This is a genomic window from Rothia kristinae (assembly GCF_016028855.1).
Taxonomy (GTDB): domain Bacteria; phylum Actinomycetota; class Actinomycetes; order Actinomycetales; family Micrococcaceae; genus Rothia; species Rothia kristinae.
Window position 1 is genome coordinate 2,063,649 of record NZ_CP065738.1, and the last position, 114,718, is coordinate 2,178,366.

Here is a 114,718-nt window from a genome sequence, read left to right on the forward strand (position 1 = left end):
GTGCGCGGCCGGGGATCCTGGAGCGGGCCCGGGAGCGCACCGAGGCCCGGGCCCGGGACCTGCTCGCCCCGGACACCGCCGCCCTGGTGCTGGGCATGGCCTACGGGGATGACGAGTCCCTCTCGGAGCCGACCGCCGAGGACATGAAGACTGCCGGGCTCACCCACCTGACGGCCGTGTCCGGGTCCAACGTCGCGATCGTGCTGCTGCTCGGGGTCCACGCGGTGCGCTGGACCCGCTGCCCACGGGCGGTGACCCTGCTCGCCGGGATCGCGGCGGCCGGGGCGTATCTGCTGCTGGTCGGTCCGGACCCCAGCATCCTTCGCGCCACCGTCATGGGGGTGCTCGGCGGGATCAGCGTGGCCGCCGGGCGCGGCGGATCCAGCGGGGCGGCCCTGTGGGTCAGCACCGTCGTGCTGCTCACGGTGGACCCGAGCCTGGGCGCCGACGCCGGGTTCGTCCTGTCCGTGGCGGCCACCGCCGGGATCATCCTGCAGGGCCCGGCCGTGTGCCGGCTGCTGTGCGGGGTGGCCTGGCGGTGGCTGGCCGAGGCGCTGGCCATCAGCATCGTCGCGAGCCTCTGGTGCGCGCCCTATCTGGTCCACCTGTCCGGGTTCTGGGGGCCGTGGACGGTCCCGGCCAACGTGCTGGCGGCCCCCGCGGTCCCTCTGGGCACGGTCTGCGGTCTGCTGGCCGTGTGCTCGTCCGGGGTGGGCCCGCTGGCGGATCCGCTGCTGCTGGGCGCCGGTGTCTGTGCCCGATGGATCGAGGCGGTGGCCCACGGGATCGGGCAGGCACCGGCCGCCCGGGTGCCCACCGGGGACGGGCCCGGCGCCGTCGTCCTGGCCGGGCTGTTCGCGGGATTGGCCGCGGTGGCCCTGCAGCTGGCGGACCCGGCGCGCCGGGCTACCATGAAGGAGCTGCCCGACAGTCTGCGGGCCAGCCTGGCCGCCGAGGAGGAAGGACCCCCATGCCCCCGCGCCGCCGCAGCGCCGAGACCGAGCAGACCTCCTGGCGCAGCGTGGAACCGGCCCCCGTGATCTTGCTCAGCGGTTCGGAGGAGCACTTCGCGACCCAGGCCCGACGTCGCGTGCTCGCCCGGATGCGCGAACAGCGCGGGGAGGTCGAGGTCCACGAGCTCTCCGCCCAGGACTACGCCCCCGGAGCCCTGGCCCAGGCCACCGGCCCCTCCCTGTTCGGGGACGCCCGCCTGGTGCGGGTCCAGGAGCTGGAGCGGATGTCCGAGGAGTTCCTCACCGAGGCGCTCGCCTACGTCAAGGCCCCGGACCAGGAGTCCGTGGTCCTGCTGCACCACGGCGGCGGCAATCGCGGGAAGAAGCTGCTGGACGCGATCGGCAAGGCCGGGCACCCGGTGGTGTCCTTCCGGCCGCTGAAGACGGACCGGGACGCCTCGGAGTTCCTGCACGCCGTCGTGCGCGAGGCCGGGCGGCGCATCGAACCGGATGCCGTGCGGCTGCTGATCGCCGCGACCGGGCGCGACGCCGCCGAGCTGCACGCCGCGGCCCGGCAGCTGCTGGCCGACGGGCCCGCCACGATCACCGATGCCGTGGTGGAGCGGTACTACGGGGGACGCACCGAGGTCACGGCCTTCAAGGTCGCCGACGCCGCCGTCGCCGGGAACCCCGGATCGGCGCTGCGCGCGCTGCGCCAGGCCCTGGACTCCGGGGTGGACCCGGTGCCGCTGGTCGGCGCCCTGGCCATGCGGGTGCGCACGATCGCCCAGGTGCACGGACGCCGGGACAGTCCCGCCCAGCTGGCCCGGGACCTCGGCATGGCGCCCTGGCAGGCCGAGCAGGCCCAGCGGGACGCCCGCCGCTACGCCCCCGAGGCGCTGGGGGAGGTCATCCGGGCCCTGGCCGAGGCCGACGCGCAGGTCAAGGGCGAAGCCCAGGACCCGATCTACGCCCTGGAGCGGGCCGTGCTCACCCTGGCCACCGCGGGACGCCGCCGCTGACCAGCCGCCCGAGGCCTCCTCCCGCAGGATGGGTCTCCGGGTCTCCCGCCCTACGCGCGCAGCGGCGCGCCCGGGGCGGGGCCGAGCGGATGGGGGCGGGCCGTGCGGATGCGACGAGGCCCCGTCGCCTCCACCCCCGGAGGGGAGTGAGGGAACGGGGCCTCGAGCGGCTGGCCGTGAGGGGGCGTTACGCCAGGGAGTTCACCCGAGCGGCCAGACCGGACTTCTTGTTGGCCGCGTTGTTCTTGTGCAGTACGCCCTTGGAGACGGCCTGGTCGAACTTGCGGGAGGCGACGCGCAGGGCCTCGGCGGCCTCTTCCTTGCTGCCGGACTCCACGGCCGCGTTGACCTTGCGCACCGCGGTGCGCAGCTCGGACTTGTAGGCGTTGTTGCGCAGGCGGGCCTTCTCGTTGGTCAGGATGCGCTTCTTCTGGGACTTGATGTTCGCCACGTGAAAAGTTCTTTCTGTTCCGTCGAATGGGTCAGTGAGGGCAAACGCAGCGGATCGCGACTGAGCGGCGTGGGGATGCCGAGGGTTCCGTCATCGCTGCGCAGTGCCCGATGACCATCGGACACACAGCCGTCCACTCTAGCAGACCGCGGAGGTTCAGGCCACCGGTGGGGGAGCGCCGTCGGCCGCGACGACGAGGCCCCCGCCCGTCGCCTCAGCGGCGGCGGGGCACGGCGCGGACCACCCGCTCGAAGACCTCGCGCGGCAGCACCGCACCCTCCCGGCGCACAGTTCCGGGATCCACGCGGATCACCCGGTCCACCAGGATCTCGGAGGCCCGACCCTGCCGGTCCCACGGGCCGGAGCCGATGTCCAGGTAGCGGTCGTCGCGGTGCGCGGCGTTGGTGTGATCCTTGCTGGTCAGCATCAGCCCCAGCAGCCAGCGCCCGTCCCGACCCACCAGCAGCACCGGCCGGTCCTTGCCGCGCCGGTGATCCTCCTCGTAGGGCACCCAGGTCCACACGATCTCCCCGGGATCCGGCCGCCCGTCCGGGCGCGGCCCGTAGACTGCATCCAGGGCCCCGGTGTAGTCCCCGGGATAGGCTCCGGTGTTCCCGGCGCGGTGCTCGGACGGGGCGGCGACCGCCCCGGAGCCCCGCCGCGAGGAGGAGCTGCGGGTGGTCTCCGGCTGCTGGGAGGCGTACCGGCGCCAGAGGCGCTGGGCGGTGCGCAGCACGCGGGTCACGGTGCGGCGATCGATCTGCATGCTCCTCACCCTAGGCCACCGTCGGTCCCGCACGGGGCCGCCGCCCCCGCCCCGCGTCCACCCCGGGGCCCTCGCGCGGCGAGGAGCGGATGCGGGGAAACGGGCCCGCTCGTGGGAAACTGGGGCGAGGCGCGGATCAGCGTCGGGTCCCGTGCTCGGACCCGCTCGGCATCCCCGCGCCTGCCGAAAGCACCCGTTGACGAGCGGCGCCGTCTCCCCGCGCCAGGAAAGGATGCCCGTGGCCCCCCAGGCAGCCCACGCCCCGCAGCCCGCGGCGACGGACCCCGCGGTCCTGCGCAACTTCTGCATCATCGCGCACATCGACCACGGCAAGTCCACGCTGGCCGACCGCATGCTGCAGGCCACCGGCGTCGTGACCCCGCGGGAGATGAAGGCGCAGTACCTGGACCGGATGGACATCGAGCGCGAACGCGGCATCACCATCAAATCCCAGGCGGTGCGCATGCCCTGGGAGGTGGACGGCACCGCCTACGCCCTGAACATGATCGACACCCCCGGGCACGTGGACTTCACCTACGAGGTCTCCCGCTCCCTGGCCGCCTGCGAGGGCGCCCTGCTGCTGGTGGACGCCGCCCAGGGGATCGAAGCCCAGACCCTGGCGAACCTGTACCTGGCCATGGAGAACGACCTCACCATCATCCCGGTGCTGAACAAGATCGACCTGCCGGCCGCCCAGCCGGAGAAGTACGCCGAGGAGCTGGCCAACCTCATCGGGGTGGAGCCGGAGGACGTGCTGAAGGTCTCCGGCAAGACCGGCGAGGGCGTGCCGGAGCTGCTGGACCGGATCGTGCGCGACCTGCCCGCCCCCCAGGGTCGGCCCGACGCCGCGCCGCGGGCCATGATCTTCGACTCCGTCTACGACTCCTACCGGGGCGTGGTCACCTACGTGCGCGTCGTGGACGGGCGGCTCACCCCGCGCCAGAAGATCCAGATGATGTCCACCGGCGCCGAGCACGAGCTGCTGGAGATCGGGGTGATCTCCCCGGAGCCCAAGCCCACCGAGGGCCTCGGCGTCGGGGAGGTCGGGTACCTGATCACCGGCGTGAAGGACGTGCGCCAGTCCCGCGTCGGGGACACCGTCACGGACGCGAAGAAGCCGGCCGAGCAGAACCTCGGCGGCTACGAGGACCCCAAGCCCATGGTCTTCTCCGGGCTGTTCCCCATCGACGGCTCGGACTACCCCGTCCTGCGCGACGCCCTGGACAAGCTCAAGCTCAACGACGCCGCCCTGGTCTACGAACCGGAGACCTCCGCGGCCCTGGGCTTCGGCTTCCGCTGCGGCTTCCTGGGGCTGCTGCACCTGGAGATCGTGCGCGAGCGCCTGGAGCGGGAGTTCGACCTGGACCTGATCTCCACCGCGCCGAACGTCATCTACGACGTCGTCGCCGAGGACGGCACCTCCATGCGGGTGACCAACCCCTCCGAGTTCCCCGAGGGCAAGATCGCGGTGATCGAGGAGCCGATGGTGGCCTGCACGATCATCGTGCCCAGCGAGTTCATCGGCGCGGTCATGGAGCTGTGCCAGTCCCGGCGCGGGCAGATGGGCGGGATGGACTACCTCTCCCAGGACCGCGTGGAGCTGCGCTACCGGATGCCGCTGGCGGAGATCGTCTTCGACTTCTTCGACCAGCTGAAGTCCCGCACCCGCGGCTACGCCTCCCTGGACTGGAAGCTGGACGGGACCCAGGAGGCCGACCTGGTCAAGGTGGACATCCTGCTGCAGGGGGAGCGGGTGGACGCCTTCTCCGCGGTGACCCACCGGGACAACGCCTACTCCTACGGCACGGCGATGGCCGCGAAGCTGCGGGAGCTGATCCCGCGCCAGCAGTTCGAGGTGCCCATCCAGGCGGCCATCGGCTCGCGGATCATCGCCCGGGAGAACATCCGGGCCATCCGCAAGGACGTGCTGTCCAAGTGCTACGGCGGGGACATCTCCCGCAAGCGCAAGCTGCTGGAGAAGCAGAAGGAGGGCAAGAAGCGGATGAAGATGGTCGGGCGCGTGGAGGTCCCCCAGGAGGCGTTCATCGCCGCCCTGTCCTCCGGGGAGCAGACCAAGGACAAGCCGAAGAAGTGAGCCCGGCCCAGCCCACGGGGGATCCGGCCCCGTCCGACGGCCTGCTGCCGGCCTCGGTGCTCGACGGCGCCGAACGGCGCAGCCTGAGCCTCTACGTGCACGTGCCGTACTGCTCGGTGCGCTGCGGGTACTGCGACTTCAACACCTACGCCGCCGAGGACTTCGGCGACGGCGTGAACCGGCTCAGCTACGCCGAGGACGCGATCCGCGAGCTGGACCTGGCCGCCGGCGTCCTCACCCGCTCCGGCCTGCCGGCCCGCCCGTTCAGCACGGTGTTCTTCGGCGGGGGCACCCCGACCCGCCTGCCGGCCGAGGACCTGGCGCGGATCCTGCGCGCCGGGATCGAGCGCTTCGGCATCGCCGACGGCGCGGAGGTCACCACCGAGGCCAACCCGGATTCGGTGACCCGCGAGGACCTCGCCCTGCTGAAGGAGGCGGGGTTCACGCGCGTCTCCTTCGGGATGCAGTCCGCGGTGCCGCGGGTGCTGGCCGTGCTGGATCGCACCCACACCCCGGCCAACGTCCCCAAGGTGGTCTCCTGGGCCAGGGAGGTGGGCCTGCAGACCTCGGTGGACCTGATCAGCGGGGCGCCGGGGGAGACCCTGGCGGAATGGGAGACCTCGGTGCGCGCGGCCATCGACTGCGCCCCGGACCACATCTCGGCCTACTCGCTGATCGTGGAGCCGGGCACCAAGCTCGCCGCGCAGATCCGCCGCGGGGAGCTGTCCCCGGTGAACGACGACGCCCAGGCGGACATGTACCTGCTGGCCGACCGCCTGTTCGAAGACGCCGGGTACTCCTGGTACGAGGTGTCCAACTGGTCCCGCTCCGAGGCCACCCGCTCCCGGCACAATCTCGCCTACTGGCGCAACCGGGACTGGTGGGGGATCGGTCCCGGGGCGCACTCGCACGTCAACGGCGTGCGCTGGTGGAACCTGAAGCACCCCGTGCCCTACGCCCACCGGGTGCGTCAGGGCCTGTCCCCGGCGGCAGCCCGGGAGCACCTGGACGCGGACACCCGCTACGTCGAGGACGTGATGCTCGCCGCGCGCATCCGGGAGGGCCTGGCGATCGAGGATCTGCGCCAGCCCGGCCGGGAGGCGGTGGCCTGGCTCGAGGGCCAGGGGCTAATCGAGGCGCAGGCCCGGGCCGAGGGCAGGGTCGTGCTCACGCTGCGTGGGCGGCTGCTGGGGGACGCCGTCGTGCGCACCCTGCTGGGGGACTGAGCCGCAGGGACGTCCTCCAGGCGGGCTCGGGGCGAGCCGACCCCGGGGTTCGACGTCGGGGTCCCGGATCCGAGCCCGGTCGGGATCAGCCGCGGCGGGCGGAGATCCGATCCAGCAGCCGGGTGTTGAAGCGGTACTGGTAGGGGTTGCCCCGGTTCACGTGCACCCCGGCCACCAGGGAGGACAGCGCGAGGAAGACCCAGACCACGGCCGCGATGAGGCCGAACAGCCACCCGATGGCGGGCACGGGGGACAGGGCCACGCAGACCACGATCAGCACGCTCGGCAGGAGGGTGAAGTTCAGGGCCTCCCGGGACTCCTGGGCCGTGAAGCGACCCCGGGCGCGCAAGGTCAGGTAGATCAGGCCGGAGGGGATGCACCCCACCACCCCGCCGAAGTGGGCGAGGGTGGCCATCGTGCGGTCATCCTTGACGCTCAGCGGCTGCGGCATCGCGTTGGTCCCCTCGAAGGGAGGAGTCTGCTCGGTGGTGGAAGTGGTCCCCAAAACTTCTCGCTTCATCCTGTCTCGTCAGCGGCCGCGCGGGTCGTGCGGGCATCGCCTCCAGCTTACCGGGCCCGAACCGGCGACGGCGGAGGCCGGGATCACCCATGGCGAAGATCACATGAGGCGGTGGGGGTCAGGGGTGATCGGTGAGGAAGTCGATGATGTGCTCCACGGGACCGAGGATCCCGGGATCCAGGTCCGTGTAGCTGTTCACCCCGGCCAGGATCCGGCGCCAGGCCCGGCCGCGCTCGGCCGCGCTGGCATGGGGCCACCCGATCCGCCGCAGCACGCCGGTCTTCCAGTCCTCCCCCCGCGGGACCTGCGGCCAGGCGGACAGCCCCACGGCGCGCGGGCGCACCGACTCCCAGACGTCCACGTAGGGGTGGCCCACGAACAGCACGTGCTCGCGGGCCCCGGGCAGGCCCAGAGCCTGCTCGGCCAGACGGGACTCCTTGGAGCCGGGCACCAGGTGATCGGCCAGCACCCCCAGGCGTCGGCCCGGACCCGGCTGGAAGTCGCGGATGGTCTGCTCGACGTGATCCAGTCCGTGCATCGGCTCCACCACGATCCCCTCGACCCGCAGGTCATCCCCCCAGACCTTCTCCACCAGCTCGGCGTCGTGCACCCCCTCGACCAGCATCCGCGAGGCCCGCGCCGTGCGGGCCGGGGCCTGGGGGAGGGCGACCGAACCCGACCGGGTCCGGGCGGGCCCGCTCGGGGCGGCCCGGGGCGGCGGGGGGACCAGGCGCACGGGGCGGCCCTCGTACAGGAAGCCGTAGCCCAGCGGGAAGGCCCGCACCGCGCCGTGGCGGTCCTCCAGGCTGACCACCCGCTGCCCGCCGATGGTCTCCAGGCGCACCGCGGCCCCGACCCACCCGGTCTCCAGCTCCTCCAGGACCATCCCGGCGCGCACCGGCAGGTCCTCGGTGCGCGGGCCGCGGCGGGCGGCGGAGAGCTCCTCGAGGGACTGCGGCCCCCAGTCCTGTGCGTGCATCCTCGTCGCTCCTCCCTCGGCGGCCCGGTCGGCGATCTGCGACCGGCGGATCATCCCGACGTCGGCGGCCGGCGCGCTCCGGACCCGGCCCGCGCTTTCCTCGATATCGGCACGGGCGTAGGATTAGCACTCGGGTCATCCGAGTGCCAGATCGGACCGCGCCGCGCGCCCCCGACTCTAGCGCCGCAGCCGGCCCCCGGCCCAGCCCGGGCCCCGCCGATCCGACCCGTGTCCTCGGCCATCGCCGTCCCCGGCAGAACACCAGGAGCCAGACCGTGAACCATCCGCGCCGCCTCGAGGTGCTCAGCGCCATCGTGGAGGACTACGTGCATTCGCGGGAGCCGGTGGGATCCAAGGCCCTCGTCGAGCGGCACCGGCTCGGCGTCTCCAGCGCGACGGTGCGCAACGACATGGCCGCCCTGGAGGATGAGGGCCTGATCGCCGCCCCGCACGCCAGCGCCGGGCGCATCCCCACGGACAAGGGCTACCGCGCCTTCGTGGACCGCATCGACGCCGTGCGGCCGCTGACCCCGGCCCAGCGCCGGGTCATCGTCGAGTTCCTCGGCTCCTCCCACGATCTCGACGAGGTCATGGCCCGCACGGTGCGCCTGCTCTCCCAGCTGACCCACCAGGTCGCCGTCGTGCGCTATCCCCGGCGCACCGGGGAGCGGGTCCGGCACCTGGACCTGGTGCCCCTGGAGCCGGACACGGCCCTGCTGATCCTCATCACCAGCCGCGGGCGCGTGCTGCAGCAGCCGGTGCCCCTGCCCGTCGACGCCGGGCACGCGGGGGAGGACCTCGCCCTGCTGCGCACCCGCCTGCTGGAGGAGCTGGTCGAGGCCCCGCTGGATGCGGCTGCGGCCCGCGCCGACACCGTGCTCGCCACCCTGCCGCCCGGGGCGCGCGAGGCCGGGGCGCGGGTGATGGCGGGCCTGGCGGGCCTGGCCGACGGCGGCGCGCAGGACCGGCTGCTGATGGCCGGGACCAGCTACCTCGCCCAGTCCACCCGGGACTTCCGCAGCAGCATCGCCCCGATCCTGGATGCGCTGGAGGAGCAGGTCGTCATGCTGCGCCTGCTCTCGGAGCTCGGGGAGGAGCACCCCGGAGCCACCGGCGTCTCGGTGCGCATCGGCGCCGAGAACGCCGCGACCCCCCTGACCGACGCCTCGGTCGTGGCCAGCGGGTACGGTCCGGCCGGCAGCGCCCAGCTGGGCGTGGTCGGACCGACCCGCATGGACTACCCCGAGACCATGGCCGCCGTGCGGGCCGTGGCCCGCTACCTCTCGCGCCTGCTGCGCGAGGACCAGCCCTGACCCGCACCCGACCCTGACCATCGACCCCGCCACGCGGTGAGCACACCGCGAGAAGAAGGAACGAGCACACCGTGAGCAGCCACTACGAAACCCTCGGCGTCTCCCGCGACGCCAGCCCCGAGGAGATCAAGAAGGCCTACCGGAAGAAGGCCCGCACCCTGCATCCCGACGTCAACCCCTCCCCGGAGGCCGCCGAGGAGTTCAAGCGCGTCTCCCACGCCCACGACGTCCTCTCCGACCCGGAGAAGCGCCGGATCTACGACGCGACCGGCAACGAGAACGGCACCGCCGGCGGCTTCGGCGGTGGCGGCGGATTCCCCGGCGGGGGCTTCGGCTTCTCCGACATCTTCGAGACCTTCTTCAACGGCGCCCAGTCCTCCCGCGGCCCGGCCAGCCGGGCCCGGCAGGGCCAGGACGCCCTGATCACCGTGCGCATCGACCTGCGCGAGGCCGTGTTCGGCGCCGAGAAGGAGGTCATGGTCGACACCGCCGTGACCTGCCCGGAGTGCTCCGGGAAGGGCACCCAGGACGGCACCGAGCCGGAGACCTGCGAGGTCTGCCACGGGCGCGGGCAGGTCCAGCGCCAGGTCCAGTCCATCCTCGGCAACGTGGTGACCACCGCCGAGTGCCCGCACTGCCACGGCTTCGGCACCGTCATCAAGCACCCCTGCCAGGAGTGCTACGGCGAGGGCCGGGTGCGCCAGCGCCGGCCGCTGACCGTGAAGATCCCGGCCGGGGTGTCCACCGGCACCCGCATCCGGCTGTCCGGGCAGGGCGAGGCCGGCACGGGCGGGGGACCCAACGGCGATCTCTACGTGGAGATCCGGGTCAGCCCGGACGAGGTCTTCACCCGGGAGGGAGACGACCTGCACGCCAGCATCACCGTCCCGATGACCGCGGCCGCCCTGGGCACCTCGGTCACCCTGGAGACCTTCGACGGACCGCGCGAGGTCACCGTGGAGCCGGGCACCCAGAACGGGCAGACCATGACCCTGCGCGGCCTGGGCGCGACCCGCCTGCGCGGCAGCGGCCGCGGCGACGTGATCGCGCACCTGCAGGTCACGACCCCGACCCGCCTGAACGACGAGCAGCGCGAGCTGCTGCGGAAGCTGGCCCAGCTGCGCGGGGAGGACGACGGCGCCGGGCAGACCGTGCAGCGCGGCTCCGGGCAGGGCTTCTTCTCCCGGCTGCGCGACCGCTTCCAGGACTGACCCCGCCACCGCACAGGAGCCGCCATGACCCGCCCCGTCTTCCGCGTCCCCACCGATCTCCTGCGCGACGCGCGTTCGGAGGACTCCGTCGAACTGACCGGCCCGGAGGGCCACCACGCCCGCACCGTGCGTCGCCTGGGCCCCGGCGAGGAGCTGGATCTGGTCGACGGGCGCGGGCTGCGCGCCCCCGGCGTCGTCCGGGAGCTGCTGCCCGAGGGCCTGTTGGTGCGCCTGATGGCCGATCCCGCCCCGGAGCCGGTCGGCCGACTCGTGCTGGTCCAGGCCCTGGCCAAGGGGGACCGGGACCTGATGGCCGTGGAGATGGCCACCGAGCTCGGGGTCGCGGCGATCGTGCCGTGGCAGGCCGAGCGCAGCATCGTGCGCTGGAAGGGGGAGCGGGCCGCGCGCTCCCACGCCAAGTGGGAGCGCACCGCGGCGGCGGCCGCCAAGCAGGCCCGGCGCGCCGTCGTGCCCGACGTGCTGCCGCTGGCCGATCTGGAGGCCCTGCTCGGGCAGGTGGGCCCCGAGGACCTGGTGCTCGTGCTGCACGAGCAGGCCCGGAACCCGCTGAGCCGGGAGGTGCCCGCCCGCCTGCCGGATCCGCAGGGCCGGGGCCGGGTCCTGCTCGTCGTGGGTCCGGAGGGCGGGATCTCGCCGGAGGAGACGCGCCGGCTCGTCGCGGCCGGCGCGCACCCGGTGCGCCTGGGCCCGGAGGTGCTGCGCACCTCCACGGCCGGGGCCGCCGCCCTGGCCGTGCTGCAGGTCCTGTCCGGGCACTGGTCCCAGCTCGGTCCGGGGTCCGAGGGCGCCGATCCCGACGGGACGGATCCCCTGACCCCCGATCCCGACGAACCCGCCGCATCCTCCTGAGGATCCCTCCCGCCGGACCCCGGGCGCAGACGAGCCCGGGGGCGGGCGGGTAGGCTGGGATGGAGCATCCCGCCCCCGCGCACGCCCACCGTCGAAAGGCTCTCCGCCGCCGTGCTCTCCGATTCGCCGACCGGCGACTCCCGCCCGCTGTCCGTCTCCCGCACGTATGCCTTCGCCTCGCGCGAGGCGATGATCGGGGCCTTGGGCCCCCAGGACTCCTCGCTGCTGGTCATCGAACAGGCCTTCCCCGACGTCTCCCTGCACCTGCGCGGCCTGGAGGTCGGGGTCAGCGGTCCCTCCGCCCAGGTGCAGCTGGTGCTGCGTCTGCTCGAGGAGCTGGAGGCCCTGGCCCGGCAGGACACCCGCATCACCGTGCAGACCGTCCAGCGGCTCACGGACCTGCTCGTGCGCAACATGGCCCAGGCCGCGCCGAGCCTGACGCAGAACATCCTCTCCAGCCGGGGCCGGAAGATCCGCCCCAAGACCGTCAACCAGTCCGCGTACGTCGAGGCGATCGACGCGAACACGGTCGTGTTCGGCATCGGCCCGGCCGGCACCGGCAAGACCTACCTGGCGATGGCCAAGGCCGTGCAGGCCCTGCAGGCCAAGGAGGTCAACCGGATCATCCTGACCCGCCCGGCGGTGGAGGCGGGGGAGTCCCTGGGCTTCCTGCCCGGCAGCCTCAACGAGAAGATCGACCCGTACCTGCGTCCCCTCTACGACGCCCTGCACGACATGATGGACCCGGATTCCATCCCCCGGCTCATGGAGGCCGGGACCATCGAGGTCGCGCCGCTGGCCTACATGCGCGGGCGCACCCTCAACGACGCCTTCGTGATCCTCGACGAGGCGCAGAACACCACCGCGGAGCAGATGAAGATGTTCCTGACCCGCCTGGGCTTCGGCTCCAAGATGGTCATCACCGGGGACGTCACCCAGGTGGATCTGCCCCGGGGGGCCGCCTCGGGGCTGCGGCAGGTGCAGACGATCCTGCGCGATGTGCAGGACGTGCACTTCGCGCGCCTGGAGGCCGTGGACGTCGTGCGCCACCAGCTGGTCAGCGACATCGTCACCGCCTACGGGCGGTGGGAGCAGGATTCCGCCCACGCCCGGGACAAGCGGGCGCGCGACGCCGCCCGGGCGGGTTCCGCGGACTCCCGGAGAGACTCGCGGGACGCCGGGAGCGCCGGGGCGGATGCGGGGGAGCGGGCATGATCCTGGACATCGAGGTCTCCGAGCCGAGCACCGACGCCGAGCGCACGGCCTTCGCGGAGGTGGACCTGGCCCAGCTGCGCGCCCTGGTGGACTTCGCCGGCGCCCGTCTGCACCTGGGGAAGGAGGTCGAGCTGTCCCTGGCCGTGGTCACCGACGAGCAGATGGCCCAGCTGCACCGGCAGTGGATGGATCTGCCCGGGCCCACGGACGTGATGTCCTTCCCGATGGACGAGCTGAGGCCCGGCACCGCCGAGGACCCGGCGGCCGGGGTGCTCGGCGACGTCGTGCTGTGCCCGACGGTGGCCCGGGAGCAGGGTGAGCGCGCGGGGCACGGAACGGCCGATGAGCTGTGCCTGCTCACCGTGCACGGGATCCTGCACTGCCTGGGCTATGACCACGCCGAACCCGAGCAGGAGCGGGAGATGTTCGCTCTGCAGCGGCGGATCCTGGAGGACTTCCTCGGACACCCCGCCCCGGTCGAGACCCGCCACTAGAAGGAGGCCGTCATGAGCACCGTCCTGCTGATCCTCGCCGTCCTCGTCCTGCTGGGCCTGGCCTTCCTGATGACCGCCGCGGAGTCCGCGTTCACCTACCTGCCCCGCCACGAGGCGGAGACCGTCAGCCGGGAGGAGGGGCGGGCCAGCCTGCGTGCGGTGCTGGCCGATCCCCGGCCGCACATGTACGCACTGCGCTTCACCCGCATCGTGGGGGAGTCCGCGGTCAGCGTGATCCTCCTGCTGCTGCTGATGCGGGTGCTGCCCTGGGTCTGGCTGGCGGCGGTGCTGACCGTGCTGCTGGCCTCCCTGGCGGGCTTCGTGCTGGTCGGGGTCGCCCCGCGCCACCTAGGCCGGGCCCATCCGCTGCGGGTGGCCGGTGCCACGGCGAAGCTGCTGCGGGCCCTGACCCGAGGCATGGGGCCCGTGCCCCGCTGGCTGATGCGACTGGGGGCGCGGATCTCCCCGGCCACCGAGGAGAACGCCGGATTCTTCACCGAGGAGGAGCTGCGCGAGTTCGTGGACCGGGCCTCCACCACGGATCTGATCGAGGACAGCGAGGCGGCCATGCTGCACTCGATCTTCGAGCTGGACGACACCCGCATCCGCGCCGTGATGGTGCCGCGCCCGGACATCGTCAGCTTCGAGGCCGAGGACACCCTGGACAACGCCCTGAACCTCTTCCTGAGGTCCGGCTACTCCCGCATCCCCGTGCTGGGCGAGGACGTCGACGACGTGCGCGGCTTCCTGTACCTGAAGGACGTCGCCGAGGCGATGCTCGCGGATCGGGGCCGGGCCCGCGAGCGCGGCGTCGGGCAGCTGCTGCGTCCGGCCAGGTTCGTCCCCGAGTCCCAGAAGGTCTCGGAGCTGCTGCCCCAGATGCAGCGGGAGGGGACCCACATCGCCGTCGTGGTGGACGAGTACGGCGGCACGGCCGGGCTGGTCACGCTGGAGGATCTCATCGAGGAGCTGGTGGGAGAGATCGTGGACGAGTATGATGCCGCGGCCCCGGAGGTCACCGCCGAGGGGGATGCCTACCTGGTCTCGGCCCGGCTGTCGGTGGGGGACCTGGGAAACCTGTTCGACCTGGACCTGGAGGACGACGACGTGGATACGGTCGGGGGGCTGCTGGCCAAGGCCCTGGGGCGGGTGCCGATCGTCGGGTCGGAGGCGCAGATCTACGGGCTGAAGCTGAAGGCCGTTAGGCTCGAAGGACGCCGCAACCGGGTGGGCACGGTCCTGGCCAGCCCCGTCGCCCCGGAGCCGGCCGAGTCCGCCGCCGAGCACGAGGAGTGACCATGGAATTCGCCGCCGTTCCCGAGGGCTTCCGGGCGGGCTTCGCCGTGCTCGTCGGGCGCCCCAATGCCGGGAAGTCCACCCTGACCAACGCCCTGGTGGGTCAGAAGGTGGCCATCACGTCCAACCGTCCGCAGACCACCCGGCACACGATCCGGGGGATCGTGCACCGTCCCGAGCACCAGCTGATCCTCATCGACACCCCGGGGCTGCACCGGCCGCGCACCCTGCTGGGTCAGCGGCTGAACGACCTGGTGGCCGAGACCCTGGCGGAGGTGGACGTCATCGGGTTCTGCCTGCCGGCCGATGAGCGGATCGGTCCCGGGGATCGCTACATCGCCGCGCAGCTGGCCGCGGCCGGGAACCGGCCCGTCGTCGCGATCGTCACGAAGGCGGATGCGGTGCCTCCGCAGCGTCTGGCCGAGCAGCTGCTGGCCGTGCAGGCCCTCGGCGAGGAGACCATGGTCGCCGAGCAGGAGGCCCGCCGGCAGCGTCGGGCCCGACGCCGCGGCTCCGGCGCGGGTGCGCCGAAGGCCGAGTCCGATGCCGGTCGCTCCGGCTGGGCCGACGTCATCCCCGTCTCCGCGGTCAGCGGCTACCAGGTGGAGGCGGTCGCGCAGGTGCTGGGCTCCCACCTGCCGGTCTCCCCGCCGCTGTACCCGGAGGGGGATCTCACGGATGAGCCGGAGGCGGTGATGATCGCCGAGCTGGTGCGCGAGGCGGCCCTGGAGGGGGTCCGGGACGAGCTGCCGCACTCGGTGGCCGTCACGGTCGAGGAGATGGTCGACCGGGAGGGTCGCCCCGCCGAGGACCCGATGGTGGATGTGCACGTGAACCTGTACGTGGAGCGGGAGTCCCAGAAGGCCATCATCATCGGGCGCCGGGGCTCGCGGCTGAAGGAGATCGGCACCAAGGCCCGGGCCGGGATCGAGCCCCTGCTGGGGGCGAAGGTGTACCTGAGCATCCACGTGAAGGTCGCCAAGGACTGGCAGCGCGATCCGCGCGCCCTGGGCCGGCTGGGGTTCTGACCCCGACTCACGGGCGGCATTCAGCCGGGCGTCGTAGAATCGAGCGCGACCCCGGCCTCTTCCCCCAGGAGACTCCGTGCCAGAAACCTCCAGCGCCCCCGAGCAGGACGTCCGCGCCGTGCCCCGCGGTCGGCACTTCCGCAACGACGGACTGGTCTCGCGCAGCGGCCTGTGGGCCGCGCTGTGCTGCATCGCCCTGCTGCTGGTCGTGATGGGCGCCGGCGGCGTCGCGGCCCTGCGGCTGCGGCACAACGTCAGCACCGACGCCCTGAACCTCGGGGGCAGCGAGAACCTCGAGGACGGTCCCCTGGACATCCTGGTGATCGGATCGGACACCCGCGCCGGGGCCAACAGCGCCTACGGCGACGCCGCCGATGCCTCCTCGGGGGCCCGCTCGGATGTGATGATGCTGGTGCAGATCAGTCAGGACCGGCAGAACGTCAGCGTCGTCTCCTTCCCCCGGGACCTGATGGTGGACATCCCGCAGTGCACCAACCAGAAGACGGGGCAGACCTACCCTGAGTCCCCGGACACCCAGATCAACGAATCCCTGGATCACGGCGGGCCGGGGTGCTCGGTGGCCACGATCAACAAGATCACCGGGATCAACATCGACCACTTCATGCTCGTGGACTTCAACGCCGTCAAGCAGCTCAGCTCCGTGGTGGGAGGGGTGCAGGTCTGTGTGGACCAGGCGGTCGATGATCCCTACTCGGGGCTGAAGCTGCCCAAGGGGGAGTCGGAGGTGGAAGGGGAGCAGGCCCTGTCCTTCCTGCGCTCCCGCCACGGCTTCGGCGACGGCTCGGACACCACCCGGATCAAGGCCCAGCAGGCGTTCCTGGCCTCGCTGCTGCGCAAGGTCAAGGCGCAGGGGACCCTGACCAACCCGGGGACGATGTACCGGATCGCGGAGGCGATCACGCAGAACGTGACCGTGGATTCCGGGCTGACCGATCCCAGCACCCTCGTGTCGATCGGCAGCATCTTCGCCGGCGTCGACCTGGACAAGGTGGTCTTCGCGACGGTGCCGAACGAGGCCTATCCGGCCAACCCGAACAAGCTGCAGCTGTCCGACTCCGCGCAGCAGGTCTTCGCGACCCTGCGCAAGGACGGATCCCTGGCGGCGAAGGAGCAGCCCTCCGCCTCCGCCTCCGCGCAGCCCTCCCCGTCGGCGTCGGTGGACCGCTCCGTGCCGGTCTCGGTGATCGATGCGACCGGCACGAGCTCCCAGGGGGAGCACGTGGCCGACCTCGTGGAGAAGCTGGGCTACACGCAGGTCACGCACCAGCAGGCCCAGAACCAGCTGGCCGGCACGACCGTCTACTACAGCACCGGCTATGAGGAGCAGGCGGAGCAGATCGGTCAGGCCCTGGGGGTTGCGGCGGAGCAGATCCAGCCCAGCGAGGCCTACGCCGGGGTCGCGGTGCTGCCCGGGCTGGACTTCACCTCGGGCGACAAGGTCAAGGCCGATGACCAGGAGATCGTCGGCGGCGCCTCCGGGCAGACCGCGCAGGAGTCCCCCTGCCAGCAGGCCTTCGGGTACTAGGCCCGGGCGGCCCGCGCGGTGCAGGAACGCCCGAGCCGGTCCCGGTTCGTCCATTATCTGGACTCCGGGGCGGGCAGGGGGCGTGCGGCGGGGCGCGGTGATACGTTGCTGATGTGATGCACACGGCAGTACTCCGACGCCTTAGCCGCCGCAGCGAGGTCAGCTTCCCCTAGGCCGACCCCCTCGCTGCGGAGCCGCCGCCCGCGTCGACCGCCCATCCTGACCCAGGAAGAAGGCGAGTGCCTTGCCCAACCGCCAGCAGCCCTCCCCGATGCCCACCCATCGGTATCGTCCCTATCTCGAGCAGCTGCCCGTGTCCCTGCCGGACCGCACCTGGCCGGACCGGGTCATCACTCAGGCCCCGCGCTGGTGCGCGGTGGACCTGCGCGACGGGAACCAGGCCCTGGCCGATCCGATGGACACCGACCGCAAGCTGGCCATGTTCAAGCTCCTGGTGGCCATGGGCTACAAGGAGATCGAGGTCGGCTTCCCCTCGGCCTCCCAGACGGACTTCGACTTCGTGCGCACCCTCATCGAGGGTCGGCACATCCCCGAGGACGTCACGATCCAGGTGCTGGTCCAGTGCCGGGAGCACCTGATCGAGCGCACCTACGAGGCCATCGAGGGCGCCCCCTCCGCGATCGTGCACTTCTACAACTCCACCTCGGTGCTGCAGCGCCGGGTGGTCTTCCAGGCGGATCAGGACGAGATCCTGGACATCGCCCTGCGCGGGGCCCGGCTGTGCGCCAAGTACGAGGAGCAGCTGGGCAGCGCCGTGCCCATCACCTACGAGTACTCTCCGGAGTCCTACACGGGCACCGAGGTCCAGTACGCGGCCCGGGTCGCCAACGCCGTCGCCGCCGAGCTGGGGGTCGGCGACGGCCGCGAGGTCATCATCAACCTGCCGGCCACCGTAGAGATGGCCACCCCCAACATCTACGCCGACTCCATCGAGTGGATGCACCGGCACCTGGAGCACCGGGAGAACGTGGTGCTGTCCCTGCACCCGCACAACGACCGCGGCACCGGTGTGGCCGCGGCCGAGCTGGGGTACCTGGCCGGGGCCGACCGGATCGAAGGGTGCCTGTTCGGCAACGGCGAGCGCACCGGCAACGTGGACCTGGTGACGCTGGGACTGAACATGCTGACCCAGGGCGTGGATCCGCAGATCGACTTCTCCGACATCGAGCACATCCGCCACACCGTGGAGTACGCGAACCAGCTGCGCGTGCCCGAGCGCACCCCCTACGGCGGGGAGCTGGTCTTCACGGCCTTCTCCGGGTCCCACCAGGACGCCATCAAGAAGGGCTTCGATGCGATGGCCCAGCGGGCGGAGCAGACCGGGCAGGACCCCGCGGACATGGAATGGGCGGTGCCGTACCTGCCGATCGACCCGAAGGACGTCGGGCGCGACTACGAGGCCGTGATCCGGGTAAACTCCCAGTCCGGCAAGGGCGGGATCGCCTACCTGCTGCAGCGGCAGAAGGGCCTGGAGATGCCCAAGCGGGCGCAGGCCGAGTTCTCCGCGCTGGTCCAGGCGCGCACCGACGAGCAGGGCGGGGAGATCACCAGCGTCGCCCTGTGGGAGATCTTCCGGGACGAGTACCTGCCGGCCGAGGAGCCGGGGGCTGCGCGCTGGGGCCGGTTCCGCATCGCCTCGATGACCACCGAGGCCGCAGACACGGGGGACACGACGCTGCGGGTGCGGCTGGAGGCCGGGGGCCGTGTCCTGGAGCGCTCCGGCACCGGCAGCGGCCCGATCGACGCGATGACGCAGATCCTCTCCCGCGAGGGAGTGGATGTGCGCGTGCTGGACTACTCCGAGCACGCGCTGAGCTCGGGGGAGTACGCCCAGGCCGCCAGCTACGTCGAGGCGGCCGTGGGGGATCGGGTGCTGTGGGGCGTGGGCATCGACGCCAACACCACCCGCGCCGGGCTGAAGGCCGTGGTCTCCGCGGTGAACCGCGCGCTGCGCTGAGTCGGGGCGTTCGGATCGGCCCGTGCCGTGGCCGCCGTCGGCCGGGACCCTGCGCTCCCGGCCTCGAGCGGGCTGCCGTGGGAGAATGGAGGCGTGCCTCTGACCGCGATCCCCGCCCGCAGCTCCCGGGACCTGCTGCTGATCCTCGCGACCCACCCCCTGGGGGAGGCCGACCGGATCATCGTGGGTCTCACCGCCCACCACGGGATGCTGCGCGCGGTGGCCAAGGGGGTGCGGCGGGCCTCGTCGAAGATGGGGGCGCGCCTGGAGCCGTTCATGGTCGCGGACGTCTCCTTCGTCTCCGGACGCTCCCTGGCCACGATCACCCAGGCCGTGACCGTCAAGGCCTACTCCGCCCCGCTGGTGGCCGATTGGGACGCGTATCTGGCGGCCAGCGCGATCTGCGAGGTCGCCGACCGCATCGGGCAGGGGGAGCAGGACACGGCCGCGGCGCTGTTCCCCCTCACGGCCGGGGCGCTGTCGGCCCTGGCGCGGCACCTGCACGATCCGCGCGACGTCCTGGACTCCTACCTGCTGCGCGCCCTGGCAGCGGCCGGCTGGTCGGTCAGCACGAACCGCTGCGTGCGCTGCGGGGGTGAGGCGGACCTTCTCGGGTGGTCCGTGCGCGACGGCGGCGCCGTCGGCTCCGGATGCCTGGAACCGGGGGACCGGCCCCTGCGCGCCGGGCATCTGGACCGCCTCGACGCCCTGGCCCGGGGCGACTGGGCCGCGCTGGACTCGGCGGACGACGATGCCTCGCGTCGTCGGACCGGGCGGCTGGTGCGGGCTTCGGTACAGTGGCACCTGGACCACGCGTTCCGGTCCTTCGATCTGCTGGAAGAAAGGCCTCGATGAATCAGCCGGTGCAGCCCTTCCCCCATCCCAGCGGTCGCACCGCGCCGGACATCCCCCGGCGCTTCGTGCCGCAGCACGTCGCGGTGGTCATGGACGGCAACGGCCGGTGGGCCAACGCCCGCGGTCTGCCGCGCAACGAGGGCCACAAGGCCGGGGAGCAGGCGCTGCTGGACGTCGTGGCCGGGGCCATCGAGATGGGGATCCCGTATGTCAGCGCCTACGCCTTCTCCACGGAGAACTGGAAGCGCTCCCTGGACGAGGTCAGCTTCCTCATGCGCTTCTGCACGGACGTGCTGGAGCGCCAGCTGGAGACCCTGAAGTCCTGGGGGGTGCGCATCCGGTGGGCCGGGCGCAGACCCCGACTGTGGACCTCGGTGATCCGGCAGCTGGAGCAGTGCGAGCGGGAGACCAGAGAGAACACGGTGTGCACGCTGGTGATGTGCGTGAACTACGGGGGCCGCGCCGAGATCGCCGATGCCGCCGCCGCCATCGCCGCCGACGCCGCGGCAGGGCGCCTGAAGCCGGGCTCGGTCACGGAGAAGACCTTCGCCCGGTACCTGGACGAGCCCGAGGTGCCCGACGTCGACCTGTTCCTGCGCACCTCGGGGGAGCAGCGCTTCTCCAACTTCCTCCTGTGGCAGTCGGCCTACGCGGAGATGGTCTTCATGGACGTGCTCTGGCCGGACATGGACCGGCTCGTGCTGTGGCGCGCGGTCGAGGAGTACGCCCGGCGGGACCGACGCTACGGGGCGGCCGTCGACAAGGCTTCAAGCAACACCTGAGATTGAACAACAGACCTTCAACTGCAACCTGAGATATAACGAGCGAGGATGAACATGGTGCGCTTCTACCCGACCTTCTTCCGCGTGGTCTTCTCCGGGATGGATCCCGAACGAGCCCACCGCATCGGCTTCGACGGCATCAAGGCGGCCCGGGCCACCGGCGCCTCCCGGCTCCTGCGGGTCCTGTGCGCCCCCCACCCGCAGCTGCGCACCCGCGCTCTGGGGCTGGACTTCCCGTCGCCCTTCGGTCTGGCCGCCGGCTTCGACAAAGGCGCAACCGGCGTCGCGGCGCTGGCGGATCTGGGGTTCGGGCATGTTGAGGTCGGCACCATCACGGCCCAGGCCCAGCCCGGCAATCCCCGCCCGCGGCTGTTCCGCCTCGTGCGCGACCGCGCCGTGATCAACCGCATGGGCTTCAACAACGACGGCGCCGGGGCCATCGGCCCGCGCCTGGCCGCGGCGCACGCGGACCTGGAGGGGGCTCGGAGCGGACGCCGCGTCCGCCCCGTGATCGGGGTGAACATCGGCAAGACCAAGATCGTGCCCCTGGAGGAGGCCACCGCGGATTACCTGGAGAGCACCCGCGCCCTGGCCCCGCAGGCCGATTACCTGGCCGTGAACGTCAGCTCCCCGAACACTCCCGGCCTGCGGGATCTGCAGACCGCGCAGAGCCTCGAGCCGCTGCTGCGCGCGGTCGGGGAGGAGGCGGACCGGGTGGCCGGGCGTCACGTGCCCCTGCTGGTGAAGATCGCCCCGGATCTGGAGGACGAGCAGATCCGGGAGATCGCCGAGCTGGCCGAGCGAGTCGGTCTGGACGGGATCATCGCGGTGAACACCACGATCGCCCGCGAGGGCCTGGGCCTGCGCAGCGACCCCGCGGAGGTGGCCGAGCGCGGCGCGGGCGGGCTCTCCGGCGAGCCCCTGCGTCGACGGGCCCTGGAGGTCCTGGATCTGCTGCGCGGCATCGTCCCGGAGTCCATGGCCGTCGTCTCGGTCGGCGGCATCACCACGGCCCAGGATGTCTACGAGCGCCTGGAGCACGGGGCAGACCTCGTGCAGGGCTACACCGCGTTCCTCTACGAGGGCCCGTTCTGGGTCCGCCGGATCAACCGCGGCCTACGCCGGCTGATGGCTCGGCGGGATCCCCGCCGCTCCCGCTGAGGCGGGGATCAGGCGGGGCGCTCCCCGTGGCGGACCTGGGGCTTGGGCAGACGCAGGCGGCGGATCATCATGGCCCGGTTCCACGCGTACCAGGCCGAGCCCTGCTGGACCGTGGTGAACTTCTCGACCAGGCGGGATTTCAGCTTCCGCCACATCAGCCAGGTGTCGATGATCCATACGAGGATCAGGATCCACATGATGTTCACCAGGATGGGCTGCTGGGCCGGCAGGAACATGCTTCCGATGAACAGGATCAGCAACACGACGATGAAGAAGTCGCCGATGTTGCGCCGGGAATCCACGAAGTCGCGCGCGAAGCGGCGCTGCGGGCCCCGATCGCGCGCGGGCAGGTAGCGTTCGTCGCCGGTCTGCATCGCCTGGTTCTGCAGGATCCGCGCCTCGCGGGCGGCCTCGCGGTTGGCTTCCTTGGCCGCCTTGCGATCCTGGGGGACCAGCGGACGACGCCGGGCGGCCTCCTGCTCCTTGCGGCTGGGGGTGGGGCGGCCCTTGCCGGGGGTCGTTCCGCGCCCGCCGTCGTGTGGGCGGGTCGGCGATTCCCGGACGCTCTCCTGGGCGGGATCGGGCCGATCTTCCTGGGATTTCTTCTTCTTTCCGAACACCCGACCATGGTACCGGTCCGCCGTCCCGGTGCGGCCCGGGCGCACGACCTGCCGGGCGGGCCGGTGGGAAGCCCGCGCGGCGGCCCGGGCCGGTGCATGCGGGGCGGGCGCGGATAGGCTGGAGGGCATGAGCACCGATGCAACACCCCACACGCCCGCCGACCGCCCGCAGGAGCACGCCGCGCTGATGCGCGCGGTGGAGGAGGACTTCCCACGGATCCTCGAGCAGCTCACCGAGCTGGTCGCCATCCCCTCGATCGCCTGGGAGAGCCACGACCTCAGCCAGGTGTCCCGCAGCGCGGAGGCCGTCGCCGAGCTGGCTCGCCAGGCCGGGCTGGAGCAGGTGGAGATCCTCACCGCCGCCCGCCCGGACGGATCCCAGGGGATGCCCGCCGTCGTCGCCTCCCGACCGGCCGCCCCGGGGTATCCGACCGTCATGCTCTACGCCCACCACGACGTGCAGCCGGTCTCCGATCCGCAGCAGTGGAACACCGAGCCCTTCGTCGCCACCCCGGTGGGCGATCGGCTCTACGGCCGCGGGGCCGCCGATGACAAGGCCGGGGTCATGGTCCATCTGGCCTCGGTGCGCCACCTGATCGACACCCTCGGGGATGACCTGCGCCTGGGCATCACCCTGTTCATCGAGGGGGAGGAGGAGGCGGGCTCGCCCAGCTTCGAGAACTTCCTGGCTCAGTATCGGGACAAGCTGGCCGCGCAGACCATCGTCGTCGCTGATTCGGCGAACTGGCGGGCCGGGGTCCCGGCCCTGACCTCGAGTCTGCGCGGGGTCGTCTCCGGCACGGTCACCGTGCGCACGATGGACCACGCGCTGCACTCGGGGATGTTCGGCGGGCCCCTGCTGGATGCGACCACCGTGATGGTCCGGCTGCTGGCCACCCTGCACGATGCCGACGGCGCGGTCGCCGTCGAGGGCCTCGTGCGCGCGCCGGAGCCGGAGCTGGACTACGACGAGGCCGACTTCCGGGCCGACGCCGGGGTGGCCGAGGAGGCGGCGCTGGCCGGGCGCGGATCCCTCACGTCGCGGCTGTGGGCCCAGCCGGCGCTGTCGGTGATCGGAATGGACGTGACCCCGGTGGAGCACTCCTCCAACACGATGGTCGAGACCTGCCGCGCCCGGGTCAGCCTGCGGCTGGCACCGGGCCAGGACCCGGCCGAGGCCCACCGACTGCTGGAGCGGCACCTGCGCGAGCACGCTCCCGCGGGCGTGCAGGTGACCTACGACGCGGGGGAGGCAGGCAGCCCGTTCGAGGCCGACACCTCCTCGGCCTCGGCCCAGGCCGTGCTCGCCGCGATGGGCGAGGCCTGGGGCGTGCAGCCGGTGCTGACCGGCATGGGCGGCTCCATCCCGTTCGTCGCCTCGCTGACCGAGACCTTCCCGCAGGCCGCGATCCTGATCACCGGCATCGAGGATCCGGACACCCGCGCCCACAGCGCCAACGAGTCCCTGTACGTCCCGGACTTCCGCCGGGCCATCGAGGCGCAGGCGCTGTTCCTGGCGCGGATGAACGAGAACGGCTCCGGGTCCGAGGCCGCCGGGGAATAAACGGAAGGCCCACCGCCGTTGGCCACAGGTGCACGGCGGACTAGGCTTTCGGAACACGAGGACGGATCCGCCAGATCCCCGATCGGGAAAGGAACACGACCATGAGCGTCGCCACCGAAGAGACTGCCACCGAGATGCCCACCCACGGGGTGACCCTGACCGAGGTCGCCGCCGAGAAGGTCCGCTCCCTGCTCGAGCAGGAGGGCCGCGAGGACCTGCGGCTGCGGGTCGCCGTGCAGCCGGGCGGCTGCTCCGGGCTGATCTACCAGCTGTACTTCGACGAGCGCGTGCTCGACGGCGACGCCGTGCGCGACTTCGACGGCGTCGAGGTCATCGTGGATCGGATGTCCGTGCCGTATCTGGACGGCTCGACCATCGACTTCGAGGACACCATCCAGAAGCAGGGCTTCTCCATCGACAACCCCAACGCCCAGGGCTCCTGCGCCTGCGGGGACTCCTTCCACTGATCCGCCCACGCGGATTCCCGAGCGTAACGTGGCCCGCATCCCCCCTCCCAGGAGGGCGGATGCGGGCCGCGTTCGCGTGCGGCTGCTGCCCCGGGATCACGCGGCGGCGCGGTCCTCGAGACCGGGATGTCGCAGCCGGGCGAGGCGCGCGACACGGGATATCCTGATGACACAGTGTCAGTGCGAACTCGCAGGTGCGGGTAAGCTTCTGAAGAGAAAACCAGGCTAGGGTCGGTCCCGGCTTCCCCTCCGGGAGGCACACCGGACCGCCCCTGCGCCGCATCACACGCATGGATTTAGAGGAAGGGCAGTCTGTGAGTTCGCAGCATCGAACCGGCTCCCGGTGGACCAAGACGCTCGTCGTCGGGGCATCGGCCGCGGCCACCCTGCTGATGACGGGGTGTTCGGACGTCGCGCAGCGAGGCTTCCTGCCGACGCAGCGGGGCACCACCAACCACGTGGACACGATCATGGATCTGTGGATCGGGTCGTGGATCGCGGCGCTGGCCGTGGGCCTGATCACCTGGGGTCTGATGCTGTGGTGCATCATCGCCTACCGGCGTCGCAAGAACGAGACCGGGTACCCCAAGCAGGTGGGCTACCACCTGCCGCTGGAGATCTTCTACACGCTGGTCCCGATCATCCTGATCGTCAGCCTCTTCTCCTTCTCCGATCGCGTCGAGCGCGAGGTGGACGCCCGCTACGACCACCCCGACGTCACCGTCGAGGTCTACGGCAAGCAGTGGGCCTGGGACTTCAACTACGTGGACTCCAACGTGCACACCTCCGGGGCGCAGGCGGACCTGACCGGCAAGGAGGGCGTCGAAGAGAAGCTGGACACCCTCTACCTGCCGGAGCACTCCAAGGTCGAGCTGCAGCTGAAGAGCCGCGACGTCAACCACTCCTTCTGGGTTCCGGCGTTCCTGCAGAAGCTGGACACGATCCCCGGCCAGACCAACTACATGAGCTTCACCACCGGCGGTACGGGGGAGTACCAGGGCAAGTGCGCCGAGCTGTGCGGTGAATACCACTCCGAGATGCTCTTCAAGGTCAAGGTGGTCTCCCAGGAGGACTACCGGAAGCAGATGGAGCTGTTCGCCGACGAGGATCACCCGCAGAACCACGGGATCCTCGGCGACGAGTACAACCGGAACCCGAACAAGACCAAGACCGACCAGTAGGGAAGCACCGATGTCTACCTTCGAGTATTCAGCGGACCAGACCCAAGTTGCTCCGCGCGCCGTGCCCCGCTCCCGCGGGCGCATCGTCGTCAACTGGCTGACGTCCACCGACCACAAGACCATCGGGTACATGTACCTGATCGCGTCCTTCACCTTCTTCTGCCTCGCCGGCGTGATGGCGCTGATCATGCGCCTGGAGCTGTTCGAGCCGGGGATGCAGATCCTGGAGACCAAGGACCAGTTCAACCAGCTGTTCACGATGCACGGCACCCTGATGCTGCTGATGTTCGGCACGCCCGTGTTCGTCGGGTTCGCCAACGTCATCGTGCCCCTGCAGATCGGCGCGCCCGACGTCGCCTTCCCGCGGCTGAACGCGCTGGCCTTCTGGTTCTTCCTGTTCGGCTCGCTGGTCGCCATCGCCGGGTTCCTCACCCCGCAGGGTGCGGCCTCCTTCGGCTGGTTCGCCTACGCCCCGCTGAACTCCACGACGTACAGCCCCAGCGTGGGCGGCGACCTGTGGGTCTTCGGCCTGGCGCTGCAGGGCTTCGGCACCATCATGGGCGGCGTCAACTTCATCACCACGATCCTGTGCATGCGCGCCCCGGGCATGACCATGTGGCGCACCCCGGTGTTCACCTGGACCACCCTGATCACCGCGATCCTGATCATCATGATCTTCCCGCCGCTGGCCGCGGCGCTGTTCGCCCTGGGGATGGACCGTCGCCTGGGCGGTCACATCTACGACGCCGAGAACGGCGGGCCGATCCTGTGGCAGCACCTGTTCTGGTTCTTCGGGCACCCCGAGGTGTACGTCCTGGCGCTGCCGTTCTTCGGCGTCGTCTCCGAGATCATCCCGGTGTTCTCCCGCAAGCCGATCTTCGGCTACAAGGGCCTGGTGTACGCGACCATCGCGATCGCCGCCCTGTCGGTGACCGTGTGGGCGCACCACATGTACGTGACCGGCGCCGTGATGCTGCCGTTCTTCTCCTTCATGACGATGATGATCGGCGTGCCCACGGGCGTGAAGTTCTTCAACTGGATCGGCACGATGTGGCAGGGTTCGATGACCTTCGAGACGCCGATGCTGTGGGTGTTCGGCTTCCTGCTGACCTTCCTGTTCGGCGGCGTCACCGGCATCATCCTGGCCACCCCGCCGCTGGACTTCCACCTGTCCGACACCTACTTCGTGGTGGCGCACTTCCACTACACGATCTTCGGCACCGTGGTGTTCTGCGCCTTCGCGGCGACCTACTTCTGGTGGCCCAAGTTCACCGGCAAGATGCTGAACGAGCGCCTGGGCAAGATCCACTTCTGGCTGCTGTTCATCGGCTTCCACACGACCTTCCTGATCCAGCACTGGCTGGGTGTGGACGGCATGCCGCGTCGCTACGCGGACTACATGGTCGAGGACGGCTTCACCTGGATGAACCAGATCTCCACGATCGGCTCGATGATCCTGGCGGTGTCGATGATCCCGTTCTTCTGGAACGTGTACATCACCACCCGCTACGGCAAGAAGGTCGAGGTGGACGATCCCTGGGGCTTCGGCGGTTCGCTGGAGTGGGCGACCTCCTGCCCGCCCCCGCGGCACAACTTCACCGCCCTGCCCCGGATCCGCTCCGAGCGCCCCGCGCTGGATCTGCACCATCCGGAACTGTCCACCAACCACGACGTCGCCGCGGCGGCCCGCAAGGCCGCCTCGGTCAGCGCCTAGGGGAGGAGACACGCTATGCGCATCACCGGTCTGATCTTCGGAGGCCTCGCGGTCTTCCTGGTCCCCGTGGCCATCGTCTACGGCTTCATGACGGGCTTCGAGGAGTGGGTCGGATTCCCCGCCCTGCTGCTGACCGCCATCATGTGCGGGTTCCTGGCCTTCTTCATCTTCTTCACGGAGAAGCACCACCCCGATCAGCCGTCGGACAACCTGGACGGTGAGATCGTGGACGCCGCCGGGGACTACGGGTTCTACTCCCCGTGGAGCTGGTGGCCCCTGATGCTGGGCATCGTCTGCGCCATCGCCGTCGTCGGCATGGCCGTGGGCTGGTGGATCCTGGCGATCGCGGCCCCGCTGGCCGTGGTCGGCCTCGTCGGCTGGGTCTACGAGTACAACCGCGGGGCCCACGCCCACTGACACCCCTCCGCCGCGGATCCCCGGTGTGGGGAACCGCGGCCGCCGGGTAGGTACCGGCACGATACGGGAGCGTCCCCCTCGGCGCAGAGCATGCTCTGCACCGAGGGGGACGCTCCTTTTTCGTATGCTTGCGCCCCTGTGCCCCTGTCTGATGCCCTCGCGGGGCCGCTGCGCTCGGAAGCCGGCTTTCTTCTCCCGGCCCGCGGCCTTGCGGGGATGCGCACGCCTCGGGCCCGCGGACAGTCTGCCCGAGGGGCGTCCGTTCTCGTGGCGAGCAGCTGTCGCCGTGGCGCCCGTCGATGCCGGGCCCCGCCGGGCGCCATCGGCCCGGTGGGGGACCGGGGACCATCTGCCGAGGGCTGCCTCATGCTGGAGCCCCCCGCAGGGTCCGATACCGGTCCCACGGGCCCCGGTTCTCCGCCGGAGGCAACCCTCTGTCTGTCCCCTACGGGCGAGCCAAGTCGGGGGATCCGGGTGGTCTCGTTCCCGGACTGACCCTGGGCCGATCCCAGACCGACGGGGGCGACGCTGGGCCGACCGGGGAGTGCTCCTCTGGTTTTCGCCAAACCGTCGGCGCCATGCCGGAAGCCGGGGCGGGTCCCCGGCAGAAGGACCTACCCCGGATCATCGGATGCAGGACGCCCGCCCCGCGTCCGGCTCCGGCGATGCCTTCCCGGTGATGCCGCGTGCCCGCAGCGTCGTGAGTGCAGCACTCCCGAGTGCGTTGAGATGAGGGTTTAGTGCTGGGGTACACTGTTCGTTCTCAGGTGCGTCCCGTCGTGCGGTATCCCAACACGATCCCCGCATCTCAGCACGCATCCGGTATCTCCGCGGGGGCGGGGAGAGAGACGAGTCAGGAAGCGACGCCCAGGACGCTGGATCGGCCCTGCGGCTCCTGCGGCTCTCCCCGGCGGGGACCAAATCCACCGTGTGACCGCACGTACTCAACGTGATGACCGAGACCCGACCGAGAGCCTGCCCCTCGTCCCCTCTCGCGCTCCCACCTGGAGCCGGGCACCGCGCCGCAGCACCCGCCCAGCCCGGATATGGCACCCCCGGCCTGCGCCCGCCGCGCCGGCCCCGTGCTCCAGCGCCTCTCTGCGTCTGTGTGCGCCTCCGAACGCAAGTCAGCGGGCAGCCCCGCAAGAGTGGTGACGGTGGGCCGACGCCGCCAGAGGGGGCGCCGGATCCGCTCCGGGACAGGGCACCGGCTCCGGAACAGGGACCTCAGGGCCTCGCCAGTGCGGCGCAGGGCGACGTGGAGGCGAGGGCGGGTCCCCGTTCGGACCCGGTGGGTGTGTGCCGGCCGGGTCTCACGTCATGAGCACCAGGGGACCGGAACCGGCATCGGCCGCGTTTGGGGACGGGTTCGTCGCTTCGGGACGGGGTATTCCGGTCCCGAAACGACGAACCCCTCCCGAACGGCCCGCGAGGTGAGCCCGGTCCGAACCCGGCCCAGAGTATGCGAAGAGACCCCGCGCATCAGCCGATGCGCGGGGCCTGTCCAGACCGGGGGAGCGGATCAGTGCTTCTCGTCGGACTCCAGCTCGTGGTGGTGCTGTGCCGCCTCCAGCTCACGCGGGGTGACCGGGGCGACCCGGTCGTGGAAGAACAGGCGGGACAGGGCCCCGCGGATCTTCTCCTTGCCGCCGATCTTCCCGTCCTCATCCGGGGTGGCCGGCTGGTAGACGGGGGACTCGAAGGAGACCAGGCGGTACCGGTCGTACTCGTTCAGCGGCTCGTGGATCTCGATGAACTCGCCGTGCGGCAGCTGGACGACCCGACCGGACTCGACGCCGTGCAGGACCAGCTCCCGGTCCTTGCGCTGCAGGGACAGGCAGATCCGCCGAGTGATCTCGAAGGCGATGAACGGGCCGAAGAAGAACAGGAACCGCAGCACGTAGAGCACGTCGTTGAAGGCCACGTGGAAGTGGGTGGCGATCAGGTCGGAGCTCGCGGCGGTCATCATCACGGCGTACCAGGTGATCCCGGCGACCCCGGCACCCGTGCGGAACGGGGCGTTGCGGGGACGATCCAGGATGTGGTGCTCCCGGTTGTCCTTGGTCACCCACCGCTCCAGCCACGGCCAGGTGAAGAACACGCCCAGCAGGATAGCGGCGGGGATCATCGGCAGCAGGACCGCCAGGACCCAGGTGCCGCCGGCCTGCAGCTGCCAGTGCCACGGCCAGGAGCCGGGCATCAGGCGCAGGGCGCCGTCGACCCAGCCGATGTACCAGTCCGGCTGCGTACCGGCCTGCACGGGGGAGGGATCATAGGGGCCGTAGTTCCAGATCGCGTTGATCGTGGTGGTCGCCCCGAGCAGGGCGATCACGCCGAAGACGATGAAGAAGAACCCGCCGGCCTTCGCGGCGTAGACGGGGCCCACGGGGAAGCCCACGACGTTCTTCTCGGTCCGGCCCGGACCCGGGTACTGGGTGTGCTTGTGCACGACGACCATGAACAGGTGGATGGCCACCGTCAGCAGGATCAGGGCCGGCACGATCATGATGTGCAGCGTGTACAGGCGCCCGATCACGTGGTGGCCCGGGAACTCCCCGCCGAAGAAGAACAGGGAGAGGTAGGTGCCGACCAGCGGGATCGCCTTCATGACGCCGTCGATGATGCGCAGGCCGTTGCCGGAGAGCACGTCATCGGGCAGGGAGTAGCCGGTGAACCCGGCGGCCATGGCCAGCACGAACAGCGTGCCGCCGACGACCCAGTTCAGCTCGCGCGGGCGGCGGAAGGCGCCGGTGAAGAACACGCGCATCATGTGCACCGCGATCGCGACGACGAACATCAGCGCGGCCCAGTGGTGGACCTGGCGCATGAACAGCCCGCCGCGGGTCTCGAAGGAGATGTCCAGCGCCGAGGCGTAGGCCCCGGACATCTCCACGCCCTTCATGGGCACGTAGGCGCCGTCGTAGATGACGGTGTCCATGGTGGGGTTGAAGAAGAAGGTCAGGTAGGTCCCGGACAGGATGAGGATGACCAGGCAGTACAGGGCCACCTCGCCGAACATGAAGGACCAGTGATCCGGGAAGATCTTCCGGCCGAACTCCTTGATGATCCCGGACATCCCGACGCGGGAGTCGACGAAGTTGGCAATGCGGCCGGTGCGGGTCTCCGGCTGGTATTCGGTCACAGCGTTGGACATGATCAGGCCTCACTCGCCATTTCTTTTTTCTGCTTGCCGCGCTCCCAGTAGGCCGGGCCGACGGGCTCGTGGAAGTCGCTGCGCGCCTCCAGGTAGCCCTCGGCGTTGACCCGGATGGGCAGCTGGGGCAGGGCGTGCGCGGCGGGGCCGAAGATGACCTCGCACTCGTGGGAGGCGTCGAAGGTGGACTGGTGGCAGGGGCACAGCAGGTGGTGGGTGCGCTGCTCGTACAGGGCGATGGGGCACCCGACGTGCGTGCAGACCTTGGAGTAGGCGACGATGCCGTCCACGTTCCAGTCCTCGCGGCCCTTGGAGACGTGCATCTCCTCGGGCTTCATGCGCATCAGCAGGACGACGGCCTTGGCCTTCTCCTCCAGGTAGCCGTCCTGGTGGGAGATCCCGAGGATGTTCTCCGGCAGCACGTGGTAGGCGGAGCCGATGGTCACGTCCGCGGCGCGGATGGGGGTCCCGGAGGGGTCCCGGACCAGGCGCACGCCCTCGCCCCACAGGGTCTGCTTGAGCACGCCGGGGTTGATGGGGCCGAGCTCGCGGAACAGGGTCACGAAGGTCAGCGGCGCGAGGATCACGGCGCCGATCAGGGTGTTGCGCAGCAGCGGGCGGCGCTTGACCCCGGACTCCTCGATGATGGTCTCCACGATCTCCTGGGCCTCGGCCCGGTCGGGCTCGGCGGAGATCTCGTGGCGCATCTCGACCATCTCGTGATCGGGCATCAGGCTGCGGGCCCACTGCACGATCCCGACGCCGATGCCGAACATCGCGAAGGAGATGCCCAGCCCCAGCAGCAGGTTCTGCAGGCGCAGCCGCGCGGTGGGATCGGGATCCATGACGTCGTAGATGTCGCCGTCCACGCGGACCCCGAAGAAGCCCACGAAGAACAGCAGCGAGCCCAGCATCGAGAGCACGAACAGCCAGGAGACGCGGTGCTCGGCCTTCTTGGCGGCCTTCGGATCCACATCCGTCAGGCGCGGACGGTGGTGGGGAAGCCCCGGATCGGGGAACGAGCCCTCGCGGTGCTGATCGGAGGTAGCGACGGCGCCGGAGCTCTCCGGTGCTGCGTCACGATGGTTGCCCATGTGTTCCTCTATCTTCCTAGGTACGAATTCTTGTGTGTGAGCGCGGCCTGTCCGCTCAGGCGGAGCGGGAGGTCAGCCAGACGGTGAAGGCGATGACGATGCCCAGCCCGATGGTCCAGATGAACAGGCCCTCGGAGACGGGGCCCAGGGAGCCCAGCGCGAAGCCGCCGGGGGTCGTGTTGGTCTCCAGGGACTTCAGGTAGGTGATGACGTCGCGCTTCTCCTCGGGGGTGATGTTCGCGTCGTTGAACACCGGCATGTTCTGCGGGCCGGTCTCCATGGCCTCCCAGATGTGCTTCTCGGAGACGCCCATCAGGGTCGGGGCCCACTTGCCGCGGGTCAGCGCACCACCGGCGCCGGCCGCGTTGTGGCACATGGCGCAGTTGGCCAGGAAGACCTTGGCGCCGTTGGCGGCGTCGCCCTTGGACACGTCCACGTCCTCGTCGTCGGGCACCCCCGGGCCCGCGCCGAGGGAGGCCACGTAGGCGGCGAGCTGCTTGATCTGCTCGTCGTTGAACTGGCCGGGCTTGACCTGGGCCTGCACCCCCTGCATCTCCAGCGGCATGCGCCCGGTGCCGATCTGGAAGTCGACGGCGGCAGCGCCCACGCCGATCAGCGACGGGCCCGCATCGGTGCCGGCGGCCTCGGTGCCGTGGCAGGTGGCGCAGTTGGCGCTGAACAGCTTCTCACCCTGCTCGATGTCCTGGCTGGTGTACGCGGCGGTGTCAGCCTGGGCCTGGTTGGAGGCGGTGGCAACTGCGTATAGACCGCCGGTGAGCACCAGGGCGATGGCCAGGAGGACGACGGCCGCCAGCGGGTGACGCCGCTTCTGGGAAAGTGCCTTCACGTCAATGATCCTTCGGTGTGTGAGTGAGTACGTGGGGGAGCCCGCGGGACGGTGCTACTTCAGGAAGTAGACGACGGCGAACAGGACGATCCACACGACGTCGACGAAGTGCCAGTAGTAGGACACGACGATCGCGGAGGTGGCCTCGTAGTGCCCGAATCGCTTGGCCACCAGCGCCCGTCCGATGATGAACAGGAACGCGATGAGCCCAGCGGTCACGTGCAGCGCGTGGAATCCGGTGGTGATGTAGAAGGCCGAGCCGTAGGCGTTGGCGGCGATGGTCACGCCCTCCTGCACCAGGGTCGCGTACTCCATGGCCTGCAGGCTCACGAACACGGCGCCCATGATGAAGGTCAGGAAGAACCACTCGACCATGCCCCACTGGCCGATCTGGAAGATCGAGCCGGTGCGGCGGGCCTTGAGCTGCTCCGCCTTGAACACGCCGAACTGGCAGGTCACGGAGCTGAGCACCAGGACCACGGTGTTGCCGAAGGCCAGGGGCACGTCCAGCAGCTTCGTGTCCTCCGCCCAGATCTCCGGCGAGGTGGCACGCAGCGTGAAGTACATGGCGAACAGGCCGGCGAAGAACATCAGCTCGCTGGCCAGCCACACCACCGTGCCTACGGACACGATGTTGGGCCGGTTCAGGGTCGGTGCCGCCGACTGACTGGGGGTATGGGATGCAGTTGTCACACAGACATTATGTCGGTAAAACTCACAGGCCACCAACAGGCGCGCCCATGTCGACCCCTCGGCGTGTCCCTCACAGGGCCTGCGGCCCGCCGAATCCCGCGTGTTTCCGGCCGCCGACCATCGTAAAGATCACGTAACCCGTACCGGCGCGGATGGCAAGGGCAGGGGAGCGGTTCCCAGCAGACTCCCAGAACACGTGCGGATGCTCCCCAGGGTGGCGGCGCACCCTGCGCGCGTGTTCTCCTAGTCTTTAAGGCATGACGACGCAGCAGAGCACCGGAACCAGCTGGACGCAGCTCCTCCTCGCCATCGAACGGCGGGAGGACCTCACCGAGGAGCAGGCCGCCTGGGCCATGCGCGAGATGATGAGCGGGAGTGCGGACCCCGTGGTCGTGGCCGGATTCCTGGTCGGGCTGCGCACCAAGGGGGAGACGGCCGCCGAGCTGCGGGGCCTGGCCGAAACCATGCTCGCCATGGCCCGGCCCTATGCCGGCTCACGGGAGGCCGTGGACATCGTGGGCACGGGCGGGGACCGGCACAACACGGTGAACATCTCGACGATGGCGGCCCTGACGATCGCCGGCGCGGGGGAGAAGGTGGTCAAGCACGGCAACCGCGCCTCGACCTCCGCGACCGGCTCCGCGGATGCCCTGGAGCGCCTCGGGGCGCCCCTGGATGCCCCCCAGGAGCGGATCGAGGCGGCCGCCGACGCCGTCGGATTCAGCTTCCTGTTCGCCAACACCTACCACCCGGCGATGCGCCACATCGCCCCGGTGCGCCGCGCCCTCGGCGTCCCGACCGTGTTCAACGTGCTGGGGCCGCTGGCCAACCCCGCCCGGGTGCGCTCCTCGGTGATCGGCGTCGCGGACCCGAGGATGGCTCCGCTCATGGCGGAGGTCTTCGCCCGCCGCGGGGACCGCGCCCTCGTCTTCACCGGCGCCCGGAACCTCGATGAGCTCAGCCTGATCGGGCCCAACGAGATCTGGGAGACTGCGGACGGGCAGATCCAGCGGGTGCGCCTGGAGCCGGCGGACGTGGACCTGCCCGGAAACACCCTGGAGGACATCACCGGCCGGGACGCCGCGCACAATGCGGAGGTGATCCGCCGGGTGCTGGCGGGGGAGCCGGGTCCCATCCGGGACACCGTCGTGCTCAACGCCGCCGCCGGGCTCGTGGCGCGCCGGGCGGACGTCGGCCGCCCGCTGGCCGAGCGGATCGTCGAGGCGATTCCGCGCGCGCAGCGGGCCCTGGATTCGGGGGCCGCGCAGCGGTTGCTGGAGCGCTGGATCCGGTTCCTGACCGATGGAGAGCTCGACGAAGACACAACCTCAGCTTGAGGTTGACCTCTGCCGGATGTCCTCAGGGGCAACGGCGGGCGAGCAGCCGCCCCAGCGCACGGTGCCCGAGCAGGAAGATCCCGGTGACGATCAGGGTCACGACGACGAAGCTCCAGTGTGTGCCCTCACCGACGAGGCGGCGCAGCACCATGCCGAGCAGCACCGTGCCCAGCCACACGACGATCCCGGTGGGCCAGAGCCCGCCCGGGGCGCGCCAGGCGCGGCAGACCAGCCAGGTGACGGCCAGGCCGACGAGGAACGGCCAAGCCGTCACCGGGGTGCCCAGCAGATCTTCGCCGTGCGAGAGCCTGCCGAGGCCGGCGAACACCACGACAGCGAGAACGTCGGCCGTCAGAACGGGCCACACCGCCCGCGTCGGCGCGGCGTCGGAGGATGATGCGGTGGTGCGGGGATGCCGAGAGCTCATGATCTCCGAATCTACCGGGGACCTCGTTTCGAGCCGCATCCGCCGCCGCCGGAGGAGGGGCGCTCCGCGCTCTACTTTACATAATGTAGATTATCGGCGTTTTCTGGTGCGCTGGGATCCCGCGGATGAGGTGGCCCTGCGCGCCCGGACTCGGCAGGATGGTGTGCACGAGCCGACATCGCCACCGGAGAGGAACCCACCCGCCATGTTCGACTGGTTAGCACAGAATCCCTGGGCCCTGTGGCTGCTAGTCGTGCTGGTGCTCGGCGTGATCGAGATGTTCTCGCTGGAGTTCGTCTGCCTGATGATGGCCGGCGGCGCGGCGGCCGCCGCGGTGACCGCCGTGGCCACCGGGTCCTGGCCGATCCAGGTGCTCGTCTTCGCCGCCGTGTCCCTGGCCCTGCTCGGCCTGGTGCGCCCGTCGATGGTCCGGCGGCTGAACCGCAACACCCCGGAGACCCGAAACAATGCCGAGGCCCTGGTGGGCAGGCCCGTGCAGGCCCTGGAGCGGGTCACCGGCCTCCAGGGGCTGGTGCGCCTGGAGGGCGACGTCTGGACTGCGCGCAGCGCCGGCGGACTGAGCCTGGACACCGGCGCCTTCGGGCGGGTCGTGCGCATCGACGGGGCGACCGCGGTGGTCGAGCCCGACGTCGAGGCCGGCGACCCCTCCGTCTCCGCCCACTGATCCCCACTGCACCCATCATCACCGGCGGGGCCGCGTCCCCTCCCTGACCCCCGAGGAGAAACCATGAACGGCGGAACCGCAGGCCTGATCCTGCTCGCCCTGCTCATCCTGTTCGTCGCGGTCGTGCTGTTCAAGGCCGTGCGCATCATCCCCCAGGCGCGCGCCGGGATCGTCGAGCGCCTGGGCAAGTACCACACCACGCTGAATCCCGGCCTGCACTTCACGGTGCCGTTCATCGACCGGGTGCTGCCCCTGATCGACCTGCGCGAGCAGGTGGTCTCCTTCCCGTCGCAGTCCGTGATCACCGAGGACAACCTCGTGGTCGGCATCGACACCGTCGTTTACTTCCAGGTCACCGATCCGCAGGCGGCCACCTACGAGATCACCAACTACATCCACGCCGTGGACGAGCTGACCAGCGCGACCCTGCGCAACGTCGTCGGCGGGCTGAACCTGGAGCAGACCCTGACCTCCCGCGATCAGATCAACGCGGAGCTGCGCGGGGTCCTGGACTCGACCACCGGGCGCTGGGGGCTGCGCGTGTCCCGCGTGGACATCAAGGAGATCACCCCGCCGGCCTCCATCCAGGATTCGATGGAGAAGCAGATGCGCGCCGAGCGGGATCGGCGCGCCGCGATCCTGACGGCCGAGGGCGAGAAGCAGTCGCAGATCCTCACCGCGGAGGGTGAGCGCCAGGCCGCGATCCTCTCCGCCGAAGGCGACGCGAAGGCCGCGATCCTGCGCGCCGACGGCGAGGCCCAGGCCGTGCACAAGGTGTTCACCGCGATCCACCGGGCCAAGCCGACCCAGAAGCTGCTCAGCTATCAGTACCTGCAGACCCTGCCGAAGCTGGCCAAGGGCAGCGCGAACAAGCTGTGGTTCGTGCCGACCGAGCTCGGCGACGCCCTGCGCGGGATCGGCAAGGCCTTCGGCGACGGCGCCCCCGACGATCCCCTCTCCCCCTTCGGCGGGACGGACGAGCAGGAGCCCGCCCCGGAGCCTGAACCGGAGGACGAGCCGATCGTGGACAGTCCAGAGCTTCGCATCACCGATGAGGACCTCACCGCGGATCCCACGCGCACCAGCGTGGATCCCGACGAATTCGAGATGCCGCCCTCCAGCATCGACCCGGAGGCCCCGGCGTCCGCGGCGGATCCCTTCCCCCGCACCCCCGCCTCCGGCACCGCAGCCGAACCCGAGGCCGGCGCCGAGCCCGACGAGGGACCCGCCCGCTCCTGAACCGCCGGTGCGGGTCGGCCCAGGATGAACCGGGCATCCCGGGGAATAACGGGCCGGTCCGTCCGGTTGTAGGCTGACAGAAAAGCGCGTCCCCGGCTCGCGAGCCGGAGACCGGGACGAGACATGCGAAGGGATCACCGATGAGCGATCGCAGCCTCCGGGGCATGCGCCTGGGCTCTCAGTCCATGGAGACCGAAGCCGGTGTGGAGCCGGCCCCGCGCCAGCGGGTGGAGTACCGCACCGAGGACGGCGAGCGGGTCTTCGTGATCTTCGCCGCCGAGGCGGAGATCCCCCCGACCTGGACCGCCAAGTCGGGCAAGGAGGCCGTGCTGGTGGACGGGTCCAAGCCGGACGCCTCCCACGAGAAGCCCGTGCGCACGCACTGGGACATGCTGCTGGAGCGGCGCAGCATGGAGGAGCTGGAGCAGACCCTCCAGCAGCGCCTCGAGTACTACCGGGAGCGCCACGCCGTCTGAGGCGCCGGAAGACCCACGCCGCGCTCCTTGCGCCGCAGACGGTGCGACCGCGGAGCGCTGAGGGCGGCGAAAGGCCCCCGCCCACCCTTCACGGGTGCGCGGGGGCCTTTCTCATGCTGTGGGAACGGGCCCGACGGCGCCGGCTTACTCCCCTGCCGCCTGGGCTGCTCAGGCTCGGGAGAACAGCTGGCGCACGCGGCGGCCCAAGGTTGCGGCCCGCGCACTCAGGCCCCACCGGGCCACCTTCGTCATGGACTCCAGGATGACCCCGGAATCCATCTTGGAGTTGCCCACCTCGCGCTCGACGAAGGTGATGGGCACCTCCACCACGCGCATCCCGGCCAGCTCCGCTCGCCACCCCAGATCCACCTGGAAGCAGTAGCCCACGGATTCGACGCCGTCCAGGTCGATCCGCTCCAGGGTGGTCCGTCGGAAAGCCCGGTAGCCGGCGGTGATGTCCTTGACCCCGGTGCCCAGCATCACCTGGGTGTACACATTCGCGCCGCGGGAGAGCGCCTGCCGGTACCACGGCCAGTTCTCGGTCTCGCCGCCCGGGACGTACCGGGAGCCGATGGCCAGATCCGCGCCCCGCTCCACGGCCTCCAGCAGGCGGCCCAGCTGCTCGGGCTGGTGCGAGCAGTCCGCGTCCATCTCCACCAGCACGTCGTAGTCCCGCTCCAGGCCCCAGCGGAAGCCGGCCAGATAGGCCGCGCCGAGGCCGGCCTTACCCTGCCGGTGCAGGACGTGCACGTGCTCATCGGCGGCCGCGATCTCATCGGCCAGCTGTCCCGTGCCGTCGGGGCTGTTGTCATCGACCACCAGGATGTGCACCTGCGGCTGCGCGGCGCGCAGGCGACGCACCACCACCGGCAGCGCCTCCCGTTCGTCATACGTGGGGATCACGGTCAGGGTCTTCAGTCGCACAGGGCACTCCTCATCGCCGCGTCCCAGGGCGCGCGGCGAGCATAGTCTCGGGTCGCTGGCCAGTATATCGGCCAGCCCTTCCCCGCACCGACCCAGCGACCGGGCACCCCGTCCGACGGGCCTCTCACCAGGTCAGCTCCGAGGTGCCGATCAGGGAGAGGCGGGCCTGCGGGAGCGGGACATCCGGCCCCAGCGCGGGCAGCAGCGGGGTGCGGGCTCGGGGATCCGTGCTCCATGCGGCGATCCTCTCATCGGCGGTCTGCACCATGAGCGCCTCCGTGCGCCACCCGATGAGATCCGCGGGGGCCTCCGGCACGAGCTGGCCGCCGAAGGGTCCGTCGACGCCGCAGACCCGACGCACCCCGCGGGTCTGCAGCCCGAAGCAGCCGCGGGTGGAGATCCCGGGGCCCTGCTGCTCAAGGCGCAGGGCCGCCAGCGTGAGCCGCCACGGCCGCGGGGCCGTTCCGGGTTCGAGGACCTCGGCCACGCCCAGGGGTCGCCCGGCGCTCAGGCCCGCCCGGGCCACGTCGATCCATCCGCCCGGCTCCGGTGCGTCCTCCGGGGCCAGCACGAGCAGCGGATCGCCCTCCGCCTGCTCGGCCTGCGCCGGATCCAGGGATCCCTGCGGGCCCAGGCGCCGCACGCGCGCGGGAAGCGGGCTGCGCTGACCGGCGGCGTCCACCCACCCGCGCTGCGGATCCAGGACCGCGTGCACGCCGGCCCGCCGCAGGTCCAGCCAGCCCCGCTCTTCCGAGGGCTCCGGTCCGGCGGCCGCGAAGCTGGGGGTCAGCAGCAGGCCGTCCAGGTCCACGGTGTGCACGTGCGCGTCCGTGAGGGAGTCGGCCCCGGCTTCCTGCCCGACCCAGCGGATCCGGCCGTCCTGGACCAGCAGCGCGGTGGCGAAGGGATCGACCGGCGAGTACACGGAGCCGTTCCGGTAGATCACCGTCGCCGCGCTCCGATCGGCCGTTCGTATCTGCTGCTGCGCGCTCATCGCCGCTCCTCCTCGATCGGTTCCTCCCCGCGCGGTGCCTGCGCGCGGGGCTCCTGCGCCGCGGCCTCATCGGGGGTGCGCGCCTGCGGGTCCAGCTCGTGCAGCACGACGCCGCGGCGCACGCGGGCCGCGGCGGCCTCGCACAGGGTGCGCCAGTCGGGATCCTCTGCGCGGGCGTGTCCGAGCTGATCCAGCGCGTCGATGACCTGCTTCGCGGCGCGTACGAAGTCCCCGGCCGCCAGCCCGGAGTTCTCCAGGGACTGCGCGAGGCTGTCCCCCCGGGCCCAGCGGTGCATGGACCACATCAGCCCGACGTCCGGCGCGGGGGTCTCGGGCAGGCGGTGGTGCCGCTCGGCCTCGGTCAGCCGCTGCCAGAGCCGGCGCAGCTGGGCCATCCGCTCCCCCAGGCCCGCGGGATACCGGCCGAGGAACTCCGTGGCCTCGCGCTTGCCCTCATGCACGACGGCGGTCACGGCCGCGGCCAGGGCCGCCGGGTCCAGATCGTCGAAGACCCCGTCGCTCAGGGCAAGGCTGGTCAGTAGGTCCCGCTCCCCGTAGATCCGGCGCAGCGGCGCCGCCAGCGGGGTCAGTCTCAGCTCCTCGCGCTCGCCGCCGCGCTCGACGTAGCCGTAGTCGGTGAGCAGGTCGGTGATGCGCTGGAACCGGTGGGCGATGGTGCTCGTGCGGGAGTCGATCTCCCGGCGCAGGGCGTCGGTCTCCCGGCGCAGGCGCACCCACCGGTTGAACCAGCGGGCGTGCTCCTCGCGGTGGGAGCAGCCGTGGCACGGGTGGGACTCCACCGCGGTGCGCAGTCGATCGATCTCCTCCCGGCGGGTGTCCCGGGCCGGATCGAAGTCGGCCTCCCGCGCCCCGGAGATCGAGCGGGGCGGTTTGTGCTCGCGCAGGGCGGCGAACATGCGCGAGGCCATATCCCGGCGCTCCTGAGCGCTGCGGGGGGCGAAACCCTTGGGCATCTTGGCCCGGGAGACCGGGCGCACAGCACCCGCGAAGTCCTCCGGACGCAGCTGACGCAGCTGAGCGGCCTCGGTGACCACCCCCACCTGCACGTCCCGGGCCTCCTGAGGCCGGGCGATCACGACGGCGTGCCCGGCGTGCTTCCCATGGGGGACCTCGAGGATGTCCCCGGGCTGCAGCAGCCGCAGGTCGTCCGCGGCGACGGCCCGGCGGGCGAAGCGGCGGTCCCGGGTGGACTTCTTCTCCAGCTGATTCAACCTGTACTTCAGGTCCGCATATTCCGCGTAGTCCCCGAGGTGGCAGGTCATGGACTCCTCGTACCCGGCGAGGGCCTGCTCCTGGCGGCGGACCTTCGCGGCCTGGCTGACCACGGAGCGATCCGCCTGGAACTGGGCGAAGGAGGACTCCAGAATGGTCATCGTCCGCTCGACCCCGAAGCGATCCAGCAGGTTCACGGACATGTTGTACGTGGGCTTGAAGCTCGAGTAGAGGGGATAGGTTCGGCGGGAGGCCAGCCCGGCGATGGACTTGGCGTCCATCCCGTCGTTCCACAGCACCACGGCGTGGCCCTCGACGTCGATGCCGCGCCGCCCGGCCCGCCCGGTCAGCTGGGTGTACTCCCCCGGTGAGATGTCCACGTGGCGTTCGCCGTTGAACTTGGTGAGCTTCTCCAGCACGACGGAGCGGGCCGGCATGTTGATGCCCAGGGCCAGGGTCTCGGTCGCGAACACGGCCTTGACCAGCCCCTGGGAGAACAGCTGCTCCACGATCTCCTTGAACAGCGGGAGCATCCCCGCGTGGTGGGCGGCGATGCCGCGGGTCAGGCCCTCCCGCCAGGTGTCGTATCCCAGCACGCGCAGATCCTTCAGCGGCACCCCGACCGTGGCCTCCGCGAGGTAGGCCCGGATGAGCCGGGCCTGGCGGTCGTCGGTCAGGCGCAGATCGGCGTCGATGCACTGGCGCACGGCGTCGTCGCAGGCGGCTCGGGAGAAGATGAACACGATCGAGGGCAGCAGACCCTCCCGATCCATCTCCTGCAGCACCACCGGGCGCGGGGCCCGGCGGGTCCGCGGGGTGCGGGGTCGCTGCCCGCCGCGGCGCCCGCGCCGGGGACCTGTGCGGTGGGAGGTGGCCTGCAGCAGGTCCGGGTTGACCCTCACCTGGTCGGCCCCGCGATCGCGCACGATGTCCGCGGCCTGGGCGATCGTGGTGTCCCCGGAGAACAGGTCGAACAACCGCGAGCCGACCATGACGTGCTGCCACAGCGGCACGGGCCGGTGCTCGGAGACCACCACGCGTGTGGAGCCGCGCACGGCGTCCAGCCACTGCCCGAACTCCTCGGCGTTGGAGATGGTCGCGGACAGGGAGATGACGCTGACCGAGGCCGGCAGGTGGATGATGACCTCCTCCCACACGGCCCCGCGGAAGCGGTCGGCGAGGTAGTGCACCTCGTCCATGACCACGTAGCGCAGGCCCCGCAGCGTCGGGGCGCCGGCGTAGAGCATGTTGCGCAGCACCTCGGTGGTCATCACGAGGATCGGCGCCTCGGTGTTGACCGACACGTCCCCGGTGAGCAGGCCGACGCGGTCCGCGCCGTGCACCCGCACCAGGTCCTGGTACTTCTGGTTGCTCAGCGCCTTGATGGGGGTCGTGTAGAACGCCTTGGCGCCCTCGGCGCGGGCCAGATGCACCGCGAACTCGCCGACGACGGTCTTCCCGGCCCCGGTCGGCGCCGCCACGAGCACCCCTTCACCGTCCTCGACGGCGCGGCAGGCCTGCAGCTGGAAGTCATCCAGCTCGAAGTCCAGTCCGGCGGCGAAGCGCCCCAGCGGGGTCTTGGCGAAGGAGGAGCGGTCCCGGGCGGCGAGGTACTGGTCGGCGTAGCTGGGCATATACCCATCCTATCGGCGGAGCTGTGCGGCTCATCCGGGATTCGGCGGGCGGCGGACAGCCCCGAGACAGGTTCAGCGGCCCAGGGTGCGCAGCTGATCCTCCGGGGTGGCCGCATCCGATCCGACGCCGGCATCGTCCAGCGCGGCGGCGGCCCTGCGGTCCCGTCGTCGGTCCCCCCACAGGCACAGGCCGATGGCCAGGAAGAACAGGATCAGCAGCGGGGCCATGAGGTAGAACATGGTCAGCACGTCCGAGCCGGGAGCCGCGATCGCGGCGAGCAGGGCCACCAGCACCACGACCCAGCGCCAGGACTTCAGGATGGTGCGGCCCCGGATCAGCCCCATCATGTTCAGCCCCACCAGCACGACCGGCAGCACGAAGGCCACGCCGAAGGCCAGCAGCAGGCGCAGCACGAAGGCGATGTAGGTCTTGGCGTCGATGAAGTTGTCCCCGCCCTCCGGCGTGAAGATGGTCAGGGCGATGACCGCCGCCGGCATGCACAGCCACGCGATGACCACTCCGCCCAGGAACAGCAGGACGGAGCTGCAGAAGAACACCAGGGCGTAGGCCTTCTCCTTCCGGTGCAGAGCCGGCAGGATGTACGCCCACAGCTGGTAGAGCCACACCGGGGAGGCCAGGATGACGCCGATGGTCAGGGAGACCTGCACCATGAGGTCGAAGGGGGACCCGACCGCGGAGTAGTTGATGGAGATGTTGCGGGAGGGATCCTGCGCGATCTGGTGCAGGGGCGCCTGGATGGCCTGCATCGCCGGGTCGTAGAGGAAGAACCCTCCGACCATGCCGGCCAGGGTCGCGACGGCGGATTTGATCAGACGGTTGCGGAACTCCCTCAGGTGCTCGCGCAGCTCCATCTGGGCGCCGGGCGTGCGCTTGCGACGGCGCGGGCGGTCCGCCCTCTGGGTACGTGCCATGGCTCCCGGTCAGCTGCGGGTGGAATCCGAGCCGGTGCTGGTCTGCTCGGCGCGGGACTGGTCGGCCGCGGTGGAGCCTTCGCCGGAGGAGGCGGACCCGTCCTTGACGACCTCGCCGTTGACCACGGTGGTGGACTGGCCGGAAGCGGGTTTCTTGTCGTTGCGCATCTCGGAGACCTCCGACTTGAAGATGCGCATGGACTGGCCCAGGCTGCGGGCCATGCCGGGCAGCTTGGGCGCCCCGAACAGCAGCAGCAGGACCACGAGGAGGATGAGCAGGTGCGTGGGGCTGTGGAAGAGGTTACCCATGGTTGTTTCCTTTCTGTGCGCCGCGGCGCAGGTCATCCACGCGCTGCGGCTGGCCTCGGCGGTCACGACGGGCGATGCGGCGGGCGGCCAAGCGGTCCCGACGTGCCTCCCGCCCGGTCAGGTACTCCCGCCGCGCCTGATCCAACGGAACCAGGATACCGGGCACCGGGGTCCGGCGGATGTGACGTGCGACCGCCGCGGAGCCCTGCTCCCAGCGGCGGGTCATGTCCTCGCCGAGCTCGGAGACGGCTTCCAGCGCGGCCAGGGCTCGGCGTCCGGTGCGCAGCGTCAGGATCGCGAGCACGGCGAGGCCCGTCAGCGCGAGCACGGCCCAGAGCAGGACCCAGAACCACCACGGCATGGGCCCCAGTATACGCAGACGAGGGGCGCCGGGACCGCAGCGGCGAGCACCGGATACCCGCTTCCGGGGCGGCTCAGGTGGCGGGTGTGACGTCGGGGATCTGCTCCCAGGCCGCCATCTGCCCGCCGTGGCGGCGCAGGACCCGGCGCAGCTGGTCGGGATCGCGCACGGGGATGCGCCAGAGCCCGGCCCGGGCCAGGTCCGCCGGGGCGAGGACCTCGGCCTCACGGATCGCGCCCAGCTCCCGGGCCGCGTCGGCCTCGACGTCGGGGTGCACCCACAGCAGCATGCTCGCCTGCGCCGCTGCGCCCGTCCGCACCCGGGCCCGCGCTTCCTCCGGCTCCGTGGCCGGGAGATCCGGCTCCCCGGGCCGGCCGGGGCCGGCGTCGTGCACGCCGTGCACCGCGTCCAGCCGGTAGGTGCGCTCCTGATCCCGGGCGAGGTCTCGGGCCCGCAGGTACCAGATGCCTCGCCGGGATTCGACCGCCAGGGGCTGGAGCAGCCGCTCCCGCGGTCGGTCATCGCCCCGGGAGCGGTAATCCAGCCGGACCCGTCCCCCCGTGCGGGCGGCCTCCCGCAGGCGTCCGGCGAGCCGACTGAGGTCCTCCTCCAGACGCACGGACAGGGCCGGTACGGGGGCGGCCGCCTCGTCCGGGCGCGGCAGCGTGCGGGCGAGCATCAGGGCGAGCTCGCCGAGCTCGGCGTCGTGGTCGGGCAGCAGCTCGGCCAGCAGGCGGGTGCCCAGCAGCAGTCGCAGGGTCTGCTGGGGCCCCAGGCGCACCGGGCCGGCCAGGCGGGTGCTCAGGCTCAGGCGCACGTCGTCCTCGTGCGCTTCGACCCGCAGGTCGGCACCGTCCCCCACGGCGTCGCCCGCGTCGGCCAGGATCTCCAGGTCCTTCACGATCCTGCGGCGATCCACCCCGAACTCCTCGGCCAGCTGCGAGACCTCCGCCCCCGGGACCTCGGACAGGCGCACGATCAGATCAGCCAGGCGGGCGAACCGGGCGTAGCGGCTCTCCCGCTCCGGGCTGCGGCGGACCGGGCGGGTGCGTACCCGGCCCTCCGCCCGGGCCCGGCGGATCAGCTCGCGTCGGTCCTGCGCCGCGTCCACCAGATGTCGGGCCCGGGTTCGCACCGCCTCCAGGCCTCGTGTTCCCAGCTCCGGGGACTCCACGGTGACGGCGCCGTCGGCTTCGGCCAGGCAGCGAGCCAGCTCCAGCACGTCGAGGATCCGCACAGGAACCCCGTCCTCCGGTGTGATCGGGGTCTCCGGATCCGCCCGCAGCGCCAGGCCCTCCTCGATCCAGTCCCGCACCAGCGGAGCGAGGGCGGCCGGTGCGCGCAGCACGGCACGAGGCCCGGAGACCTCGGTGATGCCGTCCAGCACGGCCGACAGGTCCAGGTCCGTCGGGACGGACCGCCCCTGGGCGGGGGCCCTCCGCAGCTGGGCCATGCGCGAGAGCCGGAACAGCCGGGGCGCCCGCCGCTGCGGATCCCAGCCGTGGACGTACCAGTGCCCGAAGCGCTGGCCCAGGCCCCACGGGCGCATCCGTCGCTCCCGCCCGGTCAGTTCCAGGGCGCCGCGGTAGGTGAAGCGCAGGTCCTCGCCCAGCGCCAGGGCATCCAGCACCTGGTCCAGCCCCGGGGCGGAGCTCAGCCGCACCTCGAGGCGATCCAGGCGCGCCGTGGTCACCGGGTCTTCATCGGGGATGTCGGTCACCGGCCCGGACTCCGCGGGCCCGGGGAGCTCGGCCTCGGCCTCTCGGTCCGAAGCGGCCTCGGGGGTCAGCACCCGGAGGCGGCGCAGGGCCTGGTCGCCCTCGCGCACCAGCTCCGGTTCCTCCCACAGTCGGGAGGCGAGGCCCAGGAAGAGCCGCTGGCGTGCGCTGAGACTCAGCCGGGGCAGCCACAGCCCGTCCTGATCCAGGACGTAGGCCGGGCCATCGGCTCGGTGCACAGTGCGCAGGGGGAGACCGACGGCGCGCAGGGCCGCCTTGTCCCGCTCGAAGCTGCGCTCGAAGGCCTCCTCGCTCGGGGCCTGCCGGTAGTCCTGGATGGCCTCGCGGATCCTGGCTCGGTCCGCGGGAAGCTCCCGGGTGATCAGGAAGGCGTACAGGGCCAGCAGACGCTCGGAGACCCCGGCCGGCACGGTGCTGCTCATCGGCGCCGCCTCTGGCGCGCGGCGGATCTGTGCCCCACGACGGCGGTGCCGCTCAGCGGGCGTCGACCAGATCGACGACGAAGATCAGCGCCTCGTTCGGTCCGATCACCCCGCCGGCCCCGCGCTCACCGTAGGCCTGCTGCGCCGGGATCTCCAGGCGGCGGCGTCCGCCCACCCGCATCCCGAGCAGGCCCTGGTCCCACCCTTCGATGACCTGCCCGACGCCCACGGTGAATCGCAGCGGCTCCCCGCGGTTCCAGGAGGCGTCGAACTCCTCCCCGCCGGAGAAGGTGACGCCGACGTAGTGGCAGCTGACGGTGTCGCCGCGCTGCGCGGCCTGCCCGGCGCCTTCGATGAGGTCGGTGACCACCAGCTCGGTGGGCGCCGGGCCCTCGGGGAAGTCGATCTCGGGCTTGGTTCGATCCAGGGTGCGCTGGCCGAAGGACATGGGATGCTCCTTATCGTCGTCGGGGTGGGATGCTCACTTGCTCTCGGCCGAGGCCGAAGGAGCCGCCGAGGCGGGGGCCGAGGAGGCCTGTCCGGAGGGGCTCGGGGAGGGTGTGGTCTGCTTCGGGGTGGGCTGGGTGCCGAGGATGTCCACCACGAAGACCAGGGCCCCGCCCGGGTTCTTCGTGCCCTTGACCTCCTCGTCGGTGCCGTAGGCCTGGTCCGCCGGGACCACCAGCTCCACCCGATCCCCGACGTGCTTGCCCTTCAGCCCGTCCTTCCATCCGGCGATGACCTGGTCCAGGGCGAAGCTGGTCGGGTCCTTCGTCCAGTTGGAGTCGAACTGCTTGCCGTCGGACCACTTCACCCCGGCGTACTTCACGAACACGGTGTCCGTGGCCTTGACCTCCGTGCCGGAGCCGTTGATGAGGTTCTGGGCGGTCAGCTCGGTGGGCTGCTCGGTGTCCTTCGGGATCGTGATCTTCGGGCCGTCGTCCTCGATCTTCACGCTGGGCAGCCCGGAGGGCAGGTCCTTGACCTCATCGCCCTCGGCGTGGTCCAGGATCTTCTCGGACACGGTGTAGACCTCCAGCACGGAGGCGTCCTTCGAGCCGGTCTTCGCCTCATCCGGGGCCTGGGCGAAGGCGAAGGTCGTGCCGACCTTGGCGTTGACCAGCGCGTCGTAGAGCTCGGGCAGCTTGTCCTTCACGTCGTCGTTGAGCACGACGGTCATCGGCTGCTGGCTCTGGTAGGTGTCCTGCACCTCCTTGCCGTCCTCGCCGTTGTACAGCGCGGCGTTGACGATGACGGTGTCCCCCGGATCGACGTCGGCGCCGTCGCCTTCCTTGAGGACCTTGGTGGTCGCGTCGTCGACCTTGAACGGGGTCTGGAAGCTGACCTCGGGGGCCTTGTCCGCTCCCTTGTCCGTGTAGTCGATGGAGTCCATCGCGTGCTGGCCGCAGCCGGTCAGGGCCAGGGCCAGGATGGCCGCGGCGGCGGAGAGCTTGAGGGGTTTGCGCACTGGGATTCTTTCCTCGCTGACGGGATCGGTGGTCTTCGCGGTGCCTCACCGGTGGATGCGTGCCCGACTCTAGTACATGCGCCGGGGCGCACCCTGCGCCGGACTAGACCAGCGGGACGCCGGCCTGATCCTCGGGCGGGTCTGCCGGAGCCCGGCGACCCACCAGGGTGCGCACGGTCTCCTCGACGGCCGGGTCGCTGGCCGCGAAGGGATCCTGGCACACGTGGGAGAGGTCGGGACGCTGGTTGATCTTCAGGTGCACCCAGTCGACCGTGAAGTCCTGGCCGGCCTCGCGGGCGGCGCGGATGAATCCGCCGCGCACCCGGGCCCGGGTCCGCGGACCCTCGGCGATGGACTGGGCGATCTGCTCCTCCGTGACCCACCGCCGGGTCAGGCCCCGCCGCTGCAGGAGGTGGAACAGCCCCCGGGAGCGGTTGATGTCGTGGTAGGCCAGGTCCACCTGCGCCAGGCGCGGGTCGGCGGGATCCAGGCCGTGGCCCCGTGAGACCCGCTCCATCAGCCGGCGCTTGATGGCCCAGTCGATCTCCGTGTCGATCCCGGAGATGTCCTGGGTCTCGATCGCCTCCAGCGTGCGCTCCCACAGGTCCATCACGACGTCGGTCTCCGGGCGGTCCGAGCCCTGGGCATCGAGGAAGTCCGCGGCGGCCTCCAGGCAGATCCGCTGCAGCTGCAGCCCGCTGAGCCGGCGCCCGTCGGCCAGCTCCACCTCGGCGGCACCCGTGGGGTCGTGGGAGACCGCGCGCAGGGCCTGCCCGGGGTGGCGCAGCTGCAGATCCGGCAGGCCCACCCGGTGCTCGATCATCCGCAGCATCAGATCCGTCATGCCCGCCCGCGCCAGCAGGGTGGTCTCGGACATGTTGGAGTCCCCCACGATCACGTGCAGGCGCCGGTAGGCCGAGGGATCCGCGTGCGGCTCGTCCCGGGTGTTGATCAGGGGCCGGGAGCGGGTGGTCGCCGAGGAGGCCGCCTCCCAGACGTGGTCCGCGCGCTGGGAGAAGGAGTAGGACCCGCCCTCCCGGCCGGCCTGCACGGCGGCCGCGGAGCCCGGGGGATGCAGTCGGCCCGCGCCGACCACCAGCTGCCGGGTCACCAGGAACGGCACCAGGTGGCGCACCAGCCGTGGGAACTCCACGCGCCGGGAGATCAGGTAGTTCTCGTGCGAGCCGTAGGAGTTCCCGGCCGAGTCCACGTTGTTCTTGAACAGGTGCAGCCGGCCCGGACGGTCCCTCAGCGCCAGCGCGTCCTCGGCCTGCTCGGCGAGATCCTCGAAGATCCGCTCGCCGGCCTTGTCCTGACGGACCAGATCGGTCAGGCTCGCGCACTCGGCCGTCGCGTACTCCGGGTGGGAACCGACGTCGAGGTACAGCCGCGCGCCGTTGCCGAGGAACACGTTGGAGGACCGCCCCCACTCCACCACGGGCCGGAACAGCACGCGGGCGGCCTCCTCGGGAGCCAGCTGCCCCAGCCCGTCCGGGGCGAAGCGGAGGCCGAACTCGGTCTCGACGCCGAAGATCCTGCTGCGCATGGGGCCTACTGGCCGCCCTTCTGCACGAAGCCGCGCACGTAGTCCTCGGCGTTCTCCTCCAGGACGCTGTCGATCTCGTCGAGGATGTCATCGGATTCGCTCACCAGCTGCTGATCCACCGGGCGCGCGGCGCCCAGCAGCTCCTGGTCCGTCTCGGTACCGGTCTCGGTCTGCCGCTGCTGCGCGGCGTCGCGGAACTGCGCCATCTCGATCTGTCCTCTCCTCCGGGGTCGCGGGCCTGCTCAGCCCAGGGTCTGCATCCCGAGTCTACGCAGGGCCGCCACGGCGCTCGGTGAGGTCTCCAGCACGTGCTCGGTCTCGGCCCGGGTCCCGCGCAGCGGGTCATCAACGACCCAGCGGTGCACCCGATCGGTGTCCGGGTCGCGCAGCGCCAGCACCTCCCAGCCGGCCGAGTGCACCTGATCCGGCCAGAGGACGATCAGCCGACCCCGCAGCCACGCGCGGGTGTCCTCCGGGGGCGTGCGCACCGCCTCCTCGATCCGCTCCTGCGGCACCAGGGTGCGCATCCGACCCAGGGCGACCAGCTTGGCGTACAGGCTGCGCTCCGCGCGCAGATCCGCGTACTGCAGGTCCAGGGCCTGCACCTTCGGGTGCCCGACGTCGATGCCGCGCTGGGCGTAACCGCGGATCAGGGCGTACTTGGCGACCCAGTCCAGGCGATCCGCCTGGCTCAGCGGATCCCGCGCGAGCCCATCCAGCACCTCGAACCAGATCCGGAAGATCTCCTCGTCCCGCGGCTGCAGAGCGCCCAGGGCCTCCGCGCGCTCGCGGGAGGCCTCTGCGTAGATCCGCTGGATCTCCAGACCCGTCAGGCGCCGCCCGTCGGTCAGCTCCACGCGGGTGGTCAGCGAGGGGTCCCGGGAGATGAGCTGCATGGCATGCACGGGGGCGGCCAGCTCCAGGGCCGGGGCTGCGTCGTGCTCGATGAGGGTGAGCACGGCCGCGGTGGAGGCGAACTTCAGCAGCGTGGAGGTGTGGGAGAGGGTGGCGTCCCCGGGGATCACGTGCAGGCGCCGCCACCGGGCGGCATCGGCGTGGGGCTCGTCCCGGGTGTTGACCAGGGGACGCCGGATGGTGGTCTCCAGGCCGATGGTGCGCTCGAAGAAGTCCGCGCGCTGGCTGATCTGGAAGCCGGGGCGCACGCCCTGCGCCCCGAGTCCGGCCCGCCCGGCCCCGGCCAGGACGGGGCGGGTGGCCAGGAAGGGGATCATGACCGCGGCGATGCGGGAGAAGTCGATGCGGCGGGGCACGAGGTAGTTCTCGTGGTAGCCGTAGGACACAGCTTTGTTGTCCGTGTTGTTCTTGTGCAGCACCACCGGATCCGGCCAGGAGGCGCCGTAGCGGGCGGGCACCGCCTGGGCCGCCCGGCCGGCGATGAGGTCTCCGGCGGCGTCGCGCACCAGCGCCTCCCACGGGTGGGTGGTCTCCGGGGCGGAGTACTCCGGGTGGGCGTGATCCACGTAGAAGCGCGCGCCGTCCGGCAGCACGCGGTTCATCGCGGCCCGCTCCCAGAACCGCGGATCCGCGGCCTGCGGGGAATCGGCGATCAGCTCCCGGGCCACGTCCTGGCTGGTGAGCACCCGGCTGCGGTGGGTCAGCTGGCTCGGGTGGGCCTGCTCCTCCTCCATCCGCCCGCCGCGGGCATCGCGCAGCGGCGTCTCCCCGGCGTAGTCCCAGCCCGCGTCCCGGGCCGCATCCGGGTAGGAGTCGACGACCAGCGCGGACAGGATGGTCTCGTGGGCGCCGGGGCGCGTCGGGCAGCTGACCCCGAACTCGGTCTCGGAGCCCATGGGCCGGGTGAAGATCACGAGCGCCCCTCCCCCGACGCCGCCGCGGGCCGCTCCAGCCCCTGCAGGGCCACGGAGTGCCCGAGGCTCTTGAGCCAGTCCTCCACATCCGCCCGGGAGGCGGCGTCGCGCTGCTGGGCGAACTCCTCGGCCGCGCTGCGCACCAGGTGCCGGGTGGCCAGGCCCTTCTCCCCGGTCTCCAGGTACTCCTTGATCGCGTGCTTCTTGGCCCGATCCACGACGTTGCGCAGCAGCGCCCCGGAGACGAAATCCCCCCAGTGCGCCGGGATCCGGTGGCCGTCGGCGAGGATCGCGTCCAGGTACCGGTGCCGCTCGTCCCGGGCGAAGATCTCCTCGGCGGTGGTCTCGATCATCGCCGCGACGGCGGCCGCCCGGTCCCCGCCGTGGGCGCGCACCTCCTGCGCGTCCAGTGGCAGCTCGGTGGTCACGTAGAGTCCGAGGATCTGGGCCGAGCCCTCCCGGTCCGGGCGGTCCACCCGCACCTTCACGTCCAGGCGGCCGGGGCGCAGCACGGCCGGATCGATCATGTCCTCCCGGTTGGTGGCCCCGATGACGATGACGTTATCCAGCGCCTCGACGCCGTCGATCTCGGCGAGCAGCTGCGGGACGATGGTGGTCTCCACGTCCGAGGAGCGCCCGGCCCCTCGGGTGCGGAACAGGGACTCCATCTCGTCGAAGAAGATCACCACGGGGCTGCCGGCGTCGGCCTTGTCCCGGGCGCGGGAGAAGATCGCCCGGATCTGGCGCTCGGTCTCTCCCACGAACTTGTCCAGCAGCTCCGGGCCCTTGACGTTGAGGAAATACCCCCGCACATCGGCCCCGCCGGCGGCGGCCTCCATCCGCTGGGCCAGGGAGCGGGCCACGGCCTTGGCGATCAGGGTCTTGCCGTTGCCGGGCGGGCCGTAGAGCAGGATCCCCTTGGGGGCCTTCAGATGGTGCTCGCGGTACAGCTCGGGATGCAGGAACGGCAACTCGACGGCGTCGCGGATCTGCTCGATCTGCGCGGAGAGCCCCCCGATGTCCGCGAAGGTCGTCTCCGGGGTCTCCTCCAGGACCAGCTCCTCGGCCTCGGTCTTGGGCACGGTGCACAGGGCCAGGCCCGCCGCCGGATCCCAGGCCACCGCGTCGCCGATGCCCAGCGGGACCTCGGCCAGCAGCCCGGATCGACGGGCCACGGCCTGGGTGGACTGTCCGGTGCCCACCACGAGGCGGTCCTCGTCCAGGATCTCCCGGACTGTGGCGATCTCCCCGGAGAGCCGGTAGCCGAGGTTCGCGCAGGCCCCCGCGGACTCGGTGAGCAGCACGACCATCCCGGGGCGCAGCTGCTCCGGGTCCAGCAGGAGGCTGACCGGCACCCGCATCCGGCGCCCGCCCAGCAGCACGTCCAGGCTGGCCTGGGTCAGGATCGCCGGGGTCTCGGCCTCCTGGGTCAGCGCCCCCGCGCGCACCGGCGGGTTCACCCGCAGCACCAGCGCCTCGTTCATCGGGGCCTCGAGCTCCTGGGCCAGGGCCTGGCGCAGCCGGCGGATGTCGTCCTGGGCGGTGCGCAGGGTTCCGGTGAGCCGCTCGTTGCGGGCCATGGCCTCGCGCAGGGCGCGGTCCAGGCTCAGCCGCTGCTGGCGCAGTCCTGCGGCCTCGCGACGCAGCCGCTCGCGCTCTCGGTCGGCGGGGGGATTCTCGGCGGTGGACATGCCTCTCAGCATCTCACCACCGGGCGCACCGGGCCGAATCCGTTGCGCCGGGATGCGGCTAGTCCTCGTCCGCCTCTCCGGCGGCGTGGCGGGCCAGGGAGCGGGCATCGCGGGCGGCCCGACGCAGCTTCCGGTCCGAGACCGCCCGCTCCCCCAGGGCCTGCGGGGTCCAGGCCTCCAGGTCCTCCGCGGTGTAGTCGGTCTTGGAGGCCCGCCGCTTCGGAGCCAGGCGCTGCTCGCCGTCGGCCAGGCGCCGGGCGCTGATGAGGAAGCCGGTGTGCGCGACCATCCGGTGGTCCGGGCGCACCGCCAGCCCCTCCACATGCCAGCCCCGGACCATGGTCTCGAAGGACTCCGGCTCGGTGAAGCGGCCATCGGCGCGCATCGCCTCCGCGGTGCGCGAGAGCTGGGTGACGGTCGCGACGTAGCAGATCAGCACCCCGCCCGGGGCCAGGGCCGTGGCGACGGCGTCCAGGCACTCCCAGGGGGCCAGCATGTCCAACACGGCCCGATCCACGGTCCCGGGCTGCTCGTGCTCCCCGAGGGCCTCGGCGAGGTCCCCGAGAGTCAGCTCCCAGGCCGGGTGGGGCCCGCCGAACATCGTCTCAACGTTGCCTCGGGCGATCTCGGCGAACTCCTCGCGCCGCTCGAAGGAGCGCAGGTGCCCGGCCTCCCCGACCGCGCGCAGCAGCGAGATGCTCAGGGCCCCGGAGCCGACCCCGGCCTCGATGACCCGGGCCCCGGGGAAGATGTCCGCCATGGTGATGATCTGCCCGGCGTCCTTGGGGTAGACCACCGCGGCCCCGCGCGGCATGGACAGCACGAAGTCCTTCAGCAGCGGACGCAGCGCCTGGTACCGGAAGCCCGCGGAGTTCTCCACGACGATGCCCTCGGGCCGCCCGATCAGCTGCTCGTGGTGCAGCACGCCGCGGTGGGTGTGGAACTGCCCATCCTCGACCAGGGTGATGGTGCTCATCCTGCCCCGCTCGTCGGTGAGCTGCACCCGCTCCCCCGGGCGCAGCGGGCCTCGGCGGCGCGCCGCCCCCACCGGCTCGGCGGGGGCAGCCGGGCCCTTCCGCGCCTCGTCCGCAGCGTCGGCCGGGTGCGTGGGATTCTCGGGGCTGGGGGTCATGGGCGGGGCACCTGCTCCTGGTCGGGGTCAGCTCTCCCCGGAGCACGAGCTCCGGGCAGCTGCCAGTATCTCATGCGCCGCGGGAGCGGGAGCCGGCGGCCAGGGCCCCGGTCACGGCCCGGCGCACGTCCTCCTCGGCCAGGATCGCGGGAGCGGGCAGCCCCGTGACCGGCCACCACCCGCCGGGCAGCGCCTGGGCGGTGCGCACCAGCTCCTCCCCCGCCAGGTCGGCGGCGACGGCAGGGCCGAACGGCGCGCGGCGCAGCACCGCCTCGACCGGCGTCGAGACCGCACCCGCCTCGGCCACGCGACCCAGGGCCTGGGCGTCGACCACGCCCAGGGCCTCGGGACCCGCGGCGACCACCAGGACCGGGGCGGGCGCGCCGTCCGGCGGCACGCCCTCCTGCAGCCGCAGGGCCCGGGAGACGGGGTCCCGGGGATCCAGCACGCGCAGCGGACGGGCCAGGTCCCCGCGCGCAGCGGGGCGAGCCGGTCGCGGGTGCGCTGGGCCAGCACGGCCCGGCGGGCCCCGTCGAGGAGGAAGACCGCGAGCAGGAACGTGATGACCAGCTCCGTCACCCCCGCCGCCCGTCCGGGCAGGAGCAGGCGCAGCACCAGGGCCGCGGCCACGAGCCCGCCGAGGACCGCCGCGGTGCGCACCCCGGCCCGGCGGGATCCGCTGATCCGCCAGATCAGGGCGGCGACGGCGTGCCCGCCGTCCAGCGGCAGACCGGGCAGGAGATTGAAGGCCCCGACCAGCAGGTTGGCGGTCGTGACCAGCTCCACGACCAGCCGCGGCAGGCCGCCGGGGTCCAGACTCCCCAGCAGGATCGCCCCCAGCAGGGCCAGCACGAGGTTCGCGGCGGGCCCGGCGAGGCTGACCAGGGCGGAGCGCCCGGGGGCCTCCCGCGCGGCGTCGAAGGCCGTGTGCCCGCCCATCAGGGTCAGCCGGATCTCCCGCACCTGCCAGCCGAAGGCCCGGGCAGCCCCGGCGTGGGCGAGCTCGTGGACCAGCACGGACAGGCCCAGCAGCACGGCGAAGGCCAGGGCCGCCAGATAGGCCCGGGCGCCGAGCCACGGCAGGCGCTGGTGCAGGTAGCCGCCGTAGCCGACGACGATCAGCCCGGTCAGCAGGAACCACGAGCCGGAGACCCGCACCACGGGAGTCCGCACCCCGCGTTCGGCTCCCCGCTGCGGTGCCACGGCGCTCAGAGGGCGACGCCGAGGCGGGCGGCGATCAGGTCCCGGACCAGACCGGCCTGGCCCGCGCCCTCGCCGCGCAGGGCCTGATCCGCCCAGGCGTCCACCGCGCGCAGCGCCCCGGGAGCGTCGAGGTCATCGCCGAGCCGCTCCCGCACCTGGCGCAGCAGCCGACGCGCCGGCGACTCGTCGGCTTCGGCCTCGCCCTCCCGAGGGCCGGTCAGTTCGGCCTCGCGGGCCGCCTGCAGAGCCTGGCGCCAGGTGCGCAGGCGCTCGCGGGAGCGCTCCAGCAGCTCGTCGGTCCAGAACCAGTCCTCCCGGTAGTGGTGGGCGAGGATGGCCAGGCGGATGGCCCGCGGGTCCTCCCCGCGCTGGCGCAGGGTGGAGACCAGCACCAGGTTGCCCCGGGACTTGGACATCTTCTCCCCGTCCAGCCCCACCATCCCGGTGTGGGCGTAGCGCAGGGCCATCTCCTGCCCGGTCACGGCGAAGGCGTGCCCGGCGCCCATCTCGTGGTGGGGGAAGCGCAGGTCGGAGCCGCCGCCCTGCACGGTGTAGGGCATGCCCAGGAAGCGGTCGGCGATCACGGTGCACTCGATGTGCCAGCCGGGGCGGCCCCGCCCCAGGGCGGCGCCGTCCCAGGACGGCTCGCCGTCGCGGTGGACCCGCCACAGCAGGGGGTCGAAGGGGTCGCGCTTGCCCGGGCGCTGCGGATCCCCGCCGCGCTCGGCGAACAGCGGGCGCATCTGCTCCTCGGTGTATCCGCTGACCCGCCCGAGGAACCACCGGGCGGGATCGTGCTCGGTGTCCGCGGCGGCGCGCACGTCGAAGTACACGTCCCCGTCCGGCTGGGGGACCCCGTGCTCGTCGGGGCCGCCGGGCACGCGGTAGGCGGTGCCCCGCTGCAGCATCGTCTCGACCCACGGCACGATCCACTCCACGGCTTCGGTCGCGCCGATGTAGTGGGCCGGCGGCAGCACGTTCAGGGCGCGCATGTCCGTGCGGAACAGCTCGGTCTGCTCGGCGGCCAGCTCCCGCCAGTCCACCCCGGTGGCTTCGGCCCGCTCCAGCAGCGGGTCGTCCACGTCGGTGACGTTCTGCACGTAGGTGACTTCCTGCCCGGCGTCGCGCAGGGCGCGGTGCAGGAGGTCGAAGGCCACGTAGGTCGCGGCGTGTCCCATGTGGGTCGCATCGTAGGGGGTGATGCCGCACACGTACAGGCCCGCGGCCGGGGCCTCCGGGAGGGCCTCGGTCCGGGCGAGGCGGGTGTCGTACAGGGTGGGGGCCGGCGCGTGACCGGGCAGCGGGGTCCAGGGGGTCGCGGTCCAGGACTTCATGGCGGGCGCCTTTCGTCGGGTGGGATCCGACGCCGCGGCGTCGGATCCCGGTGCGGATGCGGGGGATGCGGCGGGGATCAGGGCACGAGCACGCCGGTGCCCAGCAGCACGAAGACCAGCGCGCCGAGGCCGATCCGGTACCACACGAACAGCGTGTAGCTGTGGGAGCTGACGTACTTCAGGAACCAGCCGATCATGACGTAGCCGACGCCGAAGGCGACCACGGTGGCCAGCAGGGTCGGGCCCGCCGTGTAGTAGGCGTCGAAGCCGTCGCCGATGGACTTGGCGAATTTGTACAGGCCGGACAGGAACACCGCGGGGATCGCGAGGAGGAAGGAGTAGCGGGCCGCGGCCTGGCGGGTGTACCCCATGAGCAGGCCGGCGGTGATGGTCCCGCCGGAGCGGGAGACCCCCGGGATCAGGGCCAGGGCCTGCGCGAAGCCGTAGAGCACGCCATCGCGCAGGTTCAGGTCGCTCAGGCGCAGCTGCTCCCGGCCGACCCGGTCCGCCAGCCCCAGGAACACGCCGAAGACGACGAGCATGGTCGCCGTGATCCACAGGCTGCGGAACTCGGTGTCGATGTAGTCCTGCAGCAGCAGCCCGAGGATGCCGATGGGCAGGGAGCCCAGGATCACGTACCAGCCCATCCGAGCGTCGGGGTCGGAGCGGGGGACGGTGCCGCGCAGGGATCCGAACCACCGGGTGATGATCCGGACGATGTCGCGCCAGAAGAAGATCAGCACGGCCGTCTCGGTGCCCAGCTGGGTGATCGCGGTGAACGCGGCCCCGGGGTCCGAGTCATGGGGCAGCAGCTGCCCGACGATGCTGATGTGCCCCGAGGAGGAGATCGGGAGGAATTCCGTCAGGCCCTGCACCAGGCCGAGGATGAGTGCTTGTAACCATGCCACGGATGCTGACTCTACCGAAACGGCCCCGCCGCGCAGACACCGTCTGCGCGGCGGGGCCGCAGCATGGCCGCCATCCGCCGGGGCGGGTGGGGCGCAGATCACCCGAGGGGCTCAGTCGAGCTCGCCCTCCGGGTCCTCGTCATCGTCGTCCTCGAGGTCCTCCTCGTCGAAGTCCTCGTCGTCGTCTTCTTCGTCCTCATCATCGTCCTCGACGAAGACCTCCAGGGGCGTCACCTCGTCGTAGGTGACGTAGAGGGCGTCCTCGTAGACCTCGAAGGCGTCGGCGATGCCGAGATAGGCGGCATCCACGGCCGGGTCCTGGTCCCCGCGGCGGGAGGCGACCGCGTTCAGGTGCTCTTCCAGGGCTTCGGTCAGCTGGGTCAGCGCGGTGCGGGGATCTGTCGTCATGGTCTCCAAACTAGCCCCTTTCGGCGGTCAGGGGAACACGAGCACGCTGTGGGCGGACGCGGCGTCGCCGCCGTCCCCGGTGACCCGGAAGCGGACGGCGGCGACGCGGCGTCGGCGAGCAGCCGGATCGGCCTCTCGCTGGGGGTTTCGGCTGTCAGTACCCGAGGCTGGACAGGGACTCGCGCAGGGTCTGCGCCGAAGCCTGCAGCTTCTTCGTCTCGGCCCCGTCCATCGGCACCTCCAGCACGCGCCGGACGCCGCCGAAGCCGACGACGCAGGGCACGGACAGGGCCACCCCGTCGATGCCCTGGTAGCCCTCCAGCACGGTGGACACCGGCAGCACGGCGTCCTGACCCTGCAGCACCGCCTTGGCGATGCGGGCCCCGGACAGGCCGATCGCGTAGTTGGTCGCGCCCTTGCCCTCGATGACCTTGTAGGCCGCGCGCATGACGTCGTGGCCCAGGGTGTCCTTGACCTCGTCGGTGAACAGGGCGGAGCCGTCATCCCCGGTCCACTGGTCCACGGGGACCTGCCCGATCGTGGCGGAGGACCACAGCGGGAACTCCGAGTCCCCGTGCTCGCCGACGATCATGGCGTGCACCGAGTCGCTGGAGACCCCGGCGGCGTTGCCGATCAGCCAGCGCAGCCGGGAGGAGTCCAGCACGGTGCCGGAGGAGAAGACCTGGTGGGCGCCCAGCCCGGAGATCCGCTGGGCGACGACGGTGAGGACGTCGCAGGGGTTGGTCACGAGCATGTAGACGGCGTCCGGGGCCTGCTCCAGCAGCGTCGGCATCATGGACTCGAGGATCTTGACGTTGGTCCCGGCCAGCTCCAGGCGGGTCTGCCCGGGCTTCTGGGGGGCGCCGGCGGTGATGATGATCATGTCGCAGCCCTTGAGCAGCTCCGGGTCTCCCCCGCCGGTGATCCGGACGTTGGAGGCGAACAGCGAGCCGTGGGCGATGTCCAGGGCCTCGGCCTCGGCCTTCTGGGCGGCGATGTCGTAGAGGACGACCTCGCGGGCGACGTTCTGGATCACGGAGGCGTAGGCCATGGCGGAGCCGACGCCGCCCGCTCCGACGATGCCGAGCTTGGTGGACGGACGATCCTGGGTGACGGTCATGGTGTTCCCTTTCCTGCGACGTTCGGCCGCTTTCTTCGTCGACGGGCCGATACCACGCACCATGATGCCACCTGAGTGAGGGTTTCTGTGGGTTTCTGTGGGTTTATGACGTGGATGTTGCCGCGGCACCCCACACGAACCCGCACAGACGCGACCGCACCCCGCCGGGTACGGCGAAGGCCCCGGAACCTGGATCGGTTCCGGGGCCTTGTGATGACTCGCGTGCGCGAGGGGGGACTTGAACCCCCACCCTCTAATACGAGGACTAGCACCTCAAGCTAGCGCGTCTGCCTATTCCGCCACCCGCGCGCATGCCGTCTGACGTCCCCTGGGGGCGCCGGACAACGAGTAGAAACTTACCTGCTGGCTCGACGCTGTGCAACTTCCGCACCGCCAGCCCCGCCCCCGCCCCCGCCCCGCGGAGCCGCGGGACGGGGGCGGGGGCCGCCTCAGGACGGACGGCCGAAGGAGACCTCGAAGTGCTGCCGGGCCCCGCGCCCGATGCCGCGCACGGCCGTCTGCCCGTCGGGCTCGGGATCGCATACCTTCCACAGGTCCACGGCGGCCGGCAGGAAGACCGGGGATCCGAAGGCCACCCGCCAGGTCCCGGCCGCGCCGGGGTCTGAAACCAGCAGCCCCAGGGCCCGCGAGGCGCAGTACATCCCGTGGGCCAGGGAGGACTTCATCCCGAAGGCCTTGGCGCTCACGGCGCTGAGATGGATCGGGTTGGCATCACCGCTCACCGCGGCGTAGCGGCGCCCGATGTCGCCGGGCAGACGCCAGCGCCCGATCAGCCGAGCCCCCTCCCGCGCATCCGGACGGTCGGTCGTCGCCGACGCGGAACCCTCGCCCGCGCCGCGGTCGGCCGTCTTGGACAGGTACAGGGATTCGTCCGAGAAGACCAGCCGTCCGGACTCGTCCCAGATCTCGGCGAGCACGGTGACGGTGACGCCGCGCCGGTGGCGCCCGAACTCCCGGATCCGGGAGCGGACCGTGAGCTGCTCGTCGGCGCCCACCGGGTGGTGCACCGTCGCGGTGTTCTCCAGGTGGATCAGGCCGAGCACCGGCAGCGGGAAGGCCTTCGCGGTGAGCACCCGCATGGAGACGGGGAAGGTCAGCGTGTGCAGGAATCCCGCGTGCAGGTGCTCGGCCGGTGCGGCTCCCACGCAGCGGGCGAAGGCCGCCGCCCGCTCGGCGTCGGCCTGCACCCGCTGGCGCACGGGGGTGATCGCCTGGGGGTCGGGCAGGGCGTCCGGGCGGGTGCGGCCCCGCCCGGGCAGGCGCGAGCGCAGGGCGCCGGAGGCCTCGTGGCGCACGACCGAGCCCAGGGTTCCCAGGGGTCCGGCGGGCCCGGCCGAGCCGGTGGATCGGGAGGAGGAGAAGGGCGTGGGCAGGGAGATCCTGGGCATCGCGCGGATCACGCCCCCACCATGGACTGCCCGCACACGCGCAGTGTCTGTCCGTTGACCCCCGCCGCGGCGTCGGAGGCGAGGAAGGCCGCGGCCTGGGCCACGTCCTCCGGGCGCCCGCCCTGGGACAGGGAGTTCAGGCGGCGGGCGACCTCGCGGGTCACGGTCGGCATGGCCCGGGTCATCTCCGTCTCGATGAATCCGGGGGCCACCGCGTTGATGGTCCCTCCGGTCTCGGCGAGGTCCTCGGCTTCGGCCGCGACCATGCCGATGATCCCGGCTTTGGAGGCGGCGTAGTTGGTCTGGCCCTTGTTCCCCGCGATGCCGCTGGTGGAGGCCAGGCACACGATGCGCGGGTGCTGCCCGAGCGCCCCGGATTCCAGCAGCTGGCGGTTCATCCGCAGCTGGGAGGAGAGGTTCACGGCCAGCACGGAGCCCCACCGGGCGGCGTCCATGTTGGCCAGCATCTTGTCGCGGGTGATGCCGGCGTTGTGGATCACGACGTCGAGGGTGCCGAAGGCGCGCCGAGCGGTCTCGGCGATGCGCCGGCCGGCGTCCTCGGCGGTGATGTCCAGCTGCAGGGCCTGGCCGGAGACCTCGTTGGCCACCGTCGCCAGGGCCTCCCCGGCCGCGGGCACGTCTACGAGCAGCAGGCGGGCGCCGTCGGCGTGCAGGCGGCGCACGATAGCCGCGCCGATGCCCCGGGCGGCGCCGGTGACGACGGCGACCTTGCCTTCCAGCGGACGCTCGGGGTCCGGGGCGCCCGGGCCATCGGCGGCGGCGACCACCAGCGGCTGACCGGAGACGTAGGCGGAGCGGGCCGAGAGCAGGAAGCGCAGCGGGCCCTCCAGCGCCGGGGCGTCGAGGCCGAAGTCCCCGTCCAGCAGCAGCGCATTGCAGGTGGCGCCGCGGCGGGACTCGTGGGCGAGGGAGCGCATGAAGCCGACGACGCCGGCCTGGGCGGCGACCAGCTCAGGGTCGTCCTCGGTGCTGCCGGTGCGTCCCAGCACCACGATGCGCCCGGAGGAGCCCAGGCTGCGCAGCGCCGCACCGACGCCCAGGGCGATCTCCTGCAGCTGGCCGGGGTCGGTCACGGCAGTGAAGTCGGCGATGATCGCGCCGTAGGTGGTGCCGGGGCTGGGGTGCCGGTGCACCTCGAGGTCCCAGGCCAGCAGACGCCGGGCCAGCGGATCCGACGCGGGGCCGCCGACGACCAGAACGCGGGGGTCGGCCAGCAGCGGCGCGCCGGGCTCGTCGCGGCGCAGGGCGGTGGGTCGGCGCAGGCCGAGGGCTTCGGCCAGCTTCTTGCCGATCGGGGAGTTGACCAGCTGGGTGTAGGAGTCCTTCATGGTCTCTCGTCGCCTCCTGGGGCGTGGGTGGTGCGGCCCTGACGGGGGCCGCGGACGATGGGCGGGGCCGGGGATGATGGGAACCGAGCCCGGCGCCGGGAGGGGCGCCGGGCCGGCCCCCGGGGTGCGGATCAGGCGGATTCGAGGATCATGGCCACGCCGAGGCCGCCGGCGGCGCACACGGAGACCAGGCCGCGCTGGGGCTTGCCGGTCTGCTCGGCGCTCTCGTGCAGCTGCTTGGCCAGGGAGGCGATGATGCGTCCGCCGGTGGCCGCGAAGGGGTGCCCGGCGGCCAGGGAGGAGCCGTTGACGTTGAGCTTGGCGCGGTCGATCGCGCCGAGGGCTCCGTCCCGGCCCAGGCGGGTGCGGCAGAACTCGTCGTCCTCCCAGGCGGCCAGGGCGGAGAGCACGGTCCCGGCGAAGGCCTCGTGGATCTCGTAGAAGTCGAAGTCCTGCAGGCTCAGGCCCTGCCGCTCCAGCAGCTGGGGCACGCCGTAGACGGGGGCCATCAGCAGGCCCTCCGCGCCGGAGACGAAGTCCACGGCGGCGGCCTGCGTGTCCACGACCTTCGCCAGCGGGGCCAGCCCGTGGGCCTCGGCCCACTCCCGGCTGCCCAGCAGCACCGCGGAGGCGCCGTCGGTCAGCGGGGTGGAGTTGCCGGCGGTCATCGTGGCCTCCTCCGGCAGGGAGCGGCCGAAGACGGGCTTGAGCTTGGCCAGGGCCTCCATCGAGGAGTCCGGGCGCAGGTTGTTGTCCCGGGCCAGACCGTGGAAGCCGGTGAGCAGATCGTCGAAGAAGCCGCGGTCGTAGGCGGCGGCGAGGTTGCGGTGGCTGTTCATGGCCAGCTCGTCCTGGGCCTCGCGGGTGATGCCCCAGCCGGCGGTGGTGATGGCCTGGTGCTCCCCCATGGACAGGCCGGTGCGCGGCTCGCCGGTCCCGGGAGCCTCGGGCTTGATGTCGGCGGGGCGCAGGGCGGCGACGGCGGCCAGGCGCTGCTTGACGGTCTTGGCCCGTCCCAGGGCCAGCAGGGCGCGGCGCAGCTTCTCGGATACGGCGATCGGGGCGTCCGAGGCGGTGTCCACGCCGCCGGCGATGCCGGAGTCCAGCTGGCCCAGCCGGATCTTGTTGGTCAGGTTCCACACGGTCTCCACCCCGGTGGCGCAGGCCATCTGGACGTCGAAGGCGGGGGTCGCGGGATCCAGCGCGGAGCCGAGCACGGCCTCGCGGGTGAGGTTGAAGTCGCGGGCGTGCTTCAGGACGGCGCCGGCGGCCACCTCCCCGACCCGCTCCCCGGCCAGCCCGCAGCGGGCGACCAGCCCGTCGATGGCGGCGGTGAGCATCTCCTGGTTGGGCACGTCGGCGTAGGCGCCGTGGGAGCGGGCGAAGGGGATGCGGTTGCCGCCGAGGACGAAAGCTTCTGCTGCTGACAAGGGATCCTCCGGATCGTCGGGGCGTGCGGGTGGGTCCCGCGCGCCGGCAGATGTGACTGGACTGACACAGGACAGAGTACCTGATACTCTGCGTATCGTGAACACCGCAGCCCACCGCCCCGCAGGTCACGGCCCCTACCGCACCCGCGACGGCCGCAGCACCCGATGGGAGGCGCACCGGGTCGCCCGCCGCGAGGAGCTGCTGAGCAAGGCCCGACGAGCCATCCACGAGATCGGCGCCGAGGCCTCCATGGAGGAGATCGCGCAGTACGCCGGGACCTCCAAGTCCGTCTTCTACCGGTACTTCCGGGACAAGAACGGGCTGGGCCAGGCCCTCGGCGAATCCCTGCTGGCGCACCTGGAGGCCCGCATCGCCGAAGCGGTCCGGCGCGATCCGCAGGACAGCGCCCCGCCGCGCGCCGTCGTCGCCCGGATGATCGAGGTCTACCTGGTCCTCGTGCAGCGCTCCCCCGCACTGCACGCCTTCGTCACCTCCCAGGCGGGCCTGGGCTGGTCCCGACCCTCCGAGGCCCAGCGACCGACCGCGAGCCTGGGGCTGTTCGCCGACCACGTCTCGCGGCTGCTGCTGGAGGCGCTGGGCCCGGTCCCCGATCAGGCCCTCGCCGCCCGGCTGCCCGACCCCGACCAGGCCGCTCACCTGCTGCACTACTGGGCCCGCTCCGTCGTCGGCCTGGTGCACGCCGCGGCCGAGCAGTGGGCCGGAGAGGTGGCCGCAGGCACCGCCCCCGACCGCGACCTGCTGGTCCGGCAGCTGAGCGCCTGGGTGCTGTCCCCGATGCCCGCACCCACCGGCTGATCCCCCCCCAACTCCCCTCCGCATCCAGCGGAATCCGACCCCGTCTGACACGAAGGAGTACCGCAGACATGACCCTCACCGAGCACCCCCGCACCGCACCCGAGCCGACCCCCGCCGACGATGCCGCCACCAACCGCGAGGTCCCCGAGCGCCGTCGTTCTCCCCGCCCGGACCACGCCCGCACCCTGGACACCGACGCCCTCTACGCGCAGCTGATGGGCCGCTGGCGGGCGGAGCGGGAGGACACCCGGAAGCTGATCAAGGACCCGGCGCTGTGGAAGCAGCCCGAGCTGACCTACCACGATCAGCGCCAGCGCGTCTTCGAGCAGCTGGGCATCCTCGTGCAGAACCAGTCCGTGCACCGGGCCTACCCCGCCTACGTCGGCGGCGGAGAGAACCCCGGCGGCAACATCGCCGGCTTCGAGGAGCTGGTCGCGGCCGACCCGTCCCTGCAGATCAAGGCCGGCGTGCAGTGGGGCCTGTTCGGCGCCGCCGTGCACCAGCTGGGCACCGAGGAGCACCACCGCAAGTGGCTGCCGGGGATCATGTCCCTGGAGATTCCCGGGGCCTTCGCGATGACCGAGATCGGGCACGGCTCGGATGTGGCCGCGATCGGCACGACCGCCACCTACGATCCGGACACGCAGGAGTTCGTGATCAACACCCCGTTCAAGGCCGCCTGGAAGGAGTACCTGGGCAACGCCGCGGTGCACGGTCAGGCCGCCACGGTCTTCGCGCAGTTGATCACCCGGGGCGTGAACCACGGGGTGCACTGCTTCTTCGTGCCGATCCGCGATGCGCAGCTGAACCTGCTGCCCGGGGTGCAGTCCGCCGACGACGGCATGAAGGGCGGCCTGAACGGCATCGACAACGGCCAGCTGGCCTTCGACCACGTGCGCATCCCGCGGGAGAACCTGCTCAACCGCTACGGCGACGTCGCCGAGGACGGCACCTACACCTCCCCCATCGAATCCCCCGGCCGCCGGTTCTTCACGATGCTGGGCACCCTCGTGCAGGGCCGGGTCTCCCTGGACGGGGCCTCGACCAAGGCGGCCCAGGTGGGACTGTCCATCGCGCTGACCTACGCCTACCAGCGCCGCCAGTTCGACGACGGCGCCGGGGAGGAGGCGACCCTGATGAGCTACCAGCTGCATCGGCGTCGGCTGCTGCCGCTGCTGGCCCAGACCTACGCCGCCTCCTTCGCCCATCACGACCTGCTGGAGGCCTTCCACGACGTGTTCAGCGGGGACAACGACACCCCGGAGTCCCGGGCCGAGCTGGAGACCCTCGCGGCGGGGCTGAAGCCGATCTCCACCTGGCACGCGCTGAACACCCTGCAGACCTGCCGCGAGGCCTGCGGCGGATCCGGATTCATCACCAAGAACCGCTTCACCGGGCTGTACCAGGATCTGGACGTGTACGCGACCTTCGAGGGGGACAACCACATCCTGCTGCAGCTGGTCGGCAAGCGGCTGCTCGGGGACTACTCCAAGGAGTTCGCCGGCGCCGACTTCGGCTCGATCACCAAGTACGTCTCCTCCCGCGCCGAGGACCTCGCCCTGAACCGCTCCGGTCTGCGCCGGGTGGCCCAGGCGGTCCAGGACACCGCCGACGCCCGGAAGTCCGCGAACGCGCTGAAGGATCCGGTGGCCCAGGCGCAGCTGATGCGGGCCCGGGTGGACAACCTGATCGGCCGGATCGCCGATGAGCTGCGCCCGGCCCGGAAGATGTCCAAGGCCGACGCCGCCGAGGTGTTCAACTCCCAGCAGGTGCGTCTGATCGAGGCCGCCCGCTCGCACGCCGAGCTGCTGCAGTGGGAGGCGCTGCACCGGGCGGTGCAGGAGGCCGAGGGCGTCAACGCCGAGGTGCTGACCTGGCTGCGGGACCTGTTCGGGATGACCCTGATCGAGAAGAACCTCGGCTGGTACCTCTCCCACGGCCTGCTCTCCACCCAGCGGGCCCGCACCGTGGAGTCCTACATCCTGCGTCTGATCGACCGGATCGAGCCCTACACCCTGGATCTGGTGGCCGCCTTCGGCTACGAGCAGGAGCACCTGCGCGCGGAGATCTCCTCCGGGATCGAGGCCGAGCGGCAGGAGGAGGCCCGGGCCTACTACCGCGACCTGCGGGCCAGCTCCGAGGCCCCGGTGGAGGAGAAGACCCTGCGCGCCCGCCAGACCGGGGCCGGGAAGACCGCCCGACGCCGCTGAGCCGGGCTCGCCGCTGAGCCCCCGCCGCGTCGCGCTCGCCGATGCGCCGCACCCGGGTCCCTCCACAGGGGCCCGGGTGCGGCCATGCCGACATGGTGCATCTCACGTGTGTTTTGATGAAGGGGTGCGAAACGACAACCTGACGGCTGAGGAAGCCCGCGACCGCTCGGCGCTGCTGCGCGTCGACAGCTACGACGTCCATGTGGATCTGACCCACGCCGCGGACCCCGAGCGCCTGGCCTACCCGGTGCGCGCGGCGGTCCGCTTCGAGGTGCTCGCCGAGGATCCGGCGGCTCAGACCACGTTCATCGAGTATCTGCACCATTCGGTCGAGGCGATCACCCTCAACGGCCGCCGCCTGGACCCCCGGACCGCGGTGGTCGGCTCGCGGATCACCCTGACGGGTCTGGAGCGCAGCAACGAGCTCGTCGTGCACGGCTTCTCCCTGTACTCCCGCTCCGGGGAGGGCCTGCACCGCTTCCTGGACCCGGAGGACGGGCGCACCTACCTGTACACCCAGTACGAGCCGGCCGACTGCCGCCGGGTCTTCCCGACCTTCGAGCAGCCGGACCTGAAGGCCTCCTTCCGCTTCGCCGTGACCGCCCCCAGGGACTGGGTCGTCGCCTCCAACACCCCGGTGGAGCGGGAGGAGCAGGATCTGGTGGATGAGAGCGTGAGCAAGCGGATCTTCGCCCCGACGCAGCGGATCTCCACCTACATCACGACGCTGCTGGCCGGGCAGTACCACGCGGTCAGCTCGATGTACCAGCCCAGCGCGGAGACCGCGGTGGACGGCGTCGAGCCGAAGCCGATGACCCTGTACTGCCGGCAGGCGCTGGCCGCGCATCTGCCGGCTCGGGAGCTGTTCGAGCTGGTCGGGGCCGGTCTGGACTTCTTCCAGGACCTGTTCGACCTGGCCTACCCCTTCCCGCAGTACGACCAGGCCTTCGTCCCGGAGTACAACCTGGGCGCGATGGAGAATCCGGGGCTGGTGACCTTCACCGAGAACTACCTGCACCCGGGCGGGGCCACCGAGGCCCAGCGCGAGGCGCGGGCCAACGTCATCATGCACGAGATGTCGCACATGTGGTTCGGGGACCTGGTCACCATGAGCTGGTGGTCCGGCCTGTGGCTGAAGGAGTCCTTCGCGGAGTTCATGGGCGCCCTGGGGGCTGAGCGCGCCGGCGGCTTCGATCAGGCCTGGGTCAGCTTCGCCCACGGACGCAAGGCTTGGGCCTATCGCCAGGACGCCTACTCCACGACCCACCCGATCGTCGCGGACATCCCCGATGTGGAGGCGGCCAAGCAGAACTTCGACGGCATCACCTACGCCAAGGGCGCCTCGGTGCTCAAGCAGCTGGTGGCCCACGTGGGCTTCGAGCGGTTCATCGGTGCCGCCCGGGTCTACTTCCGCCGCCACGCCTGGGGGACCGCGCGCCTGGAGGATTTCCTGGCGGCCCTGGAGGAGTCCTGCGGGCGGGACCTCGCGGCCTGGGCGCGGCAGTGGCTGCAGACCTCCGGGGTCTCGGTGCTGCGCCAGGACGGCTCCCGCCTCATCCAGGAGCTGCCCGAGGGCGTCTCCCCCGAGCTCGGCCGGGCCCACACGCTGCACGCGGGCGTCTTCGACGAGATCGACGGCACCCTGCGCCTGCGCGAGGACCGGGCCCTGGAGGTGCCCGCGGGCCGCGAGGGTCTGGACCTGGAGCTTCCGGGCGCCCTCGCCGCCGCGGATCCGCGGGGTCTGCTGCTGCTGAACCGGGAGGACCTGACCTACGCCGTCACCCGGGTGGCCCCGGACCAGCTGGACACCTCGCTGCGAGCCGGACACACCCTGGAGGCCCCGCTGGATCGGGCCGTGCTCGGCTCCGCCCTGTGGACCATGGTCCGCGACGCGCAGCTGACCCCGTCCTCCTACCTCGACTACGCTCTGGCCGGGGTGCGCGCGGAGAACAGCGCGACCCTGTTGGAGACGACGGCCCGGCACGTGCACGAGGCCATCGAGGAGCTCTGCGCCCCCGCCCAGCGCCCGCAGCTGCGTTCCCGGGCCGCCGAGGCCTTCCTCACCGCCCTGGAGGCAGCGGCCCCCGAATCCGACGCGCAGCGCATCCTGCTGCGCCACGTCCTGATCCTGGCCCGCACCACCGAGGAGGCGCTGCCGGTGGCCGAGCAGGTGCACGCCGCCTGGTCTGAGGATCCTGGTGCGGCCCGCTGGGGCGGGCTGGAGCTGACCGACGAGTTGGCCTGGAGCGCCCGGCTCGCCCTGACCCTGTCCGGTCGTCTCACAGCGGAGGACCTGGACGTCGCCCTGGATGCCCGGCGCAACCGGCACGCCGAGGTGGGCTGGAACCGGGCCAGGGCAGCGGTGCCGGATGCCGCGGCCAAGCAGTGGGCGTGGGCGCGGATCTTCTCCGGGCGTCTGTCCAATGACGAGCTCTCCGCCGCGGCCGCAGGCTTCGCCGACGGTCCGGCGCGGCTGCGCGCGGCCTACGCCGATCGCTACTTCGCCGCGCTGGAGTCGGTGTGGGCCGAGCACTCCATCGGCATGGCCTCCCGGATCGTGGGAGGGCTGTTCCCGGACCTCGACGCCGTCGAGGACTCCCCGCAGCGAGCCGGGGCCTGGCTCGAGGAGCATGAGCAGGCCCCCCGGGCGCTGCGTCGGCTGGTCATCGAGCACCGGGAGGACGCGCTGCGGGTGCGCCGGGTGCGCGCAGCCTGCGCCGGGGTGTGAGATTCTGGAGGGGCCGCCGCGCGCTGGTCCCCTCCACGTGCGGCATCCAACGGGCATGAAGGAGAACTGGCGTGACGCAGTACGCACTCAATGATCGCGGATCCCTGGAAGTGATCACGGACGACTACTACGACACCGAGATCCTCCGGCTCATGGACAATCTGCGCTTCGACCGGGAGCAGCACCACGACGGGCTGGCCCACCTGGTCCCGGAACCGGACAATCCGCACGCCCCCGGCTCCATCGCGGTGTGGGTGGACGGGCTGAAGATCGCGCGGATGTCCGCCGAGGACTCCCGCCGCTACCTGCCCGCGATCGCCCGCGTCGTGGTCTCCGGGCACGACCCCGTGGTCCCGGTGCGGGTGTGGGCCACGATGCGCGGGAAGGCGGGCCAGGTGCGCCTGGAATCCCGGGCGGTGCTGTCCATCGCCCGGCCAGATCAGCTGTTCCCCCTCAACGCCTGCCCGTCCCGGGCGGCCCTGCTGCCCCAGGGCCCCACCCTGAAGGTGCTGGACGAGAAGGACCACGCCGAGTACCTGCACTCGATCCTCCCGGTCTCCGGGGAGGGCCGGGTGATCCTGACCCTGGAGGCGGATCGGCACCGGCAACCCGACGGCACCGAGACGGACTCCGTGGACGTGTTGCACGACCGGCGGGTGGTCGGGCGCCTGTCCACGCAGATGTCCGAGCAGCTGGCCCCGGTGGTGCGCTACGCCTTCGAGCGGGACAAGCTCACCGCGGCCTGGGGCACGATCCGCGGCAACGCCTTCGAGCTGTCGCTGTCGGTGCAGACCGCTCGCGCCGAGGACCTGACACCTGCCTGGTTCGAGCAGCTGCCCCACGGCCTGCCCCCGCTGGTCCCGGAGCAGGAGCACTACGATCTGGAGGACGCCTACCGGCCCAGCCACGCCGAGAAGCACCCGGAATCCCGTCGCCCCGCCGCTCCCGCGCCCGAGGACCCGGCCCCGTCCTCCCAGCGCGCCCCGCGGCGGGAGGCGCAGCGTCGCCCCGCCCGACGGCGCGCGGGCAGCGCCTCCGCCCCGCGGGCCTCCCGCGCGCCGCGCGCCCAGCGGGGCCCGAATCAGCGGATCGGCTGGCTCATCGGGGTGCTGGGGGCGCTGGTGCTGCTGGCCGGGGTGGTCCTGCTGTTCGTCCGCCCGGTCCTGGGCATCCTGGGACTGCTGCTGGGCGGCTCCCTGGCCTTCTGCGGGCTGTACCTGGCCCGCCTGGACGTCGCCGAGCAGCCGGTGCCCATCCGGCATCCGGCCCTGGACCAGGACCCAGCCCCGATCGAGGAGACGGCTCCCGCCCCGACGGCGTCGGCCCCGCAGACCCAGGATCCCGCTCCGGACGCCTCGGCGGATGCTCCGGCGGCGGACTCCCCCGGCGAGGGCTATGACTGGGCCCCGCAGCGCGCCTCCCGTCGTGCGACCCGGGAGACCGAGGGCGCCTGATGCTGGAGCGCGCCCGCACCCGCACCGACCGCTTCCTGCAGATCGGCGAAGTCCTGATCAAGCACGGCCTGGGGTCTCTGCTGGGCGGGGTGCTCTCCGCCCCGTGGGCCGCTCCCCTGCGGAAGGTGCGGCAGCTGGATCCGCAGCATCGGCACACCCAGGCCGAGCATCTGCGCCTGGCGCTGGAGGAGCTGGGCCCCACCTTCGTCAAGCTCGGCCAGCTCGCCTCCACCCGGCAGGATCTGCTGCCGGAGGATTACACGCGGGAGCTGGCCCGGCTGCAGGACTCCTCCCCGCCGGTCTCCTTCCAGCGTCTGATCGGGCAGTTCGACGGGCAGCCGGAGGAGCAGCTGCTGGCCTCCTTCGAGAGCATCGATCCGCAGCCGCTGGCCACCGGCTCCATCGGCCAGGTCCACGCCGCCGTGCTGGACGGGCGCGACGTCGTCGTGAAGATCCGGCGCCCAGGGGTGCTCGCGGGCGTGCACCAGGACCTGGACATCCTCACCGAGCTGTCCAAGATGCTCTCCCGCTATGTCGGGATCGCCCGCGGCTACGACGTCGTGGAGCTGACCCGGCAGTTCGCTCAGCGCATCGAGGAGGAGCTGGACTACACGATCGAAGGCGAGCACTGCGATCGCTTCGCGGAGTTCTTCGCCGAGGACCCCTGGATCCGCATCCCCCGCATCCACTGGGAGGCCAGCAGCTGCGCGCTGCTCACCGAGGATCGGGTGCGGGGACTGAAGATCAGCGACATCCCCGCGCTGGATGCCGCCGGGGTGGACCGGCACCTGCTCGCGGTCACGGCCACGCAGGCCCTGTGCCGCATGGTCTTCCAGCTGGGCCTGTTCCACGCCGACCCACACCCCGGCAATCTGTTCGTGCAGCCGGACGGGTCGATCACCGTCATCGACTTCGGGATGGTCGGGGAGCTCTCGGAGCGGTTCCGGGACCGTCTGGTCCCGCTGCTGGTCGGGATCACCACGGGCAATGCGCGCCAGGCCGCGCGGGCGACGGTGCGCCTGACGGCCCGCCCCGAGCAGGAGGTCCGGGCCGCGGACCTGGAACCGGACATGCAGCGGATCATCTCCGGGTACACCGGGCGCAGCCTGCAGGAGCTGAACCTGGCCCAGCTGCTCACGGATGTGCTGCGGATGCTGCATCGACACCACCTGGTCCTGCCCCCGGAGGCGGCGATGCTGGTGAAGATGATCGCCACCGCCGAGGCGCTGGGCACCACCCTGGACCCGGGCTTCGACATCGTGGCCGTCCTGACGCCCTATGCGCAGCAGTACGTCCGCTCCCGGCTCAGCCCGGAGATGCTCCTGCGCCGGGCCCGGGAGGCCGCCAAGGAGGCCGTCTCGTTGGGCATGGACGCCCCGGAGTCCGTGCGCCGGGTCCTGGGGGTGCTGGAGAGCGGCGGCTTCGACGTGCACCTGCGCGCCGATGAGCTGGAGGAGCTCATGGGCAAGGTCGAGAAGCTGGGCACCCGGGTCGTGGCCGGAGCCGTGCTGGCGGCGGTGATCAACGGGTCTGCGCACATCGTCGCCTCGGACCCGGGCCGGTTCAAGTCCTGGTACCCGGCGCTGGTCGGGGCGGGGGCCGGCTCCGCCGGGATGATCGGCGGGTACCTGGCCTGGTCCCTGCGCCCGCGCCGACGCCGCTGATCCTCCGCCCCGCCGGCCCCGCCCCGGTGCGGACTCAGTCCGTCGGGATGGTCTTGACGTAGTCGGCCATGGTCCCGTTCTCCAGGGCCTGGGAGAGCCGGTGGATCGCGTCCTCATCCGGGATGACGATGGACTGCCCGTCCTCGGACCACCCGGTGCCTGAGTTGGGCAGGGTGAACATGGTCATGTTCCGCAGCCCGCTGGGTCCGGCCTTCATGCCCATCGCGACGATCTCGCGGGCCGTGAGGTCCTCGTCCACGGAGACGTACGGGGAGAACTTCTCCACGGCGTCGCTGAGCTTGGTGGGGCTGGAGAGGGTCTCGGGGCTGAGGATCTTCTTCAGGAGTCCGCGCAGGTAGATCCGCTGGTCGCGCACCCGCTGGTAGTCCCCGTCCTGGAAGCTGTACCGGTCGCGCACGAAAGCCAGCGCCTCGTCCCCGTCGAGGGTCTGCTCGCCCTTGCGGAACTCGTGGCCGTCGGCGGTGAAGTCCATGGGCACATCCACCGGCACCCCGCCGACGGCGTTCGTCAGGTCGCGGAAGCCCTGGAAGTCGATCTCTGCGACGTGGTCGATGCGCGTGCCCAGGAGCTGCTCGATCGTCCGCACCTCCAGGGGTATCCCGCCGTAGTTCAGCCCGGCGTTGATCTTGGCTTTGCCGTGACCGGGGATGTCCACCCAGGTGTCGCGCATGATGGACACCACGTAGGCGGCGCCGCCGTCGGAGGGGATGTGCACGAGCATGATCGCGTCCGAGCGCTGACCGCTCACGACCTTCTCGTCCGCCTCTCCTTTGCGGGAGTCGCTGCCCAGGAGCAGGACGTTGTAGGAGCCATCCTCCTTGGGCCGGCCGGCGTCATCCGAGGGCAGCGCCTGGGAGAGCTTGGGCGAGTCGGCGTCGAAGTCGTGGCCGAGCTTGTACAGGAAGCCGCCGACGATCAGCACCGGGATCAGCAGCAGCACCAGCAGAACACCGAGCAGGGTCAGCACCTTGCGCCGGCGCGACCAGGGCCTGCGGCGCGATGGGGTCTCGGGAAGGGCGGATTCCGGGGTGGTGGACATGGGTGCTCCGGTGGCTCGGGCTTGGCGGGGATCGGGTCGATCCCACTGTAGCGGCTCGGGGCTCACCCCGAGATCACCGGCACGGGCCCACCCGGTCGACCGCAGACGCCTCGGGCCGGGGCGCGCTCACCGATCCGGTGAGCACGCCCCGGCCCGAGCCGGTGGTGGCAGTCGCCGCCTACTTGGCGGACTTGCCGAAGTTCTTGAACCGGGCGTTGAAGCGCTCGACGCGCCCGGCGGAGTCCATGATCCGCTGCTTGCCGGTGTAGAAGGGGTGGGACTCGGAGGAGATCTCGACCTCGACGAGAGGGTACTCGTTGCCGTCTTCCCAGGTGTCGGTCTTGGAGCTGGTGACGGTCGAACGCGTCAGGAAGGACTTGCCGGAGGCGAGGTCGCGGAAGATGACCTCGTGGTAATCCGGGTGGATATCGGTCTGCATGGTGTCTACCTCTCGCGGACTGGATTTTGCCAGGCCTGGGGACGCGGTGTCCCGCCCGGTCATCCGGGCGGGCGCCGTCGGAGTCGACGGCGACTCCCCAGGCTACCACGCGACGGCCCCCGCGGTCAGGGGCGCGCGCCGTCTTCCTCGGCGGACTCCCGCGGGCGGGTCTCCCAGAAGGCGACGGCCGAGGCCGCGGCCACGTTGAGGGAGTCCACGGCGTGGCTCATGGGGATGATCACGCGCGCATCCACCGCCGCCAGGGTCTCCGAGCGCAGGCCGTGACCCTCGGTGCCCAGCACCAGGGCGAGTCGCTGCGGGGCGGTGTGCCCGAGCCGGTCCAGGGTCACCGCGTCGTCGCTGAGGGCCAGGGCGGCCGTGGTGAATCCGCGCTCGCGCAGCAGGGACAGGTCCGCGGGCCAGGAGTCCAGCCGGGCCCAGGGGACCTGGAAGACGGTGCCCATCGAGACGCGGATGGAGCGTCGGTACAGGGGGTCGGCGCAGCGCGGGGTGATCAGCACGGCGTCCACGTCCAGGGCGGCGGCGCTGCGGAAGATCCCCCCGACGTTGGTGTGATCCACCACGTCCTCCAGGATCGCGACCCGCCGGGCGCCGTCGAGCACCCGCTCGACCGGGACGGGGGCGGGGCGGCGCATCACCGCGAGGGCGCCGCGGTGCAGGTGGAAGCCGGTCAGACCCTCCAGCACGGCGTCCTCCGCGACGTACGCGGGGGTCTGCGGATGACTGCGCAGCACGTCCGCCAGGTCCTCGGCCCATTTGTCCGACATGAGGAAGGAGAGCGGCTCGTGCCTGGCCGCCAGGGCGCGGCGGACCACCTTGGAGGATTCCGCGAGGTAGACGCCCCACTCGGCTTCCCGGGAGGTGCGCAGGCGCACGTCCGTCAGCCCCCGGTAGAAGCGCAGGTCTCGCAGCACCGGGTCCGCGGCTCGCCCGTCGGCGGCCTCCACCTGCTCGGCGTCGATCCGACGCACCGAGGGGATCGCATCGACCAGCGCCCGCCGGGCAGCCAGCTGGGCGGGGCCGTTCTGCGGGGTGCTCATGGGCGCGCGGCGAAGGCCGTGTGCCGCCCGTCGACGGTGCGCAGCCGCAGCGGGGTCTGGTAGGCGCGGGAGAAGCTGCGGTCCGTGAGGACCTCCTCCAACGGGCCCTGGGCGATGACCCGCCCGTGGCTGAGCAGCAGCAGGTGGGTGATTCCCTGCGGCAGCTCCTCGAGGTGGTGGGTCACCAGGACGCTCGCGGGCGCGTCCGGGTCGGCATTGAGCGCGGACAGACGCTGCACGAGGTCCTCGCGCCCGCCGATGTCCATGCCCGCGGCGGGCTCATCGAGGATCAGCAGCTCGGGATCCGTCATCAGGGCGCGGGCGATCAGGGTGCGCTTGCGCTCCCCGTCGGACAGCGTGCCGAAGGTCCGCTCGGCCAGGCGGGAGATGCCCCAGTCCACCAGCAGCTGCTCGGCGCGGTCGTGGTCGTCGGCGTCGTAGGATTCCCGCCAGCGCCCGGTCACCCCGTAGGCGGCGGTGACGACGACGTCGCGCACCGTCTCCCCCGCCGGGATCTGGGCGGCCACGGCGGCGGAAGTCAGCCCGATGCGCGGGCGCAGCTCGAAGACATCCACGGCCCCGAGGATCTCATCGAGGATGTCCACCGAGCCGCGCGTGGGATGCAGCCGTGCCGAGGCGACGTTCATCAGCGTGGACTTCCCGGCCCCGTTGGGGCCCATCACGGCCCAGCGCTGCCCGGCCTCCACCCGCCAGGTCACTCCGTCCAGGAGGGCGCGGCCGCCGCGCACGACCGAGACGTCGACCAGATCCAGTACAGTGCTCATGCCTCGACCCTAAGCCACGGCGCGCGCACCGACCCAACCCGGTCCGCGGTTCGGGTCGGCCGCCCGCAGAGGGACTCTTCTCCGATCCCGCCAGGGTCTCAGCATCCCCAGGCACGGGGGTTCGCGGAGCAGCCGTCCTGAACCCACCCGGATTTGGTGCGCCACACGCTCACCGTCTGCGGTTGCGACGGGAGGGTCGCGGTACCCTCGACCGGCTGCCACTCGCCGTCCCCCACCCGGTACTCCCCGCGGAACTCGGTGGAGATGACGATGGCGTAGTCCCCGGTCTCCCGGTACTGGTGGGAGGTGGAGGTCGGGGTGTCCCAGCTGTTCTCCGGTAAGGCCCGGCCGGGGTCCGTGGTGGGTCCGGTGGTGGTGCCGTCGCCGTAGTCGAAAGTGTAGGAGACCGGGGTGGCTCGCACCCGCACCGGCTGCCCCAACAGGGTGACCTCCAGTTCCTGGGGCCGGCTGTCGACGTAGATGTTGGTGTGGTAGTTCTTCAGCGTGTTGGGGCCGGGCTGGATGCTCACGGTCCCCGGGTGGATGGGCATCTTCTGCAGATCTTCGGCGGTGACGGTCGGGGTCGGCGGTGTGGTGACTCTTTCGGCGGCTTCTTCGGGGGACTGGGAGCCGGGAGACGCGCAGTATTGCGTTCCCGTGGACTCCCATTCGCCGCCTGATTTGAGGCGACGAAAGACTCGATGCAAAACGCCACGACCTCCATCGGGTCTAGCGCAGGATGGATTCAGGTTGCATGCGTCTCCGGGCACGTCCTCCCCGGGCCTCGGGCATCCGTAGTGTGCGAAGTATTCATAAGGGTCCTCCGGGATCTCATCGACAGAACCTCCTCCTTGGTCACCGCCGGATGGAGGCTGGCTCCCTGGTTCGGTCGGCCGTCCTCCGGGTTGGGTCTTCTGCCTCTTGATGATGAGGGAGCCGTTTCCATCGATCCACCCATCATCAGCGGACTTCTCTGCGAAGCTCGGGGGCAACGCGAACGATGAATATAAAAGGAGCGCCATTGCGATCAAGCACAGCCTTTTCCACTTACTCCGGATCGCCATAATCAACATCCTGGATGTGGTTGAATCCGCGGAACTTCCATTGGTCCTTCTCCCACGAGAGGACGGCAGTCATGGGTTGATTGTTGAAGTCTCTCCCGGGAGTGTCATGCTCGTGTCCTGATGGGGAGTACACCCCACCACTGAGTCGGTTGAGACGCACGTAGAGTTCCTGGTATTGGGGGTCGACCTTCTCCAGGGGCTGCGGCTCCAGGTAGATCTGCTGCTCCGTGCCCACGCTCCACTTGCCCTCGCGGTAGTACCGCTCGTAGTTCTCCATGACCTTGGTGAACTGGTCGTTGTCCGCCGACATCGCTTCGCGGACGTACTGCGGGTCCCCGGTCTGCAGGAGGTAGTTCAGGGAGTCCGCCCAGTACTGGAGGAAAGCTCTCGCCCCGGCGTCGGTCTCCTCCTTGCCCACGTCCGGCAGACTCGGCACCGGCACATTGCGGGCCGGGTGCTCCGGCGTCGCCTTCTCGTACCCGGTCGAGGACGCCGACGCAGAGGCGCTGGCGGAAACCGAGGCGCTGGCCGATGCCTGCGGATCCGCGGTGCCGACCACCTCACCGCTGCTCTCACCCCCGCAGCCGGACAGCAGGAGGGCGCCGGCCAGGACCAGCGGCGCCAGGGATGATGCGGGACGGTGCGAACGGGCCACGGGAGCCTCCGGGTGCTCGAGGGTCAGACGAGGATCATGCGATGTGAATCACTCAGGTCCCCCGAGACTAGCCCATCCCACGCCCCGGCCGGAAGGTTGTCCACAGCTCCGGGGGGGGCGACGCCTCCGTACCGGCGACTCAGTCCAGCCGCGTCGGGTCCTCCGGGTCGAAGCTGCCGTAGCGACCGAGCAGATCCCGCTCCCGCTCGCTCAGGGCCGTGGGCTCACCGGTCTCGGCATCGACCATGACCATCACCGTCAGGCCGTCGAAGGCCACCCGACCGTCCTGGATGCCGCGGCAGGTGATCGTGTACGAGCTGCGGCCCACGCGCCCGACGCCGAGCTCCACGCTCAGCTGCGGCCCGTAGACGACGGGGCGGCGGTAGTTCAGCTCCATCCGCGCCACGAGCGTCGGGCGATCCCGCACATCGGTCCGGTCCCAGGCCTCTCGGAGCCACCGGATGCGGGCCTCCTCGATCAGGGTGATCACCCGGGCGTTGTTCACGTGCCCCAGCAGATCCTGATCCGACCAGCGCACCTCGGGGGTGCACACGTACGCGGGATACTCGGCCATGACGTCCTCTTCCGACGAACCACCCGCGGGCATCCGAGGACGCCGGCGGCTTTCGATCACCGTACCGCCGCCCGGACGCCAGCCGCACCCGCGACCGCTCTCCGATCCCCCACCGACGGTCCCTCTCGGCACGGCACCTACGATGGGGACATGTCCGACCCCCGCCGTCTCATCGCCTTCTCCTCCCGTCCCCCGTCCGAGGAGAACCGGTCCTCCTCCGCCCCCGCCTCGGCCGCGCCGCCGCTGGGGCAGCTGCCCGTGCCAGCACCCGGGGAGAGGACGGAGGCCGTGCCCGGGCTGCTCGGATCCCGTACCCGGCCCACGGCGCTGGTGCAACGCGCAGCCGCCGCAGGAATCGGCCTTCCGGCGGGGGTCGAGGAGATCCACGTGCCGCCCCTTCCCCCGCGCGACGGCGGCACCTCCGCTCGCCGGGGACCCCGCCAGGCCCCCGGCCCCGGGTTCCGCGTGCTGCGCTGGCCCTCGACGCTCGCAGCCGATGCGGAGTCTTCCGCTCACGGAGCCGCCGCAGGGTCGGAAGCTGACGTGAACCTGGAGGTCCCGGACCCCGGCGTCGAACGGGTGCAGAGCGTCCTGGACGCCCTGGATCCGCAGGCGCGCTGGCAGGTCATGGCCGTGCCCGCGCTGGCGGAGGGCACCCCCCGACTGGTGGTCACGGACGTGGACTCCACACTGATCGGCCAGGAGGTCATCGACGAGCTGGGCGCCCGCGCCGGGGCCCGCGAGCGGATCGCGGCGATCACCGAGCGGGCCATGCGGGGGGAGCTGGATTTCGCGGCCTCCCTGCGCGAACGGGTCGCCGCCCTGGCGGGCCTGTCGGCCAGCGTGCTGGAGGAGGTGCGCGAGGACCTCGTCCTGAATTCGGGGGCGCGCGAGCTGGTGGCGCGGCTGCACGCCCGGGGGGATCGGATCGGCGCCGTCTCCGGCGGCTTCTGTGCGATCCTGGATTCCCTGGGTGCAAGCCTCGGGCTGGATCGGACCCTGGCCAACGGCCTGGAGATCGCCGACGACGGGTCCGGACCCCGCCTGACCGGTCGGGTGCTCGGGCCCGTGGTGGATGCCGCGGCCAAGCGCCGCGCCCTGACCGCCTGGGCCGGGGAGCTCGGCGTCGCCGAAGAGGCGACGACGGCGATGGGCGACGGCGCCAACGACCTGCTCATGGTCGAGGCCGCCGGACTGGGCGTCGCCTACTGCGCCAAGCCGACCCTGGACGCGGCAGCCGCGGCACGGATCCCCGTGCCGCGGCTGGATGCGCTGCTGGCGCTGCTGGGCTGAGCGCGACAGCACGGGTGCCGCCGATCCGGGACCGGCGGCACCGAGGCGGTGTCGATCAGTCTACGAAGCCCTTGGCCCCGCCGACCAGCTCCACGTGGCCGGTGGGAACACCGGCCGTGACCATCGCGGCGACCTCGGAGGCGAACTCCTCGACCGAGTACAGCTTCCCGGCCTCCGCCCGACGGGCCTCCAGCGCCCCGGGGCGAGCCCGGTTGAGCAGGGTCGCGGTGACGGTGCCCTCGATCATGTCCCCCGAGACGACGACGAAGTCGATGCCCCTCTCGGACAGCTGCGGGATCTCCTCGGTGAGGGCGTCCTCTCCGGCGCGCTTGGAGCGGGCGACGGCCTCGTACTCGGGCATCGTCTCGACCTCGCGGATGAAGTGCGCCTGGTGGCTGGTCACGTACACGACCCGACCCCCGGGGCGCATCACGGCGGCGGCGGTGCGCAGCACATCCAGCTGCGCGTCGCGGTTCAGCCGCAGCGCGTAGTCCTCCCCCAGATCGGTCTCCATGCCGCCGGAGGCGTTGAGCACCAGCACGTCCAGGCCCCCGTAGGTCTGCACCGCCGTGTCCACCAGGGTCTGCACGTCCTCGTGCTTCGTGACGTCCGCTCCCACGGCGACGGCGCGGCCCCCGGCCTCCTCGATCGCCTGGACCACCTTCTTGGCCCGCGGGGCCTTCTGCCGGTAGTTCACCACGACGCCGGCGCCCTCGGCGGCCAGCAGCTTGGCCGTGTTCGCCCCAACCCCCCGCGAGGAGCCGGTGATGATCGCGGACTTCCCGTCCAACTGTCCCATTGCTTCGTGTCCTTTCCTCGATGCCGCACCCGGGCCCGCCTCGTTCAGGCGGGCCCGGCTCGCGGCGGATGATCGGTGCGCGGGTCCCCCGGAGGGGATTCCCGCGATGTGTCTCAGTGGCCCATGCCGAGCCCGCCGTCGACGGGGATCACGGCTCCGGAGATGTACCCGGCGTCCTCCCCGGCCAGCCAGCGGACCACGCGCGCGACCTCCTCGGCCTGCCCGTAGCGCTTGGCGGGGATCGCCTCGAGGTACTTCTGCTGCGTCTCCTCCGGCAGGGCGTCGGTCATCTCGGTCTGGATGTACCCGGGGGCCACGACGTTGGCCGTGACGTTGCGCGACCCCAGCTCGCGGGTCAGGGAACGGGCGATGCCCACCAGCCCGGCCTTGGAGGCCGCGTAGTTCAGCTGGCCCGGGGAGCCGTAGAGCCCGACGACGGAGGAGATCAGGATGACGCGACCGAACTTCTTCCGCAGGAACCCCTTGGCCGCCCGCTGCACCACCCGGAACGCGCCGGTGAGGTTGGTGTCGATGACCGCGGAGAAGTCCTCCTCCTTCATCCGCAGCAGGAGGGTGTCGCGGGTGATCCCGGCGTTGGCGACCAGGACCTCCACCGGGCCGAACTCGGCCTCGATCTCGGAGAAGGCCCGGTCCACGGAGGCTGCGTCGGTCACGTCGGCCTGCACCGCGAAGAAGCCCTCAGGCGCCTCGCCCGAGCGGTAGGTCACGCAGACCCGGTGCCCCTGCTCGCGGAAGGCCTCGGCGATGCTGCGTCCGATCCCCCGGTTGCCCCCGGTCACCAGCACGGTGCGGGGGGTCGTGGCGGGTTCGGCGGGGTGCTCGATGCTCATCGGGGTCCTTCCCGGGATGCGGTGGATGGAATCGCCCCCATCCTAGCCGAGGTCCCCTCCGGCCCGCCCGGTGGGATCCCGGACACCGGCCCCTGCCGATCGGAGCCGGAGGTGACACAATGGGCACGGTCATCAACCCAGCGGGTCCCCCTCTCCATGAGCACCGGGCGGGCACCGCGATCATCCGGTGAGGAGGGCGGTGTCCCATGTCCGAGGCCACGACGTCGCGCTCCCGCGCATCCCGCCGGGAGGAGCCCGAGGCGTACTCCATCACCGGGGCGCAGGCCCCGCACAGCCAGGGCGTCGAGACGCGGATGCGCCGCTACGCGCTGAAGATGGCCCTGCGCCTGGTGTGCATCGTCCTGGCGCTAGTCACCGACGGCTGGATCCGCTGGACCTGCGTGGGCGCGGCCATGGTGCTGCCGTGGGTGGCGGTGGTCCTGGCCAACGGCAGCGATCGCGCGGAGGTGCGCGACGTCTCCGCCTACACCGATCCCGCACCGCGCCCCCTGCCCTCGCCCGATCTCTCCGGGGATCACGCGAGCACGCCGCGGGAGGACGTCATCGAGGGCGAGTTCCGCGAGGGCCCGGGCGCCTCGCCGACGCGCGGAACCGGCGGGGACGGGCCGGATCCGCGCAAGGGGCGGTCATGGACCTGACCGACCTGCTCGGCGTCGGCCGGGAACCGCCCGCACCGGAGCGGCCCGTGTGCTCTCGCCGCGGGTGCACCGCCCCGGCCCGCTGGCGCCTGGAATGGAACAACCCGAAGATCCACCCTCCCGAGCGGCGCAAGACGTGGCTGGCCTGCGAGGAACACCGGGAGCACCTGGCGCGATTCCTGCAGGCCCGCGGATTCCTGCGGGACATCCGCCCGATGGACGCCCCCGACGACTGACGCCCGCCCCTTCCCCTCCCTTACCCTTTCCCGATCCGAGAGGAGCCCCTGGCTTCCGTGTACCGATTCCTCGTCAGCGGCCGGTGGATCGCGGGCTTCCTGGTCTGCGTGCTGTTCTCCCTGCTGTGCGTGTACCTGGCCGGCTGGCAGATGGACCGCAAGGAGGCCCTGGATCACCGCAACAACCTGATCAGCGAGAACTACGACGCCCGCCCCCTGGAGGGCCAGGCCGCGCTGGAGCAGTTCGAGCGCTTCGACCCGGACCGGCAGTGGACCCCGGCCCGCGTGCAGGGGCGGTACCTGCCCGAGCACCAGGTGCTGGTGCGCAATCGGCCGCACGAGGGCGCCGTCGGCTTCGAGGTGCTGGTGCCGCTGCGCACCTCGCAGGGCGAGATCGTGGTGATCGACCGCGGCTGGGTCCCCGCCGGGGATTCCAACGCGGCCCCGGCCCAGGCGGTGCCGGCCCCGCCGTCGGGCACCGTGCAGGTCACGGCCCGGCTGCACGCGGGTGAGCCCTCCACGGACCGCTCCGCCCCGGCCGGGCAGATCCAGTCCGTGGACCTGCCGGACTACGCCCGGCAGACGGGACTGGATCTGGCCGAGGCCGCGTACGGGATCATGGCCTCGGAGGATCCCGCCCCGGCCCAGCGGCCGCAGCAGCTGTCCGCCCCGGAGCAGAGCGCCGGACCCAACCTGTCCTACTCCCTGCAGTGGTACTCCTTCGCGGTGCTGGTGTACGTGGCCTACGGCTGGTGCGCCCGGCAGAAGGTGCGCAACGATCGCCTGGATGCCCAGCTGGCCGAGGAGCTGCAGCGCCGGTTCCGCAGCTTCTACGCCGAGGACGGCACCTACATCGGCACCGAGGACGAGGCGGTGGTGCGCCGACAGATGGAGATGATCGACGACATGCCCCCGCACATGAAGTCGATCGTGCGCCCCAAGCTCGCCAAGGCCCGCAGCCGACCGACGGACGCCGAGGAGGAGGACGCCCTGCTGGACGCGATGGCCCGCTCCCGCGACGCGGACCCGGTGGATCGCGACTGAGCCGACAGAGCCGACGGCCCCGACGCCGACCCGGGACCGCCCCGGCCCGCCGGCTCAGGCGAGGCTGATGAGGTCCTGGTACTCCTGGGACCAGTGGTCCTCCACCGCGTCGGGCAGCATGAGCACCCGCTCCGGGTTCAGCGCCTCCACCGCGCCCTCGTCGTGGGAGACCATGACGATCGCGCCCTCGTAGGTCTTCAGCGCGTTGAGGATCTCCTCGCGGCTGGCCGGATCCAGGTTGTTGGTCGGCTCATCCAGCAGCAGCACGTTGGCCGAGGAGGCCACCAGGGTCGCCAGGGCCAGGCGGGTCTTCTCCCCGCCGGAGAGCACCCCGGCGGGTTTGGCGACGTCGTCCCCGGAGAACAGGAAGGATCCGAGGATGGTGCGCACCTGGGTGTCCTGCAGATCCGGTGCGGCGGTGCGCATGTTCTCCAGCACGGTGCGGCTGCCGTCCAGGGTGTCGTGCTCCTGGGCGAAGTAGCCCAGCTTCAGCCCGTGCCCGGGCTGCACCTGGCCGGAGTCCGGGGCGGACACCCCGGCGAGCATGCGCAGCAGGGTCGTCTTGCCGGCCCCGTTCAGGCCCAGCACCACCACGCGCGAGCCGCGGTCGATGGCCAGGTCCACGTTGGTGAAGATCTCCAGGGACCCGTAGGACTTCGACAGCCCCTGGGCCCGCAGCGGGGTCTTCCCGCAGGGGGCCGGCGCCGGGAAGCGGATCGCGGCCACCCGGTCCTGGGCCTGCTCCGGCTCGACCTCGCGCATCAGCCGCTCGGCCCGCTTGATCATCTGCTGGGCGGCCACGGCCTTGGTCGCCTTGGCGCGCATCTTCTCCGCCTGGGCCATCAGGGCCCCGGCCTTCTTCTGCGCGTTGGCCCGCTCCCGCTTGCGCCGGGCCTCGTCCTGCTCGCGCTGGGCGAGGTAGTGCTTCCAGTCCATGTTGTATTCGTCGACCACGCAGCGCATGGCGTCCAGGTACAGCACCTTGTTGACCACCAGCTCCATCAGGGCGACGTCGTGGCTGATCACCAGCAGGCCGCCCGAGTAGGTGCGCAGGAACTCCCGCAGCCACTCGATCGAATCGGCGTCGAGGTGGTTGGTCGGCTCGTCCAGCAGCATGGTGTCAGCACCCTGGAAGAGGATGCGGGCCAGCTCCACACGACGCCGCTGCCCGCCGGAGAGGGTGGACAGGGGCTGGTCCAGGACGCGATCGGGCAGGTCCAGGTTGTGGGTGATGGTCGCGGCCTCGGATTCGGCCGCGTACCCGCCGCCGGCGATGAACTCGGCCTCCAGCCGGTCGTAGCGGCGCAGGGCCTTGGCCCGCACGGACTCGTCCTCGCTGGCCATCTCCTCCTGGGTGCGCTGCATCCGGGAGACGACCCCGGCGAGGTTGCGGGCGGAGAAGATCCGGTCCCGGGCGGACTGGGTCATGTCCTCGACCTTCGGGTCCTGCGGCAGGTAGCCGATGGACCCGGAGCGGGTGACCTCGCCGTCGGCGGGCAGGGTCTGCCCGGCCAGGACCTTGGTCATCGTGGTCTTGCCGGCGCCGTTGCGTCCGACCAGCCCGATCTTGTCCCCGCGGTTGATGCGGAAGCTCACATCCTCCATGAGCAGTCGGGCGCCGGCGCGCAGTTCGAGGTGGGAGACGGTCAGCAAGGGCTTACGGCCAGCCTTTCGGTTGCGGGAGTGGGATGGGGCGAGACGAGGGGCCGGCGGGCCCACAGGCGCCCGCCGACCCCTCATCCTAGCGGCGTGCGGTCACCGCGTCGGGTCGGTGCCGCGGGATCAGATGTTGAAGCCGAGGGCGCGCATCTGGTCCCGGCCCTCCTCGGTGATCCGCTCGGGACCCCACGGCGGCATCCACACCCAGTTCACGTGCCACTGGTCGATCAGCGGCTCGAGGTTCTGGGCGACCTGCTCCTCGATGACGTCCTGCAGGGGGCAGGCGGCGGTGGTCAGGGTCATGTCCATGACCAGGGCGCCGTCCTCCTCGTTCCAGCGGGTCCCGTACAGCAGGCCCAGGTCCACGATGTTGACCCCGAGCTCCGGGTCGATGACGTTGGCCAGGGCGTCCTCGATCTCCTGGTCGGAGGGCCGCCCGGCGGGTGCGGTCTCGGTCATGCCTGGGCGGCCTCCCGGTTCTGGAGGTAGTTGACGTAGCCCTCCTCCTCCAGGCGCTCGGCCAGCTCGGGCCCGCCCTGGTCGGCCATCTTGCCGTCCACGAAAACGTGGACGAAGTCGGGCTTGATGTAGCGCAGGATGCGCGTGTAGTGGGTGATCAGCATGACGCCCATGTCGTTGGCGTCGTGGGCGCGGTTCACGCCCTCGGAGACCACCTGCAGGGCGTCGATGTCCAGCCCGGAGTCGGTCTCGTCCAGGATCGCGAACTTGGGCTTGAGCAGCTCCAGCTGCAGGATCTCGTGGCGCTTCTTCTCGCCACCCGAGAAGCCCTCGTTGACGTTGCGGGTCACGAAGTCCGGGTCGATCTTCAGCTGGCCCATGGCCGCCTTGACGTCCTTGGTCCAGGTGCGCAGGGCCGGGGCCTCGCCGTCCACGGCGGTCTTGGCCGAGCGCAGGAAGTTGGACATGGTCACCCCGGGGATCTCCACCGGGTACTGCATGGCCAGGAACAGCCCGGCGCGGGCGCGCTCGTCCACGGACATCTCGGTGACGTCCTCGCCGTCGAGCAGGATCTCGCCGGAGTCCACGCGGTACTTGGGGTGCCCGGCGATGGTCGAGGCCAGCGTGGACTTGCCGGAGCCGTTGGGGCCCATGATCGCGTGGATCTCGCCGGAGTTGATGGTCAGGTTCACGCCCTTGAGGATGGGCTTGGTGTTCTCGTCATCGAGGATGACCGAGACGTGCAGGTCCTTGATTTCCAGAGTGGACAAGGGATTCCTCCTTGGGAAGGGAAGTCGGTGCGGGCCGCACGGGCCCGAGGGGTCAGTTGTCGCTGATGGCCAGCTCGTCCTCGAGGGCGTCCATGAGCCGCTCCTCCAGCTCATCCACCCGGATCTGCTGGATGATCTCGTTGAGGAAGCCGCGCACCACCAGGCGGCGGGCCTGCTTCTCGGGGATGCCGCGGGCCATGAGGTACCACAGGTGGTCCCCGTCCAGCTGACCGGTGGTCGAGGCGTGCCCGGCGCCCTCGATGACGCCGGTCTCGATCTCCAGGTTCGGCACGGAGTCGGCGCGGGCGCCGTCGGTGAGCACGAGGTTCTGGTTCTTCTCGTAGCTGTCGGTGCCCTCGGCCTCCTTCTGGATCAGCACGTCCCCGACCCACACGGTGTGCGCGTCCTGCCCCTGCAGCGCGCCCTTGTAGAGCACGTTGGAGGTGTTGTTCGGGGCGTTGTGGTCCACGAAGGAGCGGTGCTCCAGGTGCTGGCCGGCGTCGGCGAAGTACAGCCCGAACAGCTGGGCGTCGGCGCCCTCCCCGGCGTAGCGGACGTTCGCGTTCAGCCGCACGATGCCGCCGCCGAGGGTCACGTTGACGTGGCGGTAGTGGGCATCGCGCCCGACCTGCGCGTCGTGCTGGCCCACGTGGATCGCGGAGTCCTCCCACAGCTGCAGGGAGATCACGGACAGGCTCGCCCCGTCGCCGACGATCACCTCGACGTTGCCGTTGTGGTGGGCGGTGCCGGTGTGCTCCAGGACCACGGTCGCGTGGGAGTTCGGCCGCGCCTCGATGACCAGGTGGGAGTTGGCTCGGCGGCCCTCGGCCTGTCCGCGCAGGCGCACGGTCACGGGTTGGCTGCGCTCCTCATCCTGCGGGATGACCAGGTGGGTCGCGGACTCGGCGTTGGCGGAGCCGACGACGGCGGCCCGGTCGGCCGGGCGCAGCACGGTCCCGCGCGGGGCCTCGGTGCGGCCCAGGGCCGGAGCCTGCCAGGCCTGCGGGGCGTCGACCTCGATCTGCAGGGCGCCGTCCTCGGTGGGGGCGTCGGCGAAGACGGGGGCGAGCTTCTTCACCGGGGTGAAGCGCCATTCCTCCTCGCGCCCGGTGGGCTCGGCGAAGTCGGCGACGTCGTGGCTCCAGGGCCGCTCGGCCCGGGAGTGCATGACCTGGGACCCGGGCTGCCCGGCGTTGGCGGACTTGCGCACCCGGATCGTGTCGTCGGCGGTCAGCTCCGGGGAGAGCTTCTCGCCCTCCTCGCTCATCCCGGGGATGGCCACCCGGGACTCGCCGGTGTGCACGCCGTCGACCTTCTCCGGTTCGGCGGCGGGGTGCTCCTTGTTGATCTGCTCAGTCATCGGGTTAGCCTACGGATCCTTCCATCTGGAGTTCGATCAGACGATTCAGCTCGAGCGCGTACTCCATGGGCAGCTCGCGCGCGATCGGCTCGACGAACCCGCGCACGATCATCGCCATGGCCTCGTCCTCGGGCAGGCCGCGCTGCTGGAGGTAGAACAGCTGCTCCTCGGACACGCGAGACACGGTGGCCTCGTGGCCCAGGGTCACGTCGTCCTCGCGGATGTCGATGTACGGGTAGGTGTCCGAGCGGGAGATGGTGTCCACCAGCAGGGCGTCGCACACCACGTTGTTCTTGGAGTTGTGCGCCCCCTCCCGGATCTGCACGAGCCCCCGGTACGCGGCGCGTCCGCCGGAGCGGGCCACGGACTTGGAGACGATCGAGCTGGAGGTGTTCGGGGCGATGTGCACCATCTTGGAGCCGGTGTCCTGGTGCTGGCCCTCGCCGGCGAAGGCGATGGACAGGGTCTCGCCCTTGGCGTGCTCGCCGACCATGTAGACGGCCGGGTACTTCTGGGTGACCTTGGAGCCGATGTTCCCGTCGATCCACTCCATGGTGGCGCCCTCGTGGGCGATGGCCCGCTTGGTCACCAGGTTGTAGACGTTGTTGGACCAGTTCTGGATGGTCGTGTAGCGCACGCGGGCGTTCTTCTTGCAGATGATCTCCACGACCGCGGAGTGCAGCGAGTCCGACTTGTAGATCGGGGCGGTGCAGCCCTCGATGTAGTGGACGTAGGAGTCCTCGTCGGCGATGATCAGGGTCCGCTCGAACTGGCCCATGTTCTCGGTGTTGATGCGGAAGTAGGCCTGCAGCGGGATCTCCACGTGCACGCCCTTGGGCACGTACACGAAGGAGCCGCCGGACCACACGGCCGTGTTCAGCGCCGCGAACTTGTTGTCCCCGACGGGGATCGCGGTGCCGAAGTACTCCTCGAAGAACTCGGGGTGCTCCTTCAGGGCGGTGTCCGTGTCCATGAAGATCACGCCCTGCTTCTCCAGGTCCTCGCGGATCTGGTGGTACACGACCTCGGACTCGTACTGCGCGGCCACGCCGGCCACCAGGCGGTTGCGTTCGGCCTCGGGGATGCCCAGCTTCTCGTAGGTCTCCCGGATGTCCTCGGGCAGCTCCTCCCAGGACTCGGCCTGCTTCTCCGTGGAGCGCACGAAGTACTTGATGTTGTCGAAGTCGATCCCGGACAGGTCCGCACCCCACGTGGGCAGGGGCTTGCGGTCGAAGAACTTCAGGCCCTTCAGCCGCAGCTGCAGCATCCACTCGGGCTCGTTCTTCTTCGCGGAGATGTCCCGGACGACCTCCTCGCTCAGCCCGCGCCGGGCGGCCTGCCCGGCGGCGTCGGAGTCGTACCAGCCGTACTGGTAGTTCCCGATGCCCTCGAGCTCCGGGTTCTTCTCCAGGATCTCGGAGATGACTCCTCCGTCGGCCTGGCGCTCAACCTGTTCAGTCATGTGAGCCTTCCTTGGTGGGTCGGACGTTTCTTCCTGAAACGCTGGCTTGTGCTCCCCGCGCGAGCGGGATGTGCGTGGTGCAGACGTGGGCCCCGCCGGCCATGGTGGACAGCCTGCGCACGTCCACCCCCAGCAGCGAGGCGATCATGCGGGTCTCCTCGTCGCAGAACTCCGGGAACTCCTCGGCCAGGTCCCGCACCGGGCAGTGGCCCTGGCACAGCTGGACGCTGGAGAGCAGGTGCTCCGGAAGCTCCACCGCCTTGGCGGCTTCGCTCATGGCCATCGTGGAGGTGCTGGCGACGAAGCCGTCGCGGGTCATCGCGTCCCCCAGGGCCCGGGCGCGGGCGCCGATGTCCGGGCCCGCCGCCTCCACGACGGGGCGGTAGCGCCGCTCCATCTCCTCGAAGCGCGACTGGGCGAAGCGCTCCAGGGCCCCCTCCCCGAGTGCCGCCCGCAGGGTGCGCAGGGAGTCCAGGGCGATGTCCAGGTAGTCGTTGCCCAGCTGGGCGTGACCCTGGGGGGCGACGACGTAGCGCCGGGCGGGCCTGCCGGCCCCCGCCCCGGGCTTGCGCACCAGGGTGACTTCCACGAGCTGGTCCTTCTCCAGGGCCTCGAGGTGGCGCCGGATGGCCGCCGGGGTGAGCCCGAGGGCGCCGGCGAGGTCGGCCGCGGAGACCGGACCGTGAGCCAGCACGCCCTGGAGGACGCGGTCGCGCGTCCTCTCCTCGGGCTCCCCGGCACCGGCGGCGCGGGGCGCGGACTGCTTCTGCTTCACGGAATACACAACCAAAGTATGTGCTTATTTGTTCCGGGCGATCCAGTGAGGCAGACCTTTCCTCGTGCCACCCGCCCGCAGGGACCACTCGGTGGAGGCGCGAGCCCCGAGATGCCCCTGCCCTCCCGCCGCGGACCGTACACTGGGACGGTGCCGAACCACGGATCCACCCCGACCGCCGTGGCCCCCGCGGAGACCGCGCCGGGGCCCCTCGCCGACGAGCAGCCCGCCGTGCTGGTGCAGCGGCTGCGCAAGGAGTTCCCCGCCGCCGGTTCCCGCCGGACCCGGGGCGGGCGCACGGTGTGCGCCGTCGACGGGGTGAGCCTGAGCGCGCGCGCCGGGGCCGTGACCGCCCTGCTGGGCACCAACGGCGCCGGCAAGACCACCACGCTGTCCTGCGCCCAGGGCCTGGTGCGCCCGAGCTCCGGTACCGTGCGCCTGCTGGGCGAGGATCCATGGCGGGCCGGGCCGCAGCTGCGCGCCCGCGTGGGCATCATGCTCCAGGACGGCGGACTGCCCCAGGCGATCCGGCCCGTGCCCCTGCTGCACCACGTGGCCTCGATGTATGAGGACCCGGTGGACATGGATGCCCTGATCCGGCGACTGGGCATCGATGAGTTCGACGGGACCACCATCCGGCGCCTGTCCGGCGGGCAGCGCCAGCGGGTCAGCCTGGCCGCCGCCCTGGCCGGCGGCCCGGAGGTGCTCTTCCTGGACGAGCCCTCGGCCGGGCTGGACCCGCACTCGCGCAAGGTGGTCTTCGACCTGATCCGCGAGGTGAGGGCCGCCGGGACCGCCGTCGTGCTGACCACCCACCTCATGGACGACGCCGAGCGGCTGGCGGACCAGGTCTACATCATGGACGCCGGGAAGGTGGTCCTGGAGGGCACGGTGGATCAGCTGCTGGCCGGCTCCCGCGACGCCCAGACCCTCGTGTTCACCCTGCCGCGCTGCGGGCTCGGGATCGAGGACCTCCTCCCCCAGCAGCTGCGCGCGGGGCTCACGCTGTCGGAGGACTCCCCCGGCGCGTACACCCTCACCGGCCCCCTGGGCCCGGCGCACCTGGCGGCGCTGACCGCCGGGTGGGAGCGGCAGGACGTGCTGCCGACGCACCTTGAGCTGACCCCGCGCTCCCTGGAGGACCTGTTCCTGGACATCTCGGAAGGAGAGCGGTCGTGAGCGCGACTCCCACGGACTTCACCCGCCGCACGGGCCGGCCGGCACCGGCCGCCCGGCGGATCCTGCGCCAGGGCGGATACGAGATCCTGGCGATGCTGAAGAACGGCGAACAGCTGCTGCTGCTCATCCTGTTCCCGCTGATGGCGCTGATCGGCCTGACCAGCACGGGTTTCCTCGACGGATGGGCCCGGGAGTTCGGCGCGTCCCGGGTGGACCTGGCGATGCCCGGGATCCTCGCCCTGTGCACGATCTCCACGGCCCTGTCCGGTCAGGGCATCGCCACCGGCTTCGACCGCCGCTACGGGGTCTTGCGCTTCCTGTCCACCACTCCCCTGGGTCGCGGCGGGCTGATCGCCGGCAAGGCCCTGGCGGTGCTGGGGGTCATGGTCGTGCAGTACGCCGTGATGGGCGCGGTCGGGCTGTTCCTGGGCTGGGAGCCGCGCCCTACGGCGGTGCTGGCCTCCGTGCCCACCCTGGTGCTCGGGGCCGCGGCCTTCACCGCCCTGGGGCTGCTGGTGGCCGGTACGATCCGGGCCGAGGCGACCCTGGCCGTGGTCAACACGCTGTGGGTCCTGCTGGCCACCGTCGGCGGCACGCTGCTGCCGGCCCGGCACTTCCCCGGCGCGGCCGCCGCCCTGATCGAGCTGCTGCCCTCCGGGGCCCTGGGCTCGGCGCTGCGCGCGGAGATGCTGGGCCAGGGGCCGCTGTGGGGTCCGCACCTGGTGCTGCTGGTCTGGGCCGCGGCCGCCGGGCTGCTGGCGCGCCGGCTGTTCCGGTGGTCCTGAGCATTCCCTGCGCCTGCCCGCCAGCGTCGGCGTCGCAGGCATCTGACGCGGGCATCACGGCGTCACGGTTGGCTCCGCGCACCACCGACGGCGGATAATCGACGGGGGCCCAGCGCCCCGCACGCACGCGGAAACCGGGAATGCGCCCCGGCCCCTTTTGACGATTCAGCCCACGACCAGGACGCGAGGTGTCCGCTTGAGCACGAGCAGCACACAGCCCCAGACCCGCACCCCTTCCGACTCCGCGCCGGCCCGCCTCTGGCGCGTGCTGACCCCGCTGACCGTCACCGGGTGGGTGCGCGGCACGGCCCTGGCGTCGGTGCTGGCGAACCTGCTGCTGGTGATCACCGGGGGGCTGGTGCGCCTGACCCAGTCCGGGCTGGGCTGCCCCACCTGGCCGCGCTGCACGGACGACTCCTGGAACAACGTCCCGGAGATGGGGATCCACGGCTTCATCGAGTTCGGCAACCGCACCCTCACCGGGCTCCTCGGGATCGTCGCGGTGCTGACCGTCCTGGCCGTGATGCGCCTGCGCACCGAGTACCGCGACCTCTTCTGGCTGGCGATCCTGCTGTTCGCGGGGATCCCGGTGCAGGCCGTGGTCGGCGGCTTCTCCGTATGGCTGCGGCTGAATCCCTGGATGGTCGGGGTGCACTTCGTGCTCTCGGCCGTGATGATCGCGCTGGCCGCGGCCCTGTGGAGCCGCACCCGACGCTACTCATTGCCGCGGGTGCGCGAGGCCGAGCGGCTGGAGCGCCTCGAGGAGTCGGATCCGACGATGGGACGCCTGGGGGCGATCCTGCTGGCGCTGACGGGCATCGCCGTGTACCTGGGCACCCTGGTCACCGGCACCGGCCCGCATTCCGGGGACGCCACCAGCGCCCGCCACGCCTTCGACGCCGTGATGGTCGCCCGGATGCACTCGATCTCCGTGTGGCTGACCGTGCTGACCGTGGCCCTGGGCATCACCCTGTGCGTGCGCCGGGGCTGGGCCCCCGGGGTGCGGGCGGCGCTGCTGCGGATGGTGGGGGTGCTGGTGCTGCAGGGCGGCATCGGCTACCTGCAGTACTTCAACGGCCTGCCGATCTGGATGGTGGAGCTGCACCTGCTGGGCGCCGGGCTGACCGTGTGGGCCGCGGCCGCCGCCTACGACCGGATGGCGGTGCTGGCCCAGCCCACCCGTCGGGAGACGGCCCTGGTGCACACCGTCACGGCCCCGGAGCGGCGGGCGGCGCAGGAGATCGCGGGGACCGAGGCCTGACGCAACGCCGCCCCGGAACGCGGCGGGCGCCGTCCTCAGAGGACGGCGCCGCCGACGAAGGGGTCCACGGCCACCGCGACGAACAGCACCGTCAGGTAGGTGATGGAGGCGTGGAAGACGACCATCGCGGTGCGGCTGGTGGCCTGCTCGGCCATGGCCAGCGCGTGCAGCCGGTGGCAGGTCCAGATGAACCAGGCCCCGGCGCCCAGCGCCGTGAGGCCGTAGACCCAGCCGGCCCCGCCCACCGGGATCAGCAGCAGCGAGCAGATCACCGTGGCCCAGGCGTAGAGCACCACCTGCACGGACACGGCCTTGGCCGACGCGATCGCCCCGAGCATCGGGATCCCCGCACGCTGGTAGTCCTCCGCGTACTTCATCGACAGCGGCCAGTAGTGCGGCGGGGTCCACAGGAAGATCACGAGGAACAGCACGACGGCGGCCCAGCTGAGGGTCCCCTGCACGGCGGCCCAGGCGATGAACACGGGCATGCACCCGGCGATCCCGCCCCAGACGATGTTCTGGGAGGTCCGGCGTTTGAGGAACAGGGAGTAGAAGACCACGTACAGCAGGATCGCGACGAGGCCCAGCGCCCCGGCCAGGAGATTCACGGCCAGGCTCAGGTACACCACGGAGACCGCGGACAGCGCCCAGGCGAAGATCAGCGCCTCGCGATCCGAGACCTCCCCGGTGACCAGGGGGCGGCGCTCCGTGCGCTTCATGAGCCGATCGGCCTCGCGGTCGATCCAGCAGTTGAAGGCGCCGGCGCCCCCCGCGGCCATCGCCCCGCCGAGCATCGTGTTCAGGATCAGCCACAGCGAGGGCATCCCGCCGGCCGCGAAGATCATGGTCGGCGCGGTGGTCACCAGCAGCAGCTCGATGACCTGCGGCTTGGTCAGCAGGAGGTAGGCGCGCAGCTTGCGGCGCAGGCCCACCCGGCCGGTCTTCCCGGCGGGGGCGGGGACGGCGGGCTTGGCCTCCAGGAGGGATCCATGGTCCGTGCTCTGGCGCTTCACAGGTGCTTCCTTACGCGATCGATGCCGCTGTCCTCCCGGTCTCGGGACGGGCGCGCACGACGGGCGCGCGATGGTCACAGCTTCCTTCGAGCATATATCCCAGCCCGCGCGGCCTTCCAGGACGGTGCGGTGATGTTTCACTCCCTCGGCGGGCCGCCCCCCCGGGACTCGCGGCGTCCGCCCACAGCGTCACCGACAGACGCACGGGGCGGCGGTGGCCTAGAGTTGGGTGGAGCACCGCGGCCCCTTCAGGTACACGGTGGCCGCGCGGCGGGCTCGGGAATCGGGCCGGCGCCGCGGCGATGCCGTCGGACCGGGGCCACGCGAGACGACTTCCGAGACGAAAGGGGCATGCCTCGTGTCCGACGACCGCGAGAACCTCGAGTGGACCGACCTGGACCGACGGGCGGTGGACACCGCCCGGGTCCTCGCCGCCGACGCCGTGGAGAAGGTCGGCAACGGCCATCCCGGCACCGCGATGAGCCTCGCACCGGTGGCGTACCTGCTCTTCCAGAAGATCATGCGCCAGGATCCCTCCGATGACCGCTGGACCGGACGGGACCGCTTCATCCTCTCCCCCGGTCACACCTCCCTGACCCAGTACATCCAGCTGTACCTCGGCGGGTACGGCCTGGAGCTGGAGGACCTGCAGGCCCTGCGCACCTGGGGGTCACTGACCCCGGGGCACCCCGAATACAAGCACACCCGCGGCGTGGAGATCACCACCGGCCCGCTGGGGCAGGGCCTGGCCTCCGCCGTCGGCTTCGCCTACGCCCAGCGCTACCTGCGCGGCCTGCTGGATCCCGACACCGCTCCGGGGCGCAGCCCCTTCGACCACACCGTGTTCACCATCGCCTCCGACGGGGACCTCGAGGAGGGGGTGACCAGCGAAGCCTCCTCCCTGGCCGGGCACCAGCAGCTGGGCAACCTCGTGGTCATCTACGACCAGAACCAGATCTCCATCGAGGACGACACCGACGTCGCCTTCACCGAGGACGTCGCCGAGCGCTACCGCGCCTACGGCTGGGACGTGCGCACCGTGGACTGGCGGGCCGGCGGGGAATACCGCGAGGACGTCCAGGCCCTCTACGACGCGATCCAGGAGGGTCGGAAGGTCACGGACAAGCCGACCTTCATCAGCCTGCGCACCATCATCGGCTGGCCCGCCCCGACCAAGCAGAACACCGGCGGGATCCACGGCTCCAAGCTCGGCGCCGACGAGGTGCGCGCGACCAAGGAGGTCCTCGGCTTCGATCCGGAGAAGACCTTCGACGTCGCCCCCGAGGTCATCGAGCACACCCGGGCCCTGCAGGCCCGCAGCGACGAACGGCGCGCCGCCTGGGATCGGTCCTACCAGCAGTGGCGGGAGGCGAATCCGCAGCGGGCCGAGCTGCTGGATCGGCTTCAGGAGGGCCGCCTGCCCGAGGGGTACAGGGACGCCTTCCCGGCCTTCGAGGCCGGCGGCTCCCTGGCCACCCGCGCGGCCAGCGGCCAGGTGATCAACGCGGTCGCCCCGCTGCTGCCCGAGCTGTGGGGCGGCTCGGCGGACCTGGCCGGATCCAACAACACCACCATCGAGGACGCCTCCTCCTTCAACCCCACCTCCCGCTCCACCGCCAAGTTCACCGCCAGCCCCTACGGGCGGGTGCTGCACTTCGGGATCCGGGAACACGCGGCGGCCGCGATCGTCAACGGCATCGTGCTCTCCTCCCCCACGCGCGCCTTCAGCGGGACCTTCCTGATCTTCAGCGACTACCAGCGCCCGGCGATCCGCCTGTCCGCGCTGATGGGAGTCCCCTCCATCTACGTGTGGACCCATGATTCCATCGGCCTGGGCGAGGACGGGCCCACTCACCAGCCGGTCGAGCAGCTCTCGAGCCTGCGGGCCATCCCGGGCCTAGACGTCGTGCGCCCGGCGGATGCCAACGAGACCTCGGTGGCCTGGCGCACGATCCTGGAGCACCGGGACCGCCCCGCCGGCCTCGTGCTGACCCGGCAGAACCTCACCACCCTGGCCCGCGAGGACCTGCAGCCGGAGGCGGACGGGGAGAAGTTCGCTTCCGCGGAGGGTGTCGCGCGCGGCGGCTACGTGCTGGCCGACGCCGAGGGCGAGCCCGACGTCATCCTCATCGCCACCGGCTCCGAGGTGGAGCTGGCCCTGCAGGCCCGCACCCAGCTGGCCGACGACGGCATCGCCGCCCGCGTGGTCTCCATGCCCTGCCGGGAGTGGTTCGACGCCCAGGACGCCGAGTACCGCGAGCAGGTGCTCCCCCGCGGGATCACCGCCCGGGTCAGCGTGGAGGCGGGCCTGGCCCAGTCCTGGCACGACCTGCTGGGCTCGCGCGGGCGCGCGGTCTCCCTGGAGCACTTCGGTGCCTCCGCGGACTATCAGACCCTCTTCCGCGAGTTCGGCATCACGGCCGACGCCGTGGTCGAGGCGGCCCGGGAATCCCTCGCCGCCCGCTGAACCCCCACCGACATCCATCCCTCGAGCGAAGGAGCACGAGAACCCATGACCGAAGCGACCCAGAAGCTCTCCGACGCGGGAGTCTCCCTCTGGCTGGACGACCTCTCCCGTGAGCGCCTGGAGACCGGCAACCTGCAGGAGCTGGTCGAGACCCGCAACGTCGTCGGCGTGACCACCAACCCCACGATCTTCGCCCAGGCGCTCTCGCACGGGGACCGCTACGACGCCCAGATGCGCCGCCTGGCCGAGGAGGGCCGCGACGTCGAGGAATCCGTGTTCGCGGTGACCACCGACGACGTGCGCGAGGCCTGCGACGTTCTCGCCCCGATCTACCGCCAGACCCGCGGGCAGGACGGGCGGGTCTCCATCGAGGTGGATCCCCGCCTGGCCGTGAAGGGCGAGGAGACCGCCGAGATGGCCCGGCGCCTGCACCGGACCGTGGACCGGGAGAACGTGATGATCAAGATCCCGGCCACTGAGGAGGGCCTGGACCCGATCGCCGCGACCCTGGCCGAGGGGATCAGCGTCAACGTGACCCTGATCTTCTCCCTCGAGCGCTACCGCGCGGTGATCAACGCCTACCTCACGGGGCTGGAGCGGGCCCTGGAGCAGGGCCGGGACCTGTCCAAGATCCACTCCGTGGCCTCCTTCTTCGTCTCCCGCGTGGACTCCGAGGTGGACGCCCGCCTGGAGCAGATCGGCACCGAGCAGGCGCTGGCCCTGAAGGGTCGGGCGGGCCTCGCCAACGCCCGGCTGGCCTACCAGGTCTTCCAGGAGGCCTTCTCCTCCGAGCGCTGGAAGCTGCTGGCCGAGGCGGGGGCCGTGGTCCAGCGGCCGCTGTGGGCCTCGACCGGCACCAAGGATCCGGCCTACCCGGACACGATGTACGTGGACGGCCTGGTGGCCCCGGACACCGTGAACACCCTGCCGGAGAAGACCCTGGAGGCGGCCGCCGACCACGCGGAGGTCACCGGGGACACGATCACCGGCACCTACGATGACTCCGAGCGGGTCCTCAACGAGCTGGAGCAGCTGGGCATCTCCTACCAGGAGGTCGTCGAGAAGCTCGAGCGCGAGGGGGTCGACAAGTTCGTGGCCTCCTGGGAGGAGCTGCTCGAGACCGTCACCGCCAATCTGCACGACTGAACCCCGCCTCCGCCCCGTCCGCCGGCCTCCTCTCGACGTCGGCGGACGGGGCGGGAGCGCGCCGCACCCATCCCCGACACGAGGAGCCCCCTGTGTCCCCTTCCCCGGCTCTGCCGCCGGATCCCAATCCCCTGCGCGACCCGAAGGATCGGCGCCTGACCCGGGTCGCCGGTCCGTCGGCGCTGGTGCTGTTCGGCGTCACCGGCGACCTGGCGCAGAAGAAGCTGCTGCCGGCGATCTACGACCTGATGAACCGCGGCCTGCTGCCCCCGAGCTTCGCGCTGGTGGGCTTCGGGCGCCGGGACTGGTCCGATGAGCGGTTCCAGCAGGTGGTTCGGGAGTCGGTGGAGGCCCACTCCCGGACCCCATTTCGGGAGGACGTCTGGCATCAGCTGACCACCGGCATCCGCTTCGTGCAGGGCGCCTTCGACGACGGTGAGGCCTTCCGGCGCCTGGGTGAGACCCTCGCGGAGCTGGACGAGACGCGCGGGACCCAGGGCAACCACGCCTTCTACCTCTCGATCCCGCCGAACGCCTTCGAGACGGTGTGCCAGCAGCTGGCCGACCACGACCTGGCGGGCCGGCACACGGAGCACGGGTGGCGGCGAGTGGTCATCGAGAAGCCCTTCGGGCACGATCTGGACTCCGCCCGGGAGCTGAACGCGATCGTCGAGCGGGTCTTCCCGGCCGATTCCGTGTTCCGCATCGACCACTACCTCGGCAAGGAGACCGTCCAGAACATCCTGGCCCTGCGCTTCGCCAACCAGATGTTCGAGCCGCTGTGGAACGCGAACTTCGTGGACCACGTGCAGATCACCATGGCCGAGGACATCGGCATCGGGTCCCGCGCCGGGTACTACGACGGGGTGGGCGCCGCCCGCGACGTCATCCAGAACCACCTGCTGCAGCTGCTGGCCCTGACCGCGATGGAGGAGCCGATCACCTTCGACGCCCAGCAGCTGCGGGCCGAGAAGGCGAAGGTCCTGGCGGCAGTCACCCTGCCCGAGGATATCTCCGCCGGCTCCGCCCTCGGGCAGTACGAGGCCGGGCTGCAGGGCGGTCGCGCGGTGAGCGGATTCCTGCAGGAGAAGGACATTCCCCCGGATTCGCGCACGGAGACCTTCGCCGCGCTGAAGCTGGGCATCGACACCCGCCGCTGGGCCGGAGTGCCGTTCTACCTGCGGGCCGGCAAGCGGCTGGGGCGGCGGGTCACGGAGATCGCCGTCGTGTTCAAGCGCGCCCCGAACCTGCTGTTCCAGAAGAACGACCACGAGGAGTTCGGACAGAACGCGATCGTGCTGCGCATCCAGCCGGATGAGGGCATGACGATCCGCTTCGCCTCCAAGGTCCCCGGGACCCAGATGGAGCTGCGCGATGTGTCCATGGACTTCGGCTACGGCCAGTCCTTCACCGAGTCCAGTCCGGAGGCCTACGAGCGGCTGATCCTGGATGTGCTGCTGGGTGAGCCGCCGCTGTTCCCCCGCCACGAGGAGGTCGAGCTGTCCTGGAAGATCCTCGATCCCTTCGAACGGCACTGGGCCGAGCACGACGTGCGGCCCGAGCCGTACGCGCCCGGATCCTGGGGTCCGGAATCCGCTCATGAGCTGCTCGCCCGGGACGGGCGGGCCTGGAGGAGGCCGTAATGAGGACCGAGCTGAAGGACACCACCACCTCCGAGGTGGACAAGGAGATCTCGCGCCTGCGCGGCGAGATCGGGTTGCGCACCCAGGGTCGAGTGCTCACGCTGGTCATCATGGCGGAGAAGGGGCACTCCAAGAACGCGGTTCAGGCCGCGATCTCCGCCAGCCGGGAGCACCCGTGCCGGATCATCGTGCACATCGCCCACAGCGTCGAGAAGCCGAACCGGCTGGACGCCGAGGTGAGCATCGGCGGGGACGCCGGAGCCAGCGAGGTCATCGTGCTGCGCGGCTGGGGGGAATCCTCCCACCCGACCGAGTCCCTGCTCTCCGCGCTGCTGCTGCCCGACGCGCCGATCGTGGCGTGGTGGCCGCACGCGCTGCCGGAGTCCCCGGTCGATCACTCGGTGGGCCGGATCGCGACCCGCCGGATCACCGACTCCGCCCGGGAGCCGGATGCGATGCGCGCCCTGCACCGGCTGCGCGAGGTCTTCGCGCCCGGGGACACGGACCTGGCCTGGACGCGGCTGACGCAGTGGCGCATCCAGCTCACCGCCGTGCTCGATGACCTGGAGCCCTCCCCGGTGCGCAAGGTCATCGTGGAGGGATCGGACCGGTCCCCCTCGGTGATCCTGCTCGGGGCGTGGCTGGGCCACCGGCTGGGCGCCCCCGTGGAGTTCTCCGGCGCAGACCAGCCGCGGGGCCTGTACCGGGTGCGGCTGGAGCGGGAGGACGGCGAGGTCGTCCTGTACCGTCCCGGCCGCAGCGTGGCCACGCTGAGCCCGCCCGGTGCCCCCGAGCAGCAGATCGCGCTGCCGGTGCGCAGCCTGTCCCAGTGCCTGGCCGAGGAGCTGCGTCGACTCTATCCCGACGAGGCCTACGGCGAGGTCCTGATGGACGCCCTCACCTCGACGCCGCTGGACTGGTGCCGCACGCACCAGGAGCCCGCGGCGGATGAGGATCACTCTCGATACACGGAGGTCTTCGATGCCTGAGCAGTCCCCTCTCTCCCCCGCCGAGCCCCTGGTGCCCGCCCCGGCCCCGGTGGTCGTGGAGCACCCCGACAAGGAGGCCCTGGCTCAGGCGGCGGCGGCCCGCCTGGCGCTGACCCTCTCGGATGAGCTGGCCGAGACCGACGAGGACGTGCACGTGTGCCTGACCGGCGGCTCCCTCGGCATCGCCGTGTGGGAGCGGCTGGCCGACTCCGCGCTGCACCGGATCGTGGACTGGTCCCGGGTGCACTTCTGGTGGTCCGATGAGCGCTACGTGCCGGAGGGCCACGAGGACCGCAACGTGCAGCAGGTCCGCGAGGTCTTCTTCGACCGGGCCGAGGTGCCGGCGGGCAACATCCACCCGATGGGTTCATCGGACGCCTACCCCACCCCCGGGGAGGCCGCCGAGGCCTACGCCCGGGAGCTGGCCGAGCACGCCCCGACCGGCGAGAAGGCCCCGGTGTTCGCGGTGTCACTGCTGGGCATGGGTCCGGACGGGCACATGGCCTCCCTCTTCCCGGGACGCCGGGAGATCCTCGACGACGCCGTGGACGTGCTGCCCATCGAGGACTCCCCGAAGCCGCCGCCGCGCCGGGTGACCATGACCCGACCGATGATCGACCTGGCCGCGCGCATCTGGTTCCTGGTCTCCGGGGCGGATAAGGCCGAGGCGTTCTCCCGGCTCGAGCAGGCCGCCCGCGTCGAGGCCCGGGACGGGCGCGCCCCGGATGAGCAGGCGCTGCTGGAGGCGCCGGCGGTGGCCGCCCGCGGCTGGGCCCAGACCCTCTACCTGGTCAGCCGAGAGGCGCGACCGGCCTCCTGACCCACGACGTTCCAGGTCTGCGCCCCGGCGACCGTCACGGTCCCGGTATGATGAGACAAGGCCCCGGTGAGCAGAAGCTCACCGGGGCCTTGTCTCATCATACCGGGGTCCGGGCGACACCGCCCGTGGTGCTCACACCGCGTCGAAGCGCAGCACCAGGCCGTAGCCGATGATCGCGAAGACCCAGATGAGGATCGTCGTGACGGTCAGGCGCACCAGGTTGCGCGAGGCGACGCCGGAGGAGTTCAGGGAGCTGGTCATCCCGCCGCCGAACATGTCCGACAGCCCCCCGCCCTTGCCCTTGTTGAGCAGGACGAAGAAGATCGTCATGATGCTGGTCAGCACGATCACGCCCAGCAGGATCCAGCGCAGCGTCTCCACGGGTGTTCCAGGCCTTTCCTCGGCGGGCGGTGCCGGCGCCTCGAGCGCTCCGGCTCACCGCCGCGCATGATGTTCGCGGGTGTCCTCGCCCCACTGTACGCCATCGGGCGCGCGGGACTCGGGTGGACGCAAGCCCGAGGCCGCCCGCGGGGATCAGATCATCCGATCCGACTGGGGCGGCCTCGGGCTCATGAGAGCGGGTGGCTCAGGCCACCACGTGCTTCTCGAAGCGGGCGATGTTGGCGAACTCCTCCGCCTTCAGGGAGGCCCCGCCGACCAGGACGCCGTCGACGTCCTTCTCCGCCAGCGTGCCGGCCGCGGTCGCGGCCTTGACGGAGCCGCCGTAGAGGATCCGGATCTTCCCGGCGGTCTCCTCATCGAACAGCTCGGCCAGCTGCCCGCGGATGGCCGCGGACATCTCCTGGGCGTCCTCGGGGCCGGCGGTCTCGCCCGTGCCGATGGCCCAGACGGGCTCGTACGCGACGACGAGGCTTGCGGCCTGCTCCTTGGTGAGCCCGTCGAGGGAGCCGCGCAGCTGCTCGAGGGTGTAGGAGACGTGGTTGCCGGCCTTGCGCTCCTCCAGGCCCTCGCCCACGCACAGCACGGGGGCAAGCCCATGGCGGTAGGCCGCCTGGACCTTCTGGGCGCACAGCGCATCGGACTCGTGGTGGATGCTGCGGCGCTCGGAGTGCCCGACCAGCACGTAGGAGCACTCCAGCTTGGCGAGGAACTGCCCGGAGATGTCACCGGTGTAGGCCCCGGAGTCCTGCTCGGAGAGGTCCTGCCCGCCGTAGGCGATGCTCAGCTTGTCCCCGGCCACCAGGCTCTGCACGGAGCGCAGGTCGGTGAACGGCGGGAAGACGGCCACCTCGACGCGGTCGTAGTCGAAGTTCGCGTCATCCAGGGTCCAGGCGAGCTTCTGCAGCAGCGCCACGCCCTCGGAGTGATCCATGTTCATCTTCCAGTTGCCGGCGATCAGCGGCTTCCGGTCGAAGCTCCCGTTGGTCTGGGTGGTCATGCGGATGGTCCTTTCGGGTCGTCTGCTCTCGGTGCGGTGGGGTCCGGGCTCAGGCGCCCAGGGCCTCGAGACCCGGCAGGGTCTTACCCTCGATGAACTCCAGGGAGGCCCCGCCCCCGGTGGAGATGTGCCCGAACTCGTCGTCCGAGAAGCCGAGGTTGCGCACCGCGGAGGCGGAGTCGCCGCCGCCGATCACGCTGAAGGCGTCGGAGTCGGCGATGGCCCGGGCGATGGCCTCGGTGCCCTTGGCGAAGGCGGGCATCTCGAACACGCCCATGGGGCCGTTCCAGAAGATGGTGCGGGCGTCCTTGATCCGCTCGGAGAACAGCTTGACCGTCTCGGTTCCGATGTCCAGGCCCTCGCCCTCGGGGCCTATCTTCCCGCCCTCGAGGTCCTCCACGGGGCGGATCTCGTGCTCGGCGTCGGCGGCGAAGTCCGCGGCCCAGGTGACGTCCACGGGCAGCACGATCTCGGTGCCCTTCTCCTTCGCCTCGGCCAGGTACCGCTTGACGGTGTCGATCTGGTCCTTCTCGAGGATGGACTTGCCGACCGCGTGACCCTGCGCGGCGGCGAAGGTGTAGCTCATGCCGCCGCCGATCAGGAGGGCATCGGCCTTGCCGATGAGGTTCTCGATCACGGCGAGCTTGTCGGAGACCTTGGCCCCGCCCATCACGACCACGAAGGGCCGCTGTGGGTCCTCGGTGATCCGCTTGAGGACCTCGAGCTCGGTCTTGACGAGGTCGCCCAGGTAGGCCGGCAACTTACGGGCGACGTCGTAGACGGAGGCGTGCTTCCGGTGCACGGCGCCGAAGGCATCGTCCACGTAGGCGCCGTCCTGACCCGTCAGCGCCACGAGCTCGTCGGCGAACGCCTCGCGCTCGGCGTCGTCCTTGGAGGTCTCCCGGGGGTCGAAGCGCACGTTCTCGACGACGAGGACCTCGCCGTCGGACAGCGCCTCGGCCTTGGCACGGGCGTCATCCCCCACGACGTCCTCCGCGAGCTGCACGGGGAAATCCGCGAGCTCACGGAGGCGGTCGGCCGCGGGCTTGAGGGAGTACTTGGGGTTGTGCTCCCCCTTGGGCCGACCGAGGTGGGCGGTCACGATGACCCGGGCACCGGCGCCGGTCAGCTTCTCGAGCACGGGCAGGGACGCCCTGATGCGTCCGTCGTCCGTGACCTGCTGTCCGTCCAGCGGGACGTTGAGGTCGGACCGGACCAGGATCCGGCGTCCCTTCACGCCCGCGTCGATCAGTTCATCCAGTGCCTGTGCCATCGCTTGCTCCCTTGCCTCGCGTCGAAAGGTGATGTTCCCGCTCAGTCCGCGCTTACAGCGCGGCGGCGATCTTGTTGGTGAACTTCACCGTGCGGGAGGTGAAGCCCCACTCGTTGTCGTACCACGCGAAGACCTTGACCTGGCCGTTCAGCACGGAGGTCAGCTGCGCGTCGAAGACCGTGGAGATCTCCTCGCCGACGATGTCGGTGGAGACGATCGGGTCCTCGGTGTACTTGATGATGCCCTGGTACTCGCCCTCGGCGGCCTCCTTGACGGCGGCGTTGATCTCCTCGACGGTGGCGTCCTTCTCCAGGGTCAGGGACAGGTCCACGATGGAGCCGGTGATGGTCGGCACGCGGAAGGCCATGCCGTCCAGCTTGCCGGCGACCGGCTCGTAGACCTTGCCCACGGTGCGGGCGGCGCCGGTGGAGGTCGGGATCATGTTCACGGCCGCGGCCCGGGCGCGACGCAGATCCTTGTGGGGGGCGTCCTGCAGGCGCTGGTCCGCTGTGTAGGAGTGGATGGTGGTCATCAGGCCGGACTTGATGCCGAACTTCTGGTCCATCACCTTGGCCAGCGGGGCCAGGCAGTTGGTGGTGCAGGAGGCGTTGGAGACGACGTTGTGCTTCTCGGCATCGTAGGTGTCGTCGTTCACGCCCATGACGAAGGTGCCGTCCAGGTTGGTGCCCGGGGCGGAGACGATGACCTTCTTGGCGCCGGCCTCGATGTGGGCCTTGGCCTTGTTGCCGTCGGTGAACAGACCGGTGGACTCCAGGACGATGTCCACGCCCAGGTCCTTCCACGGCAGGTTGGCCGGGTCCTTCTCGGACAGGACCTTGATCTCCTTGCCGTCGACGACGATGTTGCCGTCCTTGACGGACACCTCGGCCTTCAGCGGCCCGAGGATGGAGTCGTACTTGAGGAGGTGAGCCAGGGTCTCCGGGGAGGTGAGGTCGTTGACGGCGACGATCTCGATGTTCTCGCCCTGCTCCCGCACGGCGCGGAAGTAGTTGCGCCCGATGCGTCCGAAGCCGTTGATGCCGATGCGTACAGTCACTGTGATCAAACTCCTCAGTTTGAGTATTCGTGGTCGAGGGGACCCGCGGGGGCCTCCCCAGGTCCGGACCCGGCGGCGGGTGGAACCGCCCTCGCATCCGGTGCTGGTTCCAGCCTAGTGGATCGCGTGTGTGTTTGGGTGCGATTCCGGGGGTGAATTTTGTTTCCGGTGGGATTTCACACCCTCCGAGCCCTCCTTCTCGTGACGCCCGCCACCGAAATGGCCGTCTCCCGGGCCGCTGAGCCGCCGGATCTGGGATCGTGTGGGTTTCTCATCGCCGATGGCGAACAGCGCGGGCGGCGCGGCGTCATCGACGCGCGGGCTCACCGGCCCGCGGCGTCCTGCTCCTCGCCCGCCCGCGCCTGCTCGGCCTCGGCCGTGCGCCGGGCCAGGGCCAGCAGCCGCCGGATCCGCCCGGCGATCGCGTCCTTGGTCAGCGGCGGATCCGCCAGGCGCCCCAGCTCATCCAAGCTCGCGTGTCGGTGCTCCAGTCGCAGCCTCCCGGCCTCGCGCAGATGCTCCGGGACGTCATCGCCCAGGATCTCCAGGGCGCGCTCGACCCGCGCCCCGGCGGTCACGGCCGCCTGCGCGGAGCGCCGGAGGTTGGCGTCGTCGAAGTTGGCCAGCCGGTTGGCCGTGCCGCGCACCTCCCGGTGGACGCGGCCCTTCTCCCAGCGGCGCAGCGCCCGGGTGGCCCCCAGGGCGCGCAGCAGCGCGCAGATCCCGGCGCCGTCGCGCACGAGCACCCGGTCAGCCCCCCGGGACTCCCGGGCCTTGGCCAGCACGTCCAGGCGCCGGGCGCAGCCGACCAGAGCCAGGGCCGCCTCGGAGCCCGGGCAGGTGAACTCCAGGGCGGCGGAGCGGCCCGGCTCCGTCAGGGATCCGCGGGCCAGGAAGGCCCCGCGCAGGGCGGCGGCCGCATCATCGACGGAGCCGTTGACCACGGCCGAGGGCAGCCCGCGCACCGGCCGACCCCGGGCATCCAGCAGGCCCGTCTGGCGCGCCAGGGCCTCCGCGCCCCGGTCGATGCGCAGGACGTAGTGCCCGCCCTTCTTCAGCGCGCCGCCGGCCACCGAGTACAGCCGTCCCGTCTGCCCGTACAGCTCCCCGATCTCCGCGAGCAGCCGCCGCCCGGTGGGCAGGTGATCCAGCTCGGCCTCGATGACGATGCGCCCGCCGACCAGGTGCAGACCCCCGGCGAAGCGCAGCAGCGCGGCGGTCTGCGCCTGGCGCGCGGAAGCCCGGGGCGTCTCCAGGCCTGCCAGCTCGTCCTTAGCCAGTGCGGTCAGGGCCATGGTGGGGGATTCCTCTCCGAAGGGGGTCTGGGCCGGGTGCCCGCGGTGAGACGGCGCTCAGCGGAGGCACCGGCCGGGATGGTCAGTGGGTGGGGTCAGTCGCGGGGCCTCAGTCGTGAGGCGCCGCGGGCGGGCTGAGCACGGGCTCCTCGGGCAGGCCCATGGCCTCCTGGTAGGCCGCGGCCAGGCGCAGGTGGCTGTGCACGTCCTCCCCGCGGCGCCGACGCAGCGACTGGCTGACCAGCCGCGCGCCGCGTTCGCGCACCGCCGCGTCGAACCCCTGCGGATCCGACAGGGCCGAGGGGTCCGCGACGACGGCGTCGATCTGCAGGCCGGGAGCGTACCGCTCCAGGACCTCCAGGTGCCCGACGGCACCCAGTCCGGCGGTCTCGCGCCGCTCCATCGCGAGGTTCATGCACACGCACACCCGCGCCGCGGAGGAGCAGATCGCCTCCCGCAGCTCCGGCAGCAGCAGGTGCGGGATGACCGAGGTGTACCAGGATCCGGGGCCCAGCACGAGCCAGTCCGCCGCGCGGATCGCCTCCAGCGCTTCGGGGCAGGCCCGGGCCTCGGCCGGCTCCAGGCTGATCCGCTCGACGCGCTCGGCGGTGGCCAGGCGCGCCTGGCCCGTGATCCGCTTCGGGGCGCCCTGATGGTCCCGCACCCACCCGGAGACCACGAGGGGATCCACCGCCATCGGCAGGACCCGCCCGCGGGCCTTCAGCAGCTGGGAGGCCCAGTCCAGTCCGGCCACCGGGTCATCCAGCAGCTGCCACAGGCTCAGCAGCAGCAGGTTGCCCATCGCGTGCCCGTCCAGCTCCCCCGAGGAACCGGGCAGGGTCGAGAAGCGATGCTGCATCGCCTCCCGCCACAGGTGCCCCCACGCGGAGTCGTCGCACAAGGCGGACAGCGCCATGCGCAGGTCCCCCGGCGGCAGCACGTCGAACTGCTCCCGCAGCCGCCCGGAGGAGCCGCCGTCATCGGCGACCGTGACCACCGCGGTCAGCTGCGGGGTGAGCAGGCGCAGCGCCGAGAGCGAGGCGTAGAGCCCGTGGCCCCCGCCGAGGGCGACGACGCGCGGGGCGCCGGCCCCGGCCTCCGGGACGGCCTCGCCCCGGGATCCGATCGCGGCCACGGCGCTACTCCCGCCCCAGATCGCGGTGCTGGACGTTCACGGTGACGTTGGGCAGGCCCTTGAGCCGCCGGGCCAGCTCCTCGGTCACCGCGACCGAGCGGTGCTTGCCGCCGGTGCAGCCGATCGCGATGGTCGCGTAGTGCTTGTTCTCCGAGCGGTAGCCGGCGATCACGGGCTTCAGCGCCTCGGCGTACTGGTCCACGAAGGTCTGGGCGCCGCTGTCCTTGAGCACGAAGTCCCGCACCTCCGGGTCCTGGCCCGTCTTGGGCCGCAGGGCGGGAACCCAGTGCGGGTTGGGGACGAAGCGCATATCGGCCATGAAGTTCGCATCGGCCGGCACCCCGTACTTGAAGCCGAAGCTCATGACCGTCAGGTTCACCACCGAGGGGCCCGTGGCCGAGTAGGTGCGGGAGATGACCTTGGACAGCTCGTGCACGTTGTACTCCGAGGTGTCCAGCACGACGTCGGCCCGGCGCTTGAGATCGGCCAGCAGCTCCCGCTCGGCGTGGATCCCGTCCAGGATGCGCCCCTCCCCCTGCAGCGGGTGGGGGCGGCGCTGGGCCTCGTAGCGGGCGATGATCGCCTGATCCGAGGCGTCGAGGAAGAGCACCGTGTACTCGACCGGGGCGGCGTTGAGCACGTCCAGGGCCTCGCGGAAGTTCTCGAACAGGGCGGTGCCCCGGATGTCGATGATCACGGCCAGGCGCGGCATGGCCTTGGGGCTGCGCGCCACCAGATCCACCAGGGGGGTGAGCATCTGCGGCGGCAGGTTGTCCACGACGTACCAGCCGTTGTCCTCCAGCGTGTGCGCGGCGGTCGAGCGCCCGGCCCCGGAGATCCCGGTGATCACGAGCATCTCCGACTGGGCGGCGGGCTTCTGGGGCACGAGCGGATCATTCCCGGCGTCGGGGGCGGGGGTCTCGGACCGGTCGCGGGGCGGTTGTGGGGCGGATGCTGAGGGGGGCTGCTGCGAGGTCACCGGGTGCTCGTCTCCTGCTGGGTCGTGCCTGTGGTCAGGGGCGCGTCCCCGGACGGGGGAAGCGGGACGCGGCTGCCCCTCCAGGATACTCCGGCGCCCCAAGACCCCAGGGCCCCAAGGCCCCGATCAGGCGCCGTCGGCGGCCGGTGCCGGTCCCGATGCCGATTCCGGCTGCGGATCCGGCGCCGGTTCCGGCTCCTCGGCGCGCAGGTGCTCCTGCACGGCCTCGGCCAGCTTCGGCCCGATCCCGCGCACCCGGGTGAGCTGCTCGACGTCGGCCTCCCGGATGGCCTGCAGCGTGCCGAACTGCGCCAGCAGCGCATCCCGGCGGGCGGCCCCGAGCCCCGGGATCCCGTCCAGGGCCGAGGAGAGCATGGCCTTGCCGCGCTTGGAGCGGTGGAAGGTGATCGCGAACCGGTGGGCCTCATCGCGCAGGCGCTGCAGCAGGAACAACCCCTGCGAGGCGCGCGGCAGGATGACCGGGAAGTCGTCGTCCGGCACCCAGATCTCCTCCAGGCGCTTGGCCAGCCCGACCACCGCGACGTCGGAGATCCCCAGCTCGTCCAGGGCCTGGCGGGCCGCGGCGACCTGCGGGGGCCCGCCGTCCACGACGACGAGATTGGGCGGGTAGGCGAAGCGCTGCGGCTCCGGGGCCCCGGCCTGCTCGGCGTCGATCTGCCCGGTGCGCACCCCCGCCCGGGCCCGCTCCTCCTGATCCGCCAGGTGGCGCTTGAAGCGGCGGGTGATGACGTCGTGCATCGAGGCGGTGTCGTCGCGGGCCGCCTCCCCGCGGATGGAGAACTTGCGGTACTCGGATTTGCGGGGCAGCCCGTCCTCGAAGACCACCATGGAGGCCACCACGTTGGTGCCCTGCACGTGGGAGATGTCGTAGCACTCGATGCGCATCAGCGGGTCCGGCAGCCCCAGGGCCTCCTGCAGCTCCTGCAGGGAGGCGCTGCGGGTGGTCAGGTCCCCGGCCCGGCGGGACTTGTGCAGCATCAGGGACTGCTTGGCGTTGTCCGCGACGGTGCCCATCAGCTGCGCCCGCTCCCCGCGCTGCGGCACGGAGATCCGGACACGCGAGCCGCGCAGTCCCGTCAGCCACTGCTCCAGCTGCTCGCGGTTGCTGGGCAGCACGGGCACCAGCACGGTGCGGGGGATCTCGTGGGCGCTGGTCTCGTCCTCATGCGGGGTGGAGGCCAGGGTCACGGCCGATTCCCCGTAGACCTGCTGCAGCAGCTGCTCGACCATCTCCCCCGGGGTGAGGTCCTCGACCTTCTCCACGATCCACCCGCGCTGGCCGCGGATGCGCCCGCCGCGCACGTGGAAGACCTGGGCGGCGGCCTCCAGCTCGTCCTCGTGGAAGGCGAACAGGTCCGCGTCCACCGAATCCGAGAGCACGACGGCGTTGCGCTCGAAGGCGGTGCGCAGGGCCTGGATGTCATCGCGCAGCCGGGCGGCGACCTCGAAGTCCATCTCCTCCGCCGCCCGGTGCATCCGCCGGGTCAGCTCCCGGATGAACCGCTCGGAGTCCCCCGCCATGAACCGGCAGAGTCGATCGGCCAGCTCTCGGTGGTCCTCCGCGGAGATGCGCCCGACGCACGGGGCGGAGCACTTGTCGATGTACCCGAGCAGGCAGGGCCGATCCTGCTGCTCGGCGCGGCGGAACACCGCCCCGGAGCAGGTGCGCACGGGGAAGACCCGCAGCAGGGCGTCCAGGGTCTCGCGGATGGCCCACGCCTGGGAGAACGGCCCGAAGTAGCGGGTGCCCTTCTTCTTCTCCCCGCGCATCACCTGCGCGCGGGGGTACTTCTCGGCCATGGACACCGCGAGGTACGGGTAGGACTTGTCGTCCCGGTATTTGATGTTGAACCGCGGGGTGTACTGCTTGATCCAGGTGTATTCCAGCTGCAGGGATTCCAGCTCGGAGGCCACCACGGTCCATTCGACCCCGGCCGCGGTGTGGACCATCGCGTAGGTCTTCGGCCCCAGCTGCTCGGGTTTGGCGAAGTAGCTGGTCAGCCGGTTGCGCAGGTTCTTGGCCTTGCCCACGTAGATGACCCGCCCGACGTCGTCCCGGAAGCGGTACACGCCGGGGTCGGTGGGGATGTCCCCCGTGCGGGGCCGGTAGGTCGCCGGATCGGCCATGGGAAGGGTGTCCTCCTGAGTGCTCGGGCACCGGGTCCTCCCCGCGGGACGTCAGGCGCCGGCGTCCTTGGCCAGGGAGGGCGAGGTGTTGTATTCGTTCTTGCGCGGCTGCCCGCACAGGCGGGCGATCTCGTCCATGATCGCGTCCGTGGTGGCCCGCCGCTGGGCCCCGGACTGCTTCTCGCCGAGCTTCTCGAAGCTCATCGGCTCGCCGACGCGCACCGTGAAGCGCACCGGGCGCAGCAGCTTCGTGCCGGGCGGCTGGATCCGCTCGGTGCCGATCAGCCCGACGGGGACGACGGGGGCGCCGGTCATGTGCGCCAGCCACGCCACCCCGATCTTGCCGCGGTAGAGGTAGCCGTCCAGGGAGCGGGTGCCCTCCGGGTAGATCCCGAAGACCCCGCCGCGCTCCAGGCGCTCCAGGCCGATCTCCAGGGCCTTGAGCCGTTCGATCTGATCCGCGCGGTTCACGGGGATGATGTCGATCAGCTCGAAGATCCGCTTCATCAGCCGACCCTTGAACCCCGGGGAGTTCACGTACTCGGCCTTCGCCAGGAAGGCCACCCGCCGCGGCATGAGCGCGGAGATGATGACGGAGTCCAGGAAGGCCCGGTGGTTGGAGGCCACGATCACGGGACCGGAGGCGGGGAAGCGCTTCAGACCGGTGACCCTGGCCCGGAAGACGGTCTTGATCAGGCCGGTCACGGCCGTCTGCGTCAGCCGGTACAGCTTCTCCATGGGTCTGGTCAGGGTCCTTCCCTCATCCGAGCCGGCGACCTCGCCGGTGTGGTGCGCGTGTCATGAACACTGTACATTTCCCCGACACCGGCTCCCACCCCCGGGCGCGGCACGTCACGGCGGCGAGGTCATCCCGTCCCCTCCAGCCGCAGGTCGCAGCGCCGGGCCAGCTGGGCCCGCAGCGCGTCGACGTCCTCCGCGACGGCGGCGGCCCCGTGTGCGGTGAGCTCTCCGGGGGCGGCGAACCCCCAGGCCACTCCGATGCAGTCCAGGCCGTGGACCCGGGCGCCCTCGACGTCGTACTCCCGGTCCCCGACCATCACGGTGCGCCGCGGATCGGCCGCCAGCCCGCGCCGGGCCAGCAGGTCCAGGGCGCGGGCGATGACCCCGGCCTTGTCCACGGGCAGGTGGGCGGTCTCCGGGCGCAGCTCATCCCTCGCCCCGGAGATGACGTCCGCGAGGGCGTCCAGCCCGAAGTGCGCGGCGATCCGCTCGGCGCTGGGCTGCGGCTTCTGGGTGGCCAGGGCCACCGCGGCCCCCGCGGCGCGCAGGTCCCGCAGCAGCTGCGCCACCCCGGGGTAGAGCCGGGAGTCCCGGGCAGCCCGGGCGGGATACGCCTCGCGGTAGGCGGCCAGGGCGGCGCGGCGCTCGGCCGGGGAGAGGTCCGTGTGCCGCTCCAGGCCCACCGAGGCGGGCGGCCCTACGAACCGGCGCAGCGTGGCCTCCTCCGGGCGCGGATGGCCCTGGGCCTGGATGGCCTCGGCGATGGTCTCGGTGATGGCCCCGGCCGGATCCAGCAGGGTCCCGTCCAGGTCGAACAGCACCGCCGGGACGGATCCGGCGGGAGCGCCGCTCACGCGCCGTGCCCGTCGTCGTCGGCCCCGAGGATCTCCGCCAGGAAGCGCCCGGTGTGGCTGCCCGGCTCCTGGGCGACCTGCTCCGGGGTGCCCTGGGCGATGACCTGCCCGCCGCCGGAGCCGCCCTCCGGACCCATGTCCACGATCCAGTCCGCGGATTTGATGACGTCCAGGTTGTGTTCGATCGTCAGGACGGTGTTGCCCTTGTCCACGAGGGACTGCAGGACCTTGAGCAGCTTGGCGATGTCCTCGAAGTGCAGGCCCGTGGTCGGCTCATCCAGCACGTAGATGGTCCGCCCGTTGGAGCGCTTCTGCAGCTCGGAGGCGAGCTTGACCCGCTGGGCCTCACCCCCGGAGAGGGTGGGGGCGGGCTGACCCAGCCGGATGTAGCCCAGCCCGACGTCGACGAGGGTGTTCAGGTGCCGGGCGATCGGGGTGAAGGCGGAGAAGAACTCGGCGGCCTCCTCCACGGGCATGTCCAGCACCTCGGCGATGTTCTTGCCCTTGTAGCGGATCTCCAGGGTCTCCCGGTTGTACCGGGCCCCGTGGCAGACCTCGCACGGCACGTACACGTCGGGCAGGAAGTTCATCTCGATCTTCAGCGTCCCGTCCCCGGCGCAGGCCTCGCAGCGCCCGCCCTTGACGTTGAAGGAGAAGCGCCCCGGCTGGTAGCCGCGCACCTTGGCCTCGTTGGTCTCGGCGAACAGCCGCCGGATGTGGTCGAAGACCCCCGTGTAGGTGGCGGGGTTGGAGCGGGGCATCCGGCCGATGGGGCTCTGATCCACGTGCACGATCTTGTCCAGGTGCTCCAGGCCCTCCACCCGCCGGTGCCGACCCGGAACCTGCTTGGCGCCGTTGAGCCGGTTGGCCAGCGCGGTGTAGAGGATGTCGTTGACCAGGGTGGACTTGCCCGAGCCGGAGACCCCGGTGACGGCGGTGAGCACGCCCAGGGGGAAGGACACCGTGACGTCGCGCAGGTTGTTCTCCTTCGCCCCGACCACCTTCACCATCCGCTTGCGGTCCACCGGGCGCCGCCGCGCGGGCACCGCGATCTGACGGCGCCCGGACAGGTAGGCCCCGGTCAGGGACTCCCGGTTCTCCAGCAGCTGCCGGTACGGCCCGGAGTGCACGATGCGCCCGCCGTGCTCGCCCGCGCCGGGTCCGACGTCGACCACCCAGTCGGATTCCCGGATGGTGTCCTCATCGTGCTCCACGACGATCAGGGTGTTGCCCATGTCCCGCAGCTTGGTCAGGGTCTCGATCAGCCGCCGGTTGTCCCGCTGGTGCAGGCCGATCGAGGGCTCGTCCAGGACGTAGAGGACCCCGACCAGCCCGGAGCCGATCTGGGTGGCCAGGCGGATGCGCTGGGCCTCCCCGCCGGACAGGGTCGCGGCCGCCCGGTCCAGGGTCAGGTAGTCCAGGCCGACGTCGAGCAGGAACTGCAGCCGGGCATTGATCTCCTTGAGCACCTGCTCGGCGATGTGCCGCTCGCGCTCATCCAGGCGCAGCCCGGCCATGAACTCCTGGGCCCCGGTCATCGGCATCGCGGTGACCTCGGCGATGGACTTCCCGCCCACGTGCACCGCGAGCATCGTCGGGTTCAGCCGGGCGCCGCCGCAGGCCGGGCACGGGGTCTGGCGCATGTACTGCTCGTAGCGGTCCTTGGCCCAGTCGGACTCGGTCTCCTCGTGCTTGCGCTGGATGTACGCGTAGACGCCCTCGAAGCCGGAGGTGTAGCGCCGCTCGCGGCCGAAGCGGTTGCGGTAGGCGACCTCCACCTTGAAGTCCTTGCCGTGCAGGATCGCCCGGCGGGCCTTCTTCGGCAGCTCCTCCCACGGGGTGTTCAGGTCGAAGCCGACCTCCCGGCCGAGCCCGCCGAGCAGACGTAGCCAGTACTCGGTGGTGGACTTGCCCTGGGACCACGGGGCGATGGCCCCCTCCCCCAGGGTCTTCTCCGGGTCGGGGACCACCAGGGACTCGTCGACCTCCAGCCGGGAGCCGATGCCGTCGCACTCGGGGCAGGCGCCGAAGGGGCTGTTGAAGGAGAAGGAGCGCGGCTCGATCTCGGTCTGGCCCAGCTCGTGGCCGTTGGGGCAGGCGAGGTTCTCGCTGTAGGTGCGGCTGCGCGCCTCGGAGTCCTCGGGCTCGTCCACCCAGTCGATGGTCACTCGCCCCTCGGCCAGACCCAGGGCGGTCTCGATGGAGTCCGTGAGCCGCTGGTGGGCGGAGTCCTTGATGGCGATGCGGTCCACGACCACGGAGATGGTGTGCTTGTACTGCTTCTTCAGGCTCGGCGGCTCGGTGAGTCGGATCTGCTCCCCGTCCACCACGGCCCGGGAGTAGCCCTGCTGGGCCAGGGAGGAGAACAGGTCCTGGAACTCGCCCTTGCGGGCGCGGACCACCGGGGCGAGGACCTGCAGGCGGGTCCGCTCCGGGCGGGTCATCAGCTGGTCCACGATCTGCTGCGGGGTCTGCTTCTCGATCGGCTCCCCGCAGACCGGGCAGTGGGGGTGCCCGATGCGCGCCCAGAGCAGGCGCATGTAATCGTAGATCTCGGTGATGGTGCCGACCGTCGAGCGGGGGTTCTTGGAGGTGGACTTCTGATCGATGGACACCGCCGGGGACAGGCCCTCGATGAAGTCGACGTCGGGCTTGTCCACCTGGCCGAGGAACATCCGGGCGTAGGCGGACAGGGATTCGACGTAGCGGCGCTGGCCCTCGGCGAAGATGGTGTCGAAGGCCAGGGAGGACTTGCCGGAGCCGGACAGACCGGTGAACACCACCATGGCGTTGCGGGGGATCCGCAGGTCCACGGTGCGCAGGTTGTTCTCCCGCGCCCCCTTGACGATGATCTCGGTGGGGTCCTGGGCGCCCGCGGCGGGCGCGGCGGCGGTGGTGCTCATGGGTGCGGGAGGGCTCCCTTCCGGGTTGGGGGCGGCGCGGTCGCCGGGCATTCGAAGATCTATTCTACGGCTCGCGAAGCTGTCCGGAACGACCGCCGGGCGGATTTCCCTCACCGGCGAACGCACCGGCCCGCCCCTTCCGCGCCCCATGAGCCCGGCAGGGGTCGCGGCGTGTCCGAGGCTCACGGGCGCGGGTCCACGGGTGCGGAGGGGCGGTCGCGTTGCGCGTGCGTCACGCGCGTGTTGCGGGGGCGGGGCCGCGGGGCCCTAGAATCGTGCGCATGATGGCACTCGCGACCGAGAAGCTCGACCTGTCCGAGGTGACGATCCGGTGGATCAGCGTCTCCTCGATGGACAACAACGTGTACCTGATGACCTGCCGCTCCACCGGGGCCCAGCTGCTGATCGACGCGGCCGATGAGCCGGAGCGGATCTCCGGGTTGGTGGCCGCCGGGCGCGAGGACGTCTCCGGGTCCTGCACCTGCTGCGGCAACGTGCAGCTGATCGTGACCACGCATTCGCACTGGGATCACGTGCGGGCGCTGGCGGAGATCCGCTCCCGCTCGGAGGCCCTGACCGCCTGCGGGGCGCGGGACGAGCAGGACATCGACGTGCCGATGGACATCACCTTCCAGGACGGGGACACCGCGGATCTGGAGGGCTTCTCCCTCAAGGTCATCGAGCTGCGCGGGCACACCCCC

At 71.4% G+C, this 114,718-nt stretch carries 102 protein-coding genes and 1 tRNA gene (2 of these 103 only partly in view); 43 read left to right on the forward strand and 60 right to left on the reverse strand.

Annotated elements, in window-relative coordinates; all coding sequences use genetic code 11:
- Both I6G21_RS09060 and holA read left to right on the forward strand, forming a co-directional pair.
- Positions 1 to 1,040: the 3' portion of a ComEC/Rec2 family competence protein gene (locus I6G21_RS09060; RefSeq protein WP_129357514.1), read on the forward strand. 856 nt of this gene lie to the left of the window's left edge; the window shows 1,040 of its 1,896 coding nt (coding positions 857-1,896); its start codon lies beyond the left edge, outside the window; the stop codon is at positions 1,038 to 1,040.
- Positions 971 to 1,975: a DNA polymerase III subunit delta gene (gene holA / locus I6G21_RS09065; protein ID WP_129357513.1), complete on the forward strand. Its 1,005-nt coding sequence runs from the start codon at positions 971 to 973 to the stop codon at positions 1,973 to 1,975. Before I6G21_RS09060 ends, holA begins: the two co-directional genes overlap by 70 nt.
- A gap of 187 nt (positions 1,976 to 2,162) precedes the next feature.
- Here holA and rpsT read toward each other — a convergent pair whose 3' ends face one another.
- Both rpsT and I6G21_RS09075 read right to left on the reverse strand, forming a co-directional pair.
- Positions 2,163 to 2,426 carry a 30S ribosomal protein S20 gene (rpsT, locus tag I6G21_RS09070; RefSeq protein WP_058731236.1) on the reverse strand — a complete coding sequence of 88 codons (264 nt, stop codon included), beginning with the start codon at positions 2,424 to 2,426 and terminating at the stop codon, positions 2,163 to 2,165.
- Between the two features lie 214 nt (positions 2,427 to 2,640).
- A complete protein-coding gene (locus tag I6G21_RS09075) occupies positions 2,641 to 3,192 on the reverse strand; it encodes a type II toxin-antitoxin system PemK/MazF family toxin (RefSeq protein ID WP_129357512.1) in 552 nt (183 codons plus the stop codon).
- A 232-nt stretch (positions 3,193 to 3,424) separates the two neighbouring features.
- On the opposite strand from I6G21_RS09075, the gene lepA reads away from it, so the two are divergent.
- Positions 3,425 to 5,287, forward strand: coding sequence for a translation elongation factor 4 (gene lepA / locus I6G21_RS09080; RefSeq protein ID WP_174520372.1), 1,863 nt, complete (start codon positions 3,425 to 3,427; stop codon positions 5,285 to 5,287).
- Complete coding sequence (gene hemW / locus I6G21_RS09085; protein WP_129357511.1) at positions 5,284 to 6,513, forward strand: radical SAM family heme chaperone HemW; 1,230 nt, start codon at positions 5,284 to 5,286, stop codon at positions 6,511 to 6,513. The genes lepA and hemW overlap by 4 nt, the downstream gene beginning before the upstream one ends.
- An 85-nt stretch (positions 6,514 to 6,598) precedes the next feature.
- Here the strand turns inward: hemW and I6G21_RS09090 are convergent, their stop codons facing one another.
- A complete protein-coding gene (locus tag I6G21_RS09090; RefSeq protein WP_224799492.1) occupies positions 6,599 to 7,018 on the reverse strand; it encodes a DUF4870 domain-containing protein in 420 nt (139 codons plus the stop codon).
- A gap of 133 nt (positions 7,019 to 7,151) precedes the next feature.
- Positions 7,152 to 8,012 (reverse strand): DUF3097 family protein, encoded by an 861-nt coding sequence (locus tag I6G21_RS09095; protein WP_061225517.1) that lies wholly within the window; start codon positions 8,010 to 8,012, stop codon positions 7,152 to 7,154.
- A gap of 275 nt (positions 8,013 to 8,287) precedes the next feature.
- Here I6G21_RS09095 and hrcA point away from each other — a divergent pair, with 275 nt between their 5' ends.
- From hrcA to I6G21_RS09155, 12 genes are all read left to right on the forward strand, one after another.
- Entirely contained in the window at positions 8,288 to 9,325 is a 1,038-nt protein-coding gene (gene hrcA, locus I6G21_RS09100) for a heat-inducible transcriptional repressor HrcA (RefSeq protein WP_129357510.1), read from the forward strand.
- A 71-nt stretch (positions 9,326 to 9,396) separates the two neighbouring features.
- Positions 9,397 to 10,536 carry a molecular chaperone DnaJ gene (dnaJ, locus tag I6G21_RS09105; RefSeq protein ID WP_129357509.1) on the forward strand — a complete coding sequence of 380 codons (1,140 nt, stop codon included), beginning with the start codon at positions 9,397 to 9,399 and terminating at the stop codon, positions 10,534 to 10,536.
- Positions 10,537 to 10,560: 24 nt separating this feature from the next.
- Complete coding sequence (locus I6G21_RS09110; protein ID WP_064725342.1) at positions 10,561 to 11,406, forward strand: 16S rRNA (uracil(1498)-N(3))-methyltransferase; 846 nt, start codon at positions 10,561 to 10,563, stop codon at positions 11,404 to 11,406.
- A gap of 189 nt (positions 11,407 to 11,595) precedes the next feature.
- Positions 11,596 to 12,621, forward strand: coding sequence for a PhoH family protein (locus tag I6G21_RS09115; RefSeq protein WP_081101595.1), 1,026 nt, complete (start codon positions 11,596 to 11,598; stop codon positions 12,619 to 12,621).
- Positions 12,618 to 13,115: an rRNA maturation RNase YbeY gene (gene ybeY, locus I6G21_RS09120; RefSeq protein ID WP_129357508.1), complete on the forward strand. Its 498-nt coding sequence runs from the start codon at positions 12,618 to 12,620 to the stop codon at positions 13,113 to 13,115. The genes I6G21_RS09115 and ybeY overlap by 4 nt, the downstream gene beginning before the upstream one ends.
- 12 nt (positions 13,116 to 13,127) lie before the next feature.
- Positions 13,128 to 14,411 (forward strand): hemolysin family protein, encoded by a 1,284-nt coding sequence (locus I6G21_RS09125; RefSeq protein ID WP_100463648.1) that lies wholly within the window; start codon positions 13,128 to 13,130, stop codon positions 14,409 to 14,411.
- A 2-nt stretch (positions 14,412 to 14,413) separates the two neighbouring features.
- Positions 14,414 to 15,439 carry a GTPase Era gene (locus I6G21_RS09130; RefSeq protein WP_129357507.1) on the forward strand — a complete coding sequence of 342 codons (1,026 nt, stop codon included), beginning with the start codon at positions 14,414 to 14,416 and terminating at the stop codon, positions 15,437 to 15,439.
- Positions 15,440 to 15,515: 76 nt separating this feature from the next.
- Positions 15,516 to 16,985, forward strand: coding sequence for an LCP family protein (locus I6G21_RS09135; RefSeq protein WP_099049732.1), 1,470 nt, complete (start codon positions 15,516 to 15,518; stop codon positions 16,983 to 16,985).
- A 244-nt stretch (positions 16,986 to 17,229) separates the two neighbouring features.
- Positions 17,230 to 18,963: a 2-isopropylmalate synthase gene (leuA, locus tag I6G21_RS09140; RefSeq protein ID WP_058730858.1), complete on the forward strand. Its 1,734-nt coding sequence runs from the start codon at positions 17,230 to 17,232 to the stop codon at positions 18,961 to 18,963.
- A 93-nt stretch (positions 18,964 to 19,056) separates the two neighbouring features.
- On the forward strand, positions 19,057 to 19,818 hold the full coding sequence (gene recO / locus I6G21_RS09145; protein ID WP_165869965.1) for a DNA repair protein RecO: 762 nt from the start codon (positions 19,057 to 19,059) through the stop codon (positions 19,816 to 19,818).
- Entirely contained in the window at positions 19,815 to 20,600 is a 786-nt protein-coding gene (locus I6G21_RS09150) for an isoprenyl transferase (protein ID WP_064725340.1), read from the forward strand. The genes recO and I6G21_RS09150 overlap by 4 nt, the downstream gene beginning before the upstream one ends.
- Before the next feature lie 57 nt (positions 20,601 to 20,657).
- The gene (locus tag I6G21_RS09155; protein WP_061225545.1) at positions 20,658 to 21,761 is read left to right on the forward strand and encodes a quinone-dependent dihydroorotate dehydrogenase; all 1,104 of its coding nucleotides are present in this window, start codon (positions 20,658 to 20,660) and stop codon (positions 21,759 to 21,761) included.
- Between the two features lie 8 nt (positions 21,762 to 21,769).
- On the opposite strand, the gene I6G21_RS09160 is transcribed toward I6G21_RS09155, so the two are convergent.
- Positions 21,770 to 22,381: a DUF3043 domain-containing protein gene (locus tag I6G21_RS09160; protein WP_061225512.1), complete on the reverse strand. Its 612-nt coding sequence runs from the start codon at positions 22,379 to 22,381 to the stop codon at positions 21,770 to 21,772.
- 127 nt (positions 22,382 to 22,508) lie between these two features.
- On the opposite strand from I6G21_RS09160, the gene I6G21_RS09165 reads away from it, so the two are divergent.
- The 5 genes from I6G21_RS09165 (at position 22,509) to I6G21_RS09185 (ending at position 27,724) form a co-directional block, all read left to right on the forward strand.
- Positions 22,509 to 23,945, forward strand: a complete 1,437-nt coding sequence (locus tag I6G21_RS09165; RefSeq protein ID WP_064725339.1) for a dipeptidase — start codon at positions 22,509 to 22,511, stop codon at positions 23,943 to 23,945.
- A gap of 101 nt (positions 23,946 to 24,046) precedes the next feature.
- Positions 24,047 to 24,412 carry a HesB/IscA family protein gene (locus I6G21_RS09170; protein ID WP_058730862.1) on the forward strand — a complete coding sequence of 122 codons (366 nt, stop codon included), beginning with the start codon at positions 24,047 to 24,049 and terminating at the stop codon, positions 24,410 to 24,412.
- A gap of 314 nt (positions 24,413 to 24,726) precedes the next feature.
- Positions 24,727 to 25,593 carry an aa3-type cytochrome oxidase subunit II gene (gene ctaC / locus I6G21_RS09175; RefSeq protein WP_100463649.1) on the forward strand — a complete coding sequence of 289 codons (867 nt, stop codon included), beginning with the start codon at positions 24,727 to 24,729 and terminating at the stop codon, positions 25,591 to 25,593.
- A 10-nt stretch (positions 25,594 to 25,603) separates the two neighbouring features.
- Complete coding sequence (gene ctaD, locus I6G21_RS09180) at positions 25,604 to 27,307, forward strand: aa3-type cytochrome oxidase subunit I (RefSeq protein ID WP_061225509.1); 1,704 nt, start codon at positions 25,604 to 25,606, stop codon at positions 27,305 to 27,307.
- 15 nt (positions 27,308 to 27,322) lie between these two features.
- The gene (locus tag I6G21_RS09185) at positions 27,323 to 27,724 is read left to right on the forward strand and encodes a cytochrome c oxidase subunit 4 (RefSeq protein WP_058730865.1); all 402 of its coding nucleotides are present in this window, start codon (positions 27,323 to 27,325) and stop codon (positions 27,722 to 27,724) included.
- A gap of 1,522 nt (positions 27,725 to 29,246) precedes the next feature.
- Here I6G21_RS09185 and qcrB read toward each other — a convergent pair.
- From qcrB to ctaE, 4 genes are read right to left on the reverse strand one after another with little or no spacing between them, the layout of a single operon-like run.
- Complete coding sequence (qcrB, locus tag I6G21_RS09190; RefSeq protein WP_058730866.1) at positions 29,247 to 30,878, reverse strand: cytochrome bc1 complex cytochrome b subunit; 1,632 nt, start codon at positions 30,876 to 30,878, stop codon at positions 29,247 to 29,249.
- Between the two features lie 2 nt (positions 30,879 to 30,880).
- Positions 30,881 to 31,972, reverse strand: coding sequence for a cytochrome bc1 complex Rieske iron-sulfur subunit (gene qcrA, locus I6G21_RS09195; RefSeq protein ID WP_061225508.1), 1,092 nt, complete (start codon positions 31,970 to 31,972; stop codon positions 30,881 to 30,883).
- Positions 31,973 to 32,027: 55 nt separating this feature from the next.
- Complete coding sequence (gene qcrC / locus I6G21_RS09200; protein ID WP_058730868.1) at positions 32,028 to 32,819, reverse strand: cytochrome bc1 complex diheme cytochrome c subunit; 792 nt, start codon at positions 32,817 to 32,819, stop codon at positions 32,028 to 32,030.
- 54 nt (positions 32,820 to 32,873) lie between these two features.
- On the reverse strand, positions 32,874 to 33,512 hold the full coding sequence (gene ctaE / locus I6G21_RS09205) for an aa3-type cytochrome oxidase subunit III (RefSeq protein WP_058730869.1): 639 nt from the start codon (positions 33,510 to 33,512) through the stop codon (positions 32,874 to 32,876).
- A gap of 257 nt (positions 33,513 to 33,769) precedes the next feature.
- Here ctaE and trpD point away from each other — a divergent pair, with 257 nt between their 5' ends.
- Positions 33,770 to 34,849, forward strand: coding sequence for an anthranilate phosphoribosyltransferase (trpD, locus tag I6G21_RS09210; protein ID WP_058730870.1), 1,080 nt, complete (start codon positions 33,770 to 33,772; stop codon positions 34,847 to 34,849).
- A 22-nt stretch (positions 34,850 to 34,871) separates the two neighbouring features.
- Here the strand turns inward: trpD and I6G21_RS09215 are convergent, their stop codons facing one another.
- Positions 34,872 to 35,276 (reverse strand): DUF3054 domain-containing protein, encoded by a 405-nt coding sequence (locus I6G21_RS09215; RefSeq protein ID WP_081046185.1) that lies wholly within the window; start codon positions 35,274 to 35,276, stop codon positions 34,872 to 34,874.
- 205 nt (positions 35,277 to 35,481) lie between these two features.
- Here I6G21_RS09215 and I6G21_RS09220 point away from each other — a divergent pair, with 205 nt between their 5' ends.
- The 3 genes from I6G21_RS09220 (at position 35,482) to I6G21_RS09230 (ending at position 37,676) form a co-directional block, all read left to right on the forward strand.
- Positions 35,482 to 35,961 (forward strand): NfeD family protein, encoded by a 480-nt coding sequence (locus I6G21_RS09220; RefSeq protein ID WP_129357505.1) that lies wholly within the window; start codon positions 35,482 to 35,484, stop codon positions 35,959 to 35,961.
- Positions 35,962 to 36,024: 63 nt separating this feature from the next.
- A complete protein-coding gene (locus I6G21_RS09225; protein ID WP_129357504.1) occupies positions 36,025 to 37,200 on the forward strand; it encodes an SPFH domain-containing protein in 1,176 nt (391 codons plus the stop codon).
- 140 nt (positions 37,201 to 37,340) lie between these two features.
- The gene (locus I6G21_RS09230) at positions 37,341 to 37,676 is read left to right on the forward strand and encodes an RNA polymerase-binding protein RbpA (protein WP_058730873.1); all 336 of its coding nucleotides are present in this window, start codon (positions 37,341 to 37,343) and stop codon (positions 37,674 to 37,676) included.
- Between the two features lie 168 nt (positions 37,677 to 37,844).
- Here the strand turns inward: I6G21_RS09230 and I6G21_RS09235 are convergent, their stop codons facing one another.
- From I6G21_RS09235 to I6G21_RS09345, 23 genes are all read right to left on the reverse strand, one after another.
- Positions 37,845 to 38,594, reverse strand: coding sequence for a polyprenol monophosphomannose synthase (locus I6G21_RS09235; protein ID WP_058730885.1), 750 nt, complete (start codon positions 38,592 to 38,594; stop codon positions 37,845 to 37,847).
- Between the two features lie 130 nt (positions 38,595 to 38,724).
- Complete coding sequence (locus tag I6G21_RS09240) at positions 38,725 to 39,594, reverse strand: hypothetical protein (protein ID WP_129357503.1); 870 nt, start codon at positions 39,592 to 39,594, stop codon at positions 38,725 to 38,727.
- Positions 39,591 to 42,461 carry a DEAD/DEAH box helicase gene (locus tag I6G21_RS09245; protein ID WP_081046183.1) on the reverse strand — a complete coding sequence of 957 codons (2,871 nt, stop codon included), beginning with the start codon at positions 42,459 to 42,461 and terminating at the stop codon, positions 39,591 to 39,593. The genes I6G21_RS09240 and I6G21_RS09245 overlap by 4 nt, the downstream gene beginning before the upstream one ends.
- Positions 42,462 to 42,533: 72 nt before the next feature.
- Positions 42,534 to 43,394 (reverse strand): twin-arginine translocase subunit TatC, encoded by an 861-nt coding sequence (gene tatC / locus I6G21_RS09250; protein WP_224799497.1) that lies wholly within the window; start codon positions 43,392 to 43,394, stop codon positions 42,534 to 42,536.
- A 9-nt stretch (positions 43,395 to 43,403) separates the two neighbouring features.
- Positions 43,404 to 43,703 (reverse strand): Sec-independent protein translocase subunit TatA, encoded by a 300-nt coding sequence (gene tatA, locus I6G21_RS09255; protein ID WP_058730876.1) that lies wholly within the window; start codon positions 43,701 to 43,703, stop codon positions 43,404 to 43,406.
- Positions 43,696 to 44,064, reverse strand: coding sequence for a hypothetical protein (locus I6G21_RS09260; RefSeq protein ID WP_058730877.1), 369 nt, complete (start codon positions 44,062 to 44,064; stop codon positions 43,696 to 43,698). The genes tatA and I6G21_RS09260 overlap by 8 nt, the downstream gene beginning before the upstream one ends.
- A gap of 73 nt (positions 44,065 to 44,137) precedes the next feature.
- Positions 44,138 to 46,225, reverse strand: coding sequence for a helix-turn-helix transcriptional regulator (locus tag I6G21_RS09265; RefSeq protein WP_058730878.1), 2,088 nt, complete (start codon positions 46,223 to 46,225; stop codon positions 44,138 to 44,140).
- A gap of 52 nt (positions 46,226 to 46,277) precedes the next feature.
- The gene (locus tag I6G21_RS09270; protein ID WP_058730879.1) at positions 46,278 to 46,673 is read right to left on the reverse strand and encodes an FKBP-type peptidyl-prolyl cis-trans isomerase; all 396 of its coding nucleotides are present in this window, start codon (positions 46,671 to 46,673) and stop codon (positions 46,278 to 46,280) included.
- A gap of 33 nt (positions 46,674 to 46,706) precedes the next feature.
- Positions 46,707 to 47,693 carry an FKBP-type peptidyl-prolyl cis-trans isomerase gene (locus I6G21_RS09275; protein ID WP_058743676.1) on the reverse strand — a complete coding sequence of 329 codons (987 nt, stop codon included), beginning with the start codon at positions 47,691 to 47,693 and terminating at the stop codon, positions 46,707 to 46,709.
- Between the two features lie 103 nt (positions 47,694 to 47,796).
- Entirely contained in the window at positions 47,797 to 49,239 is a 1,443-nt protein-coding gene (gene pafA / locus I6G21_RS09280; protein WP_058731721.1) for a Pup--protein ligase, read from the reverse strand.
- Positions 49,240 to 49,244: 5 nt separating this feature from the next.
- Positions 49,245 to 49,445: a ubiquitin-like protein Pup gene (locus tag I6G21_RS09285; RefSeq protein ID WP_058731722.1), complete on the reverse strand. Its 201-nt coding sequence runs from the start codon at positions 49,443 to 49,445 to the stop codon at positions 49,245 to 49,247.
- Positions 49,446 to 49,481: 36 nt separating this feature from the next.
- Positions 49,482 to 51,068, reverse strand: coding sequence for a depupylase/deamidase Dop (gene dop, locus I6G21_RS09290; protein ID WP_232238440.1), 1,587 nt, complete (start codon positions 51,066 to 51,068; stop codon positions 49,482 to 49,484).
- Positions 51,065 to 52,759 carry a proteasome ATPase gene (gene arc / locus I6G21_RS09295; protein WP_058731723.1) on the reverse strand — a complete coding sequence of 565 codons (1,695 nt, stop codon included), beginning with the start codon at positions 52,757 to 52,759 and terminating at the stop codon, positions 51,065 to 51,067. Before arc ends, dop begins: the two co-directional genes overlap by 4 nt.
- Positions 52,760 to 52,817: 58 nt before the next feature.
- Positions 52,818 to 53,891 (reverse strand): tRNA (adenine-N1)-methyltransferase, encoded by a 1,074-nt coding sequence (locus tag I6G21_RS09300; RefSeq protein WP_081046162.1) that lies wholly within the window; start codon positions 53,889 to 53,891, stop codon positions 52,818 to 52,820.
- Between the two features lie 111 nt (positions 53,892 to 54,002).
- Complete coding sequence (locus tag I6G21_RS09305; protein ID WP_197939445.1) at positions 54,003 to 55,094, reverse strand: site-2 protease family protein; 1,092 nt, start codon at positions 55,092 to 55,094, stop codon at positions 54,003 to 54,005.
- Between the two features lie 5 nt (positions 55,095 to 55,099).
- Positions 55,100 to 56,428, reverse strand: a complete 1,329-nt coding sequence (mshC, locus tag I6G21_RS09310; protein WP_129357502.1) for a cysteine--1-D-myo-inosityl 2-amino-2-deoxy-alpha-D-glucopyranoside ligase — start codon at positions 56,426 to 56,428, stop codon at positions 55,100 to 55,102.
- A gap of 77 nt (positions 56,429 to 56,505) precedes the next feature.
- On the reverse strand, positions 56,506 to 57,336 hold the full coding sequence (locus I6G21_RS09315) for an undecaprenyl-diphosphate phosphatase (protein WP_058731592.1): 831 nt from the start codon (positions 57,334 to 57,336) through the stop codon (positions 56,506 to 56,508).
- 111 nt (positions 57,337 to 57,447) lie between these two features.
- Complete coding sequence (locus tag I6G21_RS09320; RefSeq protein ID WP_058731591.1) at positions 57,448 to 57,744, reverse strand: hypothetical protein; 297 nt, start codon at positions 57,742 to 57,744, stop codon at positions 57,448 to 57,450.
- A gap of 154 nt (positions 57,745 to 57,898) precedes the next feature.
- A complete protein-coding gene (locus tag I6G21_RS09325) occupies positions 57,899 to 58,864 on the reverse strand; it encodes an L-lactate dehydrogenase (RefSeq protein ID WP_129357501.1) in 966 nt (321 codons plus the stop codon).
- Positions 58,865 to 59,087: 223 nt separating this feature from the next.
- Positions 59,088 to 59,173, reverse strand: a tRNA-Leu gene (locus I6G21_RS09330).
- Between the two features lie 140 nt (positions 59,174 to 59,313).
- Complete coding sequence (locus I6G21_RS09335; protein ID WP_129357500.1) at positions 59,314 to 60,273, reverse strand: MaoC family dehydratase; 960 nt, start codon at positions 60,271 to 60,273, stop codon at positions 59,314 to 59,316.
- A gap of 8 nt (positions 60,274 to 60,281) precedes the next feature.
- A complete protein-coding gene (locus I6G21_RS09340) occupies positions 60,282 to 61,622 on the reverse strand; it encodes a 3-oxoacyl-ACP reductase (RefSeq protein ID WP_129357499.1) in 1,341 nt (446 codons plus the stop codon).
- 131 nt (positions 61,623 to 61,753) lie between these two features.
- Positions 61,754 to 63,052, reverse strand: coding sequence for an acetyl-CoA C-acetyltransferase (locus I6G21_RS09345; RefSeq protein WP_129357498.1), 1,299 nt, complete (start codon positions 63,050 to 63,052; stop codon positions 61,754 to 61,756).
- Positions 63,053 to 63,149: 97 nt separating this feature from the next.
- Between I6G21_RS09345 and I6G21_RS09350 the strand changes: the two genes are divergently transcribed.
- From I6G21_RS09350 to I6G21_RS09370, 5 genes are all read left to right on the forward strand, one after another.
- Positions 63,150 to 63,869, forward strand: a complete 720-nt coding sequence (locus I6G21_RS09350) for a TetR/AcrR family transcriptional regulator (protein WP_165596173.1) — start codon at positions 63,150 to 63,152, stop codon at positions 63,867 to 63,869.
- Between the two features lie 68 nt (positions 63,870 to 63,937).
- Positions 63,938 to 66,079, forward strand: coding sequence for an acyl-CoA dehydrogenase family protein (locus I6G21_RS09355; RefSeq protein ID WP_064725697.1), 2,142 nt, complete (start codon positions 63,938 to 63,940; stop codon positions 66,077 to 66,079).
- A 124-nt stretch (positions 66,080 to 66,203) separates the two neighbouring features.
- Positions 66,204 to 68,807 carry an aminopeptidase N gene (pepN, locus tag I6G21_RS09360; RefSeq protein WP_129357497.1) on the forward strand — a complete coding sequence of 868 codons (2,604 nt, stop codon included), beginning with the start codon at positions 66,204 to 66,206 and terminating at the stop codon, positions 68,805 to 68,807.
- A 71-nt stretch (positions 68,808 to 68,878) separates the two neighbouring features.
- A complete protein-coding gene (locus I6G21_RS09365) occupies positions 68,879 to 70,261 on the forward strand; it encodes a hypothetical protein (RefSeq protein ID WP_058731784.1) in 1,383 nt (460 codons plus the stop codon).
- A complete protein-coding gene (locus I6G21_RS09370; RefSeq protein WP_058731783.1) occupies positions 70,261 to 71,925 on the forward strand; it encodes an ABC1 kinase family protein in 1,665 nt (554 codons plus the stop codon). The genes I6G21_RS09365 and I6G21_RS09370 overlap by 1 nt, the downstream gene beginning before the upstream one ends.
- A 34-nt stretch (positions 71,926 to 71,959) precedes the next feature.
- Here I6G21_RS09370 and I6G21_RS09375 read toward each other — a convergent pair whose 3' ends face one another.
- The 7 genes from I6G21_RS09375 to I6G21_RS09405 all read right to left on the reverse strand — a co-directional run bounded on the left by I6G21_RS09375 (position 71,960) and on the right by I6G21_RS09405 (position 77,563).
- Entirely contained in the window at positions 71,960 to 72,985 is a 1,026-nt protein-coding gene (locus I6G21_RS09375) for an LCP family protein (protein ID WP_058731782.1), read from the reverse strand.
- Between the two features lie 178 nt (positions 72,986 to 73,163).
- A complete protein-coding gene (locus tag I6G21_RS09380) occupies positions 73,164 to 73,424 on the reverse strand; it encodes a type B 50S ribosomal protein L31 (protein WP_058731781.1) in 261 nt (86 codons plus the stop codon).
- A 125-nt stretch (positions 73,425 to 73,549) separates the two neighbouring features.
- Positions 73,550 to 74,485 carry a TrmH family RNA methyltransferase gene (locus tag I6G21_RS09385; protein WP_081046087.1) on the reverse strand — a complete coding sequence of 312 codons (936 nt, stop codon included), beginning with the start codon at positions 74,483 to 74,485 and terminating at the stop codon, positions 73,550 to 73,552.
- Positions 74,482 to 75,270 carry an ABC transporter ATP-binding protein gene (locus tag I6G21_RS09390; protein ID WP_058731780.1) on the reverse strand — a complete coding sequence of 263 codons (789 nt, stop codon included), beginning with the start codon at positions 75,268 to 75,270 and terminating at the stop codon, positions 74,482 to 74,484. The genes I6G21_RS09385 and I6G21_RS09390 overlap by 4 nt, the downstream gene beginning before the upstream one ends.
- A 98-nt stretch (positions 75,271 to 75,368) precedes the next feature.
- Complete coding sequence (locus I6G21_RS09395; RefSeq protein WP_165869963.1) at positions 75,369 to 75,800, reverse strand: hypothetical protein; 432 nt, start codon at positions 75,798 to 75,800, stop codon at positions 75,369 to 75,371.
- A gap of 517 nt (positions 75,801 to 76,317) precedes the next feature.
- Entirely contained in the window at positions 76,318 to 76,989 is a 672-nt protein-coding gene (locus I6G21_RS09400; protein WP_129357495.1) for a DUF6318 family protein, read from the reverse strand.
- Between the two features lie 139 nt (positions 76,990 to 77,128).
- On the reverse strand, positions 77,129 to 77,563 hold the full coding sequence (locus I6G21_RS09405; RefSeq protein ID WP_129357494.1) for an acyl-CoA thioesterase: 435 nt from the start codon (positions 77,561 to 77,563) through the stop codon (positions 77,129 to 77,131).
- Between the two features lie 150 nt (positions 77,564 to 77,713).
- On the opposite strand from I6G21_RS09405, the gene serB reads away from it, so the two are divergent.
- Positions 77,714 to 78,856, forward strand: coding sequence for a phosphoserine phosphatase SerB (gene serB / locus I6G21_RS10755; protein WP_232238441.1), 1,143 nt, complete (start codon positions 77,714 to 77,716; stop codon positions 78,854 to 78,856).
- Between the two features lie 55 nt (positions 78,857 to 78,911).
- Here the strand turns inward: serB and I6G21_RS09415 are convergent, their stop codons facing one another.
- The gene (locus I6G21_RS09415) at positions 78,912 to 79,655 is read right to left on the reverse strand and encodes an SDR family oxidoreductase (RefSeq protein ID WP_129357493.1); all 744 of its coding nucleotides are present in this window, start codon (positions 79,653 to 79,655) and stop codon (positions 78,912 to 78,914) included.
- 113 nt (positions 79,656 to 79,768) lie between these two features.
- Positions 79,769 to 80,506, reverse strand: coding sequence for a beta-ketoacyl-ACP reductase (locus I6G21_RS09420; RefSeq protein ID WP_075515329.1), 738 nt, complete (start codon positions 80,504 to 80,506; stop codon positions 79,769 to 79,771).
- A gap of 206 nt (positions 80,507 to 80,712) precedes the next feature.
- On the opposite strand from I6G21_RS09420, the gene I6G21_RS09425 reads away from it, so the two are divergent.
- From I6G21_RS09425 to I6G21_RS09435, 3 genes are read left to right on the forward strand one after another with little or no spacing between them, the layout of a single operon-like run.
- Positions 80,713 to 81,165: a DUF3099 domain-containing protein gene (locus tag I6G21_RS09425; protein ID WP_058731187.1), complete on the forward strand. Its 453-nt coding sequence runs from the start codon at positions 80,713 to 80,715 to the stop codon at positions 81,163 to 81,165.
- A complete protein-coding gene (locus I6G21_RS09430; protein ID WP_129357492.1) occupies positions 81,156 to 81,401 on the forward strand; it encodes a hypothetical protein in 246 nt (81 codons plus the stop codon). Before I6G21_RS09425 ends, I6G21_RS09430 begins: the two co-directional genes overlap by 10 nt.
- 57 nt (positions 81,402 to 81,458) lie before the next feature.
- Entirely contained in the window at positions 81,459 to 82,445 is a 987-nt protein-coding gene (locus tag I6G21_RS09435; RefSeq protein ID WP_232238442.1) for an SURF1 family cytochrome oxidase biogenesis protein, read from the forward strand.
- A gap of 54 nt (positions 82,446 to 82,499) precedes the next feature.
- Here the strand turns inward: I6G21_RS09435 and I6G21_RS09440 are convergent, their stop codons facing one another.
- The 6 genes from I6G21_RS09440 to I6G21_RS09465 all read right to left on the reverse strand — a co-directional run bounded on the left by I6G21_RS09440 (position 82,500) and on the right by I6G21_RS09465 (position 88,939).
- Positions 82,500 to 84,098, reverse strand: a complete 1,599-nt coding sequence (locus I6G21_RS09440; RefSeq protein WP_129357490.1) for an ABC-F family ATP-binding cassette domain-containing protein — start codon at positions 84,096 to 84,098, stop codon at positions 82,500 to 82,502.
- Positions 84,099 to 84,227: 129 nt separating this feature from the next.
- Positions 84,228 to 84,563 (reverse strand): metal-sulfur cluster assembly factor, encoded by a 336-nt coding sequence (locus I6G21_RS09445; RefSeq protein ID WP_058731191.1) that lies wholly within the window; start codon positions 84,561 to 84,563, stop codon positions 84,228 to 84,230.
- Positions 84,560 to 85,333 carry a Fe-S cluster assembly ATPase SufC gene (gene sufC / locus I6G21_RS09450; RefSeq protein WP_058731192.1) on the reverse strand — a complete coding sequence of 258 codons (774 nt, stop codon included), beginning with the start codon at positions 85,331 to 85,333 and terminating at the stop codon, positions 84,560 to 84,562. The genes I6G21_RS09445 and sufC overlap by 4 nt, the downstream gene beginning before the upstream one ends.
- Before the next feature lie 52 nt (positions 85,334 to 85,385).
- Positions 85,386 to 86,600: a Fe-S cluster assembly protein SufD gene (gene sufD / locus I6G21_RS09455; protein WP_058731201.1), complete on the reverse strand. Its 1,215-nt coding sequence runs from the start codon at positions 86,598 to 86,600 to the stop codon at positions 85,386 to 85,388.
- Positions 86,601 to 86,697: 97 nt separating this feature from the next.
- Positions 86,698 to 88,155, reverse strand: coding sequence for a Fe-S cluster assembly protein SufB (gene sufB, locus I6G21_RS09460; RefSeq protein ID WP_058731193.1), 1,458 nt, complete (start codon positions 88,153 to 88,155; stop codon positions 86,698 to 86,700).
- Positions 88,148 to 88,939 (reverse strand): helix-turn-helix transcriptional regulator, encoded by a 792-nt coding sequence (locus I6G21_RS09465; RefSeq protein WP_129357489.1) that lies wholly within the window; start codon positions 88,937 to 88,939, stop codon positions 88,148 to 88,150. The genes sufB and I6G21_RS09465 overlap by 8 nt, the downstream gene beginning before the upstream one ends.
- 141 nt (positions 88,940 to 89,080) lie before the next feature.
- Here I6G21_RS09465 and I6G21_RS09470 point away from each other — a divergent pair, with 141 nt between their 5' ends.
- The 3 genes from I6G21_RS09470 (at position 89,081) to I6G21_RS09480 (ending at position 92,155) form a co-directional block, all read left to right on the forward strand.
- The gene (locus I6G21_RS09470; RefSeq protein WP_064725508.1) at positions 89,081 to 90,109 is read left to right on the forward strand and encodes an ABC transporter ATP-binding protein; all 1,029 of its coding nucleotides are present in this window, start codon (positions 89,081 to 89,083) and stop codon (positions 90,107 to 90,109) included.
- Positions 90,106 to 90,894 carry an ABC transporter permease gene (locus I6G21_RS09475; protein ID WP_058731195.1) on the forward strand — a complete coding sequence of 263 codons (789 nt, stop codon included), beginning with the start codon at positions 90,106 to 90,108 and terminating at the stop codon, positions 90,892 to 90,894. Before I6G21_RS09470 ends, I6G21_RS09475 begins: the two co-directional genes overlap by 4 nt.
- Before the next feature lie 196 nt (positions 90,895 to 91,090).
- Complete coding sequence (locus tag I6G21_RS09480) at positions 91,091 to 92,155, forward strand: COX15/CtaA family protein (RefSeq protein WP_165869962.1); 1,065 nt, start codon at positions 91,091 to 91,093, stop codon at positions 92,153 to 92,155.
- Between the two features lie 35 nt (positions 92,156 to 92,190).
- Here the strand turns inward: I6G21_RS09480 and I6G21_RS09485 are convergent, their stop codons facing one another.
- A complete protein-coding gene (locus I6G21_RS09485) occupies positions 92,191 to 93,135 on the reverse strand; it encodes a heme o synthase (protein ID WP_058731203.1) in 945 nt (314 codons plus the stop codon).
- A 391-nt stretch (positions 93,136 to 93,526) separates the two neighbouring features.
- Here I6G21_RS09485 and tkt point away from each other — a divergent pair, with 391 nt between their 5' ends.
- The 5 genes from tkt (at position 93,527) to pgl (ending at position 100,233) form a co-directional block, all read left to right on the forward strand.
- Entirely contained in the window at positions 93,527 to 95,635 is a 2,109-nt protein-coding gene (gene tkt, locus I6G21_RS09490; RefSeq protein ID WP_129357487.1) for a transketolase, read from the forward strand.
- A gap of 45 nt (positions 95,636 to 95,680) precedes the next feature.
- Positions 95,681 to 96,781, forward strand: a complete 1,101-nt coding sequence (gene tal / locus I6G21_RS09495; RefSeq protein ID WP_129357486.1) for a transaldolase — start codon at positions 95,681 to 95,683, stop codon at positions 96,779 to 96,781.
- A 131-nt stretch (positions 96,782 to 96,912) separates the two neighbouring features.
- Positions 96,913 to 98,424 carry a glucose-6-phosphate dehydrogenase gene (zwf, locus tag I6G21_RS09500; protein ID WP_064725505.1) on the forward strand — a complete coding sequence of 504 codons (1,512 nt, stop codon included), beginning with the start codon at positions 96,913 to 96,915 and terminating at the stop codon, positions 98,422 to 98,424.
- Positions 98,424 to 99,413 (forward strand): glucose-6-phosphate dehydrogenase assembly protein OpcA, encoded by a 990-nt coding sequence (locus I6G21_RS09505; RefSeq protein ID WP_129357485.1) that lies wholly within the window; start codon positions 98,424 to 98,426, stop codon positions 99,411 to 99,413. The genes zwf and I6G21_RS09505 overlap by 1 nt, the downstream gene beginning before the upstream one ends.
- Positions 99,406 to 100,233, forward strand: a complete 828-nt coding sequence (gene pgl / locus I6G21_RS09510) for a 6-phosphogluconolactonase (protein ID WP_058748412.1) — start codon at positions 99,406 to 99,408, stop codon at positions 100,231 to 100,233. The genes I6G21_RS09505 and pgl overlap by 8 nt, the downstream gene beginning before the upstream one ends.
- Before the next feature lie 132 nt (positions 100,234 to 100,365).
- Here the strand turns inward: pgl and secG are convergent, their stop codons facing one another.
- The 11 genes from secG to uvrA form a co-directional block, all read right to left on the reverse strand.
- Positions 100,366 to 100,605, reverse strand: a complete 240-nt coding sequence (secG, locus tag I6G21_RS09515) for a preprotein translocase subunit SecG (protein WP_263619119.1) — start codon at positions 100,603 to 100,605, stop codon at positions 100,366 to 100,368.
- Positions 100,606 to 100,819: 214 nt separating this feature from the next.
- Positions 100,820 to 101,632, reverse strand: coding sequence for a triose-phosphate isomerase (tpiA, locus tag I6G21_RS09520; protein WP_129357484.1), 813 nt, complete (start codon positions 101,630 to 101,632; stop codon positions 100,820 to 100,822).
- Between the two features lie 49 nt (positions 101,633 to 101,681).
- The gene (locus I6G21_RS09525) at positions 101,682 to 102,905 is read right to left on the reverse strand and encodes a phosphoglycerate kinase (protein ID WP_058730511.1); all 1,224 of its coding nucleotides are present in this window, start codon (positions 102,903 to 102,905) and stop codon (positions 101,682 to 101,684) included.
- A gap of 52 nt (positions 102,906 to 102,957) precedes the next feature.
- Complete coding sequence (gene gap / locus I6G21_RS09530; protein WP_058730512.1) at positions 102,958 to 103,962, reverse strand: type I glyceraldehyde-3-phosphate dehydrogenase; 1,005 nt, start codon at positions 103,960 to 103,962, stop codon at positions 102,958 to 102,960.
- Positions 103,963 to 104,285: 323 nt separating this feature from the next.
- The gene (gene whiA, locus I6G21_RS09535; RefSeq protein WP_058730513.1) at positions 104,286 to 105,257 is read right to left on the reverse strand and encodes a DNA-binding protein WhiA; all 972 of its coding nucleotides are present in this window, start codon (positions 105,255 to 105,257) and stop codon (positions 104,286 to 104,288) included.
- 109 nt (positions 105,258 to 105,366) lie between these two features.
- Entirely contained in the window at positions 105,367 to 106,392 is a 1,026-nt protein-coding gene (locus tag I6G21_RS09540) for a gluconeogenesis factor YvcK family protein (RefSeq protein ID WP_058743508.1), read from the reverse strand.
- Between the two features lie 4 nt (positions 106,393 to 106,396).
- On the reverse strand, positions 106,397 to 107,248 hold the full coding sequence (gene rapZ, locus I6G21_RS09545; RefSeq protein WP_081046244.1) for an RNase adapter RapZ: 852 nt from the start codon (positions 107,246 to 107,248) through the stop codon (positions 106,397 to 106,399).
- Between the two features lie 249 nt (positions 107,249 to 107,497).
- Entirely contained in the window at positions 107,498 to 109,519 is a 2,022-nt protein-coding gene (gene uvrC, locus I6G21_RS09550) for an excinuclease ABC subunit UvrC (protein WP_129357483.1), read from the reverse strand.
- 51 nt (positions 109,520 to 109,570) lie between these two features.
- The gene (locus I6G21_RS09555) at positions 109,571 to 110,257 is read right to left on the reverse strand and encodes a lysophospholipid acyltransferase family protein (protein WP_061225644.1); all 687 of its coding nucleotides are present in this window, start codon (positions 110,255 to 110,257) and stop codon (positions 109,571 to 109,573) included.
- A 128-nt stretch (positions 110,258 to 110,385) separates the two neighbouring features.
- Positions 110,386 to 111,114, reverse strand: a complete 729-nt coding sequence (locus tag I6G21_RS09560) for an HAD family hydrolase (RefSeq protein ID WP_081101626.1) — start codon at positions 111,112 to 111,114, stop codon at positions 110,386 to 110,388.
- Complete coding sequence (gene uvrA / locus I6G21_RS09565; protein ID WP_064725489.1) at positions 111,111 to 114,017, reverse strand: excinuclease ABC subunit UvrA; 2,907 nt, start codon at positions 114,015 to 114,017, stop codon at positions 111,111 to 111,113. Before uvrA ends, I6G21_RS09560 begins: the two co-directional genes overlap by 4 nt.
- A gap of 281 nt (positions 114,018 to 114,298) precedes the next feature.
- Here uvrA and I6G21_RS09570 point away from each other — a divergent pair, with 281 nt between their 5' ends.
- Positions 114,299 to 114,718: the 5' portion of an MBL fold metallo-hydrolase gene (locus I6G21_RS09570; protein WP_100462935.1), read on the forward strand. It continues 249 nt past the right edge of the window; only the first 420 of its 669 coding nucleotides appear in the window; the start codon lies at positions 114,299 to 114,301; the stop codon falls past the right edge of the window.

What these genes read in the sequence shown, in the direction of transcription:
- rapZ (WP_081046244.1), bottom strand. Translation starts at nt 107,248, where the DNA reads ATGCTCGTGATCACCGGGATCTCCGGGGCCGGGCGCTCGACCGCCGCG.
- I6G21_RS09300 (WP_081046162.1), bottom strand. Translation starts at nt 53,891, where the DNA reads ATGACCCCCAGCCCCGAGAATCCCACGCACCCGGCCGACGCTGCGGAC.
- qcrA (WP_061225508.1), bottom strand. Translation starts at nt 31,972, where the DNA reads ATGGGCAACCATCGTGACGCAGCACCGGAGAGCTCCGGCGCCGTCGCT.
- I6G21_RS09260 (WP_058730877.1), bottom strand. Translation starts at nt 44,064, where the DNA reads ATGCCGTGGTGGTTCTGGGTCCTGCTCTGGGCCGTGCTCGCGCTGACG.
- I6G21_RS09335 (WP_129357500.1), bottom strand. Translation starts at nt 60,273, where the DNA reads ATGCCCAGGATCTCCCTGCCCACGCCCTTCTCCTCCTCCCGATCCACC.
- sufD (WP_058731201.1), bottom strand. Translation starts at nt 86,600, where the DNA reads ATGAGCGAGGAGGGCGAGAAGCTCTCCCCGGAGCTGACCGCCGACGAC.
- uvrC (WP_129357483.1), bottom strand. Translation starts at nt 109,519, where the DNA reads ATGGCCGATCCGGCGACCTACCGGCCCCGCACGGGGGACATCCCCACC.
- I6G21_RS09405 (WP_129357494.1), bottom strand. Translation starts at nt 77,563, where the DNA reads ATGGCCGAGTATCCCGCGTACGTGTGCACCCCCGAGGTGCGCTGGTCG.
- I6G21_RS09170 (WP_058730862.1), top strand. Translation starts at nt 24,047, where the DNA reads ATGAGCGTCGCCACCGAAGAGACTGCCACCGAGATGCCCACCCACGGG.
- arc (WP_058731723.1), bottom strand. Translation starts at nt 52,759, where the DNA reads ATGTCCACCGCCGAGAATCCCCCCGCCGACCGAGAGCGCGAGCGGCTG.
- I6G21_RS09340 (WP_129357499.1), bottom strand. Translation starts at nt 61,622, where the DNA reads ATGAAGGACTCCTACACCCAGCTGGTCAACTCCCCGATCGGCAAGAAG.
- I6G21_RS09375 (WP_058731782.1), bottom strand. Translation starts at nt 72,985, where the DNA reads ATGTCCACCACCCCGGAATCCGCCCTTCCCGAGACCCCATCGCGCCGC.
- I6G21_RS09325 (WP_129357501.1), bottom strand. Translation starts at nt 58,864, where the DNA reads ATGACCGTCACCCAGGATCGTCCGTCCACCAAGCTCGGCATCGTCGGA.
- tal (WP_129357486.1), top strand. Translation starts at nt 95,681, where the DNA reads ATGACCGAAGCGACCCAGAAGCTCTCCGACGCGGGAGTCTCCCTCTGG.
- I6G21_RS09125 (WP_100463648.1), top strand. Translation starts at nt 13,128, where the DNA reads ATGAGCACCGTCCTGCTGATCCTCGCCGTCCTCGTCCTGCTGGGCCTG.
- I6G21_RS09385 (WP_081046087.1), bottom strand. Translation starts at nt 74,485, where the DNA reads ATGAGCACCCCGCAGAACGGCCCCGCCCAGCTGGCTGCCCGGCGGGCG.
- I6G21_RS09370 (WP_058731783.1), top strand. Translation starts at nt 70,261, where the DNA reads ATGCTGGAGCGCGCCCGCACCCGCACCGACCGCTTCCTGCAGATCGGC.
- I6G21_RS09185 (WP_058730865.1), top strand. Translation starts at nt 27,323, where the DNA reads ATGCGCATCACCGGTCTGATCTTCGGAGGCCTCGCGGTCTTCCTGGTC.
- I6G21_RS09095 (WP_061225517.1), bottom strand. Translation starts at nt 8,012, where the DNA reads ATGCACGCACAGGACTGGGGGCCGCAGTCCCTCGAGGAGCTCTCCGCC.
- I6G21_RS09505 (WP_129357485.1), top strand. Translation starts at nt 98,424, where the DNA reads ATGAGGACCGAGCTGAAGGACACCACCACCTCCGAGGTGGACAAGGAG.
- I6G21_RS09390 (WP_058731780.1), bottom strand. Translation starts at nt 75,270, where the DNA reads ATGAGCACTGTACTGGATCTGGTCGACGTCTCGGTCGTGCGCGGCGGC.
- I6G21_RS09320 (WP_058731591.1), bottom strand. Translation starts at nt 57,744, where the DNA reads ATGACGACAGATCCCCGCACCGCGCTGACCCAGCTGACCGAAGCCCTG.
- I6G21_RS09265 (WP_058730878.1), bottom strand. Translation starts at nt 46,225, where the DNA reads ATGAGCAGCACCGTGCCGGCCGGGGTCTCCGAGCGTCTGCTGGCCCTG.
- pgl (WP_058748412.1), top strand. Translation starts at nt 99,406, where the DNA reads ATGCCTGAGCAGTCCCCTCTCTCCCCCGCCGAGCCCCTGGTGCCCGCC.
- I6G21_RS09380 (WP_058731781.1), bottom strand. Translation starts at nt 73,424, where the DNA reads ATGCAGACCGATATCCACCCGGATTACCACGAGGTCATCTTCCGCGAC.
- lepA (WP_174520372.1), top strand. Translation starts at nt 3,425, where the DNA reads ATGCCCGTGGCCCCCCAGGCAGCCCACGCCCCGCAGCCCGCGGCGACG.
- I6G21_RS09110 (WP_064725342.1), top strand. Translation starts at nt 10,561, where the DNA reads ATGACCCGCCCCGTCTTCCGCGTCCCCACCGATCTCCTGCGCGACGCG.
- I6G21_RS09165 (WP_064725339.1), top strand. Translation starts at nt 22,509, where the DNA reads ATGAGCACCGATGCAACACCCCACACGCCCGCCGACCGCCCGCAGGAG.
- I6G21_RS09445 (WP_058731191.1), bottom strand. Translation starts at nt 84,563, where the DNA reads ATGACCGAGACCGCACCCGCCGGGCGGCCCTCCGACCAGGAGATCGAG.
- I6G21_RS09355 (WP_064725697.1), top strand. Translation starts at nt 63,938, where the DNA reads ATGACCCTCACCGAGCACCCCCGCACCGCACCCGAGCCGACCCCCGCC.
- I6G21_RS09430 (WP_129357492.1), top strand. Translation starts at nt 81,156, where the DNA reads ATGGACCTGACCGACCTGCTCGGCGTCGGCCGGGAACCGCCCGCACCG.
- trpD (WP_058730870.1), top strand. Translation starts at nt 33,770, where the DNA reads ATGACGACGCAGCAGAGCACCGGAACCAGCTGGACGCAGCTCCTCCTC.
- tpiA (WP_129357484.1), bottom strand. Translation starts at nt 101,632, where the DNA reads ATGACCACCCAGACCAACGGGAGCTTCGACCGGAAGCCGCTGATCGCC.
- I6G21_RS09555 (WP_061225644.1), bottom strand. Translation starts at nt 110,257, where the DNA reads ATGGAGAAGCTGTACCGGCTGACGCAGACGGCCGTGACCGGCCTGATC.
- I6G21_RS09075 (WP_129357512.1), bottom strand. Translation starts at nt 3,192, where the DNA reads ATGCAGATCGATCGCCGCACCGTGACCCGCGTGCTGCGCACCGCCCAG.
- holA (WP_129357513.1), top strand. Translation starts at nt 971, where the DNA reads ATGCCCCCGCGCCGCCGCAGCGCCGAGACCGAGCAGACCTCCTGGCGC.
- I6G21_RS09230 (WP_058730873.1), top strand. Translation starts at nt 37,341, where the DNA reads ATGAGCGATCGCAGCCTCCGGGGCATGCGCCTGGGCTCTCAGTCCATG.
- I6G21_RS09415 (WP_129357493.1), bottom strand. Translation starts at nt 79,655, where the DNA reads ATGGGACAGTTGGACGGGAAGTCCGCGATCATCACCGGCTCCTCGCGG.
- I6G21_RS09245 (WP_081046183.1), bottom strand. Translation starts at nt 42,461, where the DNA reads ATGCCCAGCTACGCCGACCAGTACCTCGCCGCCCGGGACCGCTCCTCC.
- I6G21_RS09150 (WP_064725340.1), top strand. Translation starts at nt 19,815, where the DNA reads ATGAATCAGCCGGTGCAGCCCTTCCCCCATCCCAGCGGTCGCACCGCG.
- ybeY (WP_129357508.1), top strand. Translation starts at nt 12,618, where the DNA reads ATGATCCTGGACATCGAGGTCTCCGAGCCGAGCACCGACGCCGAGCGC.
- I6G21_RS09525 (WP_058730511.1), bottom strand. Translation starts at nt 102,905, where the DNA reads ATGGCACAGGCACTGGATGAACTGATCGACGCGGGCGTGAAGGGACGC.
- I6G21_RS09220 (WP_129357505.1), top strand. Translation starts at nt 35,482, where the DNA reads ATGTTCGACTGGTTAGCACAGAATCCCTGGGCCCTGTGGCTGCTAGTC.
- I6G21_RS09215 (WP_081046185.1), bottom strand. Translation starts at nt 35,276, where the DNA reads ATGAGCTCTCGGCATCCCCGCACCACCGCATCATCCTCCGACGCCGCG.
- serB (WP_232238441.1), top strand. Translation starts at nt 77,714, where the DNA reads ATGTCCGACCCCCGCCGTCTCATCGCCTTCTCCTCCCGTCCCCCGTCC.
- ctaD (WP_061225509.1), top strand. Translation starts at nt 25,604, where the DNA reads ATGTCTACCTTCGAGTATTCAGCGGACCAGACCCAAGTTGCTCCGCGC.
- I6G21_RS09225 (WP_129357504.1), top strand. Translation starts at nt 36,025, where the DNA reads ATGAACGGCGGAACCGCAGGCCTGATCCTGCTCGCCCTGCTCATCCTG.
- uvrA (WP_064725489.1), bottom strand. Translation starts at nt 114,017, where the DNA reads ATGAGCACCACCGCCGCCGCGCCCGCCGCGGGCGCCCAGGACCCCACC.
- tatC (WP_224799497.1), bottom strand. Translation starts at nt 43,394, where the DNA reads ATGGCACGTACCCAGAGGGCGGACCGCCCGCGCCGTCGCAAGCGCACG.
- mshC (WP_129357502.1), bottom strand. Translation starts at nt 56,428, where the DNA reads ATGAAGTCCTGGACCGCGACCCCCTGGACCCCGCTGCCCGGTCACGCG.
- tatA (WP_058730876.1), bottom strand. Translation starts at nt 43,703, where the DNA reads ATGGGTAACCTCTTCCACAGCCCCACGCACCTGCTCATCCTCCTCGTG.
- pafA (WP_058731721.1), bottom strand. Translation starts at nt 49,239, where the DNA reads ATGCGCAGCAGGATCTTCGGCGTCGAGACCGAGTTCGGCCTCCGCTTC.
- sufB (WP_058731193.1), bottom strand. Translation starts at nt 88,155, where the DNA reads ATGACTGAACAGGTTGAGCGCCAGGCCGACGGAGGAGTCATCTCCGAG.
- I6G21_RS09425 (WP_058731187.1), top strand. Translation starts at nt 80,713, where the DNA reads ATGTCCGAGGCCACGACGTCGCGCTCCCGCGCATCCCGCCGGGAGGAG.
- I6G21_RS09115 (WP_081101595.1), top strand. Translation starts at nt 11,596, where the DNA reads ATGATCGGGGCCTTGGGCCCCCAGGACTCCTCGCTGCTGGTCATCGAA.
- I6G21_RS09240 (WP_129357503.1), bottom strand. Translation starts at nt 39,594, where the DNA reads ATGAGCGCGCAGCAGCAGATACGAACGGCCGATCGGAGCGCGGCGACG.
- I6G21_RS09420 (WP_075515329.1), bottom strand. Translation starts at nt 80,506, where the DNA reads ATGAGCATCGAGCACCCCGCCGAACCCGCCACGACCCCCCGCACCGTG.
- whiA (WP_058730513.1), bottom strand. Translation starts at nt 105,257, where the DNA reads ATGGCCCTGACCGCACTGGCTAAGGACGAGCTGGCAGGCCTGGAGACG.
- I6G21_RS09130 (WP_129357507.1), top strand. Translation starts at nt 14,414, where the DNA reads ATGGAATTCGCCGCCGTTCCCGAGGGCTTCCGGGCGGGCTTCGCCGTG.
- I6G21_RS09285 (WP_058731722.1), bottom strand. Translation starts at nt 49,445, where the DNA reads ATGGCGCAGTTCCGCGACGCCGCGCAGCAGCGGCAGACCGAGACCGGT.
- qcrB (WP_058730866.1), bottom strand. Translation starts at nt 30,878, where the DNA reads ATGTCCAACGCTGTGACCGAATACCAGCCGGAGACCCGCACCGGCCGC.
- I6G21_RS09270 (WP_058730879.1), bottom strand. Translation starts at nt 46,673, where the DNA reads ATGTCCTTCGGCCAGCGCACCCTGGATCGAACCAAGCCCGAGATCGAC.